Consider the following 110,882-nt stretch of genomic DNA (forward strand, 5'->3'; position numbering starts at 1 on the left):
GCAATCGCGCTTCTGCTCGACCAGCCGATGCTGGGGCAGGGGATCGTGCGCATCATGATCATCTCGCCGTTCTTCGTCATGCCGCCGGTCGCGGCACTGGTCTGGAAGAACATGATCATGCATCCGGGCTACGGCGTGTTTGCCGATATGAGCCGGGCTCTCGGTCTGCAGCCAATCGACTGGTTTGCCCAGTATCCGCTGTTTTCGATCATCATCATCGTTGCCTGGCAGTGGCTGCCGTTCGCGACGCTCATTCTCCTGACCGCACTGCAATCGCTGGACGGCGAGCAGAAGGAGGCGGCCGAGATGGATGGCGCCAATTTCGTCAACCGGTTCATCTATCTGACGCTGCCGCACCTGGCGCGCTCGATCACCGTCGTCATCCTGATCCAGACGATCTTCCTGCTCGGCGTCTACGCGGAGATCCTCGTCACCACCAATGGCGGACCGGGCTACGCATCCACCAACCTGCCGTTCCTGATCTACCGCACCGCACTGCTCGGCTACGACGTCGGCGGCGCCTCGGCAGGCGGCATCATTGCAGTCATCCTCGCCAATATCGTCGCCTTCTTCCTGATGCGCGCCGTTGGCAAGAACCTCGACAGATAAGGGAGGCAAGCACCATGGCCCGCGCCGTCTCGACAAGAAGAACCGCCGCTTTCACCATCGCCGCATGGATCGTCGCGCTGATCATCTTCTTCCCGATCCTCTACACGATCATCACCAGCTTCAAATCGGAAACGGAAGCGATCCAGGGTTTTAGTCTCATTCCGTCGGGCACCGTCGAGAGCTATGTCGAGGTGCAGACCCAGAAGGACTACTTCAAGCCGTTCATGAACTCGGTCATCCTGTCGGTCGGCTCGACCCTGCTTGCCCTGTTGATCTCGGTGCCGGCCGCCTGGTCGATGGCGTTTTCGCCGACCAAGAAGACCAAGGACGTCCTGATGTGGATGCTCTCCACCAAGATGATGCCGGCCGTCGCCGTTCTCGTGCCGATCTACCTGATCTTCCGCGATTTCGGCCTCCTCGACAGCCGTCTTGGCCTCACCTTCATGCTGACCATGATCAACCTGCCGATCGTGATCTGGATGCTCTACACCTACTTCCGCGAAATTCCGGGCGAGATTCTGGAAGCCGCGCGCATGGACGGTGCTTCGCTCTGGGGCGAGATCATCTACGTGCTGACGCCGATGGCGGTCCCGGGCATCGCATCGACAATGTTGCTCAACATCATCCTGGCCTGGAACGAAGCATTCTGGACGATCCGTCTGACCACCACCAACGCAGCGCCGCTCACCGCCTTCATCGCCTCCTTCTCCTCACCGCAGGGGTTGTTCTGGGCGAAGCTGTCGGCAGCATCGACGCTCGCCATCGCCCCGATCCTGATCATGGGCTGGTTCAGTCAGAAGCAACTCGTCCGCGGCCTGACCTTCGGCGCCGTCAAATAACAGAAGAACGACGAAAAGACGTCTCACTGAAAGACTTGGGAGAGAAACGCATGGGCAACATCACACTCAAGAAGGTCAACAAGTCCTTCGGCGCGACGCAGGTCATTCCGGGTATCGACCTCAACATCGAAGACGGCGAGTTCGTCGTCTTCGTCGGCCCATCGGGTTGCGGAAAGTCGACGCTGCTGCGGCTGATCGCCGGTCTCGAAGACACCACATCCGGCACGATCGAGATCGACGGCCGCGACGTCACCGGCGCGGCACCGGCCAAGCGCGGTCTTGCCATGGTGTTCCAGTCCTACGCGCTCTATCCGCATATGTCGGTGCGCAACAACATCGCCTTTCCGTTGAAAATGGCCAAGCTCGATCACAGCGCGATCGACAAGAAGGTGACCGAAGCGGCGCGCATCCTCAACCTGACGAATTATCTCGACCGCCGTCCGGGTCAGCTATCGGGCGGCCAGCGCCAGCGTGTCGCCATCGGCCGCGCCATTGTGCGCGAACCCTCGGCATTCCTGTTCGACGAGCCCTTGTCCAATCTTGATGCTGCGCTGCGCGGAACGATGCGGCTCGAGATCAGCGAGCTGCATCATCAGTTGCAGACGACGATGATCTACGTCACCCACGACCAGGTCGAGGCCATGACGATGGCCGACAAGATCGTCGTTCTCAACGCCGGCAATATCGAGCAGGTCGGCTCGCCGCTCGATCTCTATCATCGGCCGGACAATCTTTTCGTCGCCGGCTTCATCGGCTCGCCGCGGATGAACTTCGCAACAGGCGAATTCTCGAGGCCGTACAACGCCCATACCATCGGTGTCCGCCCGGAACACCTGCAGCTCTCGACGCAGTCCGGGACATGGAGCGGTGTGGTCGGCGTCGCCGAGCATCTGGGTTCCGACACCTTCCTGCATATTCATGTCGAGGGCATCGGCCTGGTCACGGCCCGGGTCGGCGGCGATTTCGGCGTCAGCCATGGCGACCAGGTCTTCCTGACACCGGACGAGGGCCGCGTTCACCGTTTCAATGACAAGGGACTGGCAATTCGATGACACGATTACAGGGAAAGAGCGCGCTGATCACCGGGTCGGCGCGCGGTATCGGCCGCGCTTTTGCCGAGGCCTACATCCGGGAAGGGGCGACCGTCGCGATCGCCGACATCAATCTCGAGCGCGCGAAGACGACCGCGAACGAGCTCGGCTCGTCGGCCTATGCGGTGGAAATGGATGTGACCAGCCAGGCCTCGATCGACGCGGCAATTGCCGCAGTCGTGGCGAAGGCCGGTGGCCTCGATATCCTCGTCAACAATGCCGCTTTGTTCGATCTCGCGCCGATCGTCGAGATCACCCGCGAAAGCTACGACAGGCTGTTTTCGATCAATGTCGCCGGAACGCTCTTCACCATGCAGGCGGCAGCACGGCAAATGATCGCGCAGGGGCGCGGCGGCAAGATCATCAACATGGCAAGCCAGGCGGGACGCCGCGGCGAGGCGCTTGTCGCAGTCTATTGCGCCACCAAGGCGGCGGTGATCAGCCTCACCCAGTCGGCGGGACTGAACCTCATCAAGCACGGCATCAACGTCAATGCGATCGCGCCCGGCGTCGTCGACGGCGAACACTGGGAAGGGGTCGATGCGCTGTTTGCAAAGTACGAGAACCGGCCGCTCGGTGAAAAGAAAAAGCTCGTCGGTGCCGAAGTGCCATACGGGCGGATGGGCACTGCGGAAGACCTGACGGGCATGGCGATCTTCCTCGCTTCTGCCGAAAGCAACTACGTCGTTTCGCAAACCTACAATGTCGATGGCGGCAACTGGATGAGCTGATCGAAGCTCATCGAAAGGAATGAAGACATGACGACCAAACTTTCGCTCGCCAATTTGAACGCCATCAAGGCGACGGCCGCCGTCCCGGCCTATGATCGTTCGAAGCTGAAGGCGGGCATCGTCCATTTCGGCGTCGGCAACTTCCACCGCGCCCATCAGGCGATCTATCTCGATGATCTCTTCAACACCGGCAAGGATCTCGACTGGGCGATCGTCGGGGCAGGGGTTTTGCCGTCCGACGAAGCAATGCGGACGAAGCTTGAAGAGCAGGATTTCCTGACGACGGTCGTCGAGCAGGACAACAACAAGAGTGCCGCCCGTATCACCGCACCGATGATCGACTATCTGCGGCCCGGCAACGCCGCGGTGACGATCGCGCAGCTCGCCAACCCCGCAATCCGGATCGTCTCGCTGACGATCACCGAGGGTGGCTATTTCATCGACCCGGCGTCGGGCAAGTTCAATCCGGGCCATTCGGCTATCGTTGCCGACAGCCGGAATCCCTCCGATCCGAAAACGGTGTTCGGCCTGATCATCGCCGGCCTGAAAGCGCGCAGGGACAAAGGCATCACGCCGTTTACCGTCATGTCCTGCGACAATATTCCGGGCAATGGCGAAGTCACGCATGCCGCCGTTTCGGGGCTCGCCCGCCTGTCCGACCCGGCATTTGCCGATTGGATCGATGCCAGCGTCGCTTTTCCGAATGCGATGGTCGACCGCATCACGCCGGCGACAGGTCCGCGTGAAATTGGCATCGTCGCCGACGACTACGGCATCGAGGACAACTGGCCGGTCTTTTGCGAAGAATTCAAGCAATGGGTTTTGGAGGACCGTTTTCCCGCGGGCCGTCCCGCGCTTGAAACGGTCGGCGTGCAGTTCGTGCCGGACGTTGCCCCTTACGAGCATATGAAGATCCGCATTCTCAATGGCGGCCATGCGGCGATCGCCTATCCGGCGGCGCTCCTCGACATCCATTTCGTGCACGAGGCGATGGAGGACGAGACTGTGCGCGCCTTCCTGGCGAAGCTGGAGCACGACGAGATCATCCCTGTCATTCCGCCGGTGCCGAACACGGACCTCGATGCCTATTTCAAACAGGTCGAGACGCGGCTGTTCAACCCGAAGATCGGCGACACCATCCCGCGCCTTGCCCAGGATGGGTCCAATCGGCAGCCGAAATTCATTCTGCCGACGACGGCCGACCGGCTGCGGCGTGGCGAGGATGTGATTGGGCTGTCGCTCGTCTCTGCGCTCTGGTGCCGCTACTTCGCCGGAACCTCCGAAAGCGGTAAGGCGATTGCCTTCAACGATGCCAGCGCCGACCGGCTGCATGCCGCGGCGCTAAAGGCGAAGGATGATCCGCAGGCCTTCCTTGCGCTTTCGGATATCTTCGGCGAAGTTGCGCAGTCCTCACTGTTTCAGAGGCGGTTTGCACAGGCGTTGCGGACGCTTTGGGACAAGGGCACGCGAACAACGCTCCAACTCTATCTCGACGGAAAATGGAGAATGACGTCATGACGCTCCAGCTATCGTGTAACGTCGCGGCCTTGCTGTACTGCCGCCTTGGCGCGCCGGCAGCGGCTTGACGGATATGACCGTGCGCCATCCACCCAAGCTGGTGATTTTCGATTGCGACGGCGTCCTGGTGGATAGCGAACCCCTGTCGATCGATGTGCTCGTGCGGGTCCTTCGCAATGCCGGCGTCGATATGGATGCCGAGGAGGCGACCGTGCGTTTTCTCGGCAAAAGCCTGAAGACGACGACGGACATCCTGCACGAGGACTACGGGCTTGCGGTGGACGACCATTTTCTTGAGCGGATGCGTCTCGACCTCTACCAGCGCTTCCGGCAGGAGTTGCAGCCGGTGGCCGGTGTCGCGACTGCGCTCGATCAGCTCGACATCCCGCGCTGCGTCGCCTCTTCCAGCCAGATGGAGCGCATCCGCCTGTCGCTGACCATCACCGGCCTGATCGACAAGCTCGACCCCTATCTGTTCAGTTCCACGATGGTGAAGCGCGGTAAGCCTGCACCCGACCTCTTCCTGCATGCGGCTGCAGAAATGGCCACGCTGCCCGAAAACTGTATCGTCGTCGAAGACAGTCCAGCCGGTATAGAAGCGGCCCAGGCTGCCGGAATGCGGGTTTTTGCTTTTGCCGGCGCCTCGCATGCGAAGTCCGAGCGGCATCTCGCAACGCTCAAGCGGCTTTCTCCGGACGTCCTGTTTGACGACATGCGGGAATTGATCCATTTTGTCCGCAAAGAACAAACGGACGGGAACGCAGTTTAATGCGCGATCTGATCGTTGCTGTCGATGTTGGAACCGGCAGTGCCCGCGCCGGCATTTTCGACAGGCATGGCAAGCAGTTGGCGCGCGCCGATTATCCGATCGCGATGAACCGGCCCGAGGAAAATCACGCCGAGCACGATTCCGAAAACATCTGGGCGGCTGTCTGCATCGCGGTGAAAACGGCCCGCGCCAAGGCCGGGGTGCCGGCCGAAGCCATCGCCGCAATCGGGTTCGACGCCACCTGCTCGCTTGTCGTGCGCGACAGGAGCGGTGCACCCTTGTCGGTCAACCGCAAGGGTGATCCCCGCTGGGATACCATCGTCTGGCTGGATCATCGCGCCCTGGAACAGGCGGATTTCTGCACTGCCACCGGGCATCCGGTCCTTGCTCACTCCGGCCGGGTCATGTCACCGGAAATGGAAATGCCGAAGCTCATGTGGTTGAAGCAGAGCCTGCCGCAGCAATGGGAAAAGGCGGGTTACTTCTTCGATCTTGCGGACTTCCTCTCCTGGCGGGCGACGGGCAATCCGGCCCGGTCACGTTGCACATTGACTGCGAAATGGAACTACCTTTCCCACAAGGCGAACGGCTGGCAGGAGGAATTCCTGGCCATGATCGGCCTGGAGGATCTGCTTGAGCGCGGCGGCCTGCCGGAGCAAGCCTTGCCGGTCGGACAATCGACCGGACACTTGACGGCTGCGGCGGCGGCCGAACTCGGGCTGCACGAAAAATGCCAGGTGGCGACGGGGCTGATCGACGCCTATGCTGGAGCCATCGGCGTTCTCGGGGAATTTGCCGGCGCGCCGGACAAGCTCGAAAGGCAGCTCGCCCTGATTGCCGGTACCTCCAGCTGCATCGTTGCCTTTTCAAAGGACATGAAACCGGGCTTCGGCATGTGGGGCCCGTATTTCGAGGCTGTGTTTCCGGATAGCTGGCTGGTCGAGGGTGGGCAATCGGCGACGGGGGCGCTGCTCGATCATGTCGTGCGCAGCCACAGCGCCGGCGGCGAGCCGGATGCGGAAATCCACGCGCGGATTGTGCTGCGCATCCAGGAGCTGCGCGCGGCCCAGGGTGCGGAGTTTGCCTCGCGCCTCCATGTGCTTCCGGATTTCCACGGTAATCGTTCGCCGCTCGCCGACCCGCACGCGCTCGGCGTCATCAGCGGTCTGGCACTCGACAGTTCATTCGATGCCCTGTGCCGGCTCTATTGGCGCACCTGCGTCGCCATCGCGCTCGGGATACGGCATATTCTGGAGATGATGAAGCAGGCCGGTTATGATCTCGACACCTTGCACGTCACCGGAGGGCATGTCCGCAATCCACTGTTGATGGAACTGTATTCCGACGTCACCGGCTGCACGGTCGTCGTGCCCGAGACAAACGATGCGGTGTTGCTCGGCACGGCCATGGTCGCGGCGGTTGCCGGCGATCTCTATCCCGATCTTGGTGTCGCGGGACCGGCGATGTCACCGGGCGGGATTGAGCGCCGCCCCAATCCCGCGTGGAAAGAGGTTTACGATCGAGATTTTCGCAAATTCCTCAGCCTCTACAAACATCGGGCCGAGTTGGAGGCTCTTTGACGGCATTTCTCCGCCGCGATGATTTTTCAGAAAAAAGAAAGATGGCGCGGAACCTTTTTGCGGCGAGCCCGTTTACGCCCTGTCCGGATAGTGCTTCGCATCGCCCCCAATGCGAGCACCTCTAATAATGTCCGGCACACAACTCACACGCCCCCTCGGTGAGTTGTCGATATCAGCCAGTGTCTTCCCCGGACGCTGGCTGTTCTTTTTTTGCCATCAGCCACGGTGTTGCAGGTGCCGTCGCCCGAGGCCGGCTCATTCCTCGACGCAGGTGATGATCTCGTATTCCCGCCACGGGATTGTCAGGCGATACTCGATACGGTCGGATGTGGTCAGGTACATGGCCCTGCCGCCGACGGCCACCGGCACGACCCTTTCCAGGACCGTCAGTGCAAACGTGTGATCCTCAACCTCTTTCCTCGACGCTGACGCAGGCGGGAGATGTTCGATCCAGGCCAGCTCGATCGCGTCCTGATCGTCCAGCAGCGTCTCGAAACAATCGATCGTCAGCGAATTGATACCGGCAGAGATCGCGCCGTAGGAGGCCGAATTGACGATCAGTTCATGCAGCGCAAGGCCGACGTGCAATGTCGCGTTCGGCGACAGATGTGCGTTGATGCCGCGGACGGAGATCGGGTTCTCCGTCGCAGGCCAGTAGGCGCTGACTTGCCGCTCCGCCAGCGTGAAGAGATAGGCGCCGCGCCAGCTGGAATCCGTCACGAGGTCCTGCGAGTAGGCAAGTGATTGAATGCGGCCGCGAAACTTGCTGAGGAAATAGTCGAGGGAAAGCGCCTGGCGCGCGGTCTGGGTCGCGATGCCCTGGATGATGGCCAGGAGGTTTTTCGAGCGGTGGCTGAGCTCGCGCAGCAGGGTTTTTAGAATGCGCTCGCGGTGGCGAGCTTCGGAAATATCGGTGATCACGGAGAGAATACCGATCATGCCGAGAGTATCGACGCGCTCAATGTCTATGCGATAGGTGAGCACGCCCGTGGGGGAGAGCACGTCGATTTCCGTCGAAGCAGGCGTGTTGCGGCTGGCGACGTCGCGTTTCAAGGCGCTCAGGCGGGCGCCTTCTTCAAATCCGAACACCTCTTTTTCCGCCTCCGGCCCCGTTGCCAGTGGCTGCAGGACCTTGGGCAGGTTGCCGGAAAGAACGACATCGAGATCGTCGGATTGATAGAGATAGCCCGAACCAGACTTCTTTAAAATCAGCTCCATCAGGACCGCGTTTGATTTGCCTCCGGTCCCGAGAGGAACTGAATTGCCTGCAGTGGCCACGCGATTACGCCTTCCATGCTCTGATTGATTGTGTGTTCAGCTCCTGTGTCAACGAAAACGGCCCCATCCGATCGGCTTTTCCGATGTGGCCGGTTCAAGTTCTGGCTCTCACCGCAGGTGCGGCAGAGCGTTGAAATCATCTGTCCGGCGGTCCAGGCGGACAGTCTCAGGCCGCGGCCTTGGTGGATTCGTTGAAGAACAGCGCCTGGCTGATCAGCGCCTTGACCATGTCGGGGTTGAACGGCTTGGTGACCAGGAAGGTCGGTTCAGGCCGCTCACCGGTCAACAGGCGTTCCGGGAACGCCGTGATGAAAATCACCGGAATGGACGTGTTCTTCAGGATGTCATTGACTGCATCTATGCCTGAGCTGCCGTCGGCGAGCTGGATATCGGCAAGCACCATACTGGGCCGCGTCGCCTTGAAGAGAGCCACGGCTTCGTCGCGGGTGCGGGCAATGCCGGTGACCCTGTGGCCGAGGCTTTCGACCATCTGCTCGATATCGATCGCAATGAGCGGCTCGTCTTCGATGATCATGATATCGGTGGCGACCTGTCGCGAGATCTCCTCGGAAGCGCGCTCGAGCAACTCGTTCATGCCGCTCTCGGTGGTGCCCAGAACCTCGGCCGCCTCACTTGTCCGGAAGCCTTCGACGGAGACGAGCAGGAAAGCCTGACGCGCCAACGGCGACACGGACGCGAGGTTGATCGACGCCCGCTTTTCCCAGGCAAAAGGGGAAACCGGCTCGGGGATCAAAACGGAGGACGAGCCGAACAGCTCTGTATAGAGTCGGAACAGCGCGACCCTGTCGCTGCTCGCCTCCGGGAAAATGGTGACATCTGCGATCAGCGCTTCCAGGACAGCCGCCACATAGGCGTCACCTGACGTCTGTGACCCGGTCAGTGCACGGGAGTAGCGGCGCAAATAGGGAAGGAACGGAGCGATCCGCGTGGAAAGTGACATGTAAGGACTCCCTAAATCTGGCCGAGGTGGTGGCCATGACAGGTTGAAAACGCCACGAGAAAAAAAAGGTTCCTTGGGACGGAACGATTTTTTTCGCGGTGCATTATGCAGCCAGATGAACTCTGAAGGTATTTTCACTGTATGACCTACAAAATTGGGGCTGGGCGCGATGTGGCAACTCCAGTGCGCGCCGATAATCCGAATGGGCAGATTGCAACCAAGCTTCGCGCACTCTATCTTTCTGTACAGGAAGAAGCCATTCCTGACCGGTTTCTCGACCTGCTGGAGAAGCTCGATGCGGTCGAGCGCCGGTCGTTATCGGACGTGGCGGAATGAGTGGCGGCATGACCTCTGAGGAGTCGAGTTTCAAGCGTGAAATGCTCGCAGCCCTTCCAAGCTTGCGCGCGTTCGCGATGTCGTTGATCGGCCGGCACGACCGCGCCGACGATCTCGTTCAGGACACCATCATGAAGGCTTGGGCCAAACAGGACCACTTCGAGATGGGCACCAACATGAAGGCGTGGCTGTTCACCATTCTGCGCAACGAACTCTACAGCCAGATGCGCAAACGTGGACGCGAAGTGCAGGACAGCGACGGCTACTTCACCGAGGCGCTGGCTCAGCATCCTTCGCAGTATGGTTCGCTCGATCTTCAGGACTTCAAGCGGGCGCTTGAAATGCTGCCGCCGGATCAGCGCGAGGCGATCATCCTGGTCGGTGCTTCCGGCTTCTCCTATGAGGAGGCGGCGGAGATCTGCGGCTGCGCTCTCGGAACAATCAAAAGCCGCGTCAACCGCGCCCGCCAGCGCCTTCAGGATATTCTCCAGGTGACGGGTGAGAGCGAGTATGGACCGGACGCGACATCGGCGCCGATCATCTCGCGCTCTTTTGTTTCCTGAAAACAGGCATTTGGTGTCCGCCCTTCGTCTTCTTCGGATCCGGCGGACTTTCTCTTTCGCAGAGCGCCGTGATCTGCGGGCATGATTGCACCGGGGTTGGCAATCGTGCAGAACAGCGAGCGACAGGCGCGCTGCATTGGCAGATGCAGCGCGCTCCAATAAATGACGGCGCCCCGTGGTTGGGTGTGGAAGTTCATGGATGAAATGAATAGCGATCTTCCGACGGCGGTTGCGGCCGTCATGACATCGCCTCAACGGCTTGGTGTCCTGCGCTCCGTCGTCCCGGACATGGCTGTGCCGGATGCCGATTTCCGCGAGCTCGCCGAGATTGCCGCCGATCTTTTCAGCGCTCCGATTGCTTTGGTGACCCTTGTCGATATGCGGCATCAATGGTTCAAGGCCGCGGCTGGGACCACTGAGACGCAGGCCTTGTCAACGGAATCGTTCTGCGTGCATGCGATCGCGGCGCCCTCAAACGAAGTGTTCGTTGTTGGCGATGCCTCGACCGACCCTCGGTTTGCCGGCCTGCCGCAGGTGACGAGTGCGCCGTTACTGCGGTTTTATGCGGGTGCGCCGCTCCTCATCGACGACCAGCCCGTGGGCACGATCTGTGTTTTCGATATCAAGCCGCGCCGGAATCTCCCGCAGCAACTCCTCGTCCAATTGCAGCGCCTTTCGCGCGCTGCGGCGGCGTTGTTCAAGCTCAAGCACGAGGCGCGCCAGCGGGCGTTGAAAGAGGCAGCGCTTTCACGCGAGGAGCAGCGCCATGCCATGGCGCTCGATGCCGCCAATGTCGGCAGCTGGCTCTGGGATATCCGCTCCGGCAGCGTTTCCTGCAATCCCGCGATGCTGCGGATGTTCGGCATGCCGCCCGCCGGAGTTGCCCAGGCAAGGGACATTTTCAACACAATTCATCCCGAGGATCGCATCGCAACGCTGTCGAAGCTGCGGTCTGCCATGACGCGGGACGAGGAGTATGACGGCACGTTTCGGGTCGCCTCCACCGGCCGCTGGCTTCTTGGCCGCGGCCGCGTGCATGAGCGCGATGCCAATGGCAAGCCAACGCTTTTTCTCGGCATCAATATCGATGTGACGAATGAACAGATTTCAGCGCAGCGCACGCGGCTGCTTCTGCGCGAGCTCAACCACCGCGTCAAGAACACGCTGGCAATGTTGCAGTCGCTGGCGCGGCAGACATTGCGGCAGACCAGCGATCCGCGAGAGTTCATGACAGCTTTCGCCGGCAGGCTTCAATCCATATCGGAAGCACACGGGCTTTTGTCGGATCACGAATGGGGCGAAATTCACCTTTCGGCTCTGCTGGCCAAGCAACTGGCGCCGCATGTACGCGACTATGCGCGGCAGATCGAAATTCACAAGGATGAGATTCTACTCGGTCCGGACCAGGCGGTCGGCCTCGGGCTGGTCCTGCACGAACTGGCGACCAATGCCGCAAAATACGGTTCTCTTGGGGTTCCTAACGGCAAGATCGTCCTTACCGCGCGCGGCGTCGATGAGGACGGCCATCGTGTTCTGCATATGACCTGGACTGAGGTCGGCGGTCCGCCTGTCAGGGAGCCGGCGCGGCGCGGCTTCGGCTCGATCCTGATCGAACGCAGCCTCGACAAGGTGATGGGCAGTTCGGTGAAGATCGAGTTCCTGCCCGCGGGACTGACGGCGATCGTCCGGCTCCCCCTTTGATCCGGTCTGCGGTCAGGAGTGGTCGCTGCTGGGGGGTTTGCGCATCAGCCCAAGCGCGGCTCCCAGTCCGACGGCGAGACCGGCAGCAAGAAGCGGCTGCTTGCGGAACAGCGTCAGGGCGGTGGCGATTACCAGGCTGGTTTGCGCTTGCGAACGCCGGCGCTTTTCGGCAGCGATCCGCCGGTCCTGCGCATTGAGCGCGGACATGATGCCGATGATGACGAGGCCAATGGCGAGGGATATGGCTGCGAGTGTGACGGTGGCCGTCAGCGGCGTGAATATTGTGCTGAGATAGATTGCGGCTGCGACAAGAACGAAAATATAGGCGGTCAGGAAGAACAAGGACGCCAACAGCCACAGGGCTCCGTTCCGCTTGTAGCGTGATACAATAACGCCAATGTCCGTCAGTACGAGAGCCGAAAGCATCGCGGCCAAGGGACCCATTTTCTTCTCCACGGCAAGAACCCAAGTTCGGCTGGCAACAGTTTGCCGCTTGCCAGCGATGTGACGGGCGATCAGTGCTGACCGCCGCCCGAAGTTGGTTACATCAGCGGCGGAGGAGAGCTGCGATCAGCAGTCCAACGGCAGCCGCGGCCCCGAGCGTCGCGAAGGGATGGTCGCGAACAGTGTGGCGGACCTGCTTTTCAGTGAGAGCGTAGCGGCTGCGCAAGTCGGCAATGAGTTGCTCGCCGGTTTCGATCAGGTCCTGAAGGCCGGCTTCCGCGTGTTCGCGTGCGTTATGGGCCTTGGTCCGAACGTCTTTCGAAGCGTCGGCGCCACGCTGCGACAGGAGGTGCGCAAGGGATGCGATTTCGTCGCGCAGTTCAGTGATCTGATCGTCGATCGGCGTATCGACGAAGCGCTTCTTTGTGCCGGAACCGGAAAAGAGACCTGTTGCCATGAGAATAAACCCCTATCTGTCGCGGGCGTCCACCATTTACGGCAAACCCGGCGTCTGTCATGCCGACACGGGAGATCATCACCGTGTCAGCGGTTCGCGACCTCAACGCGCAGAAGGGTGATTGGTTCCACCGGCGGAACGGCGGGCCAAGCAGGTTTCGGAAAAGTGTTCCACGGTTTTCCGATCAAAACCTGCGACAAAACAACGAAAGTCTGCTTAGCCGGCGGCCGTGTGGGGCAGGACGAACGGGACTGAGCCGGCGGGCGTGGCGTTGACCCGCATGGCGCAGCCGAAAACGGCTTCCATGACGCCGTCGGTCATCACGTCGTTCGGATGTCCGGCGGCGCGCACACGGCCGCTCTTCATCATGATCATCCGATCGGCAAACATGGCGGTCAGATTGACGTCATGCATGACGGCGATGACGCCACCCCCGCGGGCGCAGAAATTGCGGGCAAGCCGCATGATCGTCAGTTGGTGGCGGATGTCGAGGCTTGATACGGGTTCATCCAGCAACAGGAACGCGGGTTCGCCATCCTGTACGGGGTCCCAGATCTGGCAGAGCGCGCGGGCAAGCTGGACGCGCTGCTGTTCGCCGCCGGAAAGCTCCTGGTAGAATCGCCCGGCGAAACCCGACAGATCGACGGCTTCCAGCGCCTCCCTGGCGATCCGGTCGGTTTCGTCCGCGCCTGCCTTTGCGCCAACGGACAGACCCATGCGAACGATCTCGCGCACCGTGAAGGGAAAGGAGATCACCGTCGATTGCGGCAAGACGGCGCGTTTCACCGCGAGTTGCCATGGTTTCAGTGTCGCGATGTCGTGACCGTTGATGCTGACGGTGCCGTCATAGCGGAGTTCGCCGGCGATCGCCTTGAGAGTGGTGGTTTTGCCGGAGCCGTTCGGACCGACGATGGCCGTCAACTGTCCGGCTACCGCCTCTATGTCGACGCCGTGCAGCACCTGTTTTCCGGCAAGTCGGACGGAGAGATTGCTGGCCTTGATCATGATTGTCCTCAAAGCCCCAGATGCGAGCGCCCGCGCAGCAGGATCCACAGGAAGAAGGGGGCACCGACGAAGGCGGTGATGATGCCGATCGGCAGTTCCGCCGGTGGCACGATTGTACGCGCGACCATGTCGGCAAAGATCAGCAGCGTACCGCCGAGCAACGCCGACGCTGGCAGCAGATAGCGATGGTCTGGCCCGATGATCAGCCTCAGCACATGCGGCACGACGATGCCGACGAAGCCGATGCCGCCGCTGACGGCGACCGAGGCGCCCGTCAAGGCGGCGACGCTGATGATGGCGATGTTCTTCAGCCGCTGAACCGGAATGCCCATGTGGAAGGCCGCCGCTTCGCCAAGGGTCAACGCGTTGAGGCCACGCGCCAGAAACGGCACGACGGCGAGCGAAACAAGGATGATCGGCGCGGCGGAGAGTATCTTCGTCCAGTTTGCGCCGGCGAGCGATCCGAGGCCCCAGAAGGTCAAGTCACGCAACTGCTTGTCGTCGGCGACGAAGATCAGCACGCCGGTGACGGCGTTGGCAAGCGCGGCGAGCGCAATGCCGGCAAGCAGCATGGTTGCCACCGACGTCTGGCCGCTGCGGGTTGCGATCCGGTAGAGCAGGAGCGTCGTCACGAGGCAGCCGAGGAACGCTGCGACCGGCAGCGCGTAGAAGCCGAAGACGGCGAAGAGCGTGCCGAAAAGGGAACTGCCGAGCACGATCGTCAGCACGGCGCCCAGGCTGGCGCCGGATGAGATGCCGACGAGCGCCGGGTCGGCCAGCGGGTTGCGGAAGAGGCCCTGCATGATCGCGCCGGAGACCGCCAGGGAGGCTCCGACCAGCAGGCCCATGACCGCCCGCGGCAAGCGGATATCGAGGATGATGATGCGGTCGCGGACGCTCAGCGCCTGTTCCGCGCCATCGACGCCGAAGAGCCAGCGCAGCACGTTGCCCAGCGAAGCGTCGGCCGCACCGGTCATGATGGACGCGGCGAACATCGCCGCCGCCGCCAGGATGAGCGCGAGGATCACCAGTCGCGCCAGCCGCGACCGGTCGCCCTGGAGCCATTCCGATTTCAGACGCGCTGCAAACGGCCGTGATTGGCCGTCACCTGCCGCCATTTCACTGCGAGGCATGCGGTTTTCCGTAGATCGCTGCATTCAACTCGCGCACGGCGCCTGCGGTACGCGGGCCAAAACCGAGCAGATGCAAGCCATCCATGCGGATCACCGCCTTGGTCTTGGCCGCCGGCGTCAGGCTGAGCGCCGGATGCGCAAAGAGTTCGTCGTCGGTGGCGGCATGGCCGCCGCTGCGCGTCATCATCAGCACCACATCCGGCTTTGCCTCGATGATCGCTTCGTCGGTCAGAGGCTTGTACCCGGGGAAGCTTGCTGTCGCGTTGACGGCGCCGGCAAGCGCGATGATGCCGTCTGCCGCCGTCCCCGTGCCCGACGCCATGATCTTTCCGCCCTGGGTGCTCAGGATGAACATCACGCGCTTGCGCTCGGCTTCAGGCCGCTTGGCCGCATCTGCCACCGCCGCGTCCAGGTCTGCGTTGACCTTTTCGGACAGCGCCGCTGCCCTCTCCGGTACGCCTAGAAAATCGCCGACGATTTTGATTTTTTCCAGGATGCCGTCGCGATCGAATTTCTCCGGAACCGTCTGGAAGGGGATCTTTGCCTCCTTGAGAACGTTGAGCGTCTCCGGCGGGCCGCTGCCCTCCACGGCAATGATGGCGGACGGATTTGTGGCGATCACGCCTTCCGGTGCCAGCTGCCGCATGTAGCCGACGTTGGGAAGCTTCGAAGCCGCCTCGGGATAGACGCTGGTCGAGTCGCGCCCGACGAGTTTGCCCTCTTCGCCGAGCGCGTAGATGATCTCGGTAATGGCGCCGCCGACGGAGACCATGCGCGACGTGTCGATCTTCTGCATGTCCTGCGCCACGGCTGCGCGCACGAAGGAGGGGGGCGACGCGACCGGCAGAGCGAACGGCGCGGAAACGGCAAAGACCGCAAGAGCCAGTTCCCAGGAACGCAACCGGCGGAAATCACAGGAATTTTTCATCTCGGGCTCCTTTCACGCCGCCGCAGTGGTGTCGAGCCGGGCGAGGTTTTCCATGATCGAGCGCCATTCCGGTCGCTCGGCGAAGCCTTCCTTGCGCTTGCCGAAGAACTGGATGACCATTTCGCCCCTGGCGTCGAGCGCTTCCAGCGAGGTCACATGGCCATCAGCCGTCGGTTTGCGAACGGCCCAGATTTCCGCCAGGTGGTCCAGGCGCAGGTGCAGGTGGAAGGTCGGGTCCATGATGTTGAGCCAGGGACCCATCGTTTGGATATTGGCGAGCGGTCCGGAATGGATCTGAATGACGCCGTGATTGCCGACGAAGCACATGATCGGCAGTTCCACCCTGGCGGATTGGTGCATCATCTCCGCCACGGCGTCCGGCTGCAGTTTCCAGGCGAAATCCTCGCCGATCGACTGCAGCGCCTGGCGGCGGCCGAGCTTGAGCTTGCGCAGCAGACCGTGGAACTGATGCGTATCCGTCATCCTGCTCCATTCGTCGCGCAGCACCGCGACATCCAACTGTCCGAGATCTGTTTCGCCGCCTTCAGCAGCGGCCTCGACAACAAATTCCTGCGACTGGTCTTGCAACCGGAAGTCATCGACGATGCTCTTGTATGCCTCGAGGTTGGAGTGTGTGCGCAGGTGGATCTTGTGGACTGCGGTTCCCTGCTTGTCGAAGAACTGCAGGCTGTGGCGCACGGTGTCGCCATCGGTTTTCGTCACGGCAAAGCCATGCGCCCAGACGCCGGGGAAAATGCGGAGATCGATACTCTCGCCCAGTACGATCGAGGCATGTTTGCCGGGTGTGATGTTTTCGAACACGCCGATTTTTTCGTGCACCGCGCTTTCGTTGCGGGTCAGCGCCATGACCTCGCCGAGTTCAGCGGCGCGCTCGAGGAAGCGGTTGGCATTGCCATCGATGCGGGTGGCGGTCAGGCCGCATTCGGCGGCAACGAGCGCCGCTTCCGAAATGCCCAGGTGAGCGGCGATATCGCGCTCACGCATTTTCGGGTTGGCTGCCCGGTAGGAGCGAATTTCGGACGGGGTCGGACGGGGCGTTTGGGTCATGGAGATTGCCTATTTGTTCAGTATCAATTTGCCCTGACGGGTAATTTTCATGCGGTAGATGGCGCCGTCATGCGAGATCAGGATTTCGTTCTCGCCGCGGAACAACTCGCGGCTTTCGACGATGCGTTGCGTCTGGCCGGCCGGTGGGAAAGCCGGCACGGCATCTGATTGGTTCGGTGTCACAGGCTTCCTGCCCTGATCATGGCGGCTGAAAACGGGGGATTGCTCCCTTTCTCCAGCCGGGTCATCGTGATTGGTATCTTGACTTCATTAATCATCTTTTATTAAGGACGCAATACAGGATTTTGCTGGTCAAGTTTAATGGCGGGTTCAAATTCTTTCGACGCGTCTGCGGCCGCGATACCAAATCATGAGGGTGGATAGACAATGATGAAATTCGACCGACTGCTGCCCTTGGCCGTGACGCTTGCCTTCTATCCGGGCGCGGGCGCTCTGGCGCAGGATACCGGGACATCCGGCAATCTGACGGTTGAGATCAACGAGCTGGCATCGTCGGACAAGGGCTGCAAGCTGACATTCGTGGCCGGCAACGGCTTGGCGCAATCGCTCTCCAAAGTGTCCTTCGAATTCGTGCTTTTCGATGAAAAGGGTCTGGTCGAGCGCATGGCGGTTCTCGATTTCCGCGATCTGCCGGCAGGCAAGACCAAGGTCCGCCAGTTCGATCTTTCCGGAACCAGGTGCGAGGCCGTAAAGAGCCTTCTGATCAACGATGCTCCGGTCTGCGACGGCGAGGGCGTCGCCAGGGATGCATGTATGAAGGTGCTGAAAACCGGGTCGAAGTCGTCCGTCGAGTTGAAGGGCTGACGCGCATTTCGCGTCGGTGTCTGTGATGAACAATACGGTAAAATGGACCGGGGCCATCGTCCTCTCGCTGCTGGCGCATGCGGGCGTTGCCAAGCTGTTTGAGCCGGGTGAAGAGCCGTTCGAACTGTCTTTGGTCGCTGGCGGCGAAGCGATGGAGGTCGCGGTTCTCGGCAACGCTTTCGAGCAAACGATCCAGGCGGGGGATCCGGCCGAGGCGATGGAGCCGGAGCAGGTCGAGCCCGAGGAGGTTAAACCTTCTGAGGTGGCGGAAGTCGCGCCGGTGCAATCCGAAGTGACGGCTGAAACCCGCAGTGACATCGTGCCGACGGAAGCCGACGTGATCCTTCCGGCAGAGGACATTCCGCCGGTCGCTGCGGAGCAGCCCGAGGTGACCGCGACAGTCGCGCCGGTAGAGGCGGTGGTTCCCGAAGAAAAGCCGAAAGAGATCAAGCCGGAGCTGGAAAAGAGGCCCGAGCCGAAGAGAAAGCCCGAAAAGGAAAAGGCACAGAAAAAAACCGCCAAGAAAAAGGCGGGTGATGCGGGACAGGAGACGGAATCCCTCGTCAAGGGGCAGGCTGATGGCGTCGAGAATGCGGTTGCCAGCTCCAGCAGCGGCAAGAAGGGGACGAAATCTCAAGCGCTCGGAAACGCGGCTGAAAGCAACTACAAGGGAAAGGTTCGCTCCAAGGTTCAGCGCCATTTCCGATACCCCAAGTCGGCCGATCGTGCCGGCGTAACGGGAACGGTGACAGTGGCTTTCACGATTTCGTCCGGTGGCGATGTGAGCGCCGTCAGAATCATCCAAAGTTCCGGCTCGCCGGTCCTTGATGAGGCCGCCACAAATGCGGTGCGCCGTGCCGCGCCGTTTCCGAAAATTCCGGAAGGCGCCAACCGAAGCAGTTGGCCTTTTACGCTTCCGCTGCAATTCGGGCGATAGCCAGTCGCATCGCGCATCTGTAAAAATATGAGAAAAAAAGTCACCTTTATACTTTACTCTTTTTGTCAGGTTAAATAGGGTCCCCCCACAACCAGCCGGACGGCGATTCCGAGACAAAGCGGAGACTGACATGGGTGACAAACGGCATCAGCTCAAGCCGAAGCAGAAGCAGAGCCGGGAGGCTGAATCGCGGAATGCACAGTCTTGCCCCGACGCGCAGAAATCGAAGCTTGAGGGCCGCAGCTTTCTTTATGTCGGCGGCCGTGATTGCCAGGTGGCGCATTTGCGCCAGATTGCCAGTTCCCATGGTGCCGAACTGATCCATCACGATGGCGGGTTGCGCGAGGCGGTTTCGCGCATCGACAATATCCTGCCCTCCGTCGACTGCGTGTTCTGCCCGATCGACTGTATCAGCCACGATGCGTGCCTCAGGGTAAAGACCGGCTGCAAGAAGTGGGGCAAGGCCTTCGTGCCGCTTCGCAACGGCAGCAAGTCGAGCCTAGAGCGGGCGTTTCTGGATCTGAAGGCGAGCCGGAACAACGCCGGCTGATCGCCCTTTTCCCGGCGCGGGTGCGCGTGTCGATTCCCCAGGAGATGAAGATGAAAGACAATCGCCCCGATCAGTTCACGATGATCGGCCTGCACAAACTGGCGTCGCACATCGGCGACGGGATGATTCCGGAGCTCTACGAACTCCTGTCACGCCGGGCGCAGATGCTTGAATACAATCCGAACGTCTCCGAGTTTCCTGCCTGGCAGTCGCGTCCGCCGGCACGTGGGACATTCGGGGTTGCGCCTGAGCGTAGGGACAATATTCTGCCATTTCCGTCGGGCGTTGCCACTGGCACACGTGCGAAGGGCAGAGCTTGAAAGGACGCCTGACGTATTTTGCCATGAACAGGTTCAAGATCGTCATCGGCCACGAAGACGCATTCGAAAACGTCTGGAAGGGCCGCGATTCCAGCCTTGCCGAAGTGCCGGGCTTCAAGGAATTCCGGCTCCTGCGTGGCGAAACCGTTGCGGATGAGGGCTATACGCTGTTCGTATCGAGTTCGATCTGGGAAAACCGGGACGCCTTTGTTGCCTGGACGAAGTCGGAGAATTTTCGCGCCGCGCACAAGAACGCTGCCGAAAACCGCGCGATGTATCTCGGGCCGCCGAAATTCGAGGGGTTTTCTGCCGTCGAAGGCGCTTGACCGCGGTTTGTCGGGCGGGGAACGCCGGATCAAATATCCGCGCGCTTGAAGAACGCCCCGGCGGCAATAGCGAGCCAGCCGAGCATCATTAAACCACCGCCCGTCGGTGCCGACATCGGAAAGAGGCCGTGGCCGAGGAGATGTCGCGCGGTGAGATCGGCGGCAAACAGAGCCGTGCCGGTGGAAAGCAACAGCGCAGCAATCGCCGCCGTTCGCACCATAGGCCAGGCTGCGTAGAGCGCGACGAGGGCAGGGGCGTGCGCCAGACACATCGCCGAGGCACCTCCGAGCAGCCGCGGATCCGCCCCGTGCGAGGCGGCCGCGGCACTGACGACGCCAAACAGTCCCATCAGCCCGGCAATGAAGAGAATTGCCGGTCGCAACTGGCCGTTCTGCATGCTCATTCGTCCTTGTTCTGCATATGGTGGGCAAGCCGCGTCACCGGCTCCAGGATGATTGATCGCAACTGCGGATGCGATACGGTTTCCTCGAGCGCCCGGGTGAAGCAGAGGAGCCACTCGTCGCGCTCCTGCGGCCCGATCGCTGCGACAAAATGACGGCTCCGCAGCCTGGGGTGACCGCGCTTGTCGGTATAGAGCGGTGGCCCGCCGAGCCAGCCGGTCAGATATTCGTAGAATTTCTCTTCGCTGCCGGAGAGATCGGCCGGGTGCACGGCGCGACAACGGGCGGCCTCCGGTAGCGTATCCATCAGCTCGTAGAACCGATGGGTCAGCGCCCGCACCGTGCCGTCGCCGCCGATGGCGTTGTAAAGTGTTTCCGTCTGCGTGTCTGTCATCGCACCGTTCCTGATCGCGGCCACTTCTAGCGTGGTGGGCTTTTCCGTTCCAATGGTTTTCGCTGCACCGCGGCGTTGCGGCGATTGATCGCGCCTGGGGCGTTTCATCATTCTTCTTGACAAACCGTCCAGACGGTATCTTTATGGCACCATGTCTATCGCTCATCAACGCCGAAAACAACCCGGACGCGTTCGCCAGCAATTGCTGGAAGTCGCCGCACGCCTGTCCTTCGAGCAGGGGGCAGCGGGCGTGACGCTGGACGCGGTCTCCCAGGCCGCCGGGGTGAGCAAGGGTGGGCTCCTGCACCATTTTCCCAACAAGATGGCGTTGCTCGACGGGTTGTTCGATGACCTGATCGGCAAGCTCGACCAGACGATCGCCGAGGAAATGCGCAACGATCCCGTCGCGCATGGCCGTTTTACCCGCGCCTATCTGTCCAGCGTGTTTGCGCTGCAGGATGAGGCTGACGCACAGGGCTGGCAGGTGCTGACCATTGCGCTCCTGTCCGAGCCGCATTTGCGGGCACGCTGGCGGCAATGGGTGGCGGACCGCGCCGGCGAACATGGCGGCACCGATTCCTCGACCGGCTGTCTGCTTGCGCGGCTTGCCGCGGATGGCCTGTGGCTGGCCGATCTGCTCAAGAGCCACGACATCGATCAGCCGATGCGCCACGAGATGCGAGCGCGCCTGATCAGTCTTTCCCAGCAATAACGGTCGTCGGAGCGCAAGATGAATCCCACCATGCTTTATGCCATGCTCGTGCTTGCCATCGTTTTCGAGGTGCTTGGCACCTCGGCGATGCAGGCCGCCCAGCATTTTACCAAGCTCCTGCCGACGCTCGTCATGGTCGTCTGCTATGCGGTCGCCTTCTATTTCCTGTCCTATACGCTCAGGGCTATTCCGGTCGGCATTGCCTACGCGGTCTGGAGCGGGCTCGGCATCGTGCTGATCTCTCTCGCCGGTTATTTCGTCTTCGGCCAAAAACTTGATTTTGCAGCCGTTCTCGGGCTCGCCCTGATCGTCGCCGGGGTCGTTGTGCTCAATCTCTTCTCGAAATCCACCTTTCACTAAACTGCTGGGGAAGCCGGATTTGCACTTGCAAAAGCGCGACACTGGCTCTATCGCTTCAAATTGAAAGCGGTTTCAATTTCATCGAGCGCTAATCGATGAGACGAGGAAGAGGAGTGGCTATGACCATCAAGGCTGTCGTGTGGGGAGAGAACATCCACGAACAGACGAACGCGGTCGTGCGGGAGATTTACCCGAACGGCATGCACAACACGATCGCCGCGGCGCTCAATACCGATGTTGGCATCGAGGCGACGACAGCGACGCTGCAGGAGCCGGAACACGGGCTGAGCGCCGAGCGGCTGGCCAAAACCGACGTACTGCTCTGGTGGGGCCACAAGGATCATGGCGCGGTCTCCGACGAGATCGTCGAGCGTGTCGCCAGGCGCGTCTGGGAAGGCATGGGGCTGATCGTCCTGCATTCCGGCCATTTCTCCAAGCCGTTCAAGCGGCTGATGGGCACGCCCTGCGCGCTGAAATGGCGCGAGGCGGGCGAGCGCGAGCGGGTTTGGGTGATCAACCCGCGCCACCCGATCGCCGCGGGACTGGACGAGAACTTCGTGCTGGAGAACGAGGAAATGTACGGCGAGCAGTTCTCCGTGCCGGAACCGCTGGAGACCGTGTTCATCTCCTGGTTCGCTGGCGGCGAGGTGTTCCGTTCCGGGCTGACCTGGCGGCGCGGCGCTGGCAATATCTTCTATTTCCGCCCCGGCCACGAGACCTATCCGACCTATCACGACGCCAATGTCCACAAGGTGCTGCGCAATTCTGTGCGGTGGGCCTACAACCCTCAAGGCACTTACAGCGCCATCCATGAGGCCCCGAACGTGCCGGTCGAGCAGGCGCTGGAGCCGATCGTCGAACGCGGGCCGAAGCTGCACCAGGCCGGCGAACAGGGGTACAAGTGATGAAGCCGGTCCGTCTTCTCATTCTCGGCACCGGCGGCATGGCCAACACCCATGCGATGAACTTCGCGACCATCAAGGGTGTGCAACTCGTTGCGGCGGTCGATGTCGATCTCGTCCGGGTGCAGGCCTTCGCGTTGCGCCATGCGATCCCCAATACCTTCACCTCGCTCGAGGAGGCAATCGCTTGGGGTCAGTTCGATGCGGTGGCCAACGTCACGCCCGACAATGTCCACTACCCGACGACGCTGAAGCTTTTGGCGGCGGGCAAACATGTCTTCTGCGAGAAGCCCTTGGCGGAAAACCATGCCAAGGCCGAGGAGATGGCAACGGTAGCCGACAAGTCCGGACTGGTGACAATGGTCAACCTGACCTACCGCAACGTCGCCCAGGTCCAGAAAGCGCGCCGGATGGTGCTTGCCGGGGAGATCGGCAACGTGCGCCATATCGAAGCCTCCTATCTGCAGAGCTGGCTGGTCTCCAAGGCCTGGGGTGACTGGTCGACGGAATCGCAGTGGCTCTGGCGGCTGTCGACCAGGCACGGTTCGAACGGCGTGCTTGGTGATGTCGGCATCCATATTCTCGATTTCGCCGGCTACGGCGCAGCGAGCGACATCGACCACATCTTCGCGCGGCTGAAGACCTTCGACAAGGCACCCGGCAACCGCATCGGCGAATACGACCTCGACGCCAATGACAGCTTCACCATGACCGCCGAATTTTCCAATGGCGCCATCGGCGTCATCCATGCCAGCCGCTGGGCAACCGGGCATCTCAACGAGTTGCGGCTGCGCATGCATGGCGACAAGGGAGCGATCGAGGTCATCGACACGCCGGATGGATCCACCCTGCGCGCCTGCCTCGGCAAGAATGTCGAGAAGGGCATTTGGCAGGAGGTCGACGCCGGAACCGTGCTCACCAACTACCAGCGCTTCATCAATGCGATCGCGGCCGGCAAAACCGACGAACCAGGCTTCCGCCACGCCGCGGAGCTGCAGAAGGTGCTCGATCTTGCGATGGTGACGGAGAAGGAGCGCCGCGAACTGGCGGTGTAAATTCAGCTCGTCTTTGCCGCAGCCGTCGAGTTGCGGATGACCAGTTCCACCGGCCAGACCTCGCGCAGGGTCTCGGCCGGTGTTCCCTGGAGCAGCTCCAGCACCATCTCGCCGATCCGTGCGCCCGCTGCACGGATCGAGGACCGCGTGGTCGACAGCGTCGGTACGAGGTGGTCGGGGCTGATATAGGGAAAGACGTCGTCATGGGCGATGAGGGATATGTCTTCGCCGACCTTCATGCCGGCGATCCTGATGGCGCGCATCGCGCCCAGAGCCGACATCATGGAACCGGCGACAACCGCCGTCGGCTTCCGGTCAAGTTTCAGGAAGCCCTGCATCAGCCGGAACCCCATCTCGTCGGTGAATTCGCTGTTGCCCGTCAAGGCGGGGTCGATGGCGATACCGCGCTCGCTGAGCGCAGTGTGATAGCCCTCTTGTCGGTGCTCGGCAAAAATCCGGCCGCGATAGCCGTTGAGAAGCGCGATGCGGCGATGGCCGATATCGATGAGATGTCTGGTCGCCTGACGCACGGCACCGAAATTGTCGATGTCCAGCCAGCCGAAATTGCCGGCATAATTGGTGCGACCATGCACGATGAAAGGCAGGCGCAGCGAGTTGAGCAAGGCAATGCGCGGATCGTCCAGGAAGGGCGAATGCAGGATGACGGCATCGACACGCTTGCTGGCGGCGAGCCGCCGATAGGTGGTCAGTTCCGCTTCCTGGGAGTCGACGGTGGAGACCAGGATGTCGATCTCTTCCTGCTGCAACCGCCCGCCGAGCCCGCCCATGAATTCGCTCGTATGCGGCCCGAACTCGCCGCCGCCCTTCAGCACGATGCCAATTGCCCCGACCCGGCCGGTGGCGAGACCGAGGGCGCTGGTGTTCGGCCGGTAGCCATATTCAAGCGCTGCCTTGAGCACGCGTTCCCGGGTCGCCTGCTTGACCTCGGGGTAACCGCTCAGCGCACGGCTGACCGTCGTCTGCGAAAGTTCAAGCCTGCTTGCGAACTCCTTGAGGTTCATGCGTGATTTCCTGTTATCTGCTGCCTTGCGCTGATAGTCACCGACTTCGCCGGGCCCTCGAAATCGGTCAACATCAGCGCAGATTGTATTACTCTATGCCGCTTCATGGCCGCCTCAAAGGGACAATGCCAGGAACGCCCTCGCGGATTCGCCAGGAGAAGTCCGCAGCCCGATCCACCGCTTGCGCTTTGGCGCTGATCTTACCGCCCTCGCGCAACTGTTCGAGCGTGTAGCCCGGCATGAAGCCGTTGACCTCGATTATGTAGGCGGGCAGGTAACCTGAAAACAGCAGCCGGTAATCCAGCGGCAGGCCTGCAACGATGCGGCTCACCATGGCAAAGACGATGGTGGTGCAGTTGGCCGTTATCGTGTTGTAGAAGCGCGGGGTTTCAGTGAGTTTGTTGGCTTCATCGACATAGGCCATGAACAGCGAGCGCATCGCCGGCTTGGCCATGTTGATCCGGTAGAGATAGACATCCTCCTTGCGGATGTTCGTACGGACCCGGATGATGTCGCGTTCATCGGCCGCGACAACACTCGTCTCGAATTCCTTGAAGAAGCCGCCGATTTCCGAGAAGCTTTCGTGCTGCTCCTTGCGGATCTCCACCGAGAAGGTGACAAAACTGCCATCCTCGAAGCCGAATGAAATCAGCGTGTGGGCAATCGCGGGGCCCGACCAGTAGGATAAAAACAGGTCGACAGAGGCGACCTTGTCCAGATCGTAGGACCGGTTTTCCCAGCGCACCGTGTAGTCGGTCGATGTCCGCCAGTCGAAGTTACGCACATTTGCGAGGGTCACTTCCGGACCGTTGACCACACCGGTCGTCATCTGTGCGACCTCGTGGGCCCAGTCGCGGGTGTTGCTGGCCGGGATGGACTGCCACCAGAAGAGCAGCGCGGCAATCAGCACCGGATAGATCAGCGCGGCAAGCCGCGAGCGCCAGCGAAGATGCGCGCTCAGCACCGCCAGCGAGACAACGACCCAAAGGACCGCGGCTGTGAGCCTGATGGGCGCGGGGCCGGGGGCCTGGTAGAAGAGGGCGACTGCGCCCCAGGCAGCAAAGCCAAGAATGGCGAGGACCGATACGGCGCGCAGAATGGCACCAAGCAGGTGAAGGCGGGGACGTTCCTGCTGCTTAATCATCGTGCGCCAGTGATCGCGCGAGGCGCCGCCTCGATGTTGCGAAGCAGCAGATCGGCTGTCATCGTTGAAACCCCCGTGTGAACAGCAAGCCCATGCCAGATTTTCGAGCAGCATGACACCCTATTTTGAATTCTCCCTGTTTTTCGGATCTAAAAATTAGCTGTTTCTTGCATAGCGCAATCCGATTGCTGCAGCGTAAGTCTTTATTCCAAAAGCATTTTCAGAGCGCGGAATTTTATCGATGCCACGTTGTTATTCGCCGCGCGATTCACTAGCATCGGGTTCTTGACTAACTGGACAAAAATGGGCGTAAGCCCAGGCAGGACAGGAATTTTTGAATGCAGGCGGTTTTCGACGGGCACAATGATGTGCTGCTGCGGCTGTGGAGCAATGCGAAGAACGGCGCCGATCCGGTCCATGAATTCGTGAACGGGACGGGTGAGGGCCACATCGACGGACCGCGCGCCAAACGCGGCGGCCTCGCTGGCGGTCTGTCGGCAATCTATATCCCGTCCGCGCATCTGGTGCTGAAAACGCCGGACGCGAATGGCCATTACAATACGCCGCTGTCCGAACCTTTGCAGAGGCAGCCCTCCCTGGATATCGCGCTGGAGTTTGCCGCCATCGCCTTGCGGCTCGATCGCGCCGGCGCCTGGAAGCTCTGCCGCTCGGTGGCCGAGATCAGGGCTGCAATGGAAAAGGGGGTCTTCGCCGCCGTGCTTCACATGGAGGGCTGCGAGGCGATCGGCGCGGATCTCTCCGCACTCGAAATATTCTATGCCGCCGGATTGCGCTCGCTCGGTCCGGTCTGGAGCCGCCACAACATTTTCGGCCATGGCGTGCCCTTCGCCTTTCCGATGGGACCCGATACCGGACCTGGCCTTACCGATGCCGGCTTTGCTCTCGTGCGCGAATGCAACCGCCTCGGTATCCTGATCGATCTCGCCCACATCACCGAAAAGGGTTTCTGGGACGTGGCGAAAACCACGGACCAGCCGCTGATCGCCAGCCACTCGAACGCGCATTCGCTGACCACCGTCGCCCGCAACCTGACGGACCGGCAAATGGATGCGATCCGCGATAGCAAGGGATTGGCGGGGCTCAATTACGCGACGACGATGCTCCGTCCGGACGGGCAGGAGAATGCCAAGACGCCGCTGTCGGATATGGTCCGTCATGTCGACTATATGGTCGAGCGTATGGGCATCGATTGCGTGGCGCTTGGATCGGACTTTGACGGTGCGACCATTCCGCAGGAAATCGGCGATGCGGCGGGCAATCAGAGCCTGATTGCTGCCCTTCGGGCTGCCGGATATGGTGACGCCGAAATTACGAAATTGTGCCGGGAAAACTGGCTGCGCGTTTTAGCCCAAGCCTGGCACGAGGCTGCTTGAACCGAGAACAAAGCCCGAAACGGGCTCAATAAGAGGGAAACGGAACGATGATGCACTCACTGAACAAGCATGCCCGAATGCTGACTGCCGGTGCGGCCCTGTCGCTGCTGCTGATGGCGGGTGCGCCCGCTTTCGCCGAGACGCCGGCCGATACCCTAGTCCAGGGCTGGGCGATCGACGACATCATCACCATGGACCCGGGCGAAGCCTTCGAACTGTCGACCGCGGAAGTCACGGCCAACACCTACAGCTATCTTGTCCGGCTCGACCTCAACGACACCTCGAAGGTCGTGGGTGATCTCGCCGAAAGCTGGACGGTTTCGGATGACGGCCTGACCTATACGTTCAAGCTGAAGCCGGGCCTGAAATTTGCCTCCGGCAATCCGGTGACGGCCGAGGACGTCGCCTATTCCTTCGAGCGGGTCGTCAAGCTCGACAAGAGCCCCGCCTTCATCCTCACCCAGTTCGGTCTGACGGGCGACAACGTCACCGAAAAGGCAAAGGCAGCCGACGAAACCACCTTTGTCTTCACCGTCGACAAGGCCTACGCGCCGAGCTTCGTTTTGAACTGCCTCACTGCGACCGTTGGGTCGGTCGTCGACAAGAAGCTGGTTCTCGAACATGTGAAGGCCGTCACCCCATCCGAGGAATATAAATACGACAATGATTTCGGCAATGAATGGCTGAAGACCGGTTACGCCGGTTCCGGCGCCTTCAAGATGCGTGAGTGGCGCGCCAACGAAGTGGTGGTGATGGAGCGCAACGACAATTACTACGGCGAGAAGGCACCGCTCGCTCGCGTCATCTACCGTCACATGAAGGAAAGCTCCGGCCAGCGTCTGGCGCTGGAAGCCGGCGACATCGACGTCGCGCGCAATCTCGAGCCGGGTGATTTCGACGCCGTATCCAAGAATGGCGATTTGAAGACGACGAGCGCGCCAAAGGGTACCGTTTACTATTTCAGCCTCAACCAGAAGAACCAGAATCTCGCCAAGCCGGAAGTGGCTGAAGCCTTCAAATATCTGGTCGACTATGACGCGATCGGTTCGACCCTGATCAAGGGCATCGGCGAGATCCACCAGACCTTCCTGCCTAAGGGCGTTCTCGGCGAGCTCGATGAGAACCCCTACAAGCTCGATGTCGCCAAGGCCAAGGAATTGCTGGCCAAGGCCGGGCTTGCCGATGGCTTCTCGGTGACGATGGACGTGCGCAACACGCAGCCGATCACCGGCATTGCCGAATCCATCCAGCAGACGCTCGCCCAGGCCAACATCAAGATGGAAATCATTCCCGGTGATGGCAAGCAAACGCTGACCAAGTACCGCGCCCGCACGCATGACATCTATATCGGCCAGTGGGGGCAGGATTACTTTGATCCGAACTCGAATGCCGAGACCTTCACTGTCAATCCGGACAATTCCGACGAAGGCAAGGTAAAGACGCTCGCCTGGCGCAATGCCTGGGACGTCCCGAAGGAATGGACGGAACAGAGCAAGGCTGCGTTGCTCGAGAAGGATGCCGCCAAGCGCGCAGAGATGTACAAGGACCTTCAGAAGAAGGTGCTCGCAAACAGCCCGTTCGTGATCATCTTCCAGCAGACGGAGGTCGCCGGCTATCGCGGCAATCTGAAGGGCTTCAAGCTCGGACCTAGCTTCGACACCAACTACGTCTTCAACGTTTCCAAGGAATAGACCGGAGACGGCCGGTGACCCTTCCCGAAACGACACAACTGGCCGGGCGCAGGCGCGCCCGCGCCAATGGCTGGGCAGGAAATGCGCTGCGTTTCCTGGTCATCATCGTCACGACCTATCTCGGCTTGCTGGCCGTGACCTTCTTCATCGGCCGCGTCATCCCGATCGATCCCGTGCTCGCCATTCTCGGCGACCGGGCGCCGGCCCACGTCGTGGAGCGAACCCGTGAACTGCTGGGCTTCAACAAACCGCTCTATCAGCAATTCTACATCTATGTGCGCGATGCGCTGACCGGCAATTTCGGCACCTCCGTGCTGACCACCAATCCGGTGATGGCCGACATCCGCCGCGTCTTTCCCGCCACGCTGGAACTCGCGACGTTTGGCACCATTATCGGCAGTCTCATCGGAGTGCCGCTCGGCGTGCTGGCCGCCGTCAAGCGCGGCTCGATTGCAGACCAGATCGTCCGGGTCATCGGCCTCGTCGGTTATTCCGTGCCGATCTTCTGGTTGGCACTGCTTTCGCTGCTGTTGTTCTATGCGCGGCTGAAATGGGTCGCCTTTCCCGGCCGCATCGATATCGTCTATGAATACAGCTTCACGCCGGTCACCGGGCTCTATCTGATCGATTCGGCATGGCAGGGGCAGTGGGACGTGTTCCGTGACGTTTTCCGCCACATCATCCTGCCGGCAAGCCTGCTCGGCTATTTTTCGCTCGCCTATATCAGCCGCATGACACGCAGCTTCATGCTGAACGAACTGGCGCAGGAATATATCGTCGCCGCCCGCGCCAAGGGCCTTTCGGAAAGCCGCATCATCTGGGTGCACGCACTGCGCAACGCCGCCGTGCCGCTGGTGACCGTGATTGCGCTCTCCTATGCCGGCCTGCTCGAAGGCTCGGTATTGACGGAAACGGTTTTCGCCTGGCCGGGGCTTGGCCTCTACATCACCAATTCGCTGCAGAACGCCGACATGAATGCCGTGCTGGGCGGCACGATCGTCATCGGTTCGGTGTTCATCGCCATCAATATCTTGTCCGACCTTCTCTATCGGACGCTCGATCCGAGGACGCGCGCGCGATGAGCGAGATCAGCCATCCTGCCCCTATGAGCCGTCGTGAATGGCTGATGTCAGACCGGCCGCAATCGCGCCTGCAGGCGCGTCTCGGCCGAGCTTATATGACCTGGCGCCGGTTTTCAGCCAACAGGCTGGCGGTCGCGGGGCTCGGCATCATCCTGTTGCTCATTCTGGTTGCGGTCTTCGCCGATGCGCTGGCGCCGCATTCGCCCGTCATCGGCAATCTTGCCGGCGCACGGCTGCTGCCGCCGGGAAGCGAAGGCTATCTGCTCGGCACTGACGATCAGGGCAGGGACATCCTCTCCCGCCTGCTGCACGGATCGCGACTGACCCTGCTCGTCATCGTTCTTGTCGCGATCATCGCCGCTCCCATCGGCCTGCTGGTGGGTGCCGTCTCCGGCTATGCCGGCGGCTGGGTCGATGCGGTGTTGATGCGGATCACCGATATCTTCCTTGCCTTTCCCAAACTGGTTCTGGCGCTCGCCTTCGTTGCCGCCATGGGGCCGGGTATCCAGAACGCCATCATCGCGATCGCCATCACCTCCTGGCCGCCCTATGCCCGCATCGCCCGCGCCGAAACGCTGACGGTGCGCAATTCCGACTACATCGCCGCCGTGCGGCTGATGGGTGCCTCGCCGTTCCGCATCGTGCTGCGCCATGTCATGCCGATGTGCGTCTCCTCGCTGATCGTGCGTGTCACGCTCGACATGGCCGGCATCATCCTCACGGCCGCCGGCCTCGGCTTCCTCGGCCTCGGCGCGCAGCCGCCGCTGCCGGAATGGGGCGCGATGATCGCGGCAGGCCGACGCTTCATCCTCGACCAGTGGTGGGTCGCCACCATGCCCGGCATCGCCATCCTCGTCGTCAGCCTCGGCTTCAACCTTTTGGGCGACGGCCTGCGCGACGCGCTCGACCCGCGGGAGAGCGGCCAATGAAGCCGATGCTGACCGTTGATGATCTGCGCGTCTCGTTTCCAACCCGCACCGGGCTGATCGAAGCGGTGCGCGGTGTGTCCTTCACGCTCGGGAGGGAACGGCTCGGCATCGTCGGCGAAAGCGGATCGGGAAAATCGCAGACGGGCAGGGCGATCATGGGGCTGACCCCCGCGCATGCCCGCATATCGGCAAGCAAGCTCAACTTCGACGGCACCGACCTGTTGACTGCACCGGCGAAAGTCCGGCGCAGCCTTCGCGGAAGCCGTATCGCGATGATCCTGCAGGACCCGAAATATTCGCTGAACCCCGTGATGAGCATCGGCCGCCAGATCGTCGAGACGTTGCGCACGCATGAGAACGTCGGCAAGCGCGAGGCTCGTGACCGCGCCATCGCCATGCTCGAGGCGGTGCAGATCCGCGATGCGGGGCGGGTCTTCGACCTGCATCCGCACGAAGTCTCCGGCGGCATGGGACAGCGGGCCATGATCGCCATGATGCTGATCGCCGGTCCCGAACTGCTGATCGCCGACGAGCCGACCTCGGCGCTTGACGTGACGGTTCAGCTTGACGTGCTTCGCATCCTCGACAAGCTCGTTGCCGAACGTGGCATGGGCCTGATCTTCATCTCCCACGATCTGCGGCTCGTCTCTTCCTTCTGCGACCGGGTCATCGTCATGTATGCCGGCAGGATCGTCGAGGAGATCGCGGCGGGAGATCTGGCGAATGCCAAGCATCCCTATACACAGGGCCTGCTCAACTGCATGCCCACGCTCGGTACCGACCGGCATCCCCTGCCGGTGCTTGACCGCAAACCGGAGTGGGCGGCATGAGGGCGGCGATCGCAGCGGAAAACCTGACCGTCTCCTACGACGACTTTCTGGCGCTCGACGATGTCAGCATCGACGTGGCATCCGGCGAATCCTTCGGGCTGGTCGGCGAATCCGGCTCGGGAAAATCGACGCTGTTGCGCGCCATTGCGGGACTTGCGCCGATTGCCGGCGGCAGGATCATGCTCGACGGCAAGACCCTTGATGCGCGCCATCGCGACAAGGCCTTCTATCGCCGGGTGCAGATGGTCTTTCAGGATCCCTACGGCTCGTTGCACCCTCGCCAGACCGTCGATCGCCTGCTGCAGGAACCGCTTGCCATTCACGGGGTAGGGGACGCCGAACGCCGCATCCTGCGCGCGCTCGATGAAGTCGGCCTCGGTTCGTCCTTTCGGTTCCGCTATTCGCATCAGCTCTCCGGCGGCCAGCGCCAACGCATTGCCATTGCCCGTGCGCTGATCATCGAGCCTGAGATCATGCTGCTCGACGAGCCGACCTCGGCGCTCGATGCCTCGGTGCAGGCCGAAGTCCTCAACCTCCTGGAACAGGTCCGGCGCGACCGGAAGCTCACCTATATCATGGTCAGTCACGATCTCGGCGTCGTCACCCACATGTGCGAACGCCTGGCGGTGATGAAATCGGGCAAAGTTGTCGAGCGGCTATCGTCCGGCGATCTCGTGGCAGGGCGGATCAGCGAGGCCTACACGAAGAACCTGATGGTCGCCAGCAAGGGGTTCGTGCGGAAGGCGGCCTTGGCCTGAGGTCTGGCGCGGTCGCGCGGTCACTCGGCATCGGCGGAACCGCGCCTTGTGCTGTGTATTGGAAAGGCGCAATATTCGCGGGCTGGGGCGTGGTTCACCGTGGGAGGAGCGAATCCATGAACGATATGAGCCTCATGAATCTGCAGGCAGGAAAGACATGGATTGGTGCTGAGGCCATCGAGGCGCTTGCCGGGCGGCTGCGCGGCCGGGTGCTGGACGCCAGCGATGCCGCCTATGAGGAGGCGCGGACAATCTGGAATGCAATGGTCGACCGTCGGCCGGCCCTGATTGTCCAATGCGCCGGGGCAGCCGACGTGATCAATGCCGTGCGATTTGCAAGCGACAACAAGCTGCTCGTTTCGGTGCGCGGCGGCGGGCACAACATTGCCGGCAACGCGGTCTGCGACGGTGGCTTGATGATCGACCTGTCGCCGATGAAATCGGTGCGTGTCGATATCACCGCCAAGCGAGCCTGGGTCGAACCGGGCGCGACGCTCGCCGATGTCGACAAGGAAACCCAGTCGTTCGGGCTGGCGGTGCCGACCGGCATCAACTCGACCACCGGCATTGCCGGGCTGACGCTCGGCGGTGGCTTCGGCTGGATCACGCGCAAATTCGGTCTGACGATCGACAACCTCGTTTCCGCGGATGTCGTGACGGCGAACGGCGAATTGGTGCGGGCAAGCCAGACGCAAAACAGCGATCTGTTCTGGGCGCTTCGGGGCGGCGGCGGCAATTTCGGCATCGTCACGGCCTTCGAGTTTCAGCTTCACGACCTCGGTCCGCAGGTCCTTTCCGGCCTCGTCGTGCATCCCATCGCCGATGCGCGGGCCGTTCTTGAGCAGTATCGACAGGCGCTGGAAACGGCGCCGGACGAGCTGACCTGCTGGGTGGTGATGCGGCAGGCGCCGCCACTGCCGTTCCTGCCGCAGGAGTGGCATGGCAAGGAGGTCCTGGTTCTCGCCATGTGCTGGTGTGGCGATCTTGATGCCGGCGAGAAGGCGACGCAACGCTTGCGTTCGATCGGCAAGCCGATCGCCGATGTCGTCGGTCCCCATCCGTTTGCCGGCTGGCAGCAGGCCTTCGATCCGCTGCTGACGCCTGGCGCGCGCAACTACTGGAAAAGCCACGACTTCATCGCGCTTTCGGACCCTGCGATCGAGGTCCTGCTCGATGCGATCGCCAAGCTGCCCGGACCGGAATGCGAGGTCTTCATCGCTCACGTCGGCGGTGCCGCCGGTCGCATTGCTGCCGGCGCGACAGCCTTTCCGCAGCGGAATTCGCATTTCGTCATGAATGTTCATGCGCGCTGGCGTGAGGCCGCAAAGGATCAGGCCTGCATCGGCTGGGCGCGCCAGCTTTTCGAGGCGGCAAAGCCTCATTCGGCGGGAACCGCCTATATCAACTTCATGCCGGAAGACGAGACCGACCGCGTCGAGGCGGCCTATGGCGACAACTACAAGCGGCTGGCGCAGATCAAGCAGCAGTACGATCCTCAGAACCTGTTCCGCATGAACCAGAATGTCAGGCCGGTTGGCGGCCGGACCGTGTGAACCGGCACAGCGGCCTGCCTGCCGGGCCGCAGAGGTGACCGTCGCCGCAACGGCGATCCTTCTGCGACAACCGGACGGGTCAATCGAACCGGGCCGCCGCTCGCACTTGCGGCGGTCCATTCGTCATTGACTTCGCTGGTGATGGGAGGAAAATGCCTCTTTCATGCGTCAGCACGCAACATCAAGAGGTACCTACGATGACGATCGCCAGGAAACTTCAGGACTATATCGACGGCGAGGGTATCGCCTACGACACCGTCGCTCATCACCGTACGGCGACAACCAGCCAGACAGCGCAAGCGGCCCATGTTCCCGGCAACAGGCTGGCCAAATCGGTGGTCGTCCATCACGAAATGGGGTACGTGCTCGCCGTCGTGCCGAGCACCCACCGGATCGAGCTCTCCACATTGCAGGATGTGATGAACAGGCGTCTTGGCCTCGCCTCGGAGGATGAGGTCAGCTCGCTGTTTGCCGATTGCGACATTGGCGCGGTGCCGCCCATCGGATCGGCCTACGACGTACCGGTGATCCTCGACGAAAGCCTCGGCAACGCCAGCGACGTCTATTTCGAGGGCGGTGATCACAAGACTTTGGTGCATGTCAGCGGACCGAGTTTCCGCAGCCTGATGAAGGACGCGCAGGTCGCCCGCTTCAGCCACGCGGCTTAGACGGGATGAGCCCGAGGCGCGCGCCCCGCTTTGGCCGGCGTGGATCCCTGCGGCGCAGGCCGCAGCGCCTCCGCTCGCCTCGGGTCAAACTCCGACAATTCCAATTATCGGCGGCACGAAGTCCGGAAATCCAAGCCTCGGATAATCACAGCGCCTGTCGAACTTGGAGATCGGTTGCGTGCGCTTGCAAGCTGGATCGGTTTTGAAGGCATATCCAGGCAAGGTGACGTACCGGCTATGTGGGGTGCACAGCAGTATGGCCACTCCGAAAAGCAATGCCGCATAGGTTTTCATGATCACGCCTCGTAAGCAACTTGCACCAATCGTTGGTATTGGTTTGTGCGTTGTCGTGATGAAAAGCGTTCACGCTGAGATGCAAGCGCCTCGCGGGGGGACCTCGGCGTCTGTGCAAATATCTCACAAGCAGGGTGCGACAACCATTCATCCAAAGGGATGAGGGCCGTCTCCAAGTTAGGCATGCGGGGGAGGCCTGACTGGCAAAACTCGACGGACACTGGCTGCGCCGGACGCGACGCTTTCGCTTATTTCGCGGCCTCCAGACGGAGCGGACACGCCCTGTTCGAAACCTGTTTCGCGCGTGCTATGTGGGACGCAGCTGAAAGCCGAAGCGTGTTACACCAATTATTGAATCGCCTCGCCGGCATGCGGTGCCGCACTGCAATCAACTGACTGATTGGCTGTTTCCCCAGTTATATCAAGGAGTTAAGTGGCGCACCCGACAGGATTCGAACCTGTGACCTTTGGAATCGGAATCCAACACTCTATCCAGCTGAGCTACGGGTGCATCCGCGGCGGTTCGAGACCGCCGAAGCAGGCTGTGAGCGGTTCATAGCCCAGGAAATGCTCAGCATCAATGGTCAATGCACAGCTTTGGAAGGAAAATCCCGAGTTTGCCGCATGTTATCGGTGAAGGCTGCATCAGATGACGAAAAATGCCGCGCCTTCGAGCGCGGCATTTGATTTTCACGGAGAGGCGAAGCTCACGCCGTCTGCATGGCGCCCGGGCCGGGGATGGCTTTGGGTGGGCATTTGCCGAGGATGATCATGCCGAGCACTTCGTCCTTGGTGACATCCTCCGTGCGGGCATGGCCGACGACCTGGCCGTTCTTCATCACCGAGACGCGATCGGCGAGATCGAAGACGTCGTGGATGTCGTGGCTGATCAGGAAGATGCCTATGCCTTCGCGCTTCAGCTGCTTGATCAGCTCGCCGACCTGGGCCGTTTCCTGCGGTCCGAGCGCTGCCGTCGGCTCGTCCATGATCAGGATGCGGGCATCAAACAGGATGGCGCGGGCGATCGCCACCGACTGACGTTGACCGCCGGACAGCGCCTTCACCGGCTCCTTGAAGCGGCGGAAGTTGGGGTTGAGCCGTCCCATCACTTCGCGGGCCTTGGCTTCCATCGCGACATCGTCCAGCGTGCCCCAGGGGGTACGCAGCTCGCGGCCGAGATAGAGGTTGGCAGCGGCATCGACATTGTCGGCGACGGCGAGCGTCTGGTAGATCGTCTCGATGCCGTACTTCTTGGCGTCGCGCGGGTTGCTGATATGGACCGGTTCGCCGTTGATCAGGATTTCGCCGGCGTCGCGCTTGTAGGCGCCCGACAGGATCTTGATCAGCGTCGATTTGCCGGCGCCGTTATGGCCGAGCAGGGCAACGACTTCGCCCGGGTAGAGATCGACCGAAGCGTTGTCGACGGCGTGGATACCGCCGAAAGATATGGAAATGTTCTTCATTTCCACGAGGGGAGTGCGTTGTTCCGTCATTGTTCGAACTCCTCTTACTTGGCTCGACCGCGATAGACGGTATCCAGCCAGACGGCCATGACCAGCACGACGCCGATGACGATGCTTTGCAGCGGGGTATCGACACGCAAGAGCACCATGCCCGATTGCAGCGATTGCATGACGATGGCGCCGAGTACCGCACCGGCGATCGTTCCCATGCCACCGGCAAGCGACGTGCCCCCGATGACGGCCGCAGCAATGGTGTAGAGCTCGTCGAGCGTCCCTTGCGCATTGGTCGCGGCGTTGAGGCGAGCCGTTGAGATCGCCGCGGCGATGGCGCAGAGCGCGCCCATCAGCGCGAAGATGCGCACCGTCACCCAGCGGGTCTTGATGCCGGCGAGTTCGGCTGCTTCCGGGTTGCCGCCGATGGCGAAGACATAGCGGCCGAAGCGGGTGCGGGTGGTGAGGAAACTCATGGCAATCGCGATGCCGACGGCCATCAGAACCGGGATGGCGATGCCGAGCGGGATCTGCAGGCCGCCTTCAGGCCAGGGAATGTTATGGGCCTCGGCATATTTCTTGGCGAGGTTGACCGGCATGTAATAGCTGTTCAGTACCCAGACGGCGCAGAGCACCGTGACGCAGCCGACGACCGAGAGGAAATATTCCGCCCACATCGGCCGCAGCGGGAAGCCGAAGCGCTTGCGCTGCTTGCGTGAATTGATGATCGACGCGACGATGAAGAGGCAGGCGATGACGCCGACGATCCAGCTCGCCGTGGCGCCGATTGATCCTTCTGCGCCGCCGCCCATCATGCGGAAGGTCGTATCCATCGGCGCGACCGTGGCACCGCTGATGACGAGGAAGGCGCCGGCGCGCCAGACCAGCAGTCCGCCGAGCGTCACGATGAAGGAGGGCACGTTGAGAAAGGCAACGATAAGCCCCTGGAAGGCGCCGATGGCGGTTCCGAGCGCAATGCCGACCGCAAGCGCGATGATCCATGTGGCGGGATGGTCGAAGCCGATCAGCGGCGGCAGGATCTTGGCCTGGGTGATTGCCATGATCATGCCGACGAAGCCGAGGATCGAACCGACGGACAGGTCGATGTTGCGGGTGACGATGACCAGCACCATGCCTGTCGCCATGACCGATACGGACGCTGCCTGAACCGTCAGGTTCCAGAGGTTGCGCGGGGTCAGGAAGAGCCCGCCGAAAAGCCCGCCTGTCGAAATCTGAAAGCCGAGCCAGATAATCAGAAGCGCCGCGATCATGCCGAGAAGCCGTGTATCTATCTCGGTTGCCTGCAAAAATCTCTGCAAGGCCGTGCTCTCTGTGTGGCGTGCGCTGCCGGAAGGCGCGGCAATGGTGGTATTTGCCATTTCCTGGATACTCCCCCTTTTTCTTGTCGTTCAAGGCTCCGGACATCGGAGAAGCGCCGCAACGGTGCTCGCTGCGGCGCTCGTGACGGGACCTTATTTGCCCATGTCCGGAATCGGATCAGTTGCAGACGGCAACGGTTCCGGCCTTGACGCCCTGGCAGGTTTCTTCCTTGGAAATCCAGCCGGCGTCGATGACGACGTTCAGGTTGTCCTTGGTGATCGGCTGCGGTGCGATGAAGAACGAATTCATCTCGACACCCTTCGGGCCGCCGGAGAACTTGACAGTGCCTTCGATGGCATCCATGGACGCGCCGCCGGCAAGCGCCACGGCGATTTCGCCGGCCTTCTTGCCGAGTTCACGCGAGTCCTTCCAGACGGATACGGTCTGCGTGCCGAGCGCGACGCGGTTCAGAGCGGCCTTGTCGCCGTCCTGGCCGGAAACCGGCACGGAGCCAGCGAGACCCTGTGCTTCGAGAGCCGCAACCACGCCGCCGGCCATGCCGTCGTTCGAGGAAACGACGCCATCGACCTTGTTGTCGTTGGCGGTCAGGAACTGCTCCATGTTCTTCTGCGCAACTTCAGGCTTCCAGCCGTCGGTATAGGCTTCGCCGACGTTCTTGATCTTGCCGGCATCCATGGCTTCCTTCAGCACTTCCATCTGTCCGGAGAACAGGAAGTCGGCATTCGGATCGGTCGATGCGCCCTTAATGAAGACATAGTTGCCTTCCGGCTTCACCTTGAACACTTCGCGGGCCTGCATCCGGCCAACTTCCTTGTTATCGAACGTGATGTAGTAGGCGGCCGGATTTTCGATCAGGCGGTCGTAACCGACGACCGGGATGCCTTCGGCAGCGGCCTTTTCGATCGCCGGGCCGATGGCTTCGGAATCCTGCGCCAGAACGATCAGAGCATTGGCGCCCTGTGCGATCAGGGATTCGATGTCGGTCAACTGCTTTGCGGCGGACGCCTGGGCGTCAGCGGAAATATACTTGTCACCAGATGCTTCAAGCGCGGCCTTGATTGCAGCTTCGTCGGTTTTCCAGCGCTCTTCCTGGAAGTTCGACCAGGACACGCCGACCACCAGATCCTTGGCGACGGCTGCGGAATGCATGGACGCAATGATGGCAACGCCTGCCATCAGTTTCAAAACTGATTTCATGAAGTCCTCCCAAATGGCCGCTGGCCGTCCGTGCGAACCTCCCGCACGACCCCCGGCCAGCAAAAAATGCCTGTCGTCAACCCGAAAGAGTTTTTTCTCGACAGTCGAGAAAATAGATGTCAGAGTTTCTTGGGGCTGTCAACAAGGCTTTGACAAAGGCTTTTGCACCGGACAGATGCTTTGGGAGGAGCATGTGTTTGTGAGAATCATCAGCGGTAACAGGAATGCGCAATGCTGAGCAAATCCAGCACCGAACTGGTGCGTCAGCAGAACAGCGCACTCGTACTTGCGGCGCTCAGGCGCATGGGCCCGCTGTCGCATACGGATATTTCCGAACAGACCGGATTGGCATCGGCCACCGTCTCGGCGATCACCGCTGAACTGGAGCGGGCCGAGGTCATCGAAAAGGCGGAACAGCAGCCCCATGGCGGCCGCGGCCGCCCGCGCGTGCTGTTTGCGCAGCGCCGCGATAGCGGGTTCCTCATCGCCGTGAGAATATCCTCGGACGTGGTTGAATATTCCCTTGTCGACTATTCCGGACGGCTGATCGACCGCTTCGAAGAGCCGCGCAATCCCAAGATCGCGGGAACCAAGCAATTCGCCGATGGATTTGTCGATGCGTTGACGCGGCTGATCAATCGCTCGCATCTGGCCAGGTCACAAATCCTGGCGGTTTCGATCAGCAGCAAGGGTACTGTCGATGCGCAGGGGCAACGGCTTTTGTGGTCGCCGGTGTTTGGCGGAGAGCAGATCGATTTCGCTGCCCTGCTGGAGCCGGAATGGCGCGCCAAGGTGACGTTGAACAACGAGACCCTGCTGGTCGCCCAGGCACTGGGTTTGAAGGCGGACTCGGCTCAGAGCGGCTCGTTTCGCGCACTGGCGGCGCTGTCGCTCGGTCATAGCGTCGGTCTCGGCATTGCCCGCAAGGACCGGTTTGGCGAACTCGAGGCGACTGCACCCAATTTCGGACATATGCTGCATGCGGCCAATGGCTGCCTCTGTCGCTGTGGCTCGTTTGGATGCATCGAGGCGTCGGCAGGGTTCTATGGCATCCTGCGCGCCGCATTCGAGGTGCCGCCGGATACGATCCCGGCGAAATTCGTGCCGCTTGCGGAAATGGACAAGGTCGCGGCCAGCGCCCGGCAGGGAAACCGGATGGCGGGCTATGCCTTCCGCCAGGCCGGCATTGCGCTCGGCAACGGCCTTTCGCGCGTGCTCAGCCTGCACGAGCGCATGCCGATCTACATCGGCGGGCCGGGCACACGCTACTTCGATCTGCTGCAGCGCGGCATCGACGAAGGGCTCGAACAATCGCATGAGGTGCGGCTGCAGGGACGGCCGGAGATTTCCGTCATCTTCGACGAGCAGCGCTTGGTCTTCGACGGTCATCTCGACCGGGCGCTGACCGACATGGATCATGACATCGCGGCCTTTCGGCAGCTTCCGACAGCAGCGGACTCCTCCTGAGAGCAAACGAAAGGCCGGGCGAAAACCCGGCCTTCCTTTCAGATAAGTTGTCGCGGACTTAGGCGTCGATGCGGATCTGCCGCTTTTCGGCGACGGATTTCACCGCAGCGTCGGCCAGTGCCAGCGCGGCGAGCCCATCGGCGCCCGAAGGGGTGATGGTGGTGCCTTTTTCGACCGCGGAAATGAAGCTGGCGATTTCGTTGGCATAGGCCTCGGTGTAGCGCGTCATGAAGAAATCGTGCAGGGGCGGGCGGGTATAGCCGTCGCCATTGGCGATCTCGATCGATACGGCGCGCTGGTTTTCAGCGGAAACCACGCCCTGTGAGCCGTGCACTTCGATGCGCTGGTCGTATCCATAGGTGGCGCGGCGGGAATTCGAGATGATCGCCTGCTTGCCCGAGGCCGTTTCGAGGATGACCGAAACGCTGTCATAGTCGCCGGCCTTGCCGATTTCCGGATCGACGAGAACCGAGGCATGCGCGGTGACTGCGACCGGCTCCTCGCCGAGCAGGAAGCGGGCCATGTCGAAATCATGGATGGTCATGTCGCGGAAGATGCCGCCGGAGCGCTTGATATAGTCGATCGGCGGGGCGCCGGGATCGCGCGAGGTGATCGTCACCATTTCGACTTCGCCGATCTTGCCGTCGTCGATCGCCTTGCGAACGGCCATGAAGTGAGGATCGAAGCGGCGGTTGAAGCCGACCATCAGCTTGCCCTTGGTCTCTTCGACCACCTTCATGCATTCGCGGACGCGGCCGACGTCGAGATCGATCGGCTTTTCGCAGAAGATCGCCTTGCCGGCGCGGGCGAAGCGCTCGATCAGGTCGGCATGGGTGTCGGTCGGGGTGCAGATGACGACGGCATCGATATCCGAAGCCTTTTCGATCGCGTCGATCGTGCGAACTTCGCAAGCATAGGCCTGCGCGATCGCCTCGGCTGCGGCCGGGAAGGCATCGGCAACGGCAACAAGCACCGCGTCCGGATTGCCGCTGACGGCCTTGGCGTGAACCTTGCCGATGCGGCCGGCGCCTAGAAGACCAAATCTGACAGTCATGTTACATCTCTTTTTGACGGGCGGCGGGGTGCCGCGAAGGGCGAAGTGATGACGCTCACTTCGGACAGGCGTAGTGGAAGTCGCTTTGCTCCGGCGTTTGATGTGATTTTCAGGCGTCCGGCAACCCGCTCCTAGGGGCGGACGGCGCGATTGTCTCTCTCCCGCTTCTCATTCCTTGTTCAGGCGTGCCGCTCACTCCTTTGGCGCGCTGAAAATCGGAATGAAAAAGCAATTACTGTTATTTTCGGAATATTTATTCTATCTTGGAAGGCGCCGTCAAGCGGGTAACCGTGTTCCTCTTGCAGCGACCGCCGTTTTGGACATAAAGCTGTTATCATTGTCGCGGGCCTTAAGGTTCGCCCTTCTCAAGGACGCTTTGCATGATCAAGTTCATCGACCCGGACCATCCGTTCTACCGGCCACTCTGGGTTCGGCTTCTGATCGTCGGCTTCTGCGCGGCATGGACGGCGTTCGAATTCTGGCATGGCGAGAACACTTGGGGGATGATCTTCCTGGCGGTTACGGCCTATACCGGTTGTGTCCTGATCATCTTCTTCAAGCCGAAGACCGCTGTCGTTGAAGAGACGAAAACGGACGACCCAGCCTGATCCATTAGCTTCGCTGCATCAGGCGTAGGCGCCGCTGTGCCTCGTCAATCAGCATGTTGGCGATCTTCATTCGAATTGTGGCGTTGTTGCGGAAGTCCGGATGATGGCGGTCTGGATGGTTTTCGGCGGCGAAGCGCCGGCGTTTGTCGGTCAGGCCCATCGCGGTTTCCATGTCGGTCAAGCCGAGGTCGGCGGCAACCTGCTCGGGACGAATGCGGGAAAGATGATCCGGCATGACGGGTCTGGCTGCCGGCTTTGGCGGAGCGCGCATGGCCTCGCTTGCCGTATCGAAATAGGCGCGCTGCACAGCGCCGCTGTCGATCGTGCCAGACGACGCGAGATTGCCGACAAAGCCGGCATTGAGGCCGCGTATGTTCGCGGGCGGCAGCTGCTCGTCGTAAGCCTTGCCTTGCTCGTCCTCTTCAGCCTTCAACCGTTCCAGCACCAACTGGAACACCGACATCCCGAACATGTGCTTCTCCCTTTTTCGCGGATATCAATGCACGACAAGGTTTTGCGGGCCTGTTCATGCGGTGCTCTGCTTGAGAATCAGATCGTAGAGAAGCTTGGCGCTCGGCGGCAAGGCGCGGCCGCGCGCGGTGATCAGGCTGTAGGGGCGGATCTTGATGTTGAAATCAGTGGGCAGTACGCGGATTTCGCCGGCCTGGCTTCCATTGGTGGCAATCAGATTGGCGACGTCGCGGGCGACAGGGGCGATCGCGTTGGTGTGCCGGACGATCGAGACCGTCAGGATGATCGACGAGGTGTTGATGATGGTCGCGGGCAGGGGCGTTCCGGTCGACAGGAAGCTGTCTTCCACGGCGCGCCGCAGTAGCGTTCCCTGTGGCTGGAAAACCCAGTCGTAGCCGGGGAGGTCGGTGGAACTGACAGCGTCCTTATCGAACAACGGATGGCCATCGCGCACGATCAGGCAGACATCCTCCTCGCCGATCTCGATCAGATTGAACTGCCGCGGGTCCATCTCGTCGGGTATGCGTCCGATGACGAAATCGTGTCGGGCGGAGAGGAGTTCGCGCACGAGCACGTTGCTGTTTTCGATCTGGATGTTGATCTCGATGCCGGGATAGGCGGTTGAAACCTGGCGGACGGCCGGAACCGCCAGATTGAGTGCCGGGCCGGTGACGGAGCCGAGCGAGACCGAACCGCCGCTACCGGTCTTCAATTCGGTGATTTCGCGCGCCGTTTCCCGCAATTCCAGGAAGATCGTCCGGGCTCGCCGGGCCAGTGCTCGCCCGTATTGCGTCAATTCGACACCGCGCGCGACGCGGGCGCAAAGCGGTGCCTTGAGAATAGCCTCGACCTCTCCCAGCATGCGCGAGGCTGCGGGCTGCGACATGCTCAGTGCGTCGGCGGCAGCGCTGATCTGGCCGTGGTCCTCGATGGCGAGAATCAGCTGCAGGTGGCTCATCTTCAGGCCGGAACGAAAAATTCCGCGGTCTGAATAATCCACCGGAACGGATGAATGCTGTATCGGATCGTCCATATTTTACCCGCCTTCCGAGAAAAATGCTTTCGCATATGCAAAAAATCACACTGTTCTCCTTTAATATACCAAAAATGTTATAAATATACACCCATATTGTATTTGACAGTTATGATGTTTGATTCCAGTTTGCCGCCATGTGCGCTAGCGTGCTTGGGAGCGTGTAAGGCCTGGGAGGGCTTTCTTTCACCCCTTAAACCTCCGCCGGGGATTTCGTCTCTCGGCTGCGCGAAGCGCTGCATATCGAGGCCGGCCGGACAGCTTGCCTGGATCAACACTCAGGGAGAGATACATGAAATTGATTAGCTCACTTCTCGCCGCCGCAGCGCTCAGCGTCGCGTCGTTCGTCGTTCCGGCGATCGCCCAGGACAAGGGCACCGTCGGCATTTCCATGCCGACCAAGACCTCGACCCGCTGGATCTCCGACGGCGAGACCATGGAAAAGCTGTTCAAGGAATCGGGCTACACCCCGGACCTGCAGTTTGCTGACGACGACATCCCGAACCAGCTGGCCCAGATCGAAAACATGGTCACCAAGGGTGCCAAGGTTCTCGTCATCGCCGCCATCGACGGCACGACGCTGTCCGACATTCTTCAGAAGGCTCATGACGCCGGCGTCAAGGTCATCGCTTACGATCGCCTGATCCGCGATTCTGGCAATGTCGACTATTACGCGACGTTCGACAACTTCCAGGTCGGCGTGCTCCAGGCAACCTCGCTCGTACAGGGCCTCAAGCTCGATGGCGCCACCGAGCCGAAAAACGTCGAACTCTTCGGCGGTTCGCCGGACGACAACAACGCCTTCTTCTTCTACGACGGTGCAATGTCGGTTCTGCAGCCGTTGATCGACGCCAAGAAGATCGTTGTGAAGTCTGGCCAGATGGGCATGGACCAGGTCGGTACGCTCCGTTGGGACGGTGCTGTTGCACAGGCCCGCATGGAAAACCTGCTTTCCTCGACCTACACCGACGCCAAGGTTGATGGCGTTCTGTCGCCTTACGATGGTCTGTCCATCGGCATCATTTCGGCTCTGAAGGGCGTTGGCTACGGCTCGGGCGACATGCCGATGCCGATCGTCACCGGTCAGGACGCCGAACTGCCGTCGGTCAAGTCGATCCTCGCGGGCGAACAGTATTCCTCGGTCTTCAAGGATACCCGCGAGCTGGCCAAGGTTGCCGTCAACATGACGGACGCCATCATGGGCGGCAAGGAGCCGGAAATCAACGACACCAAGACCTATGACAACGGTGTCAAGGTTGTTCCGTCCTACCTCCTGAAGCCGGTTTCCGTTGACAAGACCAACGTCAAGGAAGTCCTGGTCGGCGCTGGCTACTACACGGAAGACCAGATCAACAACTGATCCCGTCTCTTCCATTTGGGGCCCGCGATTGCTTGCGGGCCCTTTTATCTTGATGAGGGACTTTGTATTGTCGGTCTGTCTGGCCTCATCATTCACGGACTGCCGCAGGAATACGTGACCATGGACAACATCATTCTGGAAATGCGGGCCATCACCAAGACGTTTCCGGGCGTCAAAGCCTTGGACAATGTCAATCTCAAGGTCCGCGAAGGTGAGATTCACGCGCTTGTCGGCGAAAACGGAGCCGGTAAGTCAACGCTTATGAAGGTATTGAGCGGCGTCTATCCCGCCGGCACCTATGATGGCGAGATCCACTACGACCGTGAGGTTCGCCATTTTTCCACGATTTCCGACAGCGAACATCTCGGCATCATCATTATCCACCAGGAACTGGCGCTCGTTCCGCTGCTATCGATCGCCGAAAACATCTTTCTCGGCAACGAAATCGCCACCAACGGCGTCATCGACTGGCCGAAGACCTTTTCGCGCACGCAGGAACTTCTGTCCAAAGTCGGTCTCAAGGAGGCGCCGACAACCCGGATCACCGATATCGGCGTCGGCAAGCAACAACTCGTGGAAATTGCCAAGGCGCTTTCAAAGAAGGTTCGGTTGCTGATCCTCGATGAGCCGACGGCCTCGCTCAACGAGACCGATTCCGACGCGCTCCTGAAGCTGCTGATGGAATTCCGCAAGCAGGGCATGACCTCGATCATCATTTCGCACAAGCTGAACGAGATCAAGAAGGTCGCCGACAAGATCACCATCCTGCGCGATGGCGGCACGGTGGAGACGCTGGACTGTCACAGCGAGGACATCAGCGAAGACCGCATCATCAAGGGCATGGTCGGTCGCGACATGGAAGACCGCTATCCGCCGCGCGAGCCGAAGATCGGCGAGACGCTGCTTGAGGTGAAGAACTGGAACGTCTTCCACCAGCAACACCGCGACCGGCAGTTTCTGCACAATATCAATTTCAACGTCCGAGCCGGCGAAGTTGTCGGCATTGCGGGTCTGATGGGTGCCGGCCGGACCGAAACGGTGATGAGCATCTTCGGCAAGTCCTGGGGTCACAAGATCACCGGCGAAGTCTTCATGCATGGCAAACAGGTCGATGTGAGCACCATCCCGCGTGCCATCGACGCAGGCCTTGCCTATGTGACGGAAGACCGAAAGCAGCTCGGGCTGGTGCTGAACAACAACATCATGCACAATACGACGCTTTCCAATCTCAACGCTGTGGCAAACAACGGCGTGATCGATGACCACAAGGAACGGAAGGTCGCAACCGATTACCGGTCGAAATTGCGGATCCGCTCTCATTCGATCTATCAGGAGGCAGTCAACCTTTCGGGTGGCAACCAGCAGAAGGTCGTTCTGTCCAAATGGCTGTTCACCAGCCCTGAAGTGCTGATCCTCGACGAGCCGACACGCGGTATCGACGTCGGGGCGAAGTACGAAATCTACACCATCATCAATCAGCTTGCCGCAGAAGGCAAAGGCATCCTGATGATCTCATCGGAAATGCCCGAGCTTCTCGGAACCTGCGACCGCATCTACGTTATGAACGAAGGTCGCATCGTCGCCGAGCTTTCGAAGCAAGAAGCAAGCCAGGAATCCATCATGCGCGCCATCATGCGCTCCGGGGAGAAACACTAATGGTCGCCGAAACCAGCGCTCCGAAAACCACGCCCTCCATCGGGGACTACCTCAGGAACAACATCCGCGAATACGGCCTGCTCGTCGCGCTCGTGGTCATCATGCTGTTCTTCCAGTTTCTGACCGCCGGCGTGCTGTTCAGGCCCGTCAACCTGACCAACCTCGTGTTGCAGAATTCGTTCATCGTGATCATGGCGCTTGGCATGCTGCTGATCATCGTCGCCGGTCATATCGACCTTTCCGTCGGCTCGATCGTCGCCTTCACCGGCGGCCTTTCGGCGATCATGCTGGTCAAGTGGGGATTGCACTTCTCCATCGTCGTGCCGCTGTGCCTCATTCTCGGCGGACTGGTCGGGGCAGCCCAAGGCTATTGGGTCGCCTATCGGAAAATTCCGGCCTTCATCGTTACTCTTGCCGGGATGCTCGTGTTCCGCGGTCTTACCTATCTGGTGCTGCAGAACAGGCCGATCGGGCCGTTCCCCAAGGATTTCCAGCTGTTGTCGACCGGCTTCATTCCGGACTTCCTCTACTTCATCAATCCGCTTCCCGGCGTCGTCACGAACTTCTTTGCTTTGGTCGCTGTGCTCGTCCTGGTCGCGCTGGCGATTTACTACGGCATCAAGGACCGCCGGACCAACGAGCTGCATGGAACAGAAAACGAGCCTTTCGCTTTCTTTGTTCTCCAAATGGGGATCATCAGTGCCGTGGCCATTTTCCTCGGCTTCCAGCTCTCTACATACAAGGGATTCCCGAACGTCCTCGTTGTGATGGCGCTGCTGATTGCGCTCTATACCTTCGTCACCACACGTTCGACGATCGGCCGCCGCATCTATGCGATGGGCGGCAACGAGAAGGCGGCCAAGCTCTCCGGCATCAACACCGAGCGCCTGACCTTCTACACGTTCGTCAACATGGGTGTTCTCGCCGCGCTCGCCGGCATGATCATCGCCGCGCGTCTGAACTCGGCAACCCCGAAAGCAGGCGTCGGCTTCGAGCTCGACGTTATCGCAGCCTGCTTCATCGGTGGTGCCTCGGCGTCCGGCGGCGTCGGCAAGATCACAGGCGCGGTCATCGGCGCGTTCATCATGGGCGTCATGAACAATGGCATGTCGATCATGGGCCTCGGCATCGATTACCAGCAGCTCGTCAAGGGTCTCGTGTTGCTCGCTGCCGTGTTCTTCGACGTCTACAACAAGAACAAGGGCTGACCCTTTCCGGGCCGTCCCGCGCAGCCGGCTTGCCGGCTGATGCAAATCTGGTGCCGGAGCGGCTTTGTGCTCTTTGAGACGATAACGCTCCGGCCCGCGCATCATGACGATAACGGCGGCTTTGCCGCCATGGACGGGAGCGCTCCGTGTCTCCCAAAGGGTTGTTGTTGCCGATAGCCAGCCGCTTGACGCCGCAAAGCAGCCCGGATCTAGAAAAGGACAAGGCTGTGCTGATTTCCCAGGTAAAGAACAATGACGGCTCGATCACGGTGGCCGTTCGCGAATTGGGCGAGGGCGCCCGCGCGGTGAAGGGTGCGACCAGCGTCTATGCGCTGGCAATGGAAGCGGCCAATTCCGGCAGAAGCCTGAAGGCGGTCGTCGAGGCGCATGGTCTTGGCGAAGACATCGATCTTCAGGACGTCTATGCCAAGGGGCTGTTCCTGCCGCCGATTACCCATCCGGACGCCGCGCATCTGCATCTGACCGGTACGGGCCTGACCCATCTCGGGTCTGCCTCGACGCGCGATGCCATGCATGCGGCCGTATCCAAGGTGGAAGAGGGTGCCACCGATACGATGAAGATGTTCAAGATGGGCCTCGAAGGCGGCAAGCCGAAGCCCGGCGAGAAGGGTGTGCAGCCCGAGTGGTTCTACAAGGGCAACGGCTCGCAAACCGTGGCGCCCGGCGGCGATCTTGTCTCGCCCTCGTTCGCACAGGATGGTGGCGAGGAACCGGAAATGGCCGGTATTTATGTGATCTCCGACAAGGGCGCGCCGTTCCGCATCGGCTTTGCCGTTGCCAACGAGTTTTCCGATCATGTGACAGAGCGCGTCAACTATCTCTACCTTGCCCATTCGAAACTGCGTCCGGCAAGCTTCGGTCCCGAAATCCGCATCGGCGAAGCACCTGCCGACATTCGCGGTACCTCGCGCATCATCCGCGGTGGCGCGGTGCTGTGGGAAAAGCCATTCCTCTCGGGTGAGGCCAACATGTCCCACAGCTTTGCCAATCTCGAGTATCACCACTTCAAGTATGGCATCTTCCGGGCTCCGGGCGACGTGCATGTCCATATGTTCGGGACCGCGACGCTTTCCTTCGGCGACGGCATCAAGACCGAGGCCGGTGATATCTTTGAAATCGAGGCTTCGGAATTCGGGTTGCCGCTGCGCAATACGCTGGCGATTGCCGGCGAGGACGAGATCACGATCAGCCAGCTCTGATCCCGCTACGCATTGACTGCGGGTGCCCGTTAGGCGGCGTCCGCGCAAACCAAGGAGGCTTTAGGCCCATGACATTGCACCAGAATCTCATTGCCGGCGAATGGGTCGGCACGAATGGCGTCGAGAACATCAATCCCTCCAACACCAAAGAAGTGGTCGGCCTCTACGCGTCCGCCAGTGCCGATGATACCAAGACCGCAATCGCCGCGGCCAAGGCGGCGTTTCCTGCCTGGTCGCGCTCGGGCATCCTTGAGCGCCATGCGATCCTGAAGAAGACCGCCGACGAGATTTTGGCGCGCAAGGACGAAATCGGCACGCTGCTTGCGCGTGAAGAGGGCAAGACGCTGCCGGAAGCGATCGGCGAGACCATCCGCGCGGCGCAGATCTTCGACTTCTTCGCCGGCGAAGCCCTGCGGCTTGCGGGCGAGGTGCTGCCGTCGGCACGCCCGAACATCGGCGTCGAGATCACCCGTGAACCGATCGGCGTCATCGGCATCATCACGCCGTGGAACTTCCCGATCGCTATTCCCGCCTGGAAGATCGCCCCGGCGCTCTGCTACGGCAACACTGTCGTCTTCAAGCCGGCTGAGCTGGTGCCGGGCTGCTCCTGGGCGATTGCCGACATTCTCAACCGCGCCGGTCTGCCAAAGGGCGTGTTGAACCTCGTGATGGGCAAGGGCTCGGTCGTCGGCCAGGCAATGCTCGACAGCCCGGATCTGGCCGGCATCACCTTCACCGGGTCGACCGGTACGGGCAAGCGCGTCGCCGCTTCTTCTATAGAGCATAACCGCAAGTTCCAGCTGGAAATGGGCGGCAAGAACCCGATGGTGGTGTTGGATGATGCCGATCTCACGGTCGCCGTCGAAGCTGCCGCGAATTCCGGCTTCTTCTCCACCGGCCAGCGCTGCACGGCCTCATCTCGGCTGATCGTCACCGAAGGCATACACGACAAGTTCGTGGCGGCTCTGACGGAAAGGCTGAAGACGCTGGTGGTCGATGATGCACTGAAGCCCGGCACCCATATCGGCCCGGTCGTCGACGAACGCCAGCTTGCCACCGATACCGACTATATCGATATTGGCAGACAGGAAGGCGCCAAGCTCGCCTTCGGCGGCGAGACGATCGCGCGCGACAACCCCGGCTTCTATTTGCAGCCGACGCTGTTTACGGAAGCCACCAACCAGATGCGCATCAGCCGCGAAGAGATCTTTGGCCCGGTCGCGTCCGTGATCCGGGTGAAGGACTACGACGAGGCACTTGCAGTTGCCAACGACACGCCGTTCGGCCTGTCGGCCGGCATTGCGACGACGAGCCTCAAGCACGCGACGCACTTCAAGCGCAATTCCGAAGCAGGCATGGTGATGGTCAACCTGCCGACCGCCGGCGTCGATTTCCATGTGCCGTTTGGTGGCCGCAAGGCGTCGAGCTTCGGCTCGCGTGAACAGGGCAAATACGCGAACGAGTTCTTCACCGTTGTAAAGACCGCCTACACGCTGGCGTAAGCATTTTCGCCGCATCGGCATTCGTCGGTCCGGCACTTCAAAGGATACGAAGACAATGAAGAAGAAAGCAGAGTGGCCGCGCAAGCTGCGCTCGCAGGAATGGTACGGCGGCACGAGCCGCGACGTGATCTATCACCGCGGTTGGCTGAAGAACCAGGGGTACCCGCACGATCTGTTCGACGGTCGTCCGGTTATCGGCATCCTCAACACATGGTCGGATATGACCCCCTGCAACGGTCATCTGCGCGAGCTCGCCGAGAAGGTGAAGGCCGGTGTGTGGGAGGCGGGCGGCTTTCCGCTTGAGGTGCCGGTGTTCTCGGCATCCGAAAACACCTTCCGCCCGACCGCGATGATGTACCGCAACCTCGCCGCGCTCGCGGTCGAGGAAGCCATCCGCGGCCAGCCCATGGACGGCTGCGTGCTCATGGTCGGTTGCGACAAGACCACCCCGTCGCTTCTGATGGGTGCGGCTTCCGTCGATCTGCCCTCGATCGTCGTCACCGGCGGGCCGATGCTGAATGGCTATTTCCGCGGTGAACGCGTCGGCTCAGGCACGCATCTGTGGAAGTTTTCCGAAATGGTGAAGGCCGGCGAGATGACGCAGGCCGAGTTCCTCGAGGCAGAGGCCTCGATGAGCCGTTCGTCGGGCACCTGCAACACCATGGGCACCGCCTCCACCATGGCTTCCATGGCCGAGGCGCTCGGCATGGCGCTCTCCGGCAACGCGGCGATCCCGGGTGTCGATTCCCGCCGCAAGGTCATGGCGCAGCTCACCGGCCGGCGGATCGTCCAGATGGTCAAGGACGACCTGAAGCCCTCCGATGTCATGACGAAGAAGGCCTTCGAGAACGCCATCCGCACCAATGCGGCCATCGGCGGCTCGACCAACGCCGTCATCCACCTGCTCGCCATGGCCGGCCGCGTCGGCATCGATCTGACGCTGGACGACTGGGACCGTTGCGGCCGCGACGTGCCGACCATCGTCAACCTGATGCCGTCGGGCAAGTACCTGATGGAGGAGTTCTTCTATGCCGGCGGCCTGCCGGTGGTGTTGAAGCGCCTCGGCGAGGCCGGCCTCCTGCACAAGGATGCGATCACGGTATCAGGCGACACCGTGTGGGACGAGGTCAAGGACGTCGTCAACTGGAACGAGGACGTCATCCTGCCCGCCGAAAAGGCGCTGACGCAGTCAGGCGGCATCGTCGTGCTCCGCGGTAATCTCGCGCCCAAGGGCGCGGTGCTGAAACCGTCGGCTGCCTCGCCGCATCTGATGGTGCACCGGGGCCGGGCGGTCGTGTTCGAGGACATCGACGACTACAAGGCCAAGATCAACGACGACAATCTCGACATCGACGAGACCTGCGTCATGGTCATGAAGAATTGTGGGCCGAAGGGCTATCCCGGCATGGCCGAGGTCGGCAACATGGGTCTGCCTCCAAAAGTGCTCAGGAAGGGCATTACCGACATGGTGCGCATCTCCGACGCCCGCATGTCCGGCACGGCCTATGGCACCGTCGTGCTGCACACCTCGCCGGAAGCGGCGGTCGGCGGACCGCTCGCCGTGGTGAAGAACGGCGACATGATCGAGCTGGACGTGCCGAACCGTCGCCTGCATCTCGACATTTCCGAAGAGGAGTTGGCGCGGCGGCTCGCCGAATGGCAGCCGAACCATGATCTGCCGACTTCTGGCTATGCCTGGCTGCACCAGCAGCATGTCGAGGGGGCCGATACCGGCGCCGACCTCGACTTCCTCAAGGGATGTCGCGGAAACGCGGTCGGCAGGGACAGCCACTGATCTTGCAAAATGCGTAAATGAAGGGGCGGGACGAGAGTTCCGCCCCTTTCGATTCCACGGGTTGCTTGCTTCCGTTCAAGAACACGACTATATTCCTGTATACGTGTACAGGAGATGTGGTCATGAATGGAAAGGCGATCGGTGCTGCCGAGTTCAAGGCAAAATGCCTGAACCTCATTGATCAGATGGCTGATGACGGTGAACCGATCGTCATCACCAAGCGCGGCAAACCTGTTGCCGTGCTTTCGCCGATTGCCGATGCTGCTAAGCCTACGAGCATTATCGGGGCGATGAAGGGCAGTGTGCTTAACTACGATGATCCGTTTTCGCCGGCAATCGTCGACGACGACTGGGACGCGAGCCGGTGATCGTTCTCGACACGCATGTTCTGATCTGGGCCCTTCAGGACGATCCGAATCTCGGCAAGACGGCGCGACAAATCATCGACGAGATGACGCGGCACAGCAGCATCCTGATTGCCGCGATCACGCCTTGGGAGATCGCCATGGTGGCGCAGAAAGGGCGTATCGCGCTCGGCGATGACGTTGGCCGATGGATCAGCCGCGCACTGGCGCTGCCAGGCATTGTACTTGCACCCTTGGAGGTTGCCATTTCTGTCGGCAGCGTCCGGCTGCCGGGAGATTTTCATGCCGACCCCGCCGACAGGATGATCGTAGCCACTGCGCGGTTTCATCAGGTGCCACTGATGACGGCAGACCAAGCGATCCTCGCCTATGGCGCGAAAGGCCACGTCGGCACTCTTGCCGCCTCGTCATAACCGCGCGTTACGATCTTTGCTTCACTGGCTTTGCGTCTGGCTCTGTTCCTGTTGCTCCACGGTCACCGCCACCTTCAGGGCTTCGGTCGCAGACCCATGAACGAGCCCGGAAATCGGCGCGGCATCGCGATAGTCCAGCCCGCAGGCGATGCGGACATAGCGGTCGTCGGGGCAAACATTGTTGGCGGCGTCGAAGCCGACCCAGCCGAGGCCGTTCAGGTGCACTTCCGCCCAGGCGTGGCTTGCCGCCTGTTCCGGCTGGTCTTCCATCATCAGGTAGCCGGAGACGTAGCGGGCGGGCAGACCGAGCGTGCGGGCGGCTGCGATCATGATATGCGCATGATCCTGGCAGACGCCGTACTTCTTTTGCAAGGCCTCCTCTGCCGTCGTCTGCGCTCCGGTTTCGCCAGGCTTGTATTCGACAATCTCATTGATCTTGCCCATCAGCGCATGCATCTTGGCGAGGTCCGTGTCGCCGCTCATCGCCTTGGCGAGGTTGCGGATCGGTTTCGTCATCTTCGTCAGCGGCGTGTCGCGCAGGTAAAGCCAGAGCGGCGCATATGCCTGGTGGACGCCGAAGACGCCGGCTTTGTCCTCTGTCTCGACTTCGCCGCTGGCAATGATGCGAATCGACGTCTGGTCGCCATTGACGCTGACCAGATTGACCCGGTTTCCAAAGTGATCGTCATAGCCGACCTCCATGTGGGCGCCCTCGACAGTGGTCTCCCAACTGATGACCGTCTGGCCGGGTTGGGTCAGCGGCGTCAGCCGCAGTCGCTGCAGCGAATATTGCACCGGCTCGTCATAGGTGTATTCGGTCGTGTGGCTGATCTTCAGACGCATTTTCCTCCCCACTCGACTTAGTAGAACCGGTAACCGTCGGAGATTTCCTGTCCCAGACGGTTATTATGGCTGATGAAGTTCTCGATATATTCGTGCAGGCCCTGGTCCATCACGTCCTTGATCGAATGATTGCGCAGCGAGGTGAGCGTTTCCTCCGCCGTTGCATGTGCTGCGTGCCTTTCACCGTATTCGCGGGCGAGATAGCCGAGATTGCTGACGATCTTCTCATAACAATAGGCAAGCGAACGCGGCATGCGGCCGTTGAGGATCAGGAAGTCGGCGATATGCGACGGCTTGTACTCCGCCTCATAGACCCAGCCGTAGGAGCGATGTGCCGAGACCGATCGCAGGATCGATTCCCATTGCACGTTGTCGATCGAGGAGCCGACCTGCGAGACTGCCGGAAGCAGCACGTAGTACTTCACGTCGAGAATACGGGCTGTGTTGTCGGCTCGTTCGATGAAGGTGCCGATGCGCGAGAAGTTGAAGATCTCGTTGCGCAGCATCGTGCCATGAAACGCGCCGCGGATGAGGCCTGTCTTGCGCTTGATCCCGTCGATAACCTCGGGAAGATCGGCCGCCTTGATACGCCGGGCGAGCACATTCTTGAGATCGAGCCAGCATTCGTTGGTCGCTTCCCAGGTCTCCCGGGTCAGCGCGGTTCTGACCATGCGAGCATTGTTGCGGCCGGAGTCGATGCAGGACATCACGCTTGACGGATTCGACTTGTCACGCAGCAGAAAGTCGATGGCGTCGGCGGCGGACAGTTTTTCATAGAGATCGTCATAGATGTCGCGGACGCCGGAGCTTTGCAGCACGCCGTCCCAGTCGTCTTCCGTCGCCTGCGAGCGGGTGAGCGACATGCGCAGGCCGGCATCGATCAGCCGGGCGCTGTTTTCGGCGCGCTCAATATAGCGGAACATCCAGTAAAGGCCGTTTGCGGTTCTTCCGAGCATGCGTATCAGTCCTCCAGAACCCAGGTATCCTTGGTGCCGCCGCCCTGGCTGGAATTCACCACCAGTGAGCCGGCCTTCAAAGCCACACGGGTGAGCCCGCCAGGAATGATCTGCACCTTGTCGGAAACGAGGACGTAAGGGCGCAGGTCCACATGGCGTGGCGCGATGCCCTTGTTGACGAGGATTGGCACTGTCGAAAGGGAGAGGGTGGGCTGCGCAATATAGTTCGCCGGCCGAGCCTTAAGCTTTTCGGCGAAAACGGCATGCTCCTTTTTGGAGGCGGTCGGGCCGACCAGCATGCCGTAGCCGCCGGAGCCGTGCACTTCCTTGACGACGAGGTCACTAAGGTTTTCCAGCACGTATTTCAGGCTGTCGGGTTCGGAACAACGCCACGTCGGTACGTTCTCGAGCAGGGCCTTGCGACCGGTATAGAACTCGACGATTTCCGGCATATAGGAATAGATCGCCTTGTCGTCGCAGATGCCGGTCCCCGGCGCGTTGGCAATGGTGATGTTGCCGGCACGATAGACATCCATGATCCCCGGAATGCCGAGCGCCGATTCGGGCTTGAAGGTGAGGGGGTCGAGATAGTCGTCGTCGACACGGCGGTAGAGGACGTCGATCGCCTCGTAACCGCGCGTGGTCCGCATCTTCACCCTGCCGTCGATGACGCGCAGGTCCGAGCCCTCGACGAGCTCGACGCCCATCATGTCGGCGAGGAAAGCGTGTTCGTAGTAGGCCGAGTTGTAGATGCCCGGCGTGAGCACCGCGACGCGCGGCTTGCCTTCGCAGCCGGGAGGGGCAAGCGACGCGAGGCTGTGGCGCAGGAGATAGGGGTAGTTCTCAACCGGCCGGACGCGGTTCTGATGGAAGAGTTCCGGGAACATCTGCATCATCGTTTCCCGGTTTTCCAGCATGTAGCTAACACCGGAAGGGGTGCGGGCATTGTCTTCCAGGACATAGAACTGGTCTTCGCCGGTGCGCACGATGTCCGTGCCGACGATGTGGGTGTAGACGCCGCCCGGCGGTCGGAAACCGATCATCTGCGGCAGGAAGGCTTCGTTGCGCTCGATCAGCTCGCGCGGAATGCGGCCCGCCTTGATGATTTCCTGCTTGTGGTAGATGTCGTCGAGGAAGGCGTTGAGGGCGATGACCCGTTGCTCGATGCCTTGCGCCAGCTTGCGCCATTCGCGGCCGGAAATGATGCGCGGGATCAGGTCGAAGGGGATGAGTTTTTCGGAGCTGTCGGCGTGTCCGTATACCGCGAAGGTGATGCCCGTCTTGCGGAAGATGTTTTCGGCCTCTTTTGATTTTGCGATCAGGCGGGCCTTGTCCTGGCTGGCGTACCAATCATTGTAAGTCGTGTAAGGCTGGCGCGGACTGTTGTCCGCATTCATCATTTCGTCAAATGCCAACGGTGTGGTCCCCTTTTTTTGCCATTTGAGTACAACAGCAGGGGCAATGCAAGAAGCATGCTCGCTGGAAGGCAAAAGAAATTTCAACGCCGGATTGCCACTTTTTTGAGCCGTAGCAGTGAGTTCGACCGCCGCGGGGATGCAAGTTTGAGCACTTTTGGCGGGCAATCGCCGGCGTGGTTTTAAGCGTCGATAAAATGCCTCGTTGCAAAGAACGAGACTGCCTAATTTTTGGACAAGAAAAAAATGACTTCTGCGCCGATTATTGAACCTAAACATCAGGAATTTTGCTTTGACCATCAGCGTGCACCGTTCTAGGCAGGCTCCGATCACGACAGCGCATCAGGAGCGTACATGACCCTCGACCGTCTGGCTCCGGCCATTTTCGTGCTGCTTTGGTCGACCGGATGGGTGATCGCGAAATATGCCGGCATCTATGCCGATCCGTTGACCTTCCTGGTGCTGCGTTACCTTCTCGCCACGCTGCTTTTCGTCGGCTTCTGTTTCGCGACCGGCGCGACCTGGCCAAAAACATGGGCTGCCGCCGGGCATGCGGTGATTTCCGGAATCTTCCTCCACGGGCTCTATCTCGGTGCCGTATGGTGGGCCATCGGGCAGGGCGTTCCGGCTGCGATCTCCGGCATTATTGCGGGGCTGCAACCGCTGATGACGGCGGCGGTGGCGCCGGTCCTGATCGGCGAAAATCTGTCGGGCCAGCAGAAGCTCGGGTTGGGGCTCGGTTTCCTCGGCATCGCGCTTGCAGTGGTGCCGAAGGTCATGGCGATCGATACCGGCGCGACCCCGATCCATCTTTTCCCGATCGTCATCAATGTTCTGGGAATGGCTGCCGTTACCTACGGTACGATCTATCAGAAGCGGCATCTGCAGCATGAGGACATCCGCTCGACCGCGATGCTGCAATATGTCGGCGCTCTAGCCGTCACCCTGCCGGCCGCGTTTTTCCTCGAGGACATGCGCGTGGTCTGGAGCGTGCAGCTGTTCGCCGCGCTCGGCTGGGCGGTGCTCGGCCTGTCGATGGGAGCGATCGCCTTGCTGCTCTATCTGATCCGCCGTGGGCAGGTGTCGCGCGCGGCGTCGCTGATCTATCTGGTGCCGCCGCTCGCCGCGCTGCAGGCGTGGCTGTTTTTCGATGAAGCGCTGACACTGCCGATGATCGTCGGAACCGCGATCGCTGTGGCCGGCGTCTATCTCACCAACCGCAAGACTGCGCCGTCCACGCATGAAAAACGGCGGGTCGAGCCCGCCGCTATCCGTCCGATTGACGCTTAAACAGGAGGCTTACGCCTCTTCGCGGCGCGGTCCGTTGCCGCTAGCCCGGCGGCGCTGGCCTTGAGCAGCGGCGCCATTGCCGCCTTCGCGGTTCTGCGTGCCAGCGGCATTGCCACCGTGGTTGCGATTGCGCCATTCGCCGTGCTTCTGGCCGGGGCGTCCATTGCGGTTGCCACCCGGGCGCTTGGCGAGTGCCTGTTCGTGGGCGGCCTGGGCTGCCGGGCCCTGGCCCTTGCGATGCTGCTTCTTCTGCGAAGGGTTTTCGCCAGCCAGCAGGTCGTCACCGGCAAACGGGCTCGGAGCCGAACGCTCGGCGCGGTGCACGTTGTCGCTGCCGCCCTGCGGGCGCGGACGGCGTTCATTGTGGCCGTTGCCGGCCGGACGCGAAGCGTTGCGGGCACCATTGCCGCCGCGGGCACCCTTCGGGCGGGCGCGGTCGGCCGGAACATCGCCGCTCGCAACCGCGATGTCGATCTTCATCAGGCGTTCGATGTCGCGCAGCAGGCGGATTTCGTCCGGAGCGCAGAAGGCGATGGCAATACCGTCACGACCGGCGCGGGCGGTACGGCCGATACGGTGCACATAGGCGTCCGGCACTTCCGGCAGGTCGTAGTTGTAGACGTGGGTGACGCCCGGAATATCGATGCCGCGAGCGGCGACGTCGGTTGCCACGAGAACGCGCGTCTCGCCGTCACGGAATGCCTTCAAGGCCCGTTCGCGCTGACCCTGGCTCTTATTGCCGTGGATCGAGGCGACAGAGAAGCCGACATGCTCCAGATGCTTCATCAGCTTCTCGGCGCCGTGCTTGGTGCGCGAGAAGACCATGGCGCGGCCATCCGGGTTTTCGGTCAGCGTCTTCTTCAGAATTTCGGTCTTCTGGCTGGCGCCGGCAACGAAGTGAACATATTGCTCGACCTTGTCGGCAGCCTTGCCCGGAGGCGAGACTTCGACGCGCTTCGGATTGCTCAGATATTCGGCTGCAAGCTCGGCGATTGCCTTCGGCATGGTGGCCGAGAACAGCAGCGTCTGGCGGTTCTTTGGCACCAGCTTGGAAATCTTGCGCAGGTCATGGATGAAGCCGAGGTCCAGCATCTGGTCGGCTTCGTCGAGAACGAGATAACGGGCCTGCGTCAATGTCACGGCCTTGCGGGCGATGAGGTCGAGGAGGCGGCCGGGCGTGGCGACGAGAATATCGACGCCGCGGGAAAGCTGCTCGGACTGCTTGTTGATCGAGGCGCCGCCGACGACGAGGCCGATCTTGATCGGGGTCTTCTTGACGAAGTCCTTCAGGTTCGCGGCGATCTGGTTCACCAGTTCGCGGGTCGGAGCAAGAACGAGGGCGCGGATGTTGCGCGGATCGGGACGCTTGCCGTCGGCGAGCATCTTTTCGATCATCGGCAGGCCGAACGCCGCGGTCTTGCCGGTGCCGGTCTGGGCGAGACCGACCAGGTCATGGCCTTCCATCACGAGCGGGATCGCTTCAGCCTGAATTGGCGTCGGCGTTTCGAAACCCAGGGTGGAGAGGGTCGAAAGAACGTGCTCGGAGAGGCCAAGGTCTTTAAAAGTGGTCAATGTATTACCTTTTCGGGGGCGCAAAACGATTTTCGCCGGAACTGCACCATGCGGTTCCGGTTTCGCTTCGCGTCAAGAACCCCGCGTGATCTGGGAACTTGTGGGTTGATTAAGCTGTCTGCGCTGCATCCTGCCGCGTTTGGCAGGACATTCTCTGGTGCGCTTATCCTTCGGTACGGATCGGTAAAATCCCGCAGGGCTCGCTCACGCGGCGGCCAGAAGGTGACGCTGGCCCCATGTCGTTGTTTTGCCGTCAAAAGTCAAGGGCTAGTTTTTGCAGGTGCGAAGGACGGCCTCTGCGGCATGCAAATATGACACTGCCGGCCCGGACGGGAGGGCTGCGGTGATACCGCAGACTGAAGCAAAGGAGGCTCGTCGGCGGTTTTGGGCAAATAGGCGATTCTGCCCTGACATAGCGGGTGATTCGGGGAGGCAGATGCGGTTGTCACCTTTGCCCGTCCTCGAGTTTGTGGTAGTTTCAGGAACCTTCCTTTGTCCTGCGCGTTGGTGCCCTCGGGTGCCGCGTTCCCGCAGTGAGGTGCGTTGCGCGTTCACTTCGCCGCGCCACAGGTGTTGTGAACATTTGGGTGGCTAAGCTCGAGGAGAAGACGACGATGACGACGACATGGATTCTTGCCGCCGACGGAAATCAGGCACGCCTGTTGAAGGGAGTGAATTTTTTCAAAGACGGACATCAGAGCCCCGAGCAGGAGATTTTCCAGCTGGATACGAAGCGCGTCCAGGACATCATGGCCGACAAGCCGGGACGGAGCCATTCATCTGTCGGTCACGGGCGCTCGGCGATGGAATATTCAAGCGACCCGGTGCGCGAAAAACAGCAGAAGTTTACATCTGACGTCGCGAGCAAGCTCGACATGTATGCGCAGGAAGGGGCGTTCGACCGCCTCGTGCTTTGTGCTGCACCGCAGACGCTCGGCCACCTGCGCTCCATCCTCTCTCCCGCCACGCGCGCCAAAACCATGGTGGAAATCTGCAAGGACTACAGCAACCTGCCGACAGACAAGCTGATCTCGTCGGTCCGCTCGGCGATGGCCCACTGATCCGTTCCGCTAAAAGTCCGTCGGAACGCCGCCTTCAGCCTTCCGGCGGGCGACGAAGGCATCGAGTTCCTCCTCGATGGCCGGATCGAGCGGCGGGCGCTCATATTCGTTCAGTTTCGCCTTGAAGACGCGGTTGGCGTGATCATAGGTCGTCGGCCGTCCGGCTTCCGTCCAGGTTTCGAAATTGCGCCAGTCCGACAGGATCGGCGAGTAGAAGGCCGTCTCATACCGCGCGAGCGTATGGGCAGTGCCGAAATAGTGGCCGCCCGGACCGACATCACGAACTGCGTCGAGACCGAGCGCATCTTCGCCGACGTCGAGCGGTTTAAGGAATTCTGCGACCATTTGCAGCATATCGACATCCAGGATGAATTTCTCGAAGGATGCCGTCAGTCCGCCTTCGCTCCAGCCCGCCGCGTGCATGATGAAGTTGCCGCCACCCTGCGTCAGCGCCCAGAGCGATAGCGCCGACTCGTAGGCGGCTTGCGCGTCGAGTGTGTTCGACGCATTGGTGTTGGACGTGCGATAGGGGATCTTGTAGCGGCGCGCGAGCTGGCCGCCGGCAATGACAGCCTTCATATATTCCGGCGTGCCGAAGGCGGGCGCCCCGGTCTTCATGTCGACGTTCGAAGTGAAGCCGCCATACATGACCGGCGAACCGCGCCGCACCATCTGGGTAAACGCGATACCCGCCAGGGCCTCGGCATTCTGCTGCACGACGGCACCGGCAATCGTCACTGGCGCCATGGCACCCGCCAGCGTGAACGGCGTCACCACCACCACCTGGTTGCGCGACGACATTTCGATGATGCCCTGGAGCATCGGTCCGTCGAGACGCAGCGGCGAGGAGGTATTGATGATGGTGAAGAGCGAGGGCTCGCTCTCCATCTGCTCGGCGGTGATGCCGCGGCCGATACGGGCGATTTCCAGGGCGTCGAGGTTGCGCTGCGCCCCAAGCGAATAGCAGTGGAACACCTTGTCGGTGAGCTTCACCATGTCCGCCAGGCAATCAAGATGGCGCACCGAGGCGTGGATATCGACCGGCTCGACCGGATAACCGCCGGTCGTGTGAATAATGTCGTAGGACTGGGCAAGCTTCACCAGCTTGCGATAGTCTTCCTGATTGCCCGCCCGGCGTCCGCCTTCCCGGTCGGCAACGAAGGGGGCTGAGGCGATCTGCGCGAAGACGAGATTGTTGCCGCCGATCTCGACATTGCGGACCGGGTTGCGCGCATGCATGGTGAAGCCGGATGGAACCGACGACATCATGTCCATGATCAGCCCGCGATCGAAGCGGACACGATCCGTGCCAGGTGTCACGTCCGCGCCGGCAGCCTTCATGCGCGCGCGCGCTTCCGGCAGGATAATGTCCATGCCGATTTCCTCGAGAATCGTCAGCGAGGCATCGTGAACGGCTTCCAGCGCCTCGACCGTCAAAACGGTGGATTTCGACATCCCGTTGACAAGATTGAGATATTTAGAATTCTCGGCGCCTCTGCGCTGCCGGTCGGCCCCGCGCCCGCCGGTTCTGCGGCGGCGTTCCAGCGGAGCATCTGCGCCGGCCGGAAAGGAGTGCGGAAATTCATTCTCACGCATGGCTATACCATCGGTTAGGACACAAATGGCATGGTGCCGTTTCGTCGCCCGGCATGCGTTGCCATTTGCGACAGCAAACTTCCTTGGCAGAGAAGGATAGTTGTGGGGGCTGGCTTTTAAGCGGCGCGCGATGTCGATTTCACGCCGCAAAGCATTTCCCGCTTGCTGCCGAAACCGGGGCGGCGATCGAGATCGAAGCCTGCAGTCTCAAGATTGCGGCGGACGAAACCGGCCGCCGCATAGGTGGCAAAGGTGCCGCCGTCCACAGTCTTGCCGTGGACAATATGCATCAGCTCTTGCGACCACATATCTGGATTGCGCCGTGGGGCAAAACCGTCGAGATACCAGGCATCGAACAGGCCGGAGAAATGGGCGATCTCGTCGAGGGCTACGCCGCAGACGACGGTCAGGCGCATTCCGCCGAAATCAAGGTCGACAATGCCACTCGGCTGCGCCGGCCATTGCGCGCCGAGAGCTTGCCGTTCTGCGTCAATTTCCGGCCAGCGTGACAGCGCCCGATCGATCTCGCCGGCGCGCATCGGGAAGCGTTCGAACGAGACGAAATGAAGCTCTCCGCCTTCGGTGCGGGTCTCTTTCCATCGGCGCCAGGTTTCGCAGAAGTTCAGCCCGGTGCCGAAGCCGAGTTCGCCGATGCGGAACTGGCCCGGTCGCTGCCACCTTTCAGGCAAGCCGTTGCCGCCAAGAAACACGTGACCGCATTCCAGCCGGCCATCCTCGCGGCAATAAAAATGGTCGCCAAACTCCTGCGAATAGGGCATATCGCCTTCGCGCCATTCAAGCGTTTGCCGGTCGGGCACCGCCGTATTTTCCAGGTTTTCGCGGGTCATGGCGAAGCGATAATCTGCCTATCTGAGAAGGTCAATCGATGACGGATCTGTTGATCATCGGCGGCGGCATCATGGGGCTCTGGGCCGGCGTGATGGCCGACAGGGCCGGATTGCGAACCCTGATAGTCGAGCGCGACGTGATCGGCGCCGGGGCAAGCGGCGGCGTGCTCGGCGCGCTGATGCCGCATATGCCGGATCGCTGGAACGCCAAGAAACAGTTCCAGTTCGACGCCCTCGTTTCGCTCGAGACCGAGATTGCCGCGCTGGAGGCGGCGACGGGGCTCTCGGCAGGCTATCGCCGTTGCGGCCGTCTCATGCCTCTTTCAAAGCCGCATCTGCGAACGACCGCCCTTCGGCATGAACAGGACGCGATCATCAACTGGCGGGCCGGCGACCGGCAGTTCCACTGGCAGGTCCGTGATCGGGCCCCAGTTGATGGATGGTTGAACAGCGCGCTTTCCGAAAGCGGCGTCGTGTTTGATACGCTGGCTGCCCGGGTCGCGCCGCGGCCGTTCCTTGCCATGCTCTCGGCGTACCTGCGCCGGTCAAAACTTATCCGGATCGAAGAGGGGCGGGCGCTTGTCCGCATCGATCCGATCGGCGGGCGCGCGGATTTCGGCGACGGGAGCACGCAGGCCTTCGGTGATTGCGTCATCGCGAACGGTGTTGACGCCTTCTCCTTTCTGGACGGCTTGACGAGTGGGCCCGGTGTAAGCGGCACGGGTGTCAAGGGGCAGGCGGCGCTGCTCAGAGCCGATATCGATCCAACCCTGCCTGTCGTGTTTACCGATGGGCTTTATATTGTGCCGCACGAAAACGGCATGGTCGCCGTCGGCAGCACCAGCGAAGACGCCTTCGACCAACCCTTTGCAACGGATGGGCAACTTGATGCCCTGCTCGCCCGTGCGGAGGACCTGGTGCCGCGCATTCGCAATGCCCCGGTCGTCGAGCGCTGGGCAGGCGTGCGACCGAAGGCGATCGGGCGGGATCCAATGGCCGGGCGTCATCCGGATCATCCGCGCATCCACGCCTTGACCGGCGGTTTCAAGATCAGTTTCGGCATCGCGCATCGGCTGGCAACGGCCGTGATCGGCGAAATCTGCGGCGAAACGGACAAGTCCCTGCCTGTGTCGTTCCGCTGCCGGGCTCACTTCGATCTTCTGGTGTCGGACAAAGCAAAGGCCCCGCGGTAGCGGGGCCAGAAGCATTCACTGCCTTGCCTACATCCAGTAGGGCGGGACGCCGTAATAGTCATAGACGCGGCGACCATTATCCTTGTTCCAGTCATATTCGTCGTCGCCGTGGTACTTCGGGGCGTTCTCGACCTGCTCGCGCGTCAAATCCGTGCGATAGCCGCCGAGATTTTCATCGTAGGTCAGCTTGGCCCACGGTACGGGGTAGTGATCCTCGCCCATGCCAAGGAAACCGCCGAAAGCGAGAACGGCGTAGGAAACACGCCCGCTGCGCTTTTCGATGATGACGCGTTCGATCGAGCCGATGTGCTGGCCATCCTGACCATAAACGCGGGTACCCTCGACCTTGTCGCTGGCGATCAGGTCGTGGGTTTCCCTGATGTCGGCGTCCTGACGATTGGTATCTTGGTAAGTCACGATTCTTCTCCGTTTTTGGTGCTACCGGAGACAAAACGAAGCAAAAGCAGGTTGGTTCCGACAAAATCAGCGGGTTTTTGCGGAGAAATTCTGTGCCATTCGGACTGAGTTGACCGTTCTCGGCTGATTGGCGACGGTGATTATTCGTCATTCTGTCACGCAAATCACTTAACCCGCTCGCATTGAGTTGCAACGGAGCGGAGCCGATGCGGTACGCCATCTATTTTACGCCGTCGATCTATGATCCCTTGTCGGTCGCAGCGGCAAGCTGGCTTGGCCGCAACGTCTATTCCGGCGAAGCCCCCGAAGCGCCGTCGATCGCCGGCTTCAGCCGGCAGGAACTGGCGTTCCATACGGCAGTGCCGCGCCGCTATGGGTTTCACGGCACGATCAAGGCGCCGTTCCGGCTTCATTCGGAGACGAGCGAGGCGGCGTTGCTGAAAGCCCTGATGCATTTTGCCAGCACCGTGACGCCGTTTGAAATTCCGCGCATGGAAATCGCAAGGCTCGGCGAGTTCTACGGCTTGGCGCCCTCGGTCCCATGCGAACAGATGAACCACCTTGCCGCCTCGGTCGTCCAGACATTCGACGAGTTCCGTGCGCCGCTGAGTGATGCGGAGATCGAACGGCGGGATCCGGACCGCCTGACAGCATCGCAGTTCTCCAATCTTCATCGCTGGGGCTACCCCTATGTGATGGACGAGTTTCGTTTTCACATGACGCTGACGGGGCCGATACATCCAAGCCTCAACGCCCGCTTCGAGCATGCGCTTCGCGAATTTTTCGCGCCTTTGCTGAACGAGCCGTTGAAGATCTCCAGCCTTGCGCTCTTTATCGAGCCGGAGGCCGGCGCGCCGCTCCGTGTCCATTCCCAGCACCCACTCGGAAAACTCTCCGCTCACCGGCCGGTTGGGGCCAGCGCGCGCGTAGGCACGACCGCGATATCGGACCCGCCACGCACTACCGCGACAAAGGCGGCACTTGCCGCGCGTCTTCTGCAGGCGAATTGCTGATCGCAGGCAGGGTGTTGCATTGACGCAATCGCCTGTTCTTGCCTTGGATAGACGGCGATTTTCACCATTTCGACTTCGAATTTCCCGCCCCGAATGCTACCGTTCCGGCAAATTCGAAGGGTGATTTGATGGCAGAGCAATCCTATCCACGTGATCTCGTCGGCTATGGCCGAAATCCTCCGCAGGTCCGCTGGCCGGGCGATGCGCGCATAGCCGTGCAATTCGTGGTCAATTACGAGGAGGGCGGCGAAAGCTGCATTCTCGACAACGACAAGGCGTCCGAATCACTGCTGTCGGAAATCGTCGGTGCGCAGCCTTGGCCCGGCCAGCGCAATCTCAACATGGAATCGATCTACGAGTATGGCGCTCGCGCCGGCTTCTGGCGGCTCTGGCGGATGTTTACCAGCCGCAATGTCGACGTGACGGTCTATGGCGTGACGCTTGCCATGGCGCGCAATCCGGAAGCGGTCGCTGCGATGAAGGAGGCTGGCTGGGAAATCGCCAGCCATGGCTACCGCTGGCTGGAGTACAAGGACTTTCCGGAAGAGGAAGAGCGAAAGCACATTCTCGAGGCCGTGCGCCTGCACAAGGAACTGACCGGCTCGCATCCGCTGGGCATGTATCAGGGCAAGCCCTCGAACAACACGCTGAAGCTCATTCTGGAGGAGGGCGGCTTCGTCTATTCCTCCGACAGCTATGCCGACGAATTGCCCTACTGGGTTCCCGGTCTGACCAGGGAAAAACCGCATCTGATCATTCCCTATACGCTCGATGCCAACGACATGCGCTTTGCGACGCCGCAGGGTTTCAATGCCGGTGACCAGTTTTTCACCTATCTGAAGGACACGTTCGACGTGCTCTATGCCGAGGGCAAGGAGGGCAGTCCGAAGATGATGAATGTGGGCCTGCACTGTCGCCTCGTCGGCCGCCCCGGCCGGGCCGCGGCGCTGGCCCGTTTCATCGATTATGTCTTGAGCCATGAGAAGGTCTGGACCCCCAAGCGTATCGATATCGCGCGGCACTGGTACGAGCATCACAAGCCGGAGGGCGGATTGTGATGAGCCCGCGCAAAAACTTCGTCGCGCGGTTCGGCGGCGTCTTCGAGCATTCTCCCTGGGTGGCGGAGCGTGCTTTCGACAGAAATCCGCAGATTGCGTTGACGACGAACGCCGTCCATGGCGCGCTCGTTGCCGCCTTCCGTGCCGCCTCGGATGACGAGCGCCTCGGCGTTCTCCGCGCCCATCCGGACCTTGCGGGGAAGCTGGCGATCGCCGGAGAACTGACGGACGATTCGAAGGCCGAGCAGGCTTCTGCAGGTCTCGATCGTCTCAGCCCTTCGGAACACGCCCGTTTCACCGAACTGAATACGGCCTATACGGAAAAGTTCGGCTTCCCCTTCATTATCGCGGTCAAGGGGCTCAGCAAGGACGATATTCTGTCTGCCTTCGAAAGGCGGATTGACAATGACCGGCAAGAGGAATTTGAGACGGCGTCAGCGCAGGTCGAGAAGATTGCGCTGTTGCGTTTGCATTCCATGCTTCCGGGAGACGACAATGCCTGACAATACTCCGCCACACTGTTTTGCGGCGGGATCGACAGACTGATGCCACATCTTTTGACGATCGAGCCTTTGACTGAGGCCGCTTTCGCTCCCTTCGGCACGGTCATCGAAGCGGACCCGGCATCCATGCACCTGATCAACGGCGGCTCGACCGAGCGGTTTCATGCGCTCGCTTATGCCGACATGACGGGCGACGGCGCCCGCGTGATCATCAATATCTTTCGCGGCCAGCCGCGCAGTTTCCCCTACCGCCTGACGATGATGGAACGCCATCCCTTGGGGTCGCAGAGCTTTTCGCCGATCGGCGGCGGCCCGTGGCTCGCGGTCGTCGCGCCGGACGATGGGGGCAAGCCGGGTTTGCCACGCGTTTTCCTTGCGACGGGGAGCCAGGGCGTCAACTATGGTCGCAACGTCTGGCATCACCCTCTGATGGCCGTCGACGCGGTCAGCGATTTCCTCGTTGTGGATCGCGACGGCCCGGGCAACAATCTGGTAGAAGTCTTTTACGACGAGCCCTTCATCATTCCGAATCCCGTGTGAGCGCGAGCAAATCCCGATGAGCAACGCCGGCCGCCTGACAACCCATGTCCTCGATACCGCCCTCGGCAAACCGGCACAGGGCCTGAAGATCGATCTGTTCGCGGTCGAGGGAGAAAAGCGCCGCCTGCTGCGCACGGTCGAAACCAACAGTGACGGCCGGGTCGACGGGCCGATGCTCGACGGCGAGGCGTTCAGGGTCGGCACGTACGAGCTGTTGTTTCATGCAGGCGACTATCTGCGCGCGACGGGTGCCAGTCTGCCGGAACCGGCGTTCCTCGACCTCATCCCGCTACGCTTCGGCATCGCCGATGCAGCCAGCCATTATCACGTGCCGCTTCTACTCTCGCCGTTCAGCTATTCGACCTATCGGGGGAGTTAAAGTCCCTCCGCAATCACATCCCGGCTGATGTCGCGAATATCGCGCTTGCCGCACAGCGCCATGGTGATGTCGAGTTCCTTGCGGATGATTTCGAGCGCCAGCGTCACGCCGGCCTTGCCGCCGGCGCCGAGGCCGTAGAGGAAGGGGCGGCCGATATAGGTGCCCTTGGCGCCGAGTGCGATCGCCTTCAACACGTCCTGGCCCGAGCGGATACCCCCGTCGAGATGGACCTCGATCATGTCGCCGACCGCATCGACGATTTTCGGCAGCATGCTGATGGAGGAGGGGGCGCCGTCGAGCTGGCGGCCGCCGTGATTGGAGACGATGATCGCGTCTGCGCCGGTCCGCGCTGCCATCTCCGCGTCCTCGACATCGAGGATGCCCTTGAGGATCAGCGGCCCGCCCCACAATTCCTTGATCCAGGCGACGTCGTCCCAGGAGAGGCGCGGATCGAACTGTTCGGCCGTCCAGACCGAAAGCGACGACAGGTCCGAGACATTTTTCGCGTGGCCGACGATATTGCCGAAACTGCGGCGCTTGGTCTGCAGCATCTGCATGCACCAGAGCGGCCGTGTCGCCATCTGCCAGATATGCTTGGGCGTGAATTTCGGTGGGGCGGAGAGGCCATTGCGGAGGTCCTTGTGGCGTTGGCCAAGGATCTGCAAATCAAGCGTCAACACCAGCGCCGAGCATTTTGCCGCCTTGGCGCGATCGATCAGGTTCCTGACGAAGTCGCGGTCGCGCATGACGTAAAGCTGGAACCAGAAGGGCTTGGTCGTCGCCGATGCCACATCCTCGATCGAGCAGATGCTCATCGTCGAAAGCGTGAAGGGCACACCGAAATCCTCGGCCGCCTTCGCTGCCAGCATTTCGCCGTCGGCATGCTGCATGCCGGTCAGGCCGGTCGGCGAAAGCGCCAACGGCATCGAGACCTTCTGGCCGATCATCGTGCTTTCCAGCGATCGGTTGGTCATGTCGACCAGCACCCGCTGGCGCAGTTTGATCTTATGAAAATCATCCTCGTTGGCGCGGTAGGTTCCCTCGGTCCACGCGCCGCTATCGGCATAGTCGAAGAACATCTTCGGGACGCGGCGCTTGGCAAGCGCCTTCAGGTCGCGGATTTCGAGGATTTGGGACATTCGCGGTTTTCCATCTCAAAGGGAGTGGTTGGCAATACCATGTTTGGCGAACCGTTGTTAAGAGCGGGAACGGCAAGAGGTAAAATTATTTTACCTCTCTGCGCGGCATTCAATCGGACGCCACAATTTGCCCGCCGGCGGTCGCGTGAACCTCGCGTGCCCGGGGCGGCTTGGCAAGGCGACGGCGGAATGTGCCGGGCTTGGTGCCGAACCGGTCGTGGAAGGCTTCATAGAAACGGGAGAGCGAACCGAAACCCGCCTCGAAGGCGACGGTGGTGATCGGCAGATCCGTGGAAATGAGCAGTGACTGGGCCGTATCCAGCCGGTGGCGGACGATCGATTGGTTGATGGTCATGCCGACAGTGCGCTTGAAGATGCCCATGGCATAGTTCGGATGCAGGCCGACATCGCGTCCCACATCCTCGGCGGTTATGTTTTCCAGTGCGTGTTCGGTGATGAAGCGCATCATGCGCTCGACATGGAACATCCGGTCGGCATCATGGTGCGCGAAGGAGGCGATCGCCGATCCCTGCTCGCGCAGGTCGCGCCAGCCTTCGCGATCAAGGCGGCGGACGCGGGCGCCGAGTTCCTCGCGGACGATCTGTTCCAGTTCCTCGTCGCCGGACAGAAGCTCCTCGCGCCACCGCATGAAGATGTCGCGGTCGTAGGGGCGGATATCCAGGGCCTCGATCATCGCGCCACGAAAGACGGCGTCGCGAAAGCGGCTGAGGCTTGGAAGCGCCAGAAAGACGGACATCGGCACATAGAGGCAGATGAAGCGAGTCGGCTCCTTAATGTCCGTTACCTGATGCGGGATCATGCCCCAGAACAGGCAAAGCCGCCCCTCCGATACGCTGAGTTCGCGCCCGTCGAACCAGTAGGTCATCTCGCCTTCGAGCACGAAATTAAGTTCGATCTGGCTGTGCATGTGCGGGCCCGCCATTCGCCGCACATTGATATTGTCGCCCGCGCAGAAGCGATGATCGCCAAAGACGACGAGAGGATGCGCCGGGTCGCGTTCCGGATGGACCGCTGTCGCGCCGAGCAGATTCACCGGTTTGCGACGTCTCGCCATGTCTCCTCGCTGATCTTAGGATAACGGAATTTAATGCCGGAATGTCGGAAGTAGATTGCGGGTTTCGGCAGCAAGGTCAAGCGGCTCATGCGGGAAAGAGGACCAGGATAAACCGCAGGAGACAAGGGCATGAACACCACACGCTGATCCTTGGGAGGATATAATGATTTCTTTTAAAGCCGCTACCGGGCTCGCGCTCGGCTATGCGCTCACCATGTCCGCCGCCCTCGCCGGCGAACTCGTCATCAACTCCGACCAGTCCGATCCAGCGCCGAAAAAGGCGATGGAAACGCTGCTCGAAGGGTTCAAGGCCGCCCATCCGGACGTCACCATCAAATGGAACAATTTCGACCACGAAGGCTACAAATCGGCGATCCGCAACTTCCTGACCGCCGACGCACCCGATGTGGTTTCCTGGTATTCAGGCAACCGCATGGCCCCCTTCGTCAAGGCCGGCCTGTTCGAGGATGTGACCGACCTGTGGACCGAAAACAAGCTGGACGACCAGTTGAAGTCCGCCGTCAAGTCGATGGAAATCGACGGCAAGAAATGGGGCATTCCCTATTCCTACTATCAGTGGGGCATCTACTACCGGAAAGACATCTTTGCCGAGCAGGGCATCACGCCACCGAAGAACTGGGCTGAGCTGGTCGCCGCCTGCGAAAAGATCAAGGCAGCCGGCATGACGCCATTTGCGATCGGCACCAAGGCGTTGTGGCCGACGGGCGGCTGGTTCGACTACCTGAACTTGCGCGTCAACGGCTACGAATTCCACATGGACCTGACCGCCGGCAAGGTTCCCTACACCGATCCGAAGGTGAAGGCGGTGTTCGAGAAATGGGCCGAACTGGTAAAGCCCGGCTATTTCCTCGAAAACCATGCGGCGATCGATTGGCAGGATGCCATTCCGCAGTTCGTCCAGGGCAAAGCACCGATGTACCTCATGGGCAACTTTGCCGTCGCCGCCATGAAGGACGGCGGATTGAAGGAAGAGCAGATCGGCTTCCTGCAGTTCCCGGAAATCACCGCCGGCATTCCGATGGCCGAAGATGCACCGACCGAGTCCTTCCACATCCCGTCGGGTGCGAAGAACAAGGAAGACGCCCGCAAGTTCCTCGCCTATCTTGCAACGCCTGAGGCGCAGACCAAGATGAACGAGGTCCTGGGACAGCTTCCGGTCAACAACCAGTCCGCCAAGTCGAACGACCCGTTCCTGAAGGCCGGGTTCGACATGCTGGCAAACGCCTATGCGCTTGCCCAGTTCTACGACCGCGACGCCCCGGCTGAAATGGCCAAGGTCGGTATGGAAGGCTTCCAGCAGTTCATGGTCAAGCCGGACAATGTCGACGCGATCCTCGAACGCCTCGAAAAGGCTCGCGGGCGTATCTACAAGTAACGCTTTCCGGCTTCGGCCCCTCATCCGGCCTGCCGGCCACCTTCTCCCCGTAAACGGGGAGAAGGGACGAGCGGCAAACTCGGTCGTTCCCTCGCCCCGCCTGCGGGGAGCGGGCCAGGGTGAGGGGCGGATGCCCGCACTATCGTCGGCTCAAATCAAAATACTCAGCAAGGTGGCAGCGATGAGCAGCACCGTTTCCGCGACATCCGGTTTCTGGAAGCGCAACCAGCAGCGCCTGGCGCCCTGGCTGTTTCTGGCGCCTGGCATGATCATGTTTTCGATCTATGTGATCATTCCGATCTTCCAATCGATCTGGATCAGTTTCTACGATTGGGACGGACTTGGCCCGAAAACCTGGATCGGTTTGGGAAATTACGTCGAGCTTCTCGATGACGAAGCCTTCTATACCTCGCTGAAGAACAACATTCTCTGGCTGGTGCTCTATCTGCTCGCCGTGCCCGCAGGCCTTGCCGTGGCGCTGTTCCTTAACCAGACGGTCACCGGCATCCGGCTCTACAAGTCGCTGTTCTTCTTTCCCTTCGTCATCAGCCAGGTCGTCGTCGGCCTGATCTTCACCTGGTTCTATGCGCCGGATTTCGGTCTTCTGTCCGCGCTGATCAAGACGCTGACCGGCCAAAGCATCGCGATCCTTGCTGACGAGCGCTACGTGACGCTCGGCATCATCGCCGCCGGTCTCTGGCCGCAGATCGCCTATTGCATGATCCTCTACCTGACCGGTCTCAACAACATCAATCCGGAACAGGTGGAGGCGGCCCGCATGGATGGTGCCAGGGGCTGGTCGCTGCTGTGGAACATCATCCTGCCGCAGCTCGGTCCCGCCACCTTCATTGCTATCGTCGTTACCGTCATCGGCGCGCTGCGCTCCTTCGACCTGGTCTCGATCATGACCGATGGCGGCCCCTACGGCTCGAGCCGCGTGCTTTCATTCTACATGTATGAGCAGGCGCTGTCGGAATACGGCTACCGCATGGGCTATGGCGCGGCGATCGCCGTCGTCCTCTTCATGATCATGATGGTCTTCATCACCCTGTTCATCGTGCGCATGCTGATGCGGGAAAGGCACGCCTGATGTTTCCGACCCCCGTCCAGAAAGCTGCGCCCTGGGTGCGCCACGCCTATACGATCATCCTGCCGATCGCATTGATCTTATGGCTCTTGCCATTGATCGGCGTCGCCATCACCTCGGTGCGGCCATCCGCGGATCTGGCTGCCGGAAACTATTTCGGCATTCCCTCGCGCTTCGCCGGTATCGATAACTATACGGCTGTCTTCAGGGATTCGCCGATCGGCTGGTACATTCTCAATTCCTTCAAGGTGACGATCCCGACCGTCATCGGCGCGGTCGGGCTCGCCTGCCTGTCCGGCTTCGCACTGGCGGTCTACAAGTTCCGCGCCAATCTCCTGATCTTCTTCCTGTTCGTCGCCGGCAATTTCATCCCCTTCCAGATCCTGATGGTGCCGGTGCGCGACATGACGCTGCGGGCTGGGCTCTATGACAGCATCTCCGGCCTGGTGCTCTTCCATATCGCCTTCCAGACCGGTTTCTGCACCTTGTTCATGCGCAATTTCATCACGTCGCTGCCCTTTGCGCTGATCGAATCCGCCCGCGTCGAAGGCGTCAGCGAATGGCGCATCTTCCGCTATATCGTCCTGCCCCTGATGCGACCGGCGATCGCTGCCCTGTCGGTGCTGGTCTTCACCTTCATCTGGAACGATTATTTCTGGGCGACGGTCCTGGTGCAGGGGCAGCATGCCATGCCGGTGACGGCCGGGCTGTATTCGCTGAACGGCCAATGGATCGCTGCCTGGCATCTGGTGTCGGCCGGCTCGATCGTCGCTGCCATGCCGCCGGTGCTGATGTTCTTCCTGATGCAGAAGCATTTCATTGCCGGCCTGACGCTGGGAGCGACCAAGGGATGATCGCCGCGTTTTCCACATTTCAACTTTCATCGGGAGGCAGGGCCAATGGCTGACGTCACGCTCCGCAATGTCACCAAGCAGTTCGGCTCGGTCAGCGTCATCAAGGGTGTCGATTTCTCGATCGCCGACGGCGAGTTCTGCGTCTTCGTCGGTCCGTCGGGCTGCGGCAAGTCTACGCTGTTGCGGATGGTTGCCGGGCTTGAGGAAATCTCGTCGGGCGAACTCAAGATCGGCGGCAAGGACATGACCCATGTCGGCCCGTCCGATCGAGGCGTGGCGATGGTGTTCCAGTCCTATGCGCTTTATCCGCACATGACGGTTGCCGACAATATCGGCTTCGGGCTGCGCATGACCGGCCATGACAAGGCGGAGATAGAAAAGCGCATGCAGCGCGCCGCAAAGATGCTGCAGCTCGAGCCGCTGCTCGCCCGCAAGCCGTCGCAGCTTTCCGGTGGCCAGCGCCAGCGCGTTGCCATCGGCCGCGCCATCGTCCGAAATCCGGAGGTCTTCCTGTTCGACGAGCCGCTGTCGAACCTCGACGCCGCGCTGCGCGTCCAGATGCGCACCGAGATCAGCACGCTGCATCAGGACCTGAAGGCAACGATGATCTACGTCACCCACGATCAGGTCGAGGCAATGACCATGGCAGACAAGATCGTGGTCCTCAGCGCCGGTTCGATCGAGCAGATCGGTTCGCCGCTGGAACTCTATCATCGGCCGAACAACCTCTTCGTCGCAGGCTTTATCGGCTCGCCCAAGATGAATTTCTTGAAGGCGACTGCGTCGCCCGCCGGTGATCAGATTCGCGTCACCCTGGTCGGCGGCGTCGAAATCCTGCTGCCGGCCGGACATGCCCGCGTCAGCGACGGCCAAGCGGTGACACTCGGCATTCGGCCCGAGCATATCGATGCTGACGGCAAGGACGGGGCCATCCTGCCGGCGAAACTGCGGCTCGCCGAATATCTCGGCTCCGAGACGATGTTCTATGTGAGCCTCACCGATGGCAGCGACGTCTCCGTCAAGGCCGATGGGCTGGCAACTGCGCATCCGGGCGCGGACTTCCGCATCGGCATTCCGCCCAAGGCCTGCCATCTCTTCGACGCGTCGGGCGTCGCCATCATCAACGGGGATTTGACGAAATAATGCTTGGCGTTTGCTATTATCCGGAACACTGGCCGGAAGCCTGGTGGGCGAAGGATGCCCGCCGCATGCGGGACATGGGCATTTCCTTCGTACGCATCGGCGAATTCGCCTGGTCGCGGCTGGAGCCCAAGCGAGGCGAATTCGATTTCGCATGGCTCGATCGCGCCATGGATACGCTGGGAGCCGCGGGGCTCAAGGTGGTGCTCGGCACCCCGACGGCGACGCCGCCGAAATGGCTGATGGACGAATATCCGGAGATCGCGCCGGTCGATCAGCACGGGCGCGTACGCGGCTTCGGTTCGCGTCGGCACTATACCTTCTCCTCCGAGGTCTGGTGGCGCGAAAGCGCCCGCATCGTCGAGATCATCGCCAAGCGCTATGGCGAACACCCGGCGCTCGACGGCTGGCAGACGGACAACGAATATGGCTGCCACGACACGACGCAGTCCTGGGGGCCGGAAGACCTGAAGGCGTTCCGCCGCTGGCTGAGGATGCGTTACCAGTCGACCGAGCAGCTCAACGAAGCCTGGGGCAATGTCTTCTGGTCGATGGAGGTGAACAGCTTCGAGGATGTGGTGCTGCCGAACCTGACCGTCACCGAGACCAACCCGGCGGCACGGCTCGATTTCTGGCGCTTCCAGTCGCAGCAGGTGGCCGCCTATGACAAGATGCAGTGCGAGATCATCCGCAAGCATTCGCCGGGCCGCTGGATCACCCATAACTTCATGGGCTTCGTCAACGATTTCGACCACTGGAAGGTCGGCGAAAACCTCGACCTCGCGTCGTGGGACAGTTATCCGATCGGCTTTGTCGAGAAGTTTCCCTTCAGCCAGGAAGAGAGAAACCGCTGGGCGGAAACCTCCCATCCCGACATCGCGCCGTTCCACCACGATCTTTATCGCGGCGTTGGCCGCGGCCGGTTCTGGATCATGGAGCAGCAGCCCGGACCGGTGAACTGGGCGCCGTGGAATCCGGTGCCAAAGCCCGGCATGGTCCGGCTGTGGAGTTGGGAAGCGCTGGCGCATGGTGCCGAAGTCGTCAGCTACTTCCGCTGGCGCCAGGCGCCGTTTGCGCAGGAGCAGATGCATGCGGGCCTCAACCTGCCGGGCTCGGACGAGTTGTCGGTCGGTGGGCGCGAGGCCGAGATCGTCGGGCGCGAACTCATCGACACCGGTGCGCTGCCGGCAACGGAGCAGGCTCCGGTCGCCATCGTCTACGACTACGAGACCTATTGGGCGACGGTCATCCAGCCGCAGGGCAGGGACTTCCAGTATCACGACCTGGCCTTCCGCTGGTACGAAGCCGTGCGCAAGCTTGGTCTCAACGTCGATTTCGCCCCCCCGGGTGCTGCGCTCGACGGCTACAAGCTGGTGCTCGTGCCGTCGCTGATGATGGTCGCCGACGCTGCTTTGCATGCCTTCAATGCGGCCGAGGGTATCGTGCTTTACGGCCCGCGCTCCGGCTCGCGCACGCGCCAGTTCGCCATTCCGGAAAATCTGCCACCCGGCCCGCTTGCGAAGCTTACGGGCGCTCGGATAACCCAGGTGTCATCGCTGCGTCCGGGGCTGGACGATGCAGTCTCCGGCACTGTCTGCGGTGCCGCCATCCGCTGGCGGGAATATCTCGAGACGGACGGTGAGGTGCTTGCGACCTTCGCCAATGGTGACCCTGCGCTGACGGCCAAGGACGGGCACCACTATCTCGCCTGCTGGCCTGATCAGGCGCTCCTGCGGCAGACCTTGACCCACTTGGCGGCTAAAGCAGGCCTCGAAACCGTGGCGCTTCCCGATCATATCCGGCTGCGCCGGCGCGGCGGGGTGACGTTTGCGTTCAACTACGGGACGGAGGTTTGGGCAATACCGGCAGGTGCGAACGTCATTCTCGGTGAGACAGACGTGAAGCCTCAGGCGGTGACGGCGTGGAAAGAATAGGCGATCTCCACGCCTTTGGACAGCTGTGACGCCGCCACGGAGGATTGGAGTTCGCCTGGCGGCCGGGCGCGCGCTCGGAGGTTATTCCTCCAGCCATTCCGTGGAGAAGGCATCCGTGACGTGCAGATCGGTTGTCTCAAGCCGTCCTGGTCCGAGATTGCTGAACTTGTGGGGCACATCTGCGGGCGCGAAAATGATCTGGCCTGCAGTTGCTTCGATCTGCTCCGTTCCGATTGTGACCAGCGCCCGGCCCTGTCGGATGATGAAGACCTCCGCGTAGGGGTGCTTGTGCAATCTGGGGCCGCCGCCAATTTTGTCTGTCGTGTAAAACATGACCGATACATTGGCGCCGTAAGCGCCGCCTTCGAATTCGCCCTGCCATACGTCCGGCCGTTCCGCCCATTCGTGGCGTTCCAGAATCTTTGCGACACTCATTTTTGAGCCTCCGCAATGAAACGTGTTAGCTCTACCCCTCAAGGAGAGGGTGTCCCAAGCCTCGTCTTCGCCGCCACTCCCGCCACATAGGTCTCAGCAATCGCCCGATCATCCCCCATGGTCTGCAGCAGGAAAAGCTCGTCGGCGAGTGAGTTCACCACTTCGGCCTTCAGCGCCATCGCCGGCGTCGCCGCCATGTTCAGCACGATGAAGTCGGCATCCGTGCCGGGCTCGAGCGTTCCAATCTTGTTCTCAAGCGACAGCGCCCGCGCATTGCCGAGCGTCATGTAGTAGAAGCTCTCCAACGGATTGAGACGCTCCCCTTGCAATTGCTGGATCTTGTAAGCCTCATCCATGGTGCGCAGCATGGAATAGCTCGATCCGCCGCCGATATCGGTTGCGACTGCAACGCGCACAGGGTTCTCGCGGCCCACCAGCTTCTTCAGCGGAAACAGGCCGGAGCCGAGAAACAGGTTGGAGGTCGGGCAGTGGACGGCGACCGAGCCGGTCTCGCTCATGGCATCCATTTCGCGCTCCGACAGATGGATGCAATGGCCGAATAGCGTTTTCGGGCCGAGCAGGCCGTAGCGGGCGTAGACATCGGTGTAGTCGGCGGCTTCAGGGTAGAGCGCGCAGGTGAAGTCGATCTCGTCGCGGTTTTCCGAGAGGTGCGTCTGCACGTGCAGGTCCGGAAACTCGCGCACCAGTGCTTGCGCCGCCGACATCTGCTCGGGCGTCGAGGTGATGGCGAAGCGTGGGGTGATGGCCACGTGGTTGCGGCCCTTGCCGTGCCATTGGTCGATCACTGCGCGAGTCTCGTCGTAGCCCATCTGAGGCGTATCGAGCAGGCCCTGCGGCGCGTTGCGGTCCATCATCACCTTGCCGGCGATCATCCGCATGTTTCGACGCAGGGCTTCGGCGAAGAAGGCGTCGGCGGAGGTTTTGTGCACCGAGCAATAGGCGACTGCCGTCGTCGTGCCGTGACGCAGCATCTCGTCGAAGAAATGGGTTGCGATACGCTCGGCATGCGCCGTCTCGACGAAGCGGCATTCCTCCGGGAAGGTATAGGTGTTCAGCCATTCGAGCAGGTTGGCGGCATAGGAGCCGATCACCTGCATCTGCGGGAAATGCAGATGCGTGTCGATGAAGCCGGGCAGGACGAGGTGAGGGCGGTGGTCGATTTCCACCGCGCCATCGCGCGCCTGTGCCTTCACCACGTCATAGCCGCCGCTCGCGACGATAAGGCCATCTTCCACCAACAGGGCGCCATCCGGCTCATAGGCATAGGCACCGGTATCATCCAGGCTGGCAGGTGCGCGCTTGAAACTCAACGTACGTCCACGAATGAGGGTGGCGGTCATTCTGTCTTGCCTTCCGAAACCGAGCTTTCGAACCATGCCGTCAGCAGCTTGCGCTCGTCGTTGGTCATGTCGGTAACGTTGCCCGGCGGCATGGCGTGGCTGCGGCCGGCCTGGAGGTAGATTTCGCGGGCGTGGGCCGCGATCTCCGCGTCCGTTTCGAACGTTACGCCCTTGGGTGGCCGGTTGATGCCTTCATAGACCGGTTCTGCAGAATGGCACATGGAGCAGCGGGTGGAAACGGCATCCTTCACTGCCGGGAAATGCGCATTGGCGGCGAACTGCCGGAAGGCCGGCGACACTTCCGCCGAAGCGCCGCCGGTCAACATCTTCGGCTCGGTGGAAAGCCAGATGATGACGATGAAGAGCAAAAGCGTGACCAGCCACGTCCATGTCGGTTGGCCCCTGCGGGCGTGGGTCGTATTGAACCAGTGGCGGATCGTGACGCCCATCAGGAAGACCAGTGCGGCGATCACCCAATTGTAGGCCGTGGCAAAAGCCAGCGGATAATGGTTCGACAGCATGAAGAAGATGACGGGCAGGGTCAGATAGTTGTTGTGCAGCGAGCGCTGCTTGGCGATGACGCCGTATTTCGGGTCGGGCGTTCGCCCGGCGATCAGGTCGGCAACGACGACGCGCTGGTTCGGCATGATGATGAAGAAGACATTGGCCGACATGATCGTCGCTGTGAAGGCGCCCAGATGCAGGAAGGCGGCGCGGCCGGTGAAGACCTGCGTATAGCCCCAGGCCATGAGGACCAGCGCGACATAGAGGATGCCCATTAGCGTCCAGGTGTTCTTGCCGAGAGGTGATTTGCAGAGCTGGTCGTAGAAGATCCAGCCGATCGCGAGCGATGCGAGCGAAATGGCAATCGCGGTGATCGCGGAGATATCGAGCACATGCCGGTCGATCAGGAACAGGTCGGCACCGCCGTAATAGACCAGGCAGAGCATGGCAAACCCGGAAAGCCAGGTCGCATAGCTCTCCCATTTGAACCAGGTGAGATGTTCCGGCATGGTCGCCGGCGCGACGAGGTATTTCTGGATGTGATAGAAGCCGCCTCCGTGCACCTGCCATTCCTCGCCAGAGGCGCCGGCAGGCAGATGGTCGCGTTTCACCAGCCCGAGATCGAGTGCGATGAAGTAGAAGGAAGAGCCGATCCAGGCAATCGCCGTGATCACATGCAACCAGCGGACGGCGAAGGCGAGCCACTCCCAGGCGATAGCGAATTCATACATTCAGTGTCCCTTTCATCCTCCGCCGCGTCACCTTGCGCAAAAACAAAGGCCGGGGGAAGAGGGAGGATTTCGTCGTCAAGCGCTATTTGCTGAAGCCGTTTGCGTCAGGATCGAGTTCGCCCAGAATCCAGTCGCGGAAGGTCCTGATTTTCGGCGTATTGCGGCGGGCGTGCGGATAGGCGAGCCAATAATCGTGTCCGTCGCTGCAGCGGAGTTCGAAGGGCTGATAGAGCCTGCCGAGCGCGACGTCGTCCGTGTAGAATTCAGGTGTCAGAATGGCGACGCCTTGTCCGGCGACCGCCGCACGCGCCTCGAAGGTCTGCGCGCCGAGCCGGCTGGTCGGCCTGCCTTCGAGATCCGGATCGCTGACACCGGCGGCTTCGAACCACAGCCGCCACCACGGATCGGCGGCATCGATGATCCTCAGTTTCAGGAGATCGCGCGGTTCGTGGATGCCGCCGATCGTCTCGGCGAGCGCCGGGCTGAGCATCGGCGTGAACTCGATGCGCATCAACGGATGGCTGTCGAGACCCGGCCAGACGCCTACGCCGGATCGGATGGCGAGGTCGGCCGCCTCCGTCGCGAGATCGATGATCTTGTCGCTGGTCGTCAGCCGTACGGCGATGTTCGGATGAGCCAGCTGAAAGGACCCGATATTCCGCGCGAGCCATTGAGACGCAAAGGTCGCAGTCGAACTGATAAGGAGCGCGCTGTCCACATCGCCGCGCGCCGACAAAACGGCCTCCTGCAGCATTTCGAAGGCTTCGGTGACGCGCGGCGCCAATCGCTGGCCAACCTCCGTCAGCGTGATCTGCCGCGGCCTTCGCAGAAACAGCGGTTCCCCGACATTCTCCTCGATCAGCTTGATCTGGTAGCTCACGGCAGTCTGCGTCATGCCGAGTTCCTCGCCCGCGCGGGTGAAGCTGCCAAGCCGGGCTGCCGCCTCGAAGACGCGAAGCGCATTCAACGGGAACTGTTTCGACATCTTCATGGATAAGTTCTCTTGATGCATGCAGACAGTTGTTCGATTGGAATTTGAGCATGTTTGCGCGCATGCTGCAATCACATTCACGAACACACGGGGTGCCGTAATGGATTGCCAAGCAATTGAAAAATATGAATCAATCCAGTATAATAGCGTCGAGGGCTGGCGTCAGCGGCTGTCAAAAACACTTCACTATCTTCGGCCCGGCTATCCGAAACTCGACCTCGGCGCCATGTCGGATTACATGAAACGGGACATGGGTTTCATGGACGGACGCGACCCGCGCCAGGATTCGGATCTGACGCGATAGAAGACTATGGCGCAGATTTCAGCCCCGCCGTCATCGCAGTTATAACGGCGGGAGGCAAATTCGAACCTGCGTTTTTATGCCTTCGTTGCGCGTAGGCGCTCCACCGCCATCAGCACCCGTTCCGGCGTTGCGGGCGTGTCGAGCCTCGGGCATTCACGGTAGTCGGCGACGCTGGCGACGGCCATGGAGAGCGCCTCCAGCACAGAGATCGGCAGCATGAAGGGCGGTTCGCCGACGGCCTTCGAACGCCCGATGGTCATTTCGGCATTTTCGGCCCATTCCGCGAGCCTGACGTTGAAAATCTTCGGCCGGTCGGAGGCGAGCGGGATCTTGTAGGTCGACGGCGCATGGGTCCTCAGTCGGCCCTTGTCGTCCCACCAGAGTTCCTCGGTCGTCAGCCAGCCCATGCCCTGCACGAAGCCGCCTTCCACCTGACCGATATCGATGGCGGGATTGAGCGATTTTCCTACGTCGTGCAGCACATCGACCCGGTCGACCATATATTCACCGGTCAGCGTGTCGATGGAAACTTCCGAGACGGCGGCTCCATAGGCGAAGTAGTAGAACGGCGTGCCGCGGCCGGTGTTGCGGTCCCAGTGAATTTTTGGCGTCTTGTAGAAGCCGGCGGCGGAAAGCTGGATGCGGGCGAAATAGGCTTGCCTGATGAAATCCGGGAAGGGCACCAGTTCTTCGCCGATCTTGACGTGGTTCGGCACGAAGCTGATGTTCTCTCGCTCCGTTTGCCAGCGTTCGGCTGCGAAATCGACCAGCCGTTCCTTGATTTGCCGCGCTGCGTCGTAGGCCGCCATGCCGTTGAGGTCGGAGCCGGATGACGCAGCGGTCGCCGAGGTGTTCGGCACCTTGCCGGTGGTTGTCGCCGTGATCTTCACATGACCGATATCGACCTGGAAACTGTCGGCCAGAACCTGCGCCACCTTGGTATAGAGGCCTTGTCCCATCTCCGTGCCGCCATGGTTCAGGTGGATTGAACCATCCTGGTAGACATGCACCAGCGCGCCAGCCTGGTTGAAGGCCGTCATGGTGAAGGAGATGCCGAACTTCACGGGCGTCAGCGCGATGCCCTTGCGGATCACCCGGCTGGTCGTGTTGAAGTCGATGATCGCCTTACGGCGCGCCTGATAGTCGGCGCTCGCCTCCAACTCGGAGACGATGCGGTGAATGATGTTGTCTTGCACCTGCTGGTGATACGGCGTGAGGTCGCGGCCCGACCCTTTTTCGCCATAGAAATTCAGCTTGCGGATGTCGAGCGGATCCTTGCCGAGCGCATAGGCGATCTCCTCGACGAAGCGCTCGCCCCCGATCATGCCCTGTGGTCCGCCGAAGCCGCGATAGGCGGTGTTCGAGACAGTGTGTGTCTTCAGGGGTTGTGAGGTCAGTTTCACATGCGGGTAGAAATAAGAGCTGTCGGCGTGGAACAGAGCGCGGTCGGTGACAGGGCCGGAGAGGTCGGAGGAATAGCCGCAACGCGCAGCGTAGTTCGCCTTCACTGCATGAATGCGGCCCTCGTCGTCGAAGCCTACCTCGTAATCGACGAGGAAATCGTGCCGTTTGCCGGTCGCCGTCATGTCCTCGTCGCGGTCGGGGCGGAATTTGACGGCGCGATTGAGCTTCTTGGCCGCGACGGCAGCGAGCACCGCAAACTGGTTACCCTGCGTTTCCTTGCCGCCGAAGCCGCCACCCATGCGCCGGACCTGTACGGTCACGGCATTGGACGGCACACCGAGAACATGGCCGACCATGTGCTGCACTTCGCTCGGGTGCTGGGTGGAAGACCAGACCGTGATCTCGTCGTCCTCGCCGGGAATGGCTAAGGCGATATGGCTTTCGAGGTAAAAATGCTCCTGGCCGCCGATCCGCATGCGGCCGGCGAGGCGGCGAGGAGAGAGTTCCAGTTCCGCCTCTGCATCGCCTCGCTGCAGCGTGAGCGGCTTGGTAACGAGTTCCGCGCCGTTTTCGAGCGCATCGGTGATGTCGGTGAAATGCGGAAGGTCGCGATAGGTGATCTTCGCCTTGCGCGCTGCACGCCTTGCGATGTCGCGGCTCTCGGCGATCACCGCAAAGGCCGGCTGGCCGTGAAACTGCACGAGGCCGTCGGCAAGCACCGGCTCGTCATCGAGATGGCTGGGGCTGATGTCGTTGGAATGCGGCATGTCCTTGGCCGTCAGCACGCAGACGACGCCGGCAGTGGCTATGACCTCCAACAGGTCCATTGCGACGATCTCGGCATGGGCGCGGTCCGTCATTCCCAGCGCGCCATGCAACGTTCCGGCGGGTTCCGGCATGTCATCGATATAATCTGCAGTGCCGGAGACATGCTTGTGGGCACTGTCATGGCGCAGCGCCGAATGCATCGGGCCGGCGATCGTCTTGCGCTCTTCGAAGGTGGATTTGTCCATCAATTTACCTTCCGTGCAGCAAGTGTCGAACCCCTCATCCGGCCTGCCGGCCACCGTCTCCCCGTCGGAACGGGGAGAAGGGACAAGCGGTGCTCTCCGTCGTCCCCTCTCCCCGCGTGCGGGGAGAGGGCTAGGGGCAGTCCCAACATCGGATTGCGAGCGCTCATGCTGTCTCCTCGAACCGAACGAGCTCTGCCCTTTCGCCGGCCGTTTCCAGAAAAAACCGCATCAGCAGGTTCTTTGCGGCCAGCATGCGATAGGTTGCCGTGGCTCGCCAGTCGGTCAGTGGCTGATAATCCTGTTCAAAGGCTGCTTGCGCCGTCTTGATCGTCTCTTCGTTCCAGGGCTGCCCGATCAGCGCCGCTTCGACCTGCGTTGCCCGCTTGGGCGTTCCGGCCATGCCGCCAAACGCAATCCTCGCCGACTGCACCCGGTTGCCGCCATCGAGTCCTATACGGAACGCGCCACACAGGGCGGAAATGTCCTCGTCACGACGCTTTGAGACTTTATAGACAGAGAACAGCTCGCCATCGGGCAGACTGGGGACGAAGACGCTCTCGACGAATTCTCCGGGCCTGCGATCCTGCCGTCCATATTCGATGAAATAGTCCTCAAGCGGAATGGTCCTCCGTCCGCCTTTCGAGCGCAGCGTCACGCTGGCACCGAGTGCGATCAGCGGCGGCGGGCTGTCGCCGATCGGCGAGCCATTGGCGACATTGCCGCCGATCGTGCCCATATTGCGCACCTGCTCGCCGCCGAGCCGGTCAAGCAGGCGACCGAAGGCGGGGTAGCACGCCGAGATCAGGTCGAAAGCCGCCGAATAGGTCACGCCTGCGCCAATGACAATGCCCTCTTGCGTCTCCTCGATCGACTGCAGTTCCTCGATGCCGTTGATGAAGATGACCGGATTGATTGCGCGCATCTGCTTGGTGATCCAGAGACCGACATCGGTGCAGCCGGCGACCACGGTCGCCTGCGGATAGCTGTCGAGAACGTCGGCCAGGGCCGCGGCCGAGCCGGGAACGATGAGCCTGGCCGCTTCATCGCCGATCGAGATAGTTTCATTGCTGCGGATTGCCTTGAGGCGGGCTGTAATATCCTGGCGCGCCTTCATCAGCGGGTCGAACACCGAATCAGGCCTTATCGTGCCGACCGCCTCAGCTGCCTTGACGATCGGCTCGTAGCCCGTGCACCGACAGAGATTGCCTTGCAGCGTCTTTTCGATCTCGGCGCGGCCTGGATTGTCCTTCGACAGCCACAGCCCGTAGAGCGACATGACGATGCCGGGCGTGCAGAAGCCGCACTGCGAGCCGTGATAATCGACCATGGCCTGCTGCACGGGGTGCAGCGCTCCGTCCTTTGCGGCCAGGTGCTCGACGGTGACGACATGGGTCGCATTGAGCGATCCGGTGAAACGGATGCACGCATTGACGCTTTCGTAGACGAGATCGTCGCCAGCGAGCCGGCCGACGAGAACGGTGCAGGCACCGCAATCGCCCTCGGCGCAACCTTCCTTGGTTCCCGTCAAGCGCCGCTCCAGGCGCAGGAAGTCGAGCAGCGTCCCGGTTGGCGACACTGACGTCAGCGCGATGTCCCGGTCATTCAGAATAAAGCGGATGCTGCCGGCGGACTTGGTCATGCGGTCTCTTCTTGTTGTATCCACACTGGAAACTATGCCTAAAACAGGCAGCGTGACAATTGCGTTTTTCCCGCTGCAGTCCCTGCTTCGCCTGCAGCGCGAAAGTGCGGTGATTTGCGTTTTGTTTTCGTTTGACATTCGTTTTTGTATCGTATTGAAGTTTTTGAAACGCGTGCCGTCTTGAGGAGAGATCGGCAGGCTCAGAAACGCTGGGAGGGGCAGAATGAGCGGATATGTTCTCGCAATCGATCAGGGCACGACCTCGAGCCGCGCGATCGTTTTTGACGCGAAGCAGAGGGTGATCGGTTCCGGGCAGAAGGAATTCAAGCAGCTTTTCCCGAAATCCGGCTGGGTGGAGCATGATCCCGAAGAGATCTGGGACACGGTCGCCTCGACGATCAAGGAAGCCATCCGCAAGGCCGGCATCAAGGCGAGCGACCTTTCAGCGATCGGCATCACCAATCAGCGCGAGACGGTCGTCGTCTGGGAGCGCGAGAGTGGCAAGCCGATCCACAATGCCATCGTCTGGCAAGACCGCCGCACCGCCTCCTATTGCGACAAGCTGAAGCGGCAGGGGCTGGAAAAGACCTTCACCAAGAAGACCGGCCTTTTGCTCGATCCCTATTTCTCCGGTACCAAACTCTCCTGGATGCTCGCCAATGTGAAGGGCGCGCGCACCCGCGGATCCAAGGGCGAACTCTGCTTCGGCACGATCGACACATTCCTGATCTGGCGGTTGACGGGCGGCAAGTCTTTCGTCACCGACGCGACCAATGCCTCTCGTACGCTGATGTACAACATCGCCACCAACGAGTGGGACCGCGACCTGTTGGATATCCTGCGCGTTCCCGAAGCAATGCTGCCGCAGGTCCTCGATTGCGCCGCTGATTTCGGCGTCACCGAAGCGTCGATCCTCGGGGCGGAAGTCCCGATCCTCGGCGTTGCCGGTGACCAGCAGGCCGCAACCATCGGTCAGGCCTGCTTTCAGCCCGGCATGATGAAATCGACCTACGGCACCGGCTGTTTCGCACTTCTCAACACCGGAAAGGACATCGTCCGCTCGAAGAACCGCCTTCTGACGACGATCGCCTATCGTCTCGACGGCGAAACCACCTATGCGCTGGAAGGCTCGATTTTTGTCGCCGGCGCTTCCGTACAATGGCTGCGCGACGGGCTGAAGGTGATCAAGGCGGCTCCGGATGCCGGGACGCTCGCCGAGAGCGCCGATCCGTCGCAGGAGGTCTATCTCGTGCCGGCCTTTACCGGTCTGGGCGCCCCGCATTGGGATCCGGACGCACGCGGCGCGATCTTCGGCATGACGCGCAACACGGGCCCGGCGGAGTTTGCCCGCGCAGCTCTCGAGGCCGTCTGCTACCAGACGCGCGACCTTCTCGACGCAATGCACAAGGACTGGAGGAGCGACGGCAAGGAAACCGTCCTGCGCGTCGATGGCGGCATGGTGGTGTCCGACTGGACCATGCAGCGCCTGGCCGATCTGCTCGACGCCCCGGTGGACCGTCCGACCATCCTTGAAACCACCGCGCTTGGCGTGGCCTGGCTCGCCGGCAGCCGCGCAGGAGTCTGGCCGAACCAGAAGGATTTCGCCAAATCCTGGGCAAAGGACCACCGGTTCGAGCCGAAGATGGACGAGGCAACACGGAAGACGAAGATCAAGGGCTGGAAGGATGCCGTGCGGCGGACGTTGAGCGAAGGCTAGGAAACGTTGAAACGTTGCTGCCCGATGTTAAATGTAGTAACGTTGCTACAATTTGCCGGAGGACGCGGATGGTCACCACTCTTTCGAGCCGTGAATTCAATCAGGATACTGGCCGCGCCAAGAAAGCGGCGGAAAGCGGCCCGGTTTTCATCACCGACCGGGGCCGGCCGGCACATGTGCTGTTGTCGATCGAGGAATACCGAAGATTGACCGAACCGAAGGCGGCCGAGCCTGTGAAGGAAAAAACCATCGCGGAACTGCTGTCTATGCCGGCCGACGACGACATCGATTTCGAGCCACCCCGGCTCGGTGGTGATTGGGGTTTGAAAATCCCCGACTTTTCCTGATGTATCTTTTAGATACGAATGTCCTTTCGGAACTGCGAAAGGTGAAGAAAGGAATGTGTGATCCGGCGGTTTTCGCTTGGTCGAAAACGGTTTCGCCATCAGCTCTCTTTGTTTCTGTTGTCACTCTTTTTGAGCTGGAAATCGGTATCCTGTTGCTTGAGAGGAGGGATCGGCTCCAAGCTGCCAAGATGCGCCGATGGCTGGATGATCAGATTATTCCGGCCTTTGCGGGGCGCATATTGAACATTGATCTCCCAATTGCCCTGACATGCGCCACTCTTCATGTTCCGGACGAGCGCGCAGAGCGCGACGCGTTCATCGCGGCTACTGCGCTTCAAACGGATTTCACCGTGGTGACGCGCAATATTCGCGACTTTCAGGGAACGGGTGTCCAAATACTCAATCCCTGGCAGATTTGAGAGCCAGGAGAAACGTAGTGTTTCGCCTTTCGTGCTGTGTCTTCATCGTTTCTATGGTTAACAACGCTTGCAATTCTGGCTGACAAGGCAGGAAGTCATGGAACTCGGTCTATACACATTCGGAGACGTTCATCCCGAGGCGCCCACCGGGCGCGGCCGGGAAGGCGAGGAGCGGGTGCGGCATCTTATCGAGGAGATCGAACTCGCCGATCAGGTCGGGCTCGATGTCTTCGGGCTTGGCGAACATCATCGCCCGGATTACGTCGCGTCTGCTCCGGCGATGATCCTTGCCGCCGCTGCGTCGCGCACGAAAAATATCACGCTGACAAGCGCCGTCACGGTGCTGAGTTCGGACGATCCGGTCCGGGTGTTCCAGCAGTTTGCGACGCTTGACCTCATCTCCAACGGTCGCGCCGAAATCATGGCGGGGCGCGGATCGTTCATCGAATCCTTCCCGCTGTTCGGCTACGACCTCGAAGACTACGACCAGTTGTTTGCCGAGAAACTGGACCTGCTGCTGGCCATACGCGCGGGCGAGAAGGTGACCTGGGCGGGCGAGAAGCGTGCGCCGATCAACGGCCGGGGCGTCTATCCGCGCCCGCTCAACGATCCGCTGCCGGTCTGGATTGCCGTCGGTGGCACGCCGCAATCGGTGGCGCGCGCCGGTGCGCTCGGCCTGCCGGTGGCGCTCGCCATCATCGGCGGTGAGCCGGCCCGTTATGCGCCGCTCTTCGATCTCTACCGCGAGGCCGCCCGCCGCGCCGGGCAGGATGCCGCCAAACTGAAGACCAGCATCAATGTGCACGGTTTCATCGCCGACACCACAGAGACTGCGGCCGACCAGTTCTACGGTCCGCAGGCGGAAGTGATGAACCGCATCGGTCGCGAGCGCGGTTGGGGGCCGACCAACCGGTCGCATTTCAACCAGGCGATCGGGCCAAACGGTAATCTGTTTCTCGGCGATCCTGAAACGGTCGCGGAAAAGATCGTCCGGCACCAGCGGATCTTCAGGAATGACCGGTTCCTGCTGCAGATGGCGATCGGCCTGATGCCGCATGACCAGATCATGCGCGGCATCGAACTCTACGGCACGAAGGTGGCGCCGCTGGTGCGCGCGGCTTTGGCCGAAGATGCGCAGCAGGCGGAAACCGCCTGATATCGCCGCTTTTCCTGCAATTGGCGTCTGGATTGGCCGCTTTCGGCGCGTTACATAGACCGCCGAAAGCGAGAAACAATGACCCTCAACAATGACGAAGACCTGCAGCGGTTGAAGGAAATCGGCCGCATCTGCGCCAATGCGGTGCAGATCATGGGCGCCGCTCTCGAGCCCGGCATCACCACGGCGGAGCTCGATGCCATCGGCCGAAAGGTGCTCGAGGATGCCGGCGCCCGCTCGGCGCCCGAACTCACATATAATTTCCCCGGCGCGACCTGCATCAGCGTCAATGAAGAGATCGCCCACGGTATTCCCGGAGCGCGCGTCATCCAAGCCGGCGATCTGGTCAACATCGACGTCTCGGCCGAGAAGAACGGGCTGTTTGCCGACACCGGTTCCTCCTTTGCGGTTCCGCCAATCAAGCCGCAGATCGAGCGGCTTTGCCGCGACGGCAAGCGCGCCATGTGGGTCGGCCTGAATGAGGTCAAGGCAGGCAAGCCGCTGGCGGCGATCGGCAATGCCATCGGGAGCTTCGCCAGGAAGAACCGCTATACGCTCGTTACCAACCTGGCGAGCCACGGCGTCGGCCGGTCGCTGCACGAGGAGCCGACGGAAATCGCCACCTGGCCGGACAAGCACGAGAAGCGCAGGATGACCGACGGCATGGTGTTCACAATCGAGCCCTTCCTGTCGCTGGGCGCCCAATGGGCCGAAGGCGGCGATGACGAATGGACGCTCTACAGCGAGCCGCGCGCGCCGACCGTTCAGTACGAACATACGGTGGTCGTCACGCGCAATGGGCCCATGGTCGTCACCCTTCCGGGTTGATCCGCAAGGGCGACTATTCACGTCCTTGAACGACTGCATCAAATTTTGTCGTTTGTGTTTGCCATGCTGCGTTGCAATAACGGTGGTATGACGACGCTGGACCGTCCTTTGAACCGGAGCCTTGCTCCCACGGCGTTTGCCGGTGCCATCGCCATGGCGGCAGCCATGGGTTTCGGGCGCTTTTCCTACACGCCTATCCTGCCCGGCATGATGGCCGGTCTCGGCCTGACGCCCGCCGACGCCGGGATCGTCGCGTCCGCCAATTTCATCGGCTATCTGCTGGGAGCGGTTGCCGCAGGCTATGGTTGGGCGGCAGGACGGGAGAGGGCCATTGCCCTTTCGGCGCTGGTTGCGACGGCGGTGCTGCTGCTGGCCATGGGGCTGACATCGTCGCTTCTGTGGTTTTCCGTCATTCGCTTTCTTGCCGGTCTGGCCAGCGCCTTTACGATGATCTTCACGTCTGCGATCGTGCTCAGCAGGGGGCTTGCCGCCGCCAATCCGCATGTCCAGTCGGTGCATTTCGGCGGTGTCGGCATGGGCATCGCGGTTTCCTCGCTGATGGTGTTCCTGCTGCCGGCCGGCGGTTTCGGTGATTTCGCAAGCTGGCAGGTGGCCTGGTTCGGCGGCGCCGTCATCGCCTGTCTCGGCACGCTCATCGTGGCCGCGCTGCTGCCGGAAGGACCAGCGGGGCACCGGACCGGCGGCAAGGAAAAACCGCTCCGCTGGACCCGGCCGCTTGTCGTCATCACGCTCACCTATGGCCTGTTCGGCTTCGGCTACGTCATCACCGCCACCTTCCTTGTCGCGATGGCGCGCCAGGGCGCGACCGATCACAGCATCGAATTCTTCGCATGGCTGATCACCGGCCTGAGCGCCGCCGTATCGGTGCATGCCTGGCACCGTGCCGTGCCGCGACTGGGGATCGTCGGGGTCTATCTGGCAGGGCTGCTGGTCGAATCTGTCGGCCTTGTGCTGGCAGTCGCCCTGCCGTCACCCTACGCGCCGCTGATCGGCGGTCTGATGCTCGGTGCGACGTTCATCATGGTCACCGCCTATGGCCTGCAGATCGGCCGGGCGCTGGCACCCCAAAGCCCGCGCAAGGCGCTCGCCTTCATGACCGCCGCCTTCGGCGTCGGCCAGATCGTCGGGCCGCTCGTCGCGGGCTTGCTCGCCGAGCGCAGCGGCAGTTTTTCCGCGCCGACATTGCTCGCGGCAGGCGTACTGCTTTTCTGTGCAGCGCTGACCGGCGTCCAGATGCGTCGCACGTGGCCGCGATTAAATAACGGTAACATTAGCTTGTCGTGATTGGCAGGTGAGGGCTTTTGCCCTAGGTTCGGCGCATCGAAGCGCGGGCGTTCGCCCGCCCCAAGAAACGCGAGTGCAAGCCTTGTTCCATTCCTTCTTTCCCAATCCGAAGCTGTTTTTCCCCTCCGCACTGCTTTGGACGATCGTTGTGGTTGCCATATGGTACTCGGTCGGGGCCGACATCGGAGCCCAGTTTGGTCTGCCGCAACTAGGCCCCGGTCAGGAGCCCCCCATCGGCCTTGGGCATTTCTTCACGACGGCTTCCATCTGGTTCTATATCTATTTCATCTCCTCCATGGTGCTCTTCTGCCTCTTCTGGCATTTCTACGCAGCTGAGCACCCCTGGAAATCATGGTCGGTCTGGGGATCTACCTTCATCATTTTCACGGTCTATTTCTCGGTCGATATCAGCGTTGCGCTCAACAATTGGCGTCGTCCGACATATGATCGCATTGTCGAGGCGTTGAAGGCGCCAAACACTGTTCAAGCATCGGAAATCTATGGCTATGCCTTCATCTTCTTCCAACTCGCCACGGTCTACATTATTTCGGCAGTCCTGATCAGTTTCTTTACCAGCCACTATCTGTTCCGTTGGCGTACCGCCATGAACGATTTCTACTATTCGGTCTGGCCCAAAGTGCGCCACATCGAGGGCGCTTCGCAGCGCATTCAGGAAGATACGATGCGGTTTGCGACGACGGTCGAAGGGCTTGGTGTCCGCCTGATCGACTCCGTCATGACGCTCATTGCGTTTCTGCCGGTGCTCCATGCGCTGTCGAGTAATATCAAAGAGTTGCCTATCGTCGGGGCGATACCGTATCCGCTCGTCATTGCGGCAATTGCCTGGTCAATCTTCGGTACGGTCATGTTGGCGATCGTTGGGGTGAGGCTGCCTGGCCTGGAGTTCCGCAATCAACGTGTCGAGGCGGCATATCGAAAGGAACTCGTGTATGGTGAAGACCATGCTGACCGTGCTCAACCCCTGACGATTCAGGAATTGTTCAGCAACGTCCGCAAGAACTATTTCAGGCTGTATTTCCACTACACCTACTTCAACGTCGCCCGATATTTTTATCTGCAGACAGACAATATCTTCCCCTTGTTCCTTATGGTTCCGTCGATCGTTGGGGCGACGATCACCTTTGGCCTCATGCAGCAGATTCAGGGCGCCTTTACGCAGGTCACGAGTTCTTTCCAGTACCTCGTCAATTCCTGGCCGACGGTGATTGAGCTGATTTCGATCTACAAACGTCTTCAGGCGTTCGAGGCCGCGATGGAGGGGGAACCTCTGCCGGCAATCGACCGCGAATTTATCGAAGCCGGCGAGAATGAAAGCCTTGCCTGATCTTCAGGGCACTATTGGGAGGCGGCTTCGGCCGCCTTCTTCTCATCCCCAATCAGCGGCAGCGCCTCGGCGTAGCTGACGCAGGCGACATCGGGCTTGCTGCAGGTCTCGGTCAGGAACCGGTCGAGCGCCCGCCAATAGGCGCCGCCATTCATTTCGACGAAGTGGAAACCGAGTTGCAGCGGAATGCGGCCGCCCTCGTACTGCGCCTCGAACGCTTTGCGGTAGGCGTCGAGCGTGCGCTCCTCGAAGAGGGCGCTGTCCTTTCGGTTTTCCACGCCCATCGAATGGCGGATGAAGAGATTGTAGTCCATGCCGATCACGCGGCGCTGTTGCGGGCCTTCCGGAATGAGAGGCAGGCCGAAACGCGGCATGCCGTCGGCGTCCGATGGCCAGCCGGGGCCTTTGGTGACGAGGCTCGCATCATAGGTAAAGCCGGTCTTTTTCAGCGCGGGCAGCAGGCCATCGCTTAGGGAGAGATAGGGCGCGCGAAATCCCTTGATGTCGTTTGCGGCGAAATCCGCCCAGCCTTGAGGCTCCTCGCCCTCGATGCCACCGGCCTTCCAGGCGTTCAAGAGCGCGGTGTGGAAGGCGGTGAATTCCTGTGTCCAGTCGGCCGCGCTCCAGCCCTTGCCGTCGAAATGGCCGCAGGCGTGGCTGCCGATATCGTGGCCGGTTTGGTGCGCCTGCCAGATGTGGCGCACGCGAGCCTGTATTTCCTCGCGGCTCTGGGCAAAGCCGACATTGGAGCGTCCGGCCTTCTGTCCGGGCGCCTGATACGTCTTGCCGCCCTCCGCTCGCGTCATCAGGAAGGTGCAGGAGAGAAAGTAGGTGAAATGCGCGCCCGTCCGCTTGCCCATCTCCAGGCTCTTTTCCCAAAGCCTGTTGTCGTGGGCGCCGTCGAAGGAGATGAGGACAAGCTGTTTTCGGCCTGCTGTAGCAAGTGGTTGTGCCGCCTGGGCGAGGGCGGGGACCAGGGCCAAGGCAAGAGCAAGGCCGGGAGCGGCGAGAAATCTGGGCATGCGGAAACCTTGGAGGCGGGTGCGGAGTTGCGACCCCTGCCTCATGAATAAGGCAATCCTTTGATCGCGCTGGAATCTTGCCTCCGATCCGGCTATTCGAAGAGGCAGAAAATCTCACAAACGGCGGATGGGCTTCATGACACTTCTTCTTCTGGGCATCGTCATCTTTCTCGGCATGCATCTCGTGCGCGTCGTGGCACCTGGCCTGCGTGCCTCGGTCATCGAGCGCCAGGGCAAGGGCGCCTGGATGGGCATTTATACGGCCATCAGCCTCGTCGGCCTCCTGCTGATCATCTACGGCTTCGGCGAGGCGAGGGCGGTCACCGGCATGCTTTACAACCCGCCGGTCTTCCTGAAGCACATTTCGCTGCTCTTGATGTTGCTTGCCTTCATCTGTCTCGCCGCCGGCTTTCTGCCGGCAGGCCGCATCGCCGTCGCGGTCAAGCATCCGCAGGTCCTGTCGATCAAGATCTGGGCGCTCGCCCATCTGCTCGCCAATGGCGAGACCTCTTCGGTATTGCTGTTCGGTTCGTTCCTGGCCTGGGCGGTCATTCTGCGCATCTCGCTGAAGCGGCGGGAGCGGGCGGGCGAAAAGGTGCTGCCGGTCTTTCGTTCCACGTCCAACGACCTGCTGGCGGTAGTCATCGGTGCTGTCGCCTATGGCCTGTTTGTCTGGAAATTGCACGAGTGGCTGATCGGTGTTGCCCCGATTGTCATCAGCTAAACAGGGCTAAATGCGCGTGCCCCCTTACAACGGCCTCAAAATACGCTAGAAGCGCGCAATCTTACTTTCATCTTTGCAGGGAAGGCCGGGCAACCGGAACAGGAAATGGCGAACCAGGACGACAGCTTTATTCGCGAGGTCAACGAAGAACTGCGCTCCGAGCAGGTCAAGGCCGCCTGGACGCGCTTTGGCGGCGTCATCATCGGGATCGCCATCCTCATTGTTCTCGGGACCATCGGCAAGGTGGGTTACGAATACTGGCACGAAACCTCGGCTTCGCAGTCGGGCGACCAGTTTCTGGCGGCCCTGACGCTTTCCAAGGAAAACAAGGCCGACGAGGCTCTGGCGGCTCTGACGGCACTCGAGAAGGAAGGCTACGGCGCCTATCCGGTGCTGGCAAAGATGCGCGCGGCGACGCTTACCGCGCAGAAGGGTGATGTCGCCGCTGCCGTTCAGGCTTTCTCCGACATTGCCAAGGATGCCAGCCTGCCGCAGGCGATGCGCGATGCCGCCCGGATGCGTGCGGCCTATCTGCTGATCGATACCGGCACCTATGAGCAGGTTTCGGCCGAAGCCGAGCAACTCGCCGTCCCGGGTAACGGCATGCGCCATTCGGCGCGCGAAGCCCTGGGGCTCGCAGCCTACAAGGTCGGCGATATGGCAAAGGCAAAGACGTGGTTCCAGCAGATCGTCGATGATGCCGAAACCCCGCGCAATCTGGCGAACCGCGCCCAGATGCTGCTCGACCTGATCGCCGCCAGCGGCAAGGCGGCCTGACCGGACGTTTCAAAAACAAGTGCCAGGGCATGATGCTCTGAAGAAGACAGGATAACTTGATGAACTTCACCGTCGCCATCGTCGGGCGCCCCAATGTCGGCAAATCCACGCTGTTCAACCGTCTGGTTGGCAAGAAGCTGGCGCTTGTCGATGATACGCCGGGCGTTACCCGCGACAGGCGGCCGGGCGACGCCAAGCTCGTGGACCTGCGCTTCACCATCATCGACACCGCCGGCCTCGAGCAGTCGGGGCCTGAGACCCTGCAGGGGCGCATGTGGGCGCAGACGGAGGCGGCGATCGCAGAGGCTGACCTGACGCTTTTCGTCGTCGACGCCAAACATGGTTTGACCCCGGCCGACGAGACGCTCGGCGAGATGCTGCGCCGTCGCGGCAAGCCGGTCGTGCTGGTTGCCAACAAATCCGAGGCCAAGGGCTCGGACGGCGGTTATTACGACGCCTTCACATTGGGCCTCGGCGAGCCGGTCGCCATTTCGGCGGAGCACGGCCAAGGCATGATCGATCTGCGCGATGCGATTGTCGAAGCGCTCGGCGAGGACCGCGCTTTTCCGCCGGAAATCGACGAAGCCGAGACCGATGTCGACCTTCGCGGTGATGAGGGAGCGGAAGACGACGAGGACTTCGAGCCGGAATATGACGACACCAAGCCTTTGCGGGTGGCGATCATCGGCCGTCCGAATGCCGGCAAGTCGACGCTGATCAACCGCTTTCTCGGCGAAGACCGCCTGCTGACCGGTCCCGAGGCTGGCATTACCCGCGACAGCATCTCGGTCGAATGGGACTGGCGCGGTCGCACCATCAAGATGTTCGACACCGCCGGGATGCGCAAGAAGGCGCGGGTGCAGGAAAAGCTGGAAAAGCTCTCCGTCGCCGACAGCCTGCGCTCCATCCGCTTTGCCGAAGCCGTCGTCATCGTCTTCGATGCGACCATCCCCTTCGAAAAGCAGGATCTGCAGCTTGCGGATCTGGTGATCCGTGAAGGTCGCGCGCCGATCCTCGCCTTCAACAAGTGGGATCTGGTAGAAGACCCGCAGGCGTTGCTTGCCGATCTCAGAGAAAAGACCGAGCGCCTGCTGCCGCAGGCCCGCGGCATCCGTGCCGTGCCGATTTCCGGCCAGACGGGCTACGGCCTCGACAAGCTGATGCAGTCGATCATCGATACCGACAAGGTCTGGAACCGCCGCATTTCGACCGCCAAGCTCAATCGCTGGCTCGAACATCAGCAGGTGCAGCATCCGCCGCCGGCCGTGTCGGGCCGCCGCCTGAAGCTGAAATACATGACCCAGGTGAAAGCCCGTCCGCCGGGCTTCATGATTTCCTGCACGCGCCCCGACGCCGTGCCGGAAAGCTATATCCGCTACCTGACCAACGGTCTGCGCAACGATTTCCAGATGCCCGGCGTGCCGATCCGCATCCATCTGAGGGCATCGGAAAACCCGTTCGAGAACCGCAAGAAGCGGAAATGAATAGCTGGCTTGAGCCTACCACGTGATGAAGGTGGGACTGTAGCTTGCGACCTTGCTGTCGCGTGTGATCAAGGTCAGCGGTTCCGTCACCGCCTGCGCGATCAGCAGGCGGTCGAACGGGTCAGCATGAACTGTTTTTAGATGTCCGCTCGCGGCCGCGTGCTCAACTGAAATGTCGAGAAAACTGTATCCGACAGTCTTGAAATACCGAGCCGCGTCCTCCCCGTCTAAAGGCGGCGCACCGGCGCGGCGCAGGGGAAAGTCAAACGCCCTATCGCGACATGGGTATCGAGGAGCAACCTCATTCGGTATCGACACCGAAAAGCTTGGCGACATCCTCATCCAGCGCGCTGAAGTTTTCCAGCGACATGTCCGGAAATTGTCCGTCAAGCAATCCCAGGCGTCGCAGCCCTTTTTCTTTGATGATCGGGACCAGTCTCGCCGCCGGCTTGCCATCTCGGGCGATGATGATTTCGTTTTCCGTGCCGTCCTCGATGGCGCTGACAAGCTGTGAAAGCCGGGTTTTCGCTTCCAGCATGTTTACCTTGGTCATCGGTCGGATCCTTGGGCTAGACTTAGCTAAGGATAGTATTTAGCGCGGCGAATTGCGAAATGCCGCGATTTAGAACAGGGCTTCCAGCTTGTCCCTGGCGACCAGTGCGCCGTGATGCTGAATGACTGCGGCCGCCGTCTGCGCAGCGAACCGTGCCGCCGCGACAGGATCGCCGTCGGCGGCGTAGCGGGCGAGGAACGCGCCGTTGAAGCTGTCACCGGCGCTGGTCGTATCGACGATCTTCTCCACCTTGGCCGAGGGAACGAATTCAGAGGCGCCTCCGCCGAAGCTCAGCGTCACGCCCTTTGCCCCATCCTTCACGACGACGTTCTCCACGCCGAGACTGCGATACCGCGTGATCGTTGCCGCAACATCCGCGTCGCCAAAATGGGTTGCTTCATCGTCGAAGCTCGGCATGACGAGGCTGGAGGCGCGGGCGCCGGCGGATATGGTTTCCAGCATACGGGTGTTGTCGTCCCACAGTCGCGGGCGGATGTTGGGATCGAAGACGACGAGCTTGCCGGCAGCCTTGGCGCGGCGCAGTTCCAGGAGCAGCGTCTCGACGGCGTTCGGCGCAAGGATGGCCAGCGTGATGCCCGAAAAGACGAGGATATCGGAGGCTTCGGCGGCCTTACGCAGGTGGTCGGCGTCGTCGGCAAGCAGTTTGGCGGCGGAGACCGAGCGCCAGTAGGAAAAGCTGCGTTCGCCATCCTTCAGATGGATCATGTAGAGCCCCGGCGTACGGCCCTCGATACGGCGGATGTAACCGGTGCCGACGCCGGTCTTTTCGATAAAGGCAAGCATCTCGTCGGAAACCGTATCGGTGCCGACCGCCGTGAAATAGTCGACGGACCAGTCCTCAGGCAGAAACAGCCGGGCGTAATAGGCGGTATTGAAGCTGTCGCCGGCATAGCCCTTGCGCAGGAGATCACCCTCGGCCTGCATCAGTTCCACCATGCATTCGCCGATCGAAAGCAGCCTGCCTGCCATGAAATCCTCCCGCCCATTTTTCAAGTTCTAACGCGTCCTTTGCGCGCCGTATTGGACGCGCGGCGCTTTAGTCGCGCCTTCTTGCGAAAGCCGAGATACGGCTTACCAGCGCGGAAGGCAAGCGGATGCCGTCTCCCCGTGCGCGGTTCAGGGCCTCGAATTTCGAGACGCCGGGGATATGGACGCCGTAGCCGCCTGAAAGCCGCTGCAACTGCGCGGCGAGCCGGTCTTCGAAGCCTCCGTCGAGTAGAGCGGGGGCGATAGCGATGACGGTGAGGCCGCTGCCGGGCGTCCTGTCGCCGCTCATGAAATCCGGCGCATCGAGCGACCAGTTGGCGCCGCTCAGACCCGCCGCCAATACCTCGACCATCAATGCGATATTGGCGCCGCGTGCGCCGCCAAAGGCAAGCATCGCGCCCCTCATCGCCTCCTTCGCATCGGTTGTGGGGTGCCCCGTCGCATCGACCGCCCAGCCTGCCGGGATCGGTTCGCCGCGTGCCGCCGCCTCGCGAATCCGGGCGAAAGCGGTGGCGCTGGAGGATTGGTCGATGAGGAGCGGCGCGCCATTCCTGCGGGGGGCTGCGAAGGCGAGCGGGTTGGTGCAATAGACCGGTTTTGCGCTGCCCGACCCGGCAATCAGCGCGGGACCGTTGGTGGCGGCCAAGCCAACGAGGCCCTGTTGCGCCAGTCGGTAGACATAGTCGCCGAGTTCGCCGGATGTAAAGCTGTTGAATTGGGCAAAGAGTGCAATGCCGTAGGTCCTGGCCTTGTCGGTCAGATCGTCAAAGGCGAGGTCGAAACCCAGCTGCGCAATACCGCCATCGGCATCCACCCGGATCAGGGCGAGGGCGGGGTCTGTCCGCTTGGGTTCCGCCTTGTTGTTGATGCGGCCGGCGACGAGACTGTCGAGATAGTCGACGAGATGGGAAAAGCCGACAGCCGTCGGGCTGCGCGCGTCGGCGTCCACCGTGGCGCGGGCAAGAGATGCGGCCATGGCAGGGCTCGCGCCTGCTCCAAGGAGTGCTGCAACGGCGAATTCACGCGCATGGGCAAAGCTGAATGAGATCCACTTCTCGCTCATCTCATCTCCAGGGTTGCTTCGTCATGAACGGCCAGGCTGCCAAAGATCATGCGGGATTTTTGGCGCTCGCGGATCGGCACAAGGATGTTCGGAAACGGATGCTGCACTGGCTTCTCCGCTTGGTGTGGCTGGCGGGAACCTATCATCATTTTTGCACCACGGTCCGTCAATCTCCCCAGACGGCGGGGAATGCCGTTTACTCGCTGTTTCTGCGACGATACATCTTCCGGCATATTCCCTTGTGATCGCGGAGTCTTTTGATGGCATCTCCCTTGAAGTCCAATCCGGATTGGTGGCGCGGCGCGGTGATCTATCAGGTCTATCCGCGCTCCTTTCAGGATACCAGGGGCGATGGCATCGGCGACTTGAAGGGGGTGATGCTGAGGCTGCCCTATATCGCCAGCCTCGGCGTCGATGCCATCTGGCTGTCGCCGTTCTTCACATCGCCGATGGCCGACATGGGCTATGACGTCTCCGATTACTGCGATGTCGATCCGATGTTCGGCACGCTCGCCGATTTCGACGCCATGCTGCAAAGAGCCCACGAACTGGGCCTGAAGGTCATCATCGACCAGGTCATTTCGCACACGTCCGACCAGCATCCGTGGTTCAAGGAAAGCCGCTCGGATCGCACCAATCCGAAATCCGACTGGTACGTCTGGGCCGATCCGAAACCGGACGGCACCGCGCCGAACAATTGGTTGTCGATCTTCGGCGGTCCGGCCTGGGAATGGGACGGCGTGCGCAAGCAGTATTACATGCACAATTTTTTGGGATCGCAGCCTGATCTCAATTTTCACAATCCGGATGTCCAAGAGGCATTGCTGGAAACCGTCCGCTTCTGGCTGAAGCGCGGCGTCGATGGTTTCCGGCTCGATACCGTCAACTTTTACTTCCACGACGAGGAACTGCGGGACAATCCGCCGCTGGTTTATGACGAAGATGCGATCGGCCTCGACGCGCCTGACGTCAATCCCTATGGCATGCAGAACCATCTCTACGACAAGACACAGCCGGAAAATATCGGTTTCCTGCAACGCTTTCGCGCCCTGCTCGATGAGTTCAGCGATCGTGCGTCGGTCGGTGAAGTGGGCGATGGGGCGCGGTCGCTGAAGACGGTGGCGGCCTATACCGGCGGCAGCGACAAGCTGCACATGTGCTACACATTCGACCTGCTGGGGCCGGATTTCACCGCGACCCATATTCGCCGCTGCGTCCAGGCCTTTCAGGACGCCGTCACCGATGGCTGGGTCTGCTGGGCCTTTTCCAACCACGACGTTACCCGCCATGCCAGCCGTTTCGTGCAGACCGAGGAGGAACGCGAACGTGTGGCAAAGCTCGCGATCTCCGTTCTTGCCGCGCTTCGCGGCTCGATCTGCCTCTATCAGGGCGAGGAGCTGGCACTACCGGAGGCGGAACTCGAACTGGCGGACCTGCGCGATCCCTACGGTATCCGCTTCTGGCCGGCCTTCAAGGGGCGGGACGGGTGCCGCACCCCGATGGTCTGGGAGAAGGAGACGCCCCATGCGGGGTTTTCGACTGCCAGGCCGTGGTTGCCGGTTCCAACTGCACACCGCGCGTTGGCCGTCGACCAGCAGGAAACGGTGACGGATTCGGTTCTTGCCCATTACCGGCAGACGCTCGCTTTCCGAAAGAAACACGCATCCCTGCTGGACGGCAGCATGAGCTTTCTCGAAACCAACCGGGACATTCTGGCCTTCACGCGGGAAAAGGACGGCGAGAGGCTGTTGTTCGTCTTCAACTTGCGCCGCGGGCCGCAGGCGGTTCAACTGCCGAGGGGAGTTAAGGTTGGCGAGGCTGTGCCGATGCCGGGCTTCGCACCAAAGGTGGTCGACGGCGAGATTCTGCTTGAGGCGCTGGATGTATTTTGTGGACGGTTAGCCTGAACCCCGGGGGTTCAATCGGGAGGAGACAAGTATCATTTAATGATATATTCTCGGGCTGGTTTCTGAGGAGCTATGACATGGCATCGAGCTATACATTGGGCGCTCATTACGAAGGTTTCATTCGCGATCTTCTTGCAAGCGGCCGTTACTCCAGCGCCAGCGAAATCATGCGTGATGGCCTGCGCGTGCTGGAAGAGCGAGAGCAACTTCGTGCTGCGAAACTGCAGGCATTGAAGGCCGCTATCGATGAAGGTTTCGCAAGCGGTGAATCCGGGCCAATGGATATGGATGACATCAAGTCAGAAGCGCGTCTGGCTTCTGCCAAGTTTGCTCGTGGCGCTTGAAATCCGCCGGCTGCCAAGGGCGAAAGCCGATCTGATAGAGATATGGCGTTACATCGCGCGCGACAATGAAGGGGCGGCGGACCGACTGTTGGACCGCGTCCAATCTGCGTTGTTGATGCTTTCAAATCAACCGGTTGCCGGGCGAGCAAGGCCGGAACTTCATGACGATTTGCGTAGTTTTGCCGTTGGCAACTACATCATCTTTTATACATTCGGCGAAACGACTTTGACCGTTGTTCGCGTGCTGAGCGGCTTTCGCGATATCTCCGAAGATATGATGCGTTAGCCGCCAAGCTGCTCTCAACCGATCAGCGCAAACTTGTCGACATCCACCAGTCCCATATCCGAAATTTTCAGATGGGGAATGACCGGCAGGGGCAGGAACGCGAGTTGCAGGAACGGCTCCTGCAGCGTTGCGCCGAGAGCGTGGGCGGCCTCGCGCAGGTGGTGCAGCGTGTCGCGCACGCTTTCATAGGGTTCGAGGCTCATCAGGCCTGCGACGGGCAGGGCGATCTCGCCGGTCACCTTGCCATCCTCGACGACGACGAAGCCGCCCTTGATCTCGCCCAGCCGGTTGGCGGCGAGTGCCATATCGTCCTCGTTGACGCCGACGACGCAGATATTGTGGCTGTCATGGCCAACGGTCGAGGCGATCGCGCCCTTCTTCAGCCCAAACCCCTGGACGAAGCCGTTGGCGTGATTGCCGTTGACGCCGTGGCGCTCGATGACCGCGACCTTGATGATGTCACGGCCGAGGTCGACACCCGCCTGATTGCCGGAGGCAGGCAGCTTGAAGCGCCGGTGCTCTGTGATGATCTTGCCCGGCAGAACGCCGATCACCGAGGTCTCCCCCTCGGCATAGGGTACGCCGAAATCGGCGGCGTTGACGTGGCCTGCCTTGACGCTGTCGAGCCCGACGGGAGCAACCGGGCGGCGGGTTGCGAAGAGTTCGTCGGTGACGAGACGGCCCGCGGCCAGGACCTTGTCCGCCTTGCAGTTCTCAAGACTGTCGACAACGACAAGATCGGCCCGCCAGCCCGGGGCCACCAGGCCGCGATCTCTGAGACCGAAGGCGCGCGCCGCCGAAATCGAGGCGGCGCGGTAGACGGCCAGCGGCTCGACCCCTTGCGCGATCGCTTCGCGGATCATGTAGTCGAGATGGCCCTGTTCGGCGATATCGAGCGGATTGCGGTCATCGGTGCATAGCGCCAGGAACGGGGACAGGCGTTCCGTGATGATCGGCATCAGCGCATGCAGGTCCTTGGAGACGGAGCCTTCGCGCACGAGAATGTGCATACCCTTGCGGATCTTCTCGAGCGCTTCGTCTGCCGTGGTGCATTCATGGTCGGTGCGAATGCCGGTGGAAAGATAGCCATTCAGGTCCATCCCGCGCAGCAGCGGCGCATGGCCGTCGATATGGCCGTTCTGAAAGGCTTCGAGCTTGGCGAGACAGACCGGATCCTTATGGATGACGCCGGGAAAGTTCATGAATTCCGCAAGTCCAATGACCTTCTCGTGGTCGCGGAACGGCAGCAGCTTCTCGATCGGCAGGTTGGCGCCGGAGGTCTCCAGATGCGTCGCCGGCACGCAGCTCGAGAGCTGGACGCGGATATCCATGATCGTCTCAAGGGCCGAGTCGAGGAAGAACCGGATGCCCTCGGTGCCGAGCACATTGGCGATCTCATGCGGATCGCAGATCACCGTGGTCACGCCGTAGGGCAGGACGCAGCGATCGAATTCATGCGGCGTCACCAGCGAGGATTCGATATGCAGGTGCGCATCGATGAAGCCGGGAACGACGATCTTGCCGGAAATGTCGATTTCGGTGATGCCTTTATAGCTTCCGCAGGTCCCGGCGATCCGGTCGCCGCAAATGGCGATGTCAGACGAAACAAGCTCGCCCGTTACCAGGTCGAAGAAGCGACCGCCTTTGAGCACGACATCGGCGGGCGCGCGGCCCGTGCCCTGGTCGATCAGTTTTTCAAGTCTTTCGCTCATGGTGGATCCTGTCTCTTCAAGCCCTGGCCGCGATCGGCTCGTTGCCAGCATAGCCGCTGGCGGTAGACATTGCATAGCAGACGGCAGCAAATTGGTGCCCACGAAAGTGGACTTCCCACAGTGTACGGTTGCCCAAAAGGAAATCGGGCGCCGCAGCGCCCGATCCCGTTGATGGCCATTCCATTCATTCGGCAGAGACGATCTTGCCGTCTTCCCACTTGTAGAGCGAGAAGCTCGGCGACGTCAGGTCGCCGGTCTCGCCATAGGTGAGGTTGCCGATGGCGGTGGTGATCGGCTCGCCGGCTTTCAGGGCAGTTGCGACGGCGCTCGCGTCGTCTGCGCTTCCAGCCTTCTCGATGCCAGCCTTGATCACTTCGACAGCGGCGTAGGCGTTGAGGGTGAAGGCCTCAGCCGGGATTTTTGCGGCTTCGAGAGCGGCCACTGCAGCCTTTGAATTCTCGCTCTTCAGAGCGTCCGCGGCGTTGGTGAACACGGTCCCGGCAGCCGCATCGGTGCCGATGCTCCAGAATTCGCTGTTGGAGAGGCCGTCACCGCCGATGAGCTGGATGCTGGCGGAGATGTCGTGAAGCTGGCGGACCAGCAGCCCGGCCTCCGGATGGTAGCCGCCGAAATAGAGAACATCGACCTTCTCCGCTTTCAGGCGAGTGGTGAGCGCGCTCAGATCCTTTTCGCCGGGCGTCAGCGCGTCGTTGAAGACCTCGGTGACACCGCCGGCGTTCAGGGTTGCCTTGAAGGCGTCGGCGAGGCCCTTGCCGTAAGCGCCCTTGTCGTTGAGGATGCCGATGCGCTTGTCCTTGAACTGCTTCAGCACATAGGCTGCGGCCACTTCAGCCTGCTGGTCGTCGCGGCCGCAGGTGCGCAGGACGGTGGCAAGGCCACGCTTCGTCAGATCCGGGGTTGTTGCCGTCGGCGTCACCATCAGGATGCCGTTTTCGGCGAGAACGTCGGATGCCGGCATGGCAACGCCGGAGGTGACCGGACCGACGACAAAGCGGATGCCTTCGGCGATGATCTGGTTTGCGGCCGAAACGCCCTGCTTCGGTTCGCCCGCGTCGTCGGCGAGCTTCAGCACCACCTGTTCGCCCAGAATGCCGCCATTCTTGTTGATCTGGGCGACCGCGACCTCAGCGCCGTTCTTTACCTGATCGCCGTAGGCCGCGACCGGTCCGGTCAGGGGAGCGATCAGACCGATCACGATCTCGGCATGGGCGAGCGGCGCAAAAGCCAGCGTGGCGGCAAGGGTGGCGCCCGTCAGTGTCTTGAAATTCATCTTGTTTCTCCTTGGATGCGTTGCTTCCCCGCGTGCGGCACAATCGCCATTCTTCGACGAAGGCCTGGTACCTCCGTCGAAAGCAAGTCGAGCCCATTGGGTTTCCGTCTCTGGCGGACGGGTAGACTCCAATGATCTAGCGTTTAGGAGCCACTAGACAATTCCGCAAGGTGGATTTTTGAGCAATGTGCGCAGAATTTATACAGTAGTCGCGCAGAAACGGGCCGGAACGTTAGTTCCGGCCCGCTCTTAATGTAAGAAATGACTAAATATTATTCAGTCAGATGTTGGACTGCAATACCTTGCGGATGCCGTCGATCAACTCATCGATCTGCGCCTTCGTGATGATCAGTGGCGGCGAAAGCGCGATGATATCGCCGGTGGTGCGGATGAGATAGCCGCTCTCATAGGCCTTCAGGAAGGCCGAGAAGGCACGTTTGGTCGGCTCGCCGGCGATCGGTGCAAGCTCGATGGCGCCGATCAGGCCGATATTGCGGATCTCGATGACGTTCGGGCAGTCCTTCAGCGAATGCAGCGCGTCGGCCCAGTAGGGAGCGAGCTCGGCTCCGCGCGTCAGCAGACCCTCGTCGCGGTAAGTGTCTAGCGTGCCGAGAGCGGCGGCACAGGCAATCGGATTGCCGGAATAGGTGTAGCCGTGGAAGAACTCGATCATGTGCTCCGGGCCGCTCATGAAGGCGTCGTGGATTTCCGAGGTGACGAAGACGGCACCCATCGGAATGACGCCGTTGGTCAGGCCCTTGGCGGTAACGATCATGTCCGGCTTCACATCGAAATACTGCGCTGCGAATGGTGCGCCGAGACGGCCATAGCCGGTGATGACCTCGTCGAAGATCAGGAGGATGCCATGCTTGGTGCAGATGTCGCGCAGCTTCTGCAGGTAGCCCTTCGGCGGGATCAGCACGCCGGTCGAGCCCGCGACCGGCTCGACGATGACCGCGGCAATGGTCGAGGCGTCATGCAGCGTGACGATGCGTTCCAGTTCCGTGGCAAGATCGGCGCCGTGTTCCGGCTCGCCCTTGGTGAAGGCGTTCTTTTCAGGCAGGTGGGTGTGCGGCAGATGATCGACACCGGTCAGCAGCGTGCCGAACATCTTGCGGTTGGTAACGATGCCGCCGACGGAAATGCCGCCGAAGTTGACGCCGTGATAGCCGCGTTCACGGCCGATCAGACGGGTGCGCGAGCCATTGCCCTTTACCTTGTGGTAGGCGAGCGCCACCTTTAACGCGGTTTCCACCGATTCCGAGCCGGAGTTGGTATAAAGGACGTGTTCCATGCCGTCTGGCGCAATGTCGATCAGGCGGTTCGCCAGCTCGAAGGCTTTGGGATGGCCAAGCTGGAAAGCCGGCGCGTAGTCGAGTTCACCCGCCTGTTGCTGAATGGCTTCGGTGATCAGCGGCCGACAGTGACCGGCGTTGACGCACCACAGGCCCGCCGTGCCGTCAAGCACCTGGCGGCCGTCATGGGTCGTGTAGTGCATGTCCTTCGCCTTGACGAACATGCGCGGTTCTTTCTTGTACTGCCGGTTGGCCGTGAACGGCATCCAGAAGGCGCGCAGGTCGTTGGGCGTGGCGTTAAGGCGGTTCGACATCGTGTACTCCGTGGCGTTTTTCGGTGGCTAAATCCAGGTGGATGAAGCGGAATCTTTACCTGATGGTCAAACTATCAGGGCGCCTTTCAGCGTCAAGCCTTGGTCCGATACGGTCAGACGCGTTTCATGGCTGCAAGGAGGCCACGGATTCCTCATTCGCAGCCGGCCGAGGCAAGACTTGTTGCGCTGCATTTTCTGAAGTTTAACCTGTTTGCCGGAGAGTGGCGCCGCGTTCCCGAAACCTGGGCTCAGGATGGAAATCTTGCCAAAACTTCCGGCCGGTCTGGCGCTTGCGCTTCTCGTCGCCCTTACGGCGCCGGCGTATGCAGCCGACATGATTGCCGACGGCACTTTTGAAAAGGGCGAAGACGGCTTCTGGGCAGCCGGCGGCGTCGCGCTTTCGCGCGAGCGCGGAAAATTATGTGCCGATATCGAAGCCGGGGGGGAGCCATGGGACCGCTTGCTCGGCGTCAACGACCTGCAATTTGCCGTCGGCACGTCCTATCGGCTGAGGATGACGACTGAGGGCGATGAGGAGCGCATTTTCCCGGTGCTGATCCAGCGCAGTGCCGAGCCGTGGACGGCACAGGCAACGTTCACCGTCGGAACCCAGGCAGGGCAGGAGGGATTTTCGACGGTTTTCGGGGCGACCGAAGCTGAACCTGCGCAGATCATTTTCCATCTCGGCGGCGCCGAAAGGCCCTGGCAGCTTTGCCTCGATGACGTAGCGATCAGCGAAGCCACGCCCGAAGAGACTGTGGCCGCGGCGAAAAAGGTGGCACGCGGCCTGCCGGCGCTGGTCAATCAGACCGGTTATTTCCTCGATGGGCCGAAGCGGGCGACAATTCTGTCGGAAGCCGCCAAACCGCTGGCATTCAAGCTTGAGGACACGCATGGCATGGTGGTTGGCGAGGGCATGACTTCGCCTGCCGGTTTCGATGAAACGGTTGGAGCCGACACGCAGATTGTCGATTTTTCCGCTTTCGCGACAGCCGGCGAGGGCTACCGCGTGGTTGTCGGCGGAAGGAAGAGCTATCCGTTTTCCATCGGCCATGACGTCTACGGAAAATTGCGCGTCGATGCGCTCTCCTGGTTTTATCCGCAGCGCAGCGGCATCGAGATCAAGGGCGATATTGCCGGAGCGGCCTATGCCCGGCCGGCAGGTCATGCTCAGGCAAGTCCCAATGAGGGCGACAGCCGGGTGACGTGCCTGACAGGAAAGGTGGCCGCGGAACTCTACGGCAAGGACTGGACCTGCGACTTTACTCTCGACGTCTCCGGTGGCTGGTACGACGCCGGCGACCAGGGCAAATACGTGGTCAACGGCGGTATTGCGGCGGCGCAGCTTCTCGGCACATTTGAGCGCGGTTTGATCTACGGGAAGGGGGCTTCGCCGGTGATCAGCGACAGCCTGTCGCGCATTCCGGAAAACGGAAACGGCATCCCCGATATTCTCGACGAGGCCCGCTGGGAACTCGAATTCCTGATGAAGATGACGGTACCGGACGGCCACCCCTTGGCCGGCATGGCGCATCACAAGGTGCACGATACGAAATGGACCGGAGTGCCGATGCTGCCGCATCTGGATCCGGAAGAGCGGGCCTTGCATCGCCCTTCGACTGCCGCAACGCTTGACCTTGCGGCGGCGGCAGCGCAGGGCGCCCGGCTGTTTGCGCCCTACGACGCGGCATTCGCTGAAAAGCTGCTGGCCGCCGCGAAAAAGGCGTGGCTCGCCGCCGCTGCTAATCCGGTGCTCTATGCGCCGAGGTCGGATGGCCTGCAGGGCGGCGGCGACTACGACGACACTGATATTGCGGACGAAACCTATTGGGCCGCAGCGGAGCTCTACCTGACTACCGGCGAAGCCGAGTATCTTTCAGACCTGAAGACCTCGGTCTATTGGGCAGGGCCGGTCTTTCCGGCCATCGGCGCGTTCAACTGGCGCAGCGTGGCCGGCCTTGGCCGTCTCGATCTGGCGCTCTATGGCGACATGCTGCCCGAGGAGGACAGGGCGATGATCCGCGGTTCCGTCGTCGCGGCTGCGAAAAGCTTCCTTGGCCTGCAGAAGAAGGAGCCCTTCGGGCACATCTATCGGCCGGCCAACAACCGGTATGACTGGGGATCCAACCAGCTTATCCTGCAAAACATGATCGTCGTCTCGGCTGGGTACGACCTGACAGGCGAAAAGCGGTTCCTCGATGGCGTGCGCGAGAGCATGGACTACATCTTCGGGCGCAATGCGATGAACATGTCCTATGTCACCGGCTATGGCAGCGTCTTTGCGAAGAACCAGCATAGCCGTTGGTATGCCCATCAGGTCGATGACACACTGCCCAATCCGCCAGTCGGGACACTGGCCGGCGGACCGAATTCGACGCTGGTCGATGACGTGTCGAAGGCCAGGCTCAAGGGCTGCGCGCCGCAGATTTGCTATGTCGATGACATCATGGCCTGGGGGGCCAACGAAATGGCTATCAATTGGAATGCGCCGCTGGTCTATATCGCCTCCTTCCTGGCGGATGCGCGATGAGTGGACAGACAGGCATCGCCTTCATCGGCACGGGTTTCGTCGCCGATTACTACATGACGACGCTGGCAAATCACCCGCAGTTGCGGCTGGCCGGCGTTTGGGACATCGACCCTGCGCGACTGCAGCAGTTCCGCAGCTATTGGAACGTCCGCGCCTATGCGTCCGAAGCGGAGCTACTGGCGGACCCGGCCATTGCCATCATCGTCAACCTGACGCCGCCGGAGAGTCATCATGCCGTCAACAGGGCGGCGCTGCTCGCGCGCAAGCATGTCTATTGCGAGAAACCCTTGGCGATGACGGTGGAGGAGGCGCGGGAACTGGTCCAACTGGCAAATGAAAAGGGATTGGTGCTCGCCGGCGCGCCCGCCAACGCGCTCAGCGATGCACGGGCGCATTGCGCAGAAATCCTTAGCTCCGGTGTCATCGGCACACCGCGCCTCGCTTACGCGGAAATGGAGGACGGTCCGGTTTTCCTGGACAAATGGCAGCAATGGCGCAGTCGGTCCGGTGCGAAATGGCCCGCGGTTCACGAATTCGAAATCGGCTGCACCCTGGAACATGCGGGCTATGCGACAAGCTGGCTCGTATCGCTGTTCGGACCAGTGGCCAAAGTCGCGGCGTTTTCCGCGCTCACCTTTCCCCACAAGGGGCCGGGTACTGAAAATCTTGCGCTCGGGCCGGATTTTTCCGTCGGCTGCCTGACATTCCGCTCCGGTCTCGTCGCCCGTCTCACCAGCGGACTTGCCATGCCGCGCGATCGCTCGCTGACGATCGTTGGCGACAAGGGCACGATCGCCGTGCGCGATCTCTGGGATAACCGCTCGCCCATCCATGTCGAGCTGGCGGGCGCTCGACGGCCGCTGCTTCATCGCCTGATTGACCGCCTGGAGTGGCAATTCCAGCGGAAATTTGCGTTTCGCCTGATTGCTGGCAAACCGATCGCTTATCCGCGTGCATCGGAGAAGAATGCTTTGCCGGCCTATCCCTCGCAGATCGATTTCATGCGCGGGATTGCCGTGCAGGCCGATGCGATCCGGCAAGGCGCCAAGCCATTCTTTTCCGGAGAGACCGCGCTTCACCTGACGGATATCGCTCTGGCGCTGAATGCCGGCAAGCGGGATCACACTCCGAGCGGCTACGATGCCGGCTGAGCCAACACGGTTTCGATGATTTCCAGTGCCGCGATGTTTGCGCTCAGCGGCATCAGCGGATGCTCGTGTTTTCCCTCGAGGATGGCCTTGCTTGCCGCTTCGATTTCGAATTGCAGTCCCTTGCCGGGGAAATCGTGATCGTGGACCGTCAGGCCAGGCAGGGGCAGCTTGCGGGCCACCTTGCCGGCGAACAGCACCAGGCGGCTCGAGCCGGCCGGGATCGCCAGATGACGGGCAACAGGATTTTTCGTGACGATGATTCGGGTTGCCCGCAGGAATGGCGCGTCGATCACAAGGCTTCCTTCGTCACCGTCAATGATGAAGCGATTGCTGCCATTGCGATCGAATGCGCAGGCGAGGGAGGCATCGAAACCGGGATAGTTCAATTGGATCTCGGCTGACATGTCGACACCCGTTGGTGCGGCGCGCCACCGCCCGCTCACCGCCTGCGGAAAACCGAACAAGGCCAGCGTCAGCCCGACGGGATAGACACCAAGGTCAAAAAGCGAGCCGCCGCCGAGCGCTTTCGAGAAGAAGCGACTGTTCAGGTCGAGCGTTCTCGCATAGGCGAGTTCCGCGCGAATGCCGGTGACGGAACCGATCGCGTTGTCGGCGATAAGGCTGCGCAGCCGGTCGATCGCCGGCAGGAACACGGGCCAGAGAGCCTCCATGGCGAATGTCTTCATTTCTCCGGCCAGTTCGGCCAGACGCCGTGCCTCTGCCGATGCCATCACCAGCGGCTTTTCGACAAGGACTGGCTTTTTGGCGCGTAGCAGTAATTGCGCCTGTTCGAAATGGGCGGTGTTCGGCGTCGCCAGATAGACGGCGTCTATTTGCGCGTCAGTTGCCAAGGCTTCGATACTGGGGAGAACCCGCAGCCCGCCGACGCGCTGCGAGAACGCGGCGGCTGCTTCGGCCGTCCGCGAGCACACGGCAACAAGCTCGGCATTGCCGGCCAAGCGGATGTCCTGGGCAAAGCTGGAGGCAATAGTACCGGTCCCGAGCACCGCCCATCTGACCGTGGACGGCGACAGCCGGTTCTGAGAGGTCGTGTTCATGGCGCCGATCCTGCACGGCAAGTCTCAAAGTCGCGTAAACATCGGCACATCGGGCTCTCGCCGGCGACGGCATGAGTCGTGCAACCTTTTCGAGCGAGCCGGAGACTGTTTCGGCAGAGGAGGGCATGGGGAGGAGGCGAACGACCGCCACTCTTGCTGACGATCACCGCTGCCGGTGAGGCGCCGCTACAGAAGGGGCACGGCACGTCAAGTCGGGCCTGCTGCAGAACATGTGGATGGGCGCAGAGCCAA

The 110,882-nt window shown here is 61.2% G+C and carries 110 protein-coding genes and 1 tRNA gene (1 of these 111 cut by a window edge); 66 read left to right on the top strand and 45 right to left on the bottom strand.

All coding sequences use genetic code 11. The features are described 5' to 3' along the window. The 7 genes from A3AY_RS0116565 to A3AY_RS0116595 all read left to right on the top strand — a co-directional run. A protein-coding gene (locus tag A3AY_RS0116565) for a carbohydrate ABC transporter permease (protein ID WP_018326775.1) crosses the window boundary here: on the top strand, nucleotides 1-609 show its 3' portion. 264 nt of this gene lie to the left of the window's left edge; 609 of the gene's 873 nt are visible here — the last part of the coding sequence; its start codon lies beyond the left edge, outside the window; the stop codon is at nucleotides 607-609. A 14-nt stretch (nucleotides 610-623) separates the two neighbouring features. Continuing rightward, nucleotides 624-1,448 carry a carbohydrate ABC transporter permease gene (locus tag A3AY_RS0116570; protein ID WP_018326776.1) on the top strand — a complete coding sequence of 275 codons (825 nt, stop codon included), beginning with the start codon at nucleotides 624-626 and terminating at the stop codon, nucleotides 1,446-1,448. A 50-nt stretch (nucleotides 1,449-1,498) separates the two neighbouring features. Continuing rightward, complete coding sequence (locus A3AY_RS0116575) at nucleotides 1,499-2,500, top strand: ABC transporter ATP-binding protein (protein ID WP_018326777.1); 1,002 nt, start codon at nucleotides 1,499-1,501, stop codon at nucleotides 2,498-2,500. Beyond that, nucleotides 2,497-3,270 (top strand): L-iditol 2-dehydrogenase, encoded by a 774-nt coding sequence (locus A3AY_RS0116580; protein WP_018326778.1) that lies wholly within the window; start codon nucleotides 2,497-2,499, stop codon nucleotides 3,268-3,270. The genes A3AY_RS0116575 and A3AY_RS0116580 overlap by 4 nt, the downstream gene beginning before the upstream one ends. Nucleotides 3,271-3,297: 27 nt before the next feature. Continuing rightward, entirely contained in the window at nucleotides 3,298-4,788 is a 1,491-nt protein-coding gene (locus A3AY_RS0116585) for a mannitol dehydrogenase family protein (RefSeq protein WP_018326779.1), read from the top strand. Between the two features lie 73 nt (nucleotides 4,789-4,861). Continuing rightward, entirely contained in the window at nucleotides 4,862-5,557 is a 696-nt protein-coding gene (locus A3AY_RS0116590) for an HAD family hydrolase (protein WP_018326780.1), read from the top strand. Beyond that, a complete protein-coding gene (locus A3AY_RS0116595; RefSeq protein WP_018326781.1) occupies nucleotides 5,557-7,137 on the top strand; it encodes an FGGY-family carbohydrate kinase in 1,581 nt (526 codons plus the stop codon). The genes A3AY_RS0116590 and A3AY_RS0116595 overlap by 1 nt, the downstream gene beginning before the upstream one ends. Before the next feature lie 255 nt (nucleotides 7,138-7,392). On the opposite strand, the gene A3AY_RS0116600 is transcribed toward A3AY_RS0116595, so the two are convergent. Both A3AY_RS0116600 and A3AY_RS0116605 read right to left on the bottom strand, forming a co-directional pair. Beyond that, entirely contained in the window at nucleotides 7,393-8,355 is a 963-nt protein-coding gene (locus A3AY_RS0116600) for a sensor histidine kinase (protein ID WP_018326782.1), read from the bottom strand. 226 nt (nucleotides 8,356-8,581) lie between these two features. Beyond that, entirely contained in the window at nucleotides 8,582-9,376 is a 795-nt protein-coding gene (locus A3AY_RS0116605; protein ID WP_018326783.1) for a response regulator, read from the bottom strand. A 141-nt stretch (nucleotides 9,377-9,517) separates the two neighbouring features. Here A3AY_RS0116605 and A3AY_RS35430 point away from each other — a divergent pair, with 141 nt between their 5' ends. The 3 genes from A3AY_RS35430 to A3AY_RS0116620 all read left to right on the top strand — a co-directional run bounded on the left by A3AY_RS35430 (nucleotide 9,518) and on the right by A3AY_RS0116620 (nucleotide 11,976). Continuing rightward, nucleotides 9,518-9,712: a NepR family anti-sigma factor gene (locus A3AY_RS35430; protein ID WP_040668871.1), complete on the top strand. Its 195-nt coding sequence runs from the start codon at nucleotides 9,518-9,520 to the stop codon at nucleotides 9,710-9,712. A gap of 8 nt (nucleotides 9,713-9,720) precedes the next feature. Next, nucleotides 9,721-10,275, top strand: coding sequence for an RNA polymerase sigma factor (locus A3AY_RS0116615; RefSeq protein ID WP_018326785.1), 555 nt, complete (start codon nucleotides 9,721-9,723; stop codon nucleotides 10,273-10,275). A 195-nt stretch (nucleotides 10,276-10,470) separates the two neighbouring features. After that, nucleotides 10,471-11,976 carry a sensor histidine kinase gene (locus A3AY_RS0116620; RefSeq protein ID WP_018326786.1) on the top strand — a complete coding sequence of 502 codons (1,506 nt, stop codon included), beginning with the start codon at nucleotides 10,471-10,473 and terminating at the stop codon, nucleotides 11,974-11,976. Nucleotides 11,977-11,988: 12 nt separating this feature from the next. Here A3AY_RS0116620 and A3AY_RS0116625 read toward each other — a convergent pair whose 3' ends face one another. From A3AY_RS0116625 to hemP, 7 genes are all read right to left on the bottom strand, one after another. Next, nucleotides 11,989-12,420, bottom strand: coding sequence for a hypothetical protein (locus tag A3AY_RS0116625; protein WP_018326787.1), 432 nt, complete (start codon nucleotides 12,418-12,420; stop codon nucleotides 11,989-11,991). Nucleotides 12,421-12,523: 103 nt separating this feature from the next. Next, nucleotides 12,524-12,877: an ElaB/YgaM/YqjD family protein gene (locus tag A3AY_RS0116630; RefSeq protein WP_018326788.1), complete on the bottom strand. Its 354-nt coding sequence runs from the start codon at nucleotides 12,875-12,877 to the stop codon at nucleotides 12,524-12,526. A 216-nt stretch (nucleotides 12,878-13,093) separates the two neighbouring features. After that, nucleotides 13,094-13,882: a heme ABC transporter ATP-binding protein gene (locus A3AY_RS0116635; RefSeq protein ID WP_018326789.1), complete on the bottom strand. Its 789-nt coding sequence runs from the start codon at nucleotides 13,880-13,882 to the stop codon at nucleotides 13,094-13,096. 8 nt (nucleotides 13,883-13,890) lie between these two features. After that, nucleotides 13,891-15,015, bottom strand: a complete 1,125-nt coding sequence (locus A3AY_RS0116640) for a FecCD family ABC transporter permease (protein ID WP_018326790.1) — start codon at nucleotides 15,013-15,015, stop codon at nucleotides 13,891-13,893. Continuing rightward, complete coding sequence (locus A3AY_RS0116645; RefSeq protein ID WP_018326791.1) at nucleotides 15,002-15,943, bottom strand: heme/hemin ABC transporter substrate-binding protein; 942 nt, start codon at nucleotides 15,941-15,943, stop codon at nucleotides 15,002-15,004. The genes A3AY_RS0116640 and A3AY_RS0116645 overlap by 14 nt, the downstream gene beginning before the upstream one ends. A gap of 12 nt (nucleotides 15,944-15,955) precedes the next feature. Then, nucleotides 15,956-17,011, bottom strand: coding sequence for a hemin-degrading factor (locus A3AY_RS0116650; protein WP_018326792.1), 1,056 nt, complete (start codon nucleotides 17,009-17,011; stop codon nucleotides 15,956-15,958). 9 nt (nucleotides 17,012-17,020) lie between these two features. Beyond that, complete coding sequence (gene hemP / locus A3AY_RS0116655; protein WP_026203521.1) at nucleotides 17,021-17,170, bottom strand: hemin uptake protein HemP; 150 nt, start codon at nucleotides 17,168-17,170, stop codon at nucleotides 17,021-17,023. A gap of 228 nt (nucleotides 17,171-17,398) precedes the next feature. Between hemP and A3AY_RS0116660 the strand changes: the two genes are divergently transcribed. From A3AY_RS0116660 to hmuQ, 5 genes are all read left to right on the top strand, one after another. Further along, on the top strand, nucleotides 17,399-17,836 hold the full coding sequence (locus A3AY_RS0116660) for a hypothetical protein (RefSeq protein ID WP_018326794.1): 438 nt from the start codon (nucleotides 17,399-17,401) through the stop codon (nucleotides 17,834-17,836). A 25-nt stretch (nucleotides 17,837-17,861) separates the two neighbouring features. Further along, nucleotides 17,862-18,773: an energy transducer TonB gene (locus A3AY_RS0116665; RefSeq protein WP_018326795.1), complete on the top strand. Its 912-nt coding sequence runs from the start codon at nucleotides 17,862-17,864 to the stop codon at nucleotides 18,771-18,773. A 130-nt stretch (nucleotides 18,774-18,903) separates the two neighbouring features. Beyond that, entirely contained in the window at nucleotides 18,904-19,323 is a 420-nt protein-coding gene (locus A3AY_RS0116670; RefSeq protein WP_018326796.1) for a DUF2325 domain-containing protein, read from the top strand. A gap of 50 nt (nucleotides 19,324-19,373) precedes the next feature. Next, nucleotides 19,374-19,643: a hypothetical protein gene (locus tag A3AY_RS0116675; protein WP_018326797.1), complete on the top strand. Its 270-nt coding sequence runs from the start codon at nucleotides 19,374-19,376 to the stop codon at nucleotides 19,641-19,643. 23 nt (nucleotides 19,644-19,666) lie between these two features. Further along, complete coding sequence (gene hmuQ, locus A3AY_RS0116680) at nucleotides 19,667-19,969, top strand: heme-degrading protein HmuQ (RefSeq protein ID WP_018326798.1); 303 nt, start codon at nucleotides 19,667-19,669, stop codon at nucleotides 19,967-19,969. Nucleotides 19,970-19,998: 29 nt separating this feature from the next. Here the strand turns inward: hmuQ and A3AY_RS0116685 are convergent, their stop codons facing one another. Both A3AY_RS0116685 and A3AY_RS0116690 read right to left on the bottom strand, forming a co-directional pair. Continuing rightward, a complete protein-coding gene (locus A3AY_RS0116685; RefSeq protein WP_026203523.1) occupies nucleotides 19,999-20,367 on the bottom strand; it encodes a DUF423 domain-containing protein in 369 nt (122 codons plus the stop codon). Nucleotides 20,368-20,369: 2 nt separating this feature from the next. Then, on the bottom strand, nucleotides 20,370-20,765 hold the full coding sequence (locus tag A3AY_RS0116690) for a group II truncated hemoglobin (RefSeq protein ID WP_026203524.1): 396 nt from the start codon (nucleotides 20,763-20,765) through the stop codon (nucleotides 20,370-20,372). Nucleotides 20,766-20,916: 151 nt separating this feature from the next. Here A3AY_RS0116690 and A3AY_RS0116695 point away from each other — a divergent pair, with 151 nt between their 5' ends. From A3AY_RS0116695 to A3AY_RS0116710, 4 genes are all read left to right on the top strand, one after another. Further along, nucleotides 20,917-21,477, top strand: a complete 561-nt coding sequence (locus A3AY_RS0116695) for a TetR/AcrR family transcriptional regulator (protein ID WP_026203525.1) — start codon at nucleotides 20,917-20,919, stop codon at nucleotides 21,475-21,477. Between the two features lie 18 nt (nucleotides 21,478-21,495). Further along, a complete protein-coding gene (locus tag A3AY_RS0116700; RefSeq protein ID WP_018326802.1) occupies nucleotides 21,496-21,837 on the top strand; it encodes a DMT family transporter in 342 nt (113 codons plus the stop codon). Between the two features lie 119 nt (nucleotides 21,838-21,956). Beyond that, entirely contained in the window at nucleotides 21,957-22,742 is a 786-nt protein-coding gene (locus A3AY_RS0116705; RefSeq protein ID WP_018326803.1) for a ThuA domain-containing protein, read from the top strand. Next, on the top strand, nucleotides 22,742-23,794 hold the full coding sequence (locus A3AY_RS0116710) for a Gfo/Idh/MocA family protein (protein WP_018326804.1): 1,053 nt from the start codon (nucleotides 22,742-22,744) through the stop codon (nucleotides 23,792-23,794). The genes A3AY_RS0116705 and A3AY_RS0116710 overlap by 1 nt, the downstream gene beginning before the upstream one ends. 2 nt (nucleotides 23,795-23,796) lie before the next feature. Here the strand turns inward: A3AY_RS0116710 and A3AY_RS0116715 are convergent, their stop codons facing one another. Continuing rightward, nucleotides 23,797-24,816: a LacI family DNA-binding transcriptional regulator gene (locus A3AY_RS0116715; RefSeq protein WP_018326805.1), complete on the bottom strand. Its 1,020-nt coding sequence runs from the start codon at nucleotides 24,814-24,816 to the stop codon at nucleotides 23,797-23,799. 103 nt (nucleotides 24,817-24,919) lie between these two features. Beyond that, nucleotides 24,920-25,960, bottom strand: a complete 1,041-nt coding sequence (locus tag A3AY_RS0116720) for an Lnb N-terminal periplasmic domain-containing protein (RefSeq protein WP_040668895.1) — start codon at nucleotides 25,958-25,960, stop codon at nucleotides 24,920-24,922. 338 nt (nucleotides 25,961-26,298) lie between these two features. Here A3AY_RS0116720 and A3AY_RS0116725 point away from each other — a divergent pair, with 338 nt between their 5' ends. From A3AY_RS0116725 to A3AY_RS0116760, 8 genes are all read left to right on the top strand, one after another. Further along, nucleotides 26,299-27,354 (top strand): dipeptidase, encoded by a 1,056-nt coding sequence (locus A3AY_RS0116725; protein WP_018326807.1) that lies wholly within the window; start codon nucleotides 26,299-26,301, stop codon nucleotides 27,352-27,354. A 47-nt stretch (nucleotides 27,355-27,401) separates the two neighbouring features. Then, nucleotides 27,402-29,045: an ABC transporter substrate-binding protein gene (locus A3AY_RS0116730; RefSeq protein ID WP_018326808.1), complete on the top strand. Its 1,644-nt coding sequence runs from the start codon at nucleotides 27,402-27,404 to the stop codon at nucleotides 29,043-29,045. A gap of 14 nt (nucleotides 29,046-29,059) precedes the next feature. Beyond that, complete coding sequence (locus A3AY_RS0116735) at nucleotides 29,060-30,127, top strand: ABC transporter permease (RefSeq protein ID WP_018326809.1); 1,068 nt, start codon at nucleotides 29,060-29,062, stop codon at nucleotides 30,125-30,127. Then, nucleotides 30,124-31,056, top strand: a complete 933-nt coding sequence (locus A3AY_RS0116740; RefSeq protein ID WP_026203527.1) for an ABC transporter permease — start codon at nucleotides 30,124-30,126, stop codon at nucleotides 31,054-31,056. The genes A3AY_RS0116735 and A3AY_RS0116740 overlap by 4 nt, the downstream gene beginning before the upstream one ends. Beyond that, entirely contained in the window at nucleotides 31,053-31,886 is an 834-nt protein-coding gene (locus tag A3AY_RS0116745; protein ID WP_018326811.1) for an ABC transporter ATP-binding protein, read from the top strand. Before A3AY_RS0116740 ends, A3AY_RS0116745 begins: the two co-directional genes overlap by 4 nt. Further along, entirely contained in the window at nucleotides 31,883-32,644 is a 762-nt protein-coding gene (locus A3AY_RS0116750; RefSeq protein ID WP_018326812.1) for an ABC transporter ATP-binding protein, read from the top strand. The genes A3AY_RS0116745 and A3AY_RS0116750 overlap by 4 nt, the downstream gene beginning before the upstream one ends. A gap of 116 nt (nucleotides 32,645-32,760) precedes the next feature. Next, on the top strand, nucleotides 32,761-34,197 hold the full coding sequence (locus A3AY_RS0116755; protein ID WP_018326813.1) for an FAD-binding oxidoreductase: 1,437 nt from the start codon (nucleotides 32,761-32,763) through the stop codon (nucleotides 34,195-34,197). Nucleotides 34,198-34,394: 197 nt separating this feature from the next. After that, nucleotides 34,395-34,865 carry an aminoacyl-tRNA deacylase gene (locus tag A3AY_RS0116760; RefSeq protein ID WP_018326814.1) on the top strand — a complete coding sequence of 157 codons (471 nt, stop codon included), beginning with the start codon at nucleotides 34,395-34,397 and terminating at the stop codon, nucleotides 34,863-34,865. A gap of 84 nt (nucleotides 34,866-34,949) precedes the next feature. Here the strand turns inward: A3AY_RS0116760 and A3AY_RS37910 are convergent, their stop codons facing one another. The 5 genes from A3AY_RS37910 to xylF form a co-directional block, all read right to left on the bottom strand. Further along, nucleotides 34,950-35,159, bottom strand: coding sequence for a hypothetical protein (locus tag A3AY_RS37910; protein ID WP_083925985.1), 210 nt, complete (start codon nucleotides 35,157-35,159; stop codon nucleotides 34,950-34,952). Between the two features lie 434 nt (nucleotides 35,160-35,593). Further along, nucleotides 35,594-35,670: transfer RNA gene (locus A3AY_RS0116765), tRNA-Arg, on the bottom strand. A gap of 196 nt (nucleotides 35,671-35,866) precedes the next feature. After that, nucleotides 35,867-36,652 carry an ATP-binding cassette domain-containing protein gene (locus A3AY_RS0116770; RefSeq protein ID WP_026203528.1) on the bottom strand — a complete coding sequence of 262 codons (786 nt, stop codon included), beginning with the start codon at nucleotides 36,650-36,652 and terminating at the stop codon, nucleotides 35,867-35,869. A gap of 14 nt (nucleotides 36,653-36,666) precedes the next feature. Beyond that, nucleotides 36,667-37,992 carry a sugar ABC transporter permease gene (locus A3AY_RS0116775; protein ID WP_018326816.1) on the bottom strand — a complete coding sequence of 442 codons (1,326 nt, stop codon included), beginning with the start codon at nucleotides 37,990-37,992 and terminating at the stop codon, nucleotides 36,667-36,669. Nucleotides 37,993-38,110: 118 nt separating this feature from the next. Continuing rightward, nucleotides 38,111-39,151, bottom strand: a complete 1,041-nt coding sequence (gene xylF, locus A3AY_RS0116780) for a D-xylose ABC transporter substrate-binding protein (protein ID WP_018326817.1) — start codon at nucleotides 39,149-39,151, stop codon at nucleotides 38,111-38,113. Between the two features lie 231 nt (nucleotides 39,152-39,382). On the opposite strand from xylF, the gene A3AY_RS0116785 reads away from it, so the two are divergent. After that, complete coding sequence (locus tag A3AY_RS0116785) at nucleotides 39,383-40,618, top strand: ROK family transcriptional regulator (RefSeq protein ID WP_018326818.1); 1,236 nt, start codon at nucleotides 39,383-39,385, stop codon at nucleotides 40,616-40,618. Nucleotides 40,619-40,676: 58 nt separating this feature from the next. On the opposite strand, the gene iolG is transcribed toward A3AY_RS0116785, so the two are convergent. After that, on the bottom strand, nucleotides 40,677-41,672 hold the full coding sequence (iolG, locus tag A3AY_RS0116790) for an inositol 2-dehydrogenase (protein WP_018326819.1): 996 nt from the start codon (nucleotides 41,670-41,672) through the stop codon (nucleotides 40,677-40,679). 380 nt (nucleotides 41,673-42,052) lie between these two features. Here iolG and A3AY_RS0116795 point away from each other — a divergent pair, with 380 nt between their 5' ends. Further along, nucleotides 42,053-42,280 carry a hypothetical protein gene (locus A3AY_RS0116795; protein ID WP_018326820.1) on the top strand — a complete coding sequence of 76 codons (228 nt, stop codon included), beginning with the start codon at nucleotides 42,053-42,055 and terminating at the stop codon, nucleotides 42,278-42,280. A 4-nt stretch (nucleotides 42,281-42,284) separates the two neighbouring features. Here the strand turns inward: A3AY_RS0116795 and A3AY_RS0116800 are convergent, their stop codons facing one another. Next, nucleotides 42,285-42,752, bottom strand: a complete 468-nt coding sequence (locus tag A3AY_RS0116800) for a hypothetical protein (RefSeq protein WP_018326821.1) — start codon at nucleotides 42,750-42,752, stop codon at nucleotides 42,285-42,287. A 54-nt stretch (nucleotides 42,753-42,806) separates the two neighbouring features. Continuing rightward, nucleotides 42,807-43,784 carry a LysR family transcriptional regulator gene (locus tag A3AY_RS0116805; protein WP_018326822.1) on the bottom strand — a complete coding sequence of 326 codons (978 nt, stop codon included), beginning with the start codon at nucleotides 43,782-43,784 and terminating at the stop codon, nucleotides 42,807-42,809. A 292-nt stretch (nucleotides 43,785-44,076) separates the two neighbouring features. Between A3AY_RS0116805 and chvE the strand changes: the two genes are divergently transcribed. The 8 genes from chvE to A3AY_RS0116845 all read left to right on the top strand — a co-directional run bounded on the left by chvE (nucleotide 44,077) and on the right by A3AY_RS0116845 (nucleotide 53,303). Then, nucleotides 44,077-45,144 (top strand): multiple monosaccharide ABC transporter substrate-binding protein, encoded by a 1,068-nt coding sequence (chvE, locus tag A3AY_RS0116810; protein WP_018326823.1) that lies wholly within the window; start codon nucleotides 44,077-44,079, stop codon nucleotides 45,142-45,144. A gap of 120 nt (nucleotides 45,145-45,264) precedes the next feature. Beyond that, nucleotides 45,265-46,800 (top strand): multiple monosaccharide ABC transporter ATP-binding protein, encoded by a 1,536-nt coding sequence (mmsA, locus tag A3AY_RS0116815; RefSeq protein WP_018326824.1) that lies wholly within the window; start codon nucleotides 45,265-45,267, stop codon nucleotides 46,798-46,800. Next, the gene (gene mmsB, locus A3AY_RS0116820) at nucleotides 46,800-48,008 is read left to right on the top strand and encodes a multiple monosaccharide ABC transporter permease (RefSeq protein WP_018326825.1); all 1,209 of its coding nucleotides are present in this window, start codon (nucleotides 46,800-46,802) and stop codon (nucleotides 48,006-48,008) included. The genes mmsA and mmsB overlap by 1 nt, the downstream gene beginning before the upstream one ends. A 227-nt stretch (nucleotides 48,009-48,235) precedes the next feature. Further along, nucleotides 48,236-49,228, top strand: a complete 993-nt coding sequence (gene araD1 / locus A3AY_RS0116825) for an AraD1 family protein (RefSeq protein WP_026203530.1) — start codon at nucleotides 48,236-48,238, stop codon at nucleotides 49,226-49,228. A 68-nt stretch (nucleotides 49,229-49,296) separates the two neighbouring features. After that, complete coding sequence (locus A3AY_RS0116830; protein WP_018326827.1) at nucleotides 49,297-50,730, top strand: aldehyde dehydrogenase family protein; 1,434 nt, start codon at nucleotides 49,297-49,299, stop codon at nucleotides 50,728-50,730. Between the two features lie 55 nt (nucleotides 50,731-50,785). Then, entirely contained in the window at nucleotides 50,786-52,525 is a 1,740-nt protein-coding gene (gene araD / locus A3AY_RS0116835) for an L-arabinonate dehydratase (protein ID WP_018326828.1), read from the top strand. A gap of 122 nt (nucleotides 52,526-52,647) precedes the next feature. Next, nucleotides 52,648-52,893, top strand: a complete 246-nt coding sequence (locus A3AY_RS0116840) for a type II toxin-antitoxin system Phd/YefM family antitoxin (RefSeq protein WP_018326829.1) — start codon at nucleotides 52,648-52,650, stop codon at nucleotides 52,891-52,893. After that, complete coding sequence (locus A3AY_RS0116845) at nucleotides 52,890-53,303, top strand: type II toxin-antitoxin system VapC family toxin (protein WP_018326830.1); 414 nt, start codon at nucleotides 52,890-52,892, stop codon at nucleotides 53,301-53,303. Before A3AY_RS0116840 ends, A3AY_RS0116845 begins: the two co-directional genes overlap by 4 nt. A 21-nt stretch (nucleotides 53,304-53,324) precedes the next feature. Here the strand turns inward: A3AY_RS0116845 and A3AY_RS0116850 are convergent, their stop codons facing one another. From A3AY_RS0116850 to A3AY_RS0116860, 3 genes are read right to left on the bottom strand one after another with little or no spacing between them, the layout of a single operon-like run. Beyond that, the gene (locus tag A3AY_RS0116850; protein WP_018326831.1) at nucleotides 53,325-54,146 is read right to left on the bottom strand and encodes a transglutaminase family protein; all 822 of its coding nucleotides are present in this window, start codon (nucleotides 54,144-54,146) and stop codon (nucleotides 53,325-53,327) included. Between the two features lie 17 nt (nucleotides 54,147-54,163). Next, complete coding sequence (locus A3AY_RS0116855) at nucleotides 54,164-55,102, bottom strand: alpha-E domain-containing protein (protein ID WP_018326832.1); 939 nt, start codon at nucleotides 55,100-55,102, stop codon at nucleotides 54,164-54,166. Nucleotides 55,103-55,107: 5 nt separating this feature from the next. Then, the gene (locus A3AY_RS0116860; RefSeq protein ID WP_018326833.1) at nucleotides 55,108-56,502 is read right to left on the bottom strand and encodes a circularly permuted type 2 ATP-grasp protein; all 1,395 of its coding nucleotides are present in this window, start codon (nucleotides 56,500-56,502) and stop codon (nucleotides 55,108-55,110) included. Nucleotides 56,503-56,871: 369 nt separating this feature from the next. Between A3AY_RS0116860 and A3AY_RS0116865 the strand changes: the two genes are divergently transcribed. After that, nucleotides 56,872-57,807: a DMT family transporter gene (locus tag A3AY_RS0116865; protein WP_018326834.1), complete on the top strand. Its 936-nt coding sequence runs from the start codon at nucleotides 56,872-56,874 to the stop codon at nucleotides 57,805-57,807. Nucleotides 57,808-57,816: 9 nt separating this feature from the next. Here A3AY_RS0116865 and A3AY_RS0116870 read toward each other — a convergent pair whose 3' ends face one another. After that, entirely contained in the window at nucleotides 57,817-59,379 is a 1,563-nt protein-coding gene (locus A3AY_RS0116870) for a DEAD/DEAH box helicase (protein ID WP_018326835.1), read from the bottom strand. A 614-nt stretch (nucleotides 59,380-59,993) separates the two neighbouring features. Here A3AY_RS0116870 and A3AY_RS0116880 point away from each other — a divergent pair. Beyond that, nucleotides 59,994-60,440, top strand: coding sequence for a host attachment protein (locus A3AY_RS0116880; protein ID WP_018326837.1), 447 nt, complete (start codon nucleotides 59,994-59,996; stop codon nucleotides 60,438-60,440). A 9-nt stretch (nucleotides 60,441-60,449) separates the two neighbouring features. On the opposite strand, the gene A3AY_RS0116885 is transcribed toward A3AY_RS0116880, so the two are convergent. Next, the gene (locus A3AY_RS0116885; protein ID WP_018326838.1) at nucleotides 60,450-62,036 is read right to left on the bottom strand and encodes a trimethylamine methyltransferase family protein; all 1,587 of its coding nucleotides are present in this window, start codon (nucleotides 62,034-62,036) and stop codon (nucleotides 60,450-60,452) included. A 116-nt stretch (nucleotides 62,037-62,152) separates the two neighbouring features. Next, nucleotides 62,153-62,884, bottom strand: coding sequence for a tRNA (5-methylaminomethyl-2-thiouridine)(34)-methyltransferase MnmC2 (gene mnmC2, locus A3AY_RS0116890; RefSeq protein ID WP_018326839.1), 732 nt, complete (start codon nucleotides 62,882-62,884; stop codon nucleotides 62,153-62,155). Between the two features lie 38 nt (nucleotides 62,885-62,922). Between mnmC2 and A3AY_RS0116895 the strand changes: the two genes are divergently transcribed. Then, the gene (locus A3AY_RS0116895; protein ID WP_018326840.1) at nucleotides 62,923-64,077 is read left to right on the top strand and encodes an NAD(P)/FAD-dependent oxidoreductase; all 1,155 of its coding nucleotides are present in this window, start codon (nucleotides 62,923-62,925) and stop codon (nucleotides 64,075-64,077) included. Between the two features lie 27 nt (nucleotides 64,078-64,104). Here A3AY_RS0116895 and A3AY_RS0116900 read toward each other — a convergent pair whose 3' ends face one another. Beyond that, complete coding sequence (locus tag A3AY_RS0116900; RefSeq protein WP_018326841.1) at nucleotides 64,105-64,494, bottom strand: PRC-barrel domain-containing protein; 390 nt, start codon at nucleotides 64,492-64,494, stop codon at nucleotides 64,105-64,107. A 206-nt stretch (nucleotides 64,495-64,700) separates the two neighbouring features. Here A3AY_RS0116900 and A3AY_RS0116905 point away from each other — a divergent pair, with 206 nt between their 5' ends. From A3AY_RS0116905 to uraH, 5 genes are all read left to right on the top strand, one after another. Next, nucleotides 64,701-65,507 (top strand): DUF1045 domain-containing protein, encoded by an 807-nt coding sequence (locus tag A3AY_RS0116905; protein WP_018326842.1) that lies wholly within the window; start codon nucleotides 64,701-64,703, stop codon nucleotides 65,505-65,507. Between the two features lie 128 nt (nucleotides 65,508-65,635). Then, a complete protein-coding gene (puuE, locus tag A3AY_RS0116910) occupies nucleotides 65,636-66,565 on the top strand; it encodes an allantoinase PuuE (RefSeq protein ID WP_026203532.1) in 930 nt (309 codons plus the stop codon). After that, nucleotides 66,565-67,068, top strand: a complete 504-nt coding sequence (gene uraD, locus A3AY_RS0116915) for a 2-oxo-4-hydroxy-4-carboxy-5-ureidoimidazoline decarboxylase (protein ID WP_018326844.1) — start codon at nucleotides 66,565-66,567, stop codon at nucleotides 67,066-67,068. Before puuE ends, uraD begins: the two co-directional genes overlap by 1 nt. Nucleotides 67,069-67,110: 42 nt before the next feature. Next, nucleotides 67,111-67,608, top strand: coding sequence for an ureidoglycolate lyase (locus A3AY_RS0116920; protein WP_018326845.1), 498 nt, complete (start codon nucleotides 67,111-67,113; stop codon nucleotides 67,606-67,608). A 16-nt stretch (nucleotides 67,609-67,624) separates the two neighbouring features. Further along, the gene (uraH, locus tag A3AY_RS0116925) at nucleotides 67,625-67,987 is read left to right on the top strand and encodes a hydroxyisourate hydrolase (RefSeq protein WP_018326846.1); all 363 of its coding nucleotides are present in this window, start codon (nucleotides 67,625-67,627) and stop codon (nucleotides 67,985-67,987) included. Here the strand turns inward: uraH and A3AY_RS0116930 are convergent. Together A3AY_RS0116930 and A3AY_RS0116935 are read right to left on the bottom strand one after the other, a co-directional pair. Then, the gene (locus A3AY_RS0116930; RefSeq protein WP_018326847.1) at nucleotides 67,984-69,126 is read right to left on the bottom strand and encodes an alpha-hydroxy acid oxidase; all 1,143 of its coding nucleotides are present in this window, start codon (nucleotides 69,124-69,126) and stop codon (nucleotides 67,984-67,986) included. The two genes, uraH and A3AY_RS0116930, sit on opposite strands and share 4 nt — an antisense overlap. 109 nt (nucleotides 69,127-69,235) lie before the next feature. Then, nucleotides 69,236-70,201: a helix-turn-helix domain-containing protein gene (locus A3AY_RS0116935; protein WP_018326848.1), complete on the bottom strand. Its 966-nt coding sequence runs from the start codon at nucleotides 70,199-70,201 to the stop codon at nucleotides 69,236-69,238. 163 nt (nucleotides 70,202-70,364) lie between these two features. On the opposite strand from A3AY_RS0116935, the gene A3AY_RS0116940 reads away from it, so the two are divergent. The 5 genes from A3AY_RS0116940 (at nucleotide 70,365) to A3AY_RS0116960 (ending at nucleotide 76,612) form a co-directional block, all read left to right on the top strand. Next, nucleotides 70,365-71,597 (top strand): ABC transporter substrate-binding protein, encoded by a 1,233-nt coding sequence (locus A3AY_RS0116940; protein ID WP_018326849.1) that lies wholly within the window; start codon nucleotides 70,365-70,367, stop codon nucleotides 71,595-71,597. A 181-nt stretch (nucleotides 71,598-71,778) separates the two neighbouring features. Next, the gene (locus tag A3AY_RS0116945) at nucleotides 71,779-72,687 is read left to right on the top strand and encodes a carbohydrate ABC transporter permease (protein ID WP_026203533.1); all 909 of its coding nucleotides are present in this window, start codon (nucleotides 71,779-71,781) and stop codon (nucleotides 72,685-72,687) included. After that, nucleotides 72,687-73,538, top strand: coding sequence for a carbohydrate ABC transporter permease (locus tag A3AY_RS0116950; protein ID WP_018326851.1), 852 nt, complete (start codon nucleotides 72,687-72,689; stop codon nucleotides 73,536-73,538). Before A3AY_RS0116945 ends, A3AY_RS0116950 begins: the two co-directional genes overlap by 1 nt. A gap of 45 nt (nucleotides 73,539-73,583) precedes the next feature. Beyond that, nucleotides 73,584-74,681 carry an ABC transporter ATP-binding protein gene (locus A3AY_RS0116955; protein WP_018326852.1) on the top strand — a complete coding sequence of 366 codons (1,098 nt, stop codon included), beginning with the start codon at nucleotides 73,584-73,586 and terminating at the stop codon, nucleotides 74,679-74,681. Then, nucleotides 74,681-76,612, top strand: coding sequence for a beta-galactosidase (locus A3AY_RS0116960; RefSeq protein WP_018326853.1), 1,932 nt, complete (start codon nucleotides 74,681-74,683; stop codon nucleotides 76,610-76,612). Before A3AY_RS0116955 ends, A3AY_RS0116960 begins: the two co-directional genes overlap by 1 nt. An 81-nt stretch (nucleotides 76,613-76,693) precedes the next feature. Here A3AY_RS0116960 and A3AY_RS0116965 read toward each other — a convergent pair whose 3' ends face one another. From A3AY_RS0116965 to A3AY_RS0116980, 4 genes are all read right to left on the bottom strand, one after another. Next, nucleotides 76,694-77,047, bottom strand: coding sequence for a cupin domain-containing protein (locus A3AY_RS0116965; RefSeq protein WP_018326854.1), 354 nt, complete (start codon nucleotides 77,045-77,047; stop codon nucleotides 76,694-76,696). A gap of 38 nt (nucleotides 77,048-77,085) precedes the next feature. After that, nucleotides 77,086-78,408 carry a guanine deaminase gene (gene guaD / locus A3AY_RS0116970; RefSeq protein ID WP_018326855.1) on the bottom strand — a complete coding sequence of 441 codons (1,323 nt, stop codon included), beginning with the start codon at nucleotides 78,406-78,408 and terminating at the stop codon, nucleotides 77,086-77,088. Continuing rightward, the gene (locus A3AY_RS0116975) at nucleotides 78,405-79,643 is read right to left on the bottom strand and encodes a urate hydroxylase PuuD (RefSeq protein WP_018326856.1); all 1,239 of its coding nucleotides are present in this window, start codon (nucleotides 79,641-79,643) and stop codon (nucleotides 78,405-78,407) included. Before A3AY_RS0116975 ends, guaD begins: the two co-directional genes overlap by 4 nt. Nucleotides 79,644-79,725: 82 nt before the next feature. Next, nucleotides 79,726-80,634 carry a LysR substrate-binding domain-containing protein gene (locus tag A3AY_RS0116980; RefSeq protein ID WP_018326857.1) on the bottom strand — a complete coding sequence of 303 codons (909 nt, stop codon included), beginning with the start codon at nucleotides 80,632-80,634 and terminating at the stop codon, nucleotides 79,726-79,728. Nucleotides 80,635-80,734: 100 nt separating this feature from the next. Between A3AY_RS0116980 and A3AY_RS35435 the strand changes: the two genes are divergently transcribed. Next, on the top strand, nucleotides 80,735-80,938 hold the full coding sequence (locus A3AY_RS35435) for a hypothetical protein (protein WP_018326858.1): 204 nt from the start codon (nucleotides 80,735-80,737) through the stop codon (nucleotides 80,936-80,938). A 74-nt stretch (nucleotides 80,939-81,012) separates the two neighbouring features. Here A3AY_RS35435 and xdhB read toward each other — a convergent pair whose 3' ends face one another. Continuing rightward, nucleotides 81,013-83,355, bottom strand: coding sequence for a xanthine dehydrogenase molybdopterin binding subunit (gene xdhB / locus A3AY_RS0116990; protein WP_018326859.1), 2,343 nt, complete (start codon nucleotides 83,353-83,355; stop codon nucleotides 81,013-81,015). Nucleotides 83,356-83,518: 163 nt separating this feature from the next. Continuing rightward, complete coding sequence (gene xdhA, locus A3AY_RS0116995; RefSeq protein WP_018326860.1) at nucleotides 83,519-84,994, bottom strand: xanthine dehydrogenase small subunit; 1,476 nt, start codon at nucleotides 84,992-84,994, stop codon at nucleotides 83,519-83,521. 223 nt (nucleotides 84,995-85,217) lie between these two features. Between xdhA and glpK the strand changes: the two genes are divergently transcribed. From glpK to sbmA, 7 genes are all read left to right on the top strand, one after another. After that, a complete protein-coding gene (gene glpK, locus A3AY_RS0117000) occupies nucleotides 85,218-86,711 on the top strand; it encodes a glycerol kinase GlpK (RefSeq protein WP_018326861.1) in 1,494 nt (497 codons plus the stop codon). A gap of 68 nt (nucleotides 86,712-86,779) precedes the next feature. Next, nucleotides 86,780-87,058, top strand: a complete 279-nt coding sequence (locus A3AY_RS0117005; protein ID WP_018326862.1) for a type II toxin-antitoxin system Phd/YefM family antitoxin — start codon at nucleotides 86,780-86,782, stop codon at nucleotides 87,056-87,058. Next, a complete protein-coding gene (locus A3AY_RS0117010; RefSeq protein ID WP_026203534.1) occupies nucleotides 87,055-87,477 on the top strand; it encodes a type II toxin-antitoxin system VapC family toxin in 423 nt (140 codons plus the stop codon). The genes A3AY_RS0117005 and A3AY_RS0117010 overlap by 4 nt, the downstream gene beginning before the upstream one ends. Before the next feature lie 97 nt (nucleotides 87,478-87,574). Beyond that, nucleotides 87,575-88,633 (top strand): LLM class flavin-dependent oxidoreductase, encoded by a 1,059-nt coding sequence (locus tag A3AY_RS0117015; protein ID WP_018326864.1) that lies wholly within the window; start codon nucleotides 87,575-87,577, stop codon nucleotides 88,631-88,633. 78 nt (nucleotides 88,634-88,711) lie between these two features. Further along, nucleotides 88,712-89,461, top strand: a complete 750-nt coding sequence (gene map / locus A3AY_RS0117020) for a type I methionyl aminopeptidase (protein WP_018326865.1) — start codon at nucleotides 88,712-88,714, stop codon at nucleotides 89,459-89,461. A gap of 87 nt (nucleotides 89,462-89,548) precedes the next feature. Beyond that, nucleotides 89,549-90,766: an MFS transporter gene (locus A3AY_RS0117025; protein WP_018326866.1), complete on the top strand. Its 1,218-nt coding sequence runs from the start codon at nucleotides 89,549-89,551 to the stop codon at nucleotides 90,764-90,766. Between the two features lie 82 nt (nucleotides 90,767-90,848). Beyond that, nucleotides 90,849-92,111, top strand: coding sequence for a peptide antibiotic transporter SbmA (gene sbmA / locus A3AY_RS0117030; protein WP_018326867.1), 1,263 nt, complete (start codon nucleotides 90,849-90,851; stop codon nucleotides 92,109-92,111). 11 nt (nucleotides 92,112-92,122) lie between these two features. Here sbmA and A3AY_RS0117035 read toward each other — a convergent pair whose 3' ends face one another. Continuing rightward, a complete protein-coding gene (locus tag A3AY_RS0117035; RefSeq protein ID WP_026203535.1) occupies nucleotides 92,123-93,133 on the bottom strand; it encodes a polysaccharide deacetylase family protein in 1,011 nt (336 codons plus the stop codon). 136 nt (nucleotides 93,134-93,269) lie between these two features. Between A3AY_RS0117035 and A3AY_RS0117040 the strand changes: the two genes are divergently transcribed. From A3AY_RS0117040 to der, 3 genes are all read left to right on the top strand, one after another. Next, nucleotides 93,270-93,857: an NnrU family protein gene (locus A3AY_RS0117040; RefSeq protein ID WP_026203536.1), complete on the top strand. Its 588-nt coding sequence runs from the start codon at nucleotides 93,270-93,272 to the stop codon at nucleotides 93,855-93,857. A gap of 105 nt (nucleotides 93,858-93,962) precedes the next feature. Continuing rightward, nucleotides 93,963-94,634: a tetratricopeptide repeat protein gene (locus A3AY_RS0117045; RefSeq protein ID WP_018326871.1), complete on the top strand. Its 672-nt coding sequence runs from the start codon at nucleotides 93,963-93,965 to the stop codon at nucleotides 94,632-94,634. A gap of 59 nt (nucleotides 94,635-94,693) precedes the next feature. Next, a complete protein-coding gene (gene der, locus A3AY_RS0117050) occupies nucleotides 94,694-96,118 on the top strand; it encodes a ribosome biogenesis GTPase Der (RefSeq protein ID WP_018326872.1) in 1,425 nt (474 codons plus the stop codon). A 301-nt stretch (nucleotides 96,119-96,419) separates the two neighbouring features. Here der and A3AY_RS0117060 read toward each other — a convergent pair whose 3' ends face one another. The 4 genes from A3AY_RS0117060 to A3AY_RS39200 form a co-directional block, all read right to left on the bottom strand. Then, nucleotides 96,420-96,671 (bottom strand): type II toxin-antitoxin system Phd/YefM family antitoxin, encoded by a 252-nt coding sequence (locus A3AY_RS0117060; protein ID WP_018326874.1) that lies wholly within the window; start codon nucleotides 96,669-96,671, stop codon nucleotides 96,420-96,422. Between the two features lie 69 nt (nucleotides 96,672-96,740). Then, nucleotides 96,741-97,661: a sugar kinase gene (locus tag A3AY_RS0117065; RefSeq protein WP_018326875.1), complete on the bottom strand. Its 921-nt coding sequence runs from the start codon at nucleotides 97,659-97,661 to the stop codon at nucleotides 96,741-96,743. Nucleotides 97,662-97,728: 67 nt separating this feature from the next. After that, the gene (locus A3AY_RS0117070; protein WP_018326876.1) at nucleotides 97,729-98,742 is read right to left on the bottom strand and encodes an Ldh family oxidoreductase; all 1,014 of its coding nucleotides are present in this window, start codon (nucleotides 98,740-98,742) and stop codon (nucleotides 97,729-97,731) included. After that, nucleotides 98,739-98,975, bottom strand: a complete 237-nt coding sequence (locus tag A3AY_RS39200; RefSeq protein ID WP_154663301.1) for a hypothetical protein — start codon at nucleotides 98,973-98,975, stop codon at nucleotides 98,739-98,741. The genes A3AY_RS0117070 and A3AY_RS39200 overlap by 4 nt, the downstream gene beginning before the upstream one ends. A gap of 27 nt (nucleotides 98,976-99,002) precedes the next feature. On the opposite strand from A3AY_RS39200, the gene bglA reads away from it, so the two are divergent. The 3 genes from bglA to A3AY_RS0117090 all read left to right on the top strand — a co-directional run bounded on the left by bglA (nucleotide 99,003) and on the right by A3AY_RS0117090 (nucleotide 101,279). Next, nucleotides 99,003-100,649, top strand: a complete 1,647-nt coding sequence (bglA, locus tag A3AY_RS0117080) for a beta-galactosidase BglA (protein ID WP_018326878.1) — start codon at nucleotides 99,003-99,005, stop codon at nucleotides 100,647-100,649. Nucleotides 100,650-100,726: 77 nt separating this feature from the next. Beyond that, nucleotides 100,727-100,993 carry a type II toxin-antitoxin system ParD family antitoxin gene (locus A3AY_RS0117085; protein WP_018326879.1) on the top strand — a complete coding sequence of 89 codons (267 nt, stop codon included), beginning with the start codon at nucleotides 100,727-100,729 and terminating at the stop codon, nucleotides 100,991-100,993. Next, entirely contained in the window at nucleotides 100,983-101,279 is a 297-nt protein-coding gene (locus A3AY_RS0117090; protein ID WP_018326880.1) for a type II toxin-antitoxin system RelE/ParE family toxin, read from the top strand. The genes A3AY_RS0117085 and A3AY_RS0117090 overlap by 11 nt, the downstream gene beginning before the upstream one ends. Nucleotides 101,280-101,293: 14 nt before the next feature. On the opposite strand, the gene ade is transcribed toward A3AY_RS0117090, so the two are convergent. The 3 genes from ade to aptA form a co-directional block, all read right to left on the bottom strand. Beyond that, complete coding sequence (ade, locus tag A3AY_RS0117095) at nucleotides 101,294-102,991, bottom strand: adenine deaminase (RefSeq protein WP_018326881.1); 1,698 nt, start codon at nucleotides 102,989-102,991, stop codon at nucleotides 101,294-101,296. A gap of 184 nt (nucleotides 102,992-103,175) precedes the next feature. After that, nucleotides 103,176-104,282 carry a branched-chain amino acid ABC transporter substrate-binding protein gene (locus A3AY_RS0117105; protein WP_018326883.1) on the bottom strand — a complete coding sequence of 369 codons (1,107 nt, stop codon included), beginning with the start codon at nucleotides 104,280-104,282 and terminating at the stop codon, nucleotides 103,176-103,178. 280 nt (nucleotides 104,283-104,562) lie between these two features. Next, nucleotides 104,563-105,891, bottom strand: a complete 1,329-nt coding sequence (gene aptA, locus A3AY_RS0117110; RefSeq protein WP_018326884.1) for an omega-aminotransferase AptA — start codon at nucleotides 105,889-105,891, stop codon at nucleotides 104,563-104,565. Between the two features lie 253 nt (nucleotides 105,892-106,144). On the opposite strand from aptA, the gene A3AY_RS0117115 reads away from it, so the two are divergent. Further along, the gene (locus A3AY_RS0117115) at nucleotides 106,145-108,421 is read left to right on the top strand and encodes a glycoside hydrolase family 9 protein (protein ID WP_018326885.1); all 2,277 of its coding nucleotides are present in this window, start codon (nucleotides 106,145-106,147) and stop codon (nucleotides 108,419-108,421) included. Next, the gene (locus A3AY_RS0117120; RefSeq protein ID WP_018326886.1) at nucleotides 108,418-109,572 is read left to right on the top strand and encodes a Gfo/Idh/MocA family protein; all 1,155 of its coding nucleotides are present in this window, start codon (nucleotides 108,418-108,420) and stop codon (nucleotides 109,570-109,572) included. The genes A3AY_RS0117115 and A3AY_RS0117120 overlap by 4 nt, the downstream gene beginning before the upstream one ends. Here A3AY_RS0117120 and A3AY_RS0117125 read toward each other — a convergent pair. Continuing rightward, a complete protein-coding gene (locus tag A3AY_RS0117125; RefSeq protein ID WP_018326887.1) occupies nucleotides 109,557-110,630 on the bottom strand; it encodes a Gfo/Idh/MocA family protein in 1,074 nt (357 codons plus the stop codon). The two genes, A3AY_RS0117120 and A3AY_RS0117125, sit on opposite strands and share 16 nt — an antisense overlap. Nucleotides 110,631-110,882: the final 252 nt, after the last annotated feature.

The sequence above is a fragment of the Rhizobium giardinii bv. giardinii H152 genome (assembly GCF_000379605.1).
Lineage (GTDB): Bacteria > Pseudomonadota > Alphaproteobacteria > Rhizobiales > Rhizobiaceae > Pararhizobium > Pararhizobium giardinii.

What these genes read in the sequence shown, in the direction of transcription:
- A3AY_RS0116625 (WP_018326787.1), bottom strand. Translation starts at nt 12,420, where the DNA reads ATGGGTCCCTTGGCCGCGATGCTTTCGGCTCTCGTACTGACGGACATT.
- iolG (WP_018326819.1), bottom strand. Translation starts at nt 41,672, where the DNA reads ATGACTGTCAGATTTGGTCTTCTAGGCGCCGGCCGCATCGGCAAGGTT.
- xdhA (WP_018326860.1), bottom strand. Translation starts at nt 84,994, where the DNA reads ATGACCAAGTCCGCCGGCAGCATCCGCTTTATTCTGAATGACCGGGAC.
- A3AY_RS0116755 (WP_018326813.1), top strand. Translation starts at nt 32,761, where the DNA reads ATGAACGATATGAGCCTCATGAATCTGCAGGCAGGAAAGACATGGATT.
- A3AY_RS0116695 (WP_026203525.1), top strand. Translation starts at nt 20,917, where the DNA reads ATGTCTATCGCTCATCAACGCCGAAAACAACCCGGACGCGTTCGCCAG.
- A3AY_RS0116865 (WP_018326834.1), top strand. Translation starts at nt 56,872, where the DNA reads ATGACCCTCGACCGTCTGGCTCCGGCCATTTTCGTGCTGCTTTGGTCG.
- A3AY_RS39200 (WP_154663301.1), bottom strand. Translation starts at nt 98,975, where the DNA reads ATGCCGGAAGATGTATCGTCGCAGAAACAGCGAGTAAACGGCATTCCC.
- A3AY_RS0116650 (WP_018326792.1), bottom strand. Translation starts at nt 17,011, where the DNA reads ATGACCCAAACGCCCCGTCCGACCCCGTCCGAAATTCGCTCCTACCGG.
- A3AY_RS0116920 (WP_018326845.1), top strand. Translation starts at nt 67,111, where the DNA reads ATGCCACATCTTTTGACGATCGAGCCTTTGACTGAGGCCGCTTTCGCT.
- A3AY_RS0117045 (WP_018326871.1), top strand. Translation starts at nt 93,963, where the DNA reads ATGGCGAACCAGGACGACAGCTTTATTCGCGAGGTCAACGAAGAACTG.
- A3AY_RS0116745 (WP_018326811.1), top strand. Translation starts at nt 31,053, where the DNA reads ATGAAGCCGATGCTGACCGTTGATGATCTGCGCGTCTCGTTTCCAACC.
- A3AY_RS0116885 (WP_018326838.1), bottom strand. Translation starts at nt 62,036, where the DNA reads ATGCGTGAGAATGAATTTCCGCACTCCTTTCCGGCCGGCGCAGATGCT.
- glpK (WP_018326861.1), top strand. Translation starts at nt 85,218, where the DNA reads ATGAGCGGATATGTTCTCGCAATCGATCAGGGCACGACCTCGAGCCGC.
- A3AY_RS0116640 (WP_018326790.1), bottom strand. Translation starts at nt 15,015, where the DNA reads ATGCCTCGCAGTGAAATGGCGGCAGGTGACGGCCAATCACGGCCGTTT.
- A3AY_RS0116855 (WP_018326832.1), bottom strand. Translation starts at nt 55,102, where the DNA reads ATGCTCGGAAGAACCGCAAACGGCCTTTACTGGATGTTCCGCTATATT.
- A3AY_RS0116945 (WP_026203533.1), top strand. Translation starts at nt 71,779, where the DNA reads ATGAGCAGCACCGTTTCCGCGACATCCGGTTTCTGGAAGCGCAACCAG.
- hmuQ (WP_018326798.1), top strand. Translation starts at nt 19,667, where the DNA reads ATGAACAGGTTCAAGATCGTCATCGGCCACGAAGACGCATTCGAAAAC.
- der (WP_018326872.1), top strand. Translation starts at nt 94,694, where the DNA reads ATGAACTTCACCGTCGCCATCGTCGGGCGCCCCAATGTCGGCAAATCC.
- A3AY_RS0116850 (WP_018326831.1), bottom strand. Translation starts at nt 54,146, where the DNA reads ATGCGTCTGAAGATCAGCCACACGACCGAATACACCTATGACGAGCCG.
- A3AY_RS0116760 (WP_018326814.1), top strand. Translation starts at nt 34,395, where the DNA reads ATGACGATCGCCAGGAAACTTCAGGACTATATCGACGGCGAGGGTATC.
- A3AY_RS0116880 (WP_018326837.1), top strand. Translation starts at nt 59,994, where the DNA reads ATGACGACGACATGGATTCTTGCCGCCGACGGAAATCAGGCACGCCTG.
- A3AY_RS0117115 (WP_018326885.1), top strand. Translation starts at nt 106,145, where the DNA reads ATGGAAATCTTGCCAAAACTTCCGGCCGGTCTGGCGCTTGCGCTTCTC.
- araD (WP_018326828.1), top strand. Translation starts at nt 50,786, where the DNA reads ATGAAGAAGAAAGCAGAGTGGCCGCGCAAGCTGCGCTCGCAGGAATGG.
- A3AY_RS0116665 (WP_018326795.1), top strand. Translation starts at nt 17,862, where the DNA reads ATGAACAATACGGTAAAATGGACCGGGGCCATCGTCCTCTCGCTGCTG.
- uraH (WP_018326846.1), top strand. Translation starts at nt 67,625, where the DNA reads ATGAGCAACGCCGGCCGCCTGACAACCCATGTCCTCGATACCGCCCTC.
- A3AY_RS0116570 (WP_018326776.1), top strand. Translation starts at nt 624, where the DNA reads ATGGCCCGCGCCGTCTCGACAAGAAGAACCGCCGCTTTCACCATCGCC.
- mmsA (WP_018326824.1), top strand. Translation starts at nt 45,265, where the DNA reads ATGGACAACATCATTCTGGAAATGCGGGCCATCACCAAGACGTTTCCG.
- A3AY_RS0116645 (WP_018326791.1), bottom strand. Translation starts at nt 15,943, where the DNA reads ATGAAAAATTCCTGTGATTTCCGCCGGTTGCGTTCCTGGGAACTGGCT.
- A3AY_RS0116615 (WP_018326785.1), top strand. Translation starts at nt 9,721, where the DNA reads ATGACCTCTGAGGAGTCGAGTTTCAAGCGTGAAATGCTCGCAGCCCTT.
- A3AY_RS0116710 (WP_018326804.1), top strand. Translation starts at nt 22,742, where the DNA reads ATGAAGCCGGTCCGTCTTCTCATTCTCGGCACCGGCGGCATGGCCAAC.
- A3AY_RS0116805 (WP_018326822.1), bottom strand. Translation starts at nt 43,784, where the DNA reads ATGGACGATCCGATACAGCATTCATCCGTTCCGGTGGATTATTCAGAC.
- A3AY_RS0116950 (WP_018326851.1), top strand. Translation starts at nt 72,687, where the DNA reads ATGTTTCCGACCCCCGTCCAGAAAGCTGCGCCCTGGGTGCGCCACGCC.
- A3AY_RS0116975 (WP_018326856.1), bottom strand. Translation starts at nt 79,643, where the DNA reads ATGTATGAATTCGCTATCGCCTGGGAGTGGCTCGCCTTCGCCGTCCGC.
- A3AY_RS35435 (WP_018326858.1), top strand. Translation starts at nt 80,735, where the DNA reads ATGGATTGCCAAGCAATTGAAAAATATGAATCAATCCAGTATAATAGC.
- A3AY_RS0116730 (WP_018326808.1), top strand. Translation starts at nt 27,402, where the DNA reads ATGATGCACTCACTGAACAAGCATGCCCGAATGCTGACTGCCGGTGCG.
- A3AY_RS0116770 (WP_026203528.1), bottom strand. Translation starts at nt 36,652, where the DNA reads ATGACGGAACAACGCACTCCCCTCGTGGAAATGAAGAACATTTCCATA.
- A3AY_RS0117125 (WP_018326887.1), bottom strand. Translation starts at nt 110,630, where the DNA reads ATGAACACGACCTCTCAGAACCGGCTGTCGCCGTCCACGGTCAGATGG.
- A3AY_RS0116980 (WP_018326857.1), bottom strand. Translation starts at nt 80,634, where the DNA reads ATGAAGATGTCGAAACAGTTCCCGTTGAATGCGCTTCGCGTCTTCGAG.
- A3AY_RS0116750 (WP_018326812.1), top strand. Translation starts at nt 31,883, where the DNA reads ATGAGGGCGGCGATCGCAGCGGAAAACCTGACCGTCTCCTACGACGAC.
- A3AY_RS0116795 (WP_018326820.1), top strand. Translation starts at nt 42,053, where the DNA reads ATGATCAAGTTCATCGACCCGGACCATCCGTTCTACCGGCCACTCTGG.
- A3AY_RS0116685 (WP_026203523.1), bottom strand. Translation starts at nt 20,367, where the DNA reads ATGCAGAACGGCCAGTTGCGACCGGCAATTCTCTTCATTGCCGGGCTG.
- A3AY_RS0117005 (WP_018326862.1), top strand. Translation starts at nt 86,780, where the DNA reads ATGGTCACCACTCTTTCGAGCCGTGAATTCAATCAGGATACTGGCCGC.
- A3AY_RS0116575 (WP_018326777.1), top strand. Translation starts at nt 1,499, where the DNA reads ATGGGCAACATCACACTCAAGAAGGTCAACAAGTCCTTCGGCGCGACG.
- A3AY_RS0117065 (WP_018326875.1), bottom strand. Translation starts at nt 97,661, where the DNA reads ATGGCAGGCAGGCTGCTTTCGATCGGCGAATGCATGGTGGAACTGATG.
- A3AY_RS0116775 (WP_018326816.1), bottom strand. Translation starts at nt 37,992, where the DNA reads ATGGCAAATACCACCATTGCCGCGCCTTCCGGCAGCGCACGCCACACA.
- A3AY_RS0116670 (WP_018326796.1), top strand. Translation starts at nt 18,904, where the DNA reads ATGGGTGACAAACGGCATCAGCTCAAGCCGAAGCAGAAGCAGAGCCGG.
- A3AY_RS0116935 (WP_018326848.1), bottom strand. Translation starts at nt 70,201, where the DNA reads ATGGCGAGACGTCGCAAACCGGTGAATCTGCTCGGCGCGACAGCGGTC.
- ade (WP_018326881.1), bottom strand. Translation starts at nt 102,991, where the DNA reads ATGAGCGAAAGACTTGAAAAACTGATCGACCAGGGCACGGGCCGCGCG.
- A3AY_RS0116700 (WP_018326802.1), top strand. Translation starts at nt 21,496, where the DNA reads ATGAATCCCACCATGCTTTATGCCATGCTCGTGCTTGCCATCGTTTTC.
- A3AY_RS0116785 (WP_018326818.1), top strand. Translation starts at nt 39,383, where the DNA reads ATGCTGAGCAAATCCAGCACCGAACTGGTGCGTCAGCAGAACAGCGCA.
- A3AY_RS0117015 (WP_018326864.1), top strand. Translation starts at nt 87,575, where the DNA reads ATGGAACTCGGTCTATACACATTCGGAGACGTTCATCCCGAGGCGCCC.
- A3AY_RS0116905 (WP_018326842.1), top strand. Translation starts at nt 64,701, where the DNA reads ATGCGGTACGCCATCTATTTTACGCCGTCGATCTATGATCCCTTGTCG.
- aptA (WP_018326884.1), bottom strand. Translation starts at nt 105,891, where the DNA reads ATGTCGAACCGCCTTAACGCCACGCCCAACGACCTGCGCGCCTTCTGG.
- A3AY_RS0116720 (WP_040668895.1), bottom strand. Translation starts at nt 25,960, where the DNA reads ATGATTAAGCAGCAGGAACGTCCCCGCCTTCACCTGCTTGGTGCCATT.
- A3AY_RS0116740 (WP_026203527.1), top strand. Translation starts at nt 30,124, where the DNA reads ATGAGCGAGATCAGCCATCCTGCCCCTATGAGCCGTCGTGAATGGCTG.
- A3AY_RS0117035 (WP_026203535.1), bottom strand. Translation starts at nt 93,133, where the DNA reads ATGCCCAGATTTCTCGCCGCTCCCGGCCTTGCTCTTGCCTTGGCCCTG.
- A3AY_RS0117105 (WP_018326883.1), bottom strand. Translation starts at nt 104,282, where the DNA reads ATGAATTTCAAGACACTGACGGGCGCCACCCTTGCCGCCACGCTGGCT.
- A3AY_RS0116965 (WP_018326854.1), bottom strand. Translation starts at nt 77,047, where the DNA reads ATGAGTGTCGCAAAGATTCTGGAACGCCACGAATGGGCGGAACGGCCG.
- uraD (WP_018326844.1), top strand. Translation starts at nt 66,565, where the DNA reads ATGAGCCCGCGCAAAAACTTCGTCGCGCGGTTCGGCGGCGTCTTCGAG.
- mmsB (WP_018326825.1), top strand. Translation starts at nt 46,800, where the DNA reads ATGGTCGCCGAAACCAGCGCTCCGAAAACCACGCCCTCCATCGGGGAC.
- A3AY_RS0116600 (WP_018326782.1), bottom strand. Translation starts at nt 8,355, where the DNA reads ATGGAGCTGATTTTAAAGAAGTCTGGTTCGGGCTATCTCTATCAATCC.
- A3AY_RS0116840 (WP_018326829.1), top strand. Translation starts at nt 52,648, where the DNA reads ATGAATGGAAAGGCGATCGGTGCTGCCGAGTTCAAGGCAAAATGCCTG.
- mnmC2 (WP_018326839.1), bottom strand. Translation starts at nt 62,884, where the DNA reads ATGACCCGCGAAAACCTGGAAAATACGGCGGTGCCCGACCGGCAAACG.
- A3AY_RS0116705 (WP_018326803.1), top strand. Translation starts at nt 21,957, where the DNA reads ATGACCATCAAGGCTGTCGTGTGGGGAGAGAACATCCACGAACAGACG.
- A3AY_RS0116960 (WP_018326853.1), top strand. Translation starts at nt 74,681, where the DNA reads ATGCTTGGCGTTTGCTATTATCCGGAACACTGGCCGGAAGCCTGGTGG.
- A3AY_RS0116955 (WP_018326852.1), top strand. Translation starts at nt 73,584, where the DNA reads ATGGCTGACGTCACGCTCCGCAATGTCACCAAGCAGTTCGGCTCGGTC.
- puuE (WP_026203532.1), top strand. Translation starts at nt 65,636, where the DNA reads ATGGCAGAGCAATCCTATCCACGTGATCTCGTCGGCTATGGCCGAAAT.
- A3AY_RS0117070 (WP_018326876.1), bottom strand. Translation starts at nt 98,742, where the DNA reads ATGAGCGAGAAGTGGATCTCATTCAGCTTTGCCCATGCGCGTGAATTC.
- A3AY_RS0116940 (WP_018326849.1), top strand. Translation starts at nt 70,365, where the DNA reads ATGATTTCTTTTAAAGCCGCTACCGGGCTCGCGCTCGGCTATGCGCTC.
- map (WP_018326865.1), top strand. Translation starts at nt 88,712, where the DNA reads ATGACCCTCAACAATGACGAAGACCTGCAGCGGTTGAAGGAAATCGGC.
- A3AY_RS0117025 (WP_018326866.1), top strand. Translation starts at nt 89,549, where the DNA reads ATGACGACGCTGGACCGTCCTTTGAACCGGAGCCTTGCTCCCACGGCG.
- A3AY_RS0116635 (WP_018326789.1), bottom strand. Translation starts at nt 13,882, where the DNA reads ATGATCAAGGCCAGCAATCTCTCCGTCCGACTTGCCGGAAAACAGGTG.
- A3AY_RS0116690 (WP_026203524.1), bottom strand. Translation starts at nt 20,765, where the DNA reads ATGACAGACACGCAGACGGAAACACTTTACAACGCCATCGGCGGCGAC.
- xylF (WP_018326817.1), bottom strand. Translation starts at nt 39,151, where the DNA reads ATGAAATCAGTTTTGAAACTGATGGCAGGCGTTGCCATCATTGCGTCC.
- chvE (WP_018326823.1), top strand. Translation starts at nt 44,077, where the DNA reads ATGAAATTGATTAGCTCACTTCTCGCCGCCGCAGCGCTCAGCGTCGCG.
- A3AY_RS0116590 (WP_018326780.1), top strand. Translation starts at nt 4,862, where the DNA reads ATGACCGTGCGCCATCCACCCAAGCTGGTGATTTTCGATTGCGACGGC.
- A3AY_RS0116660 (WP_018326794.1), top strand. Translation starts at nt 17,399, where the DNA reads ATGATGAAATTCGACCGACTGCTGCCCTTGGCCGTGACGCTTGCCTTC.
- A3AY_RS0116930 (WP_018326847.1), bottom strand. Translation starts at nt 69,126, where the DNA reads ATGTCCCAAATCCTCGAAATCCGCGACCTGAAGGCGCTTGCCAAGCGC.
- A3AY_RS0116830 (WP_018326827.1), top strand. Translation starts at nt 49,297, where the DNA reads ATGACATTGCACCAGAATCTCATTGCCGGCGAATGGGTCGGCACGAAT.
- A3AY_RS37910 (WP_083925985.1), bottom strand. Translation starts at nt 35,159, where the DNA reads ATGAAAACCTATGCGGCATTGCTTTTCGGAGTGGCCATACTGCTGTGC.
- A3AY_RS0116605 (WP_018326783.1), bottom strand. Translation starts at nt 9,376, where the DNA reads ATGTCACTTTCCACGCGGATCGCTCCGTTCCTTCCCTATTTGCGCCGC.
- A3AY_RS0116715 (WP_018326805.1), bottom strand. Translation starts at nt 24,816, where the DNA reads ATGAACCTCAAGGAGTTCGCAAGCAGGCTTGAACTTTCGCAGACGACG.
- A3AY_RS0116620 (WP_018326786.1), top strand. Translation starts at nt 10,471, where the DNA reads ATGGATGAAATGAATAGCGATCTTCCGACGGCGGTTGCGGCCGTCATG.
- A3AY_RS0116630 (WP_018326788.1), bottom strand. Translation starts at nt 12,877, where the DNA reads ATGGCAACAGGTCTCTTTTCCGGTTCCGGCACAAAGAAGCGCTTCGTC.
- A3AY_RS0117085 (WP_018326879.1), top strand. Translation starts at nt 100,727, where the DNA reads ATGGCATCGAGCTATACATTGGGCGCTCATTACGAAGGTTTCATTCGC.
- guaD (WP_018326855.1), bottom strand. Translation starts at nt 78,408, where the DNA reads ATGACCGCCACCCTCATTCGTGGACGTACGTTGAGTTTCAAGCGCGCA.
- xdhB (WP_018326859.1), bottom strand. Translation starts at nt 83,355, where the DNA reads ATGGACAAATCCACCTTCGAAGAGCGCAAGACGATCGCCGGCCCGATG.
- A3AY_RS0116895 (WP_018326840.1), top strand. Translation starts at nt 62,923, where the DNA reads ATGACGGATCTGTTGATCATCGGCGGCGGCATCATGGGGCTCTGGGCC.
- A3AY_RS0116725 (WP_018326807.1), top strand. Translation starts at nt 26,299, where the DNA reads ATGCAGGCGGTTTTCGACGGGCACAATGATGTGCTGCTGCGGCTGTGG.
- A3AY_RS0116860 (WP_018326833.1), bottom strand. Translation starts at nt 56,502, where the DNA reads ATGATGAATGCGGACAACAGTCCGCGCCAGCCTTACACGACTTACAAT.
- A3AY_RS35430 (WP_040668871.1), top strand. Translation starts at nt 9,518, where the DNA reads ATGACCTACAAAATTGGGGCTGGGCGCGATGTGGCAACTCCAGTGCGC.
- A3AY_RS0116585 (WP_018326779.1), top strand. Translation starts at nt 3,298, where the DNA reads ATGACGACCAAACTTTCGCTCGCCAATTTGAACGCCATCAAGGCGACG.
- A3AY_RS0116800 (WP_018326821.1), bottom strand. Translation starts at nt 42,752, where the DNA reads ATGTTCGGGATGTCGGTGTTCCAGTTGGTGCTGGAACGGTTGAAGGCT.
- A3AY_RS0117120 (WP_018326886.1), top strand. Translation starts at nt 108,418, where the DNA reads ATGAGTGGACAGACAGGCATCGCCTTCATCGGCACGGGTTTCGTCGCC.
- A3AY_RS0116595 (WP_018326781.1), top strand. Translation starts at nt 5,557, where the DNA reads ATGCGCGATCTGATCGTTGCTGTCGATGTTGGAACCGGCAGTGCCCGC.
- A3AY_RS0117060 (WP_018326874.1), bottom strand. Translation starts at nt 96,671, where the DNA reads ATGACCAAGGTAAACATGCTGGAAGCGAAAACCCGGCTTTCACAGCTT.
- A3AY_RS0117040 (WP_026203536.1), top strand. Translation starts at nt 93,270, where the DNA reads ATGACACTTCTTCTTCTGGGCATCGTCATCTTTCTCGGCATGCATCTC.
- A3AY_RS0116675 (WP_018326797.1), top strand. Translation starts at nt 19,374, where the DNA reads ATGAAAGACAATCGCCCCGATCAGTTCACGATGATCGGCCTGCACAAA.
- bglA (WP_018326878.1), top strand. Translation starts at nt 99,003, where the DNA reads ATGGCATCTCCCTTGAAGTCCAATCCGGATTGGTGGCGCGGCGCGGTG.
- A3AY_RS0116580 (WP_018326778.1), top strand. Translation starts at nt 2,497, where the DNA reads ATGACACGATTACAGGGAAAGAGCGCGCTGATCACCGGGTCGGCGCGC.